The organism is Wenyingzhuangia sp. IMCC45533 (assembly GCF_054111225.1).
In genome coordinates this window covers 2,055,001-2,170,343 of record NZ_CM134197.1, presented here as the reverse complement: position 1 = coordinate 2,170,343, position 115,343 = coordinate 2,055,001, and the positions used below count along the sequence as shown (strand labels likewise).

Annotated in this window: 88 protein-coding genes and 5 tRNA genes (2 of these 93 only partly in view); 41 read left to right on the top strand and 52 right to left on the bottom strand. The window is 33.8% G+C overall.

The annotated features are described in order from the left end of the window. Positions 1-773, bottom strand: the 5' portion of a protein-coding gene (gene pheT / locus ACXGQW_RS09605) for a phenylalanine--tRNA ligase subunit beta (protein WP_457822327.1). Its footprint begins 1,654 nt before the window's first position; only the first 773 of its 2,427 coding nucleotides appear in the window; its start codon is at positions 771-773; the stop codon falls past the left edge of the window. A gap of 371 nt (positions 774-1,144) precedes the next feature. On the opposite strand from pheT, the gene ACXGQW_RS09600 reads away from it, so the two are divergent. Continuing rightward, positions 1,145-2,653, top strand: a complete 1,509-nt coding sequence (locus tag ACXGQW_RS09600) for a sulfatase (protein WP_457822325.1) — start codon at positions 1,145-1,147, stop codon at positions 2,651-2,653. A gap of 268 nt (positions 2,654-2,921) precedes the next feature. Here the strand turns inward: ACXGQW_RS09600 and ACXGQW_RS09595 are convergent, their stop codons facing one another. The 20 genes from ACXGQW_RS09595 to ACXGQW_RS09500 all read right to left on the bottom strand — a co-directional run bounded on the left by ACXGQW_RS09595 (position 2,922) and on the right by ACXGQW_RS09500 (position 20,771). After that, the gene (locus tag ACXGQW_RS09595; protein WP_457822323.1) at positions 2,922-3,461 is read right to left on the bottom strand and encodes a phosphatase PAP2 family protein; all 540 of its coding nucleotides are present in this window, start codon (positions 3,459-3,461) and stop codon (positions 2,922-2,924) included. Continuing rightward, positions 3,448-3,759, bottom strand: a complete 312-nt coding sequence (locus tag ACXGQW_RS09590) for a DUF3467 domain-containing protein (protein ID WP_457822321.1) — start codon at positions 3,757-3,759, stop codon at positions 3,448-3,450. Before ACXGQW_RS09590 ends, ACXGQW_RS09595 begins: the two co-directional genes overlap by 14 nt. A gap of 98 nt (positions 3,760-3,857) precedes the next feature. Continuing rightward, complete coding sequence (gene rpoC / locus ACXGQW_RS09585) at positions 3,858-8,150, bottom strand: DNA-directed RNA polymerase subunit beta' (protein ID WP_457822319.1); 4,293 nt, start codon at positions 8,148-8,150, stop codon at positions 3,858-3,860. 83 nt (positions 8,151-8,233) lie between these two features. After that, positions 8,234-12,046, bottom strand: a complete 3,813-nt coding sequence (rpoB, locus tag ACXGQW_RS09580) for a DNA-directed RNA polymerase subunit beta (protein ID WP_457822317.1) — start codon at positions 12,044-12,046, stop codon at positions 8,234-8,236. A 153-nt stretch (positions 12,047-12,199) separates the two neighbouring features. Then, positions 12,200-12,568, bottom strand: coding sequence for a 50S ribosomal protein L7/L12 (gene rplL / locus ACXGQW_RS09575; protein ID WP_457822315.1), 369 nt, complete (start codon positions 12,566-12,568; stop codon positions 12,200-12,202). Positions 12,569-12,630: 62 nt separating this feature from the next. Then, positions 12,631-13,164: a 50S ribosomal protein L10 gene (gene rplJ / locus ACXGQW_RS09570; RefSeq protein WP_457822313.1), complete on the bottom strand. Its 534-nt coding sequence runs from the start codon at positions 13,162-13,164 to the stop codon at positions 12,631-12,633. Between the two features lie 23 nt (positions 13,165-13,187). Beyond that, positions 13,188-13,877 (bottom strand): 50S ribosomal protein L1, encoded by a 690-nt coding sequence (gene rplA, locus ACXGQW_RS09565; RefSeq protein ID WP_457822311.1) that lies wholly within the window; start codon positions 13,875-13,877, stop codon positions 13,188-13,190. Between the two features lie 19 nt (positions 13,878-13,896). Then, positions 13,897-14,334: a 50S ribosomal protein L11 gene (gene rplK, locus ACXGQW_RS09560; protein ID WP_457822309.1), complete on the bottom strand. Its 438-nt coding sequence runs from the start codon at positions 14,332-14,334 to the stop codon at positions 13,897-13,899. Positions 14,335-14,409: 75 nt separating this feature from the next. Next, on the bottom strand, positions 14,410-14,964 hold the full coding sequence (gene nusG, locus ACXGQW_RS09555) for a transcription termination/antitermination protein NusG (protein ID WP_457822307.1): 555 nt from the start codon (positions 14,962-14,964) through the stop codon (positions 14,410-14,412). Between the two features lie 16 nt (positions 14,965-14,980). Next, positions 14,981-15,169, bottom strand: a complete 189-nt coding sequence (gene secE, locus ACXGQW_RS09550; protein WP_457822305.1) for a preprotein translocase subunit SecE — start codon at positions 15,167-15,169, stop codon at positions 14,981-14,983. A 129-nt stretch (positions 15,170-15,298) separates the two neighbouring features. Further along, positions 15,299-15,371: transfer RNA gene (locus ACXGQW_RS09545), tRNA-Trp, on the bottom strand. A 62-nt stretch (positions 15,372-15,433) separates the two neighbouring features. Next, positions 15,434-16,618, bottom strand: coding sequence for an elongation factor Tu (gene tuf, locus ACXGQW_RS09540; RefSeq protein ID WP_457822303.1), 1,185 nt, complete (start codon positions 16,616-16,618; stop codon positions 15,434-15,436). 61 nt (positions 16,619-16,679) lie between these two features. Then, a tRNA-Thr gene (locus ACXGQW_RS09535) sits at positions 16,680-16,752 on the bottom strand. 14 nt (positions 16,753-16,766) lie between these two features. Then, positions 16,767-16,839: transfer RNA gene (locus tag ACXGQW_RS09530), tRNA-Gly, on the bottom strand. Between the two features lie 52 nt (positions 16,840-16,891). Continuing rightward, positions 16,892-16,973: transfer RNA gene (locus tag ACXGQW_RS09525), tRNA-Tyr, on the bottom strand. A gap of 30 nt (positions 16,974-17,003) precedes the next feature. Beyond that, positions 17,004-17,080, bottom strand: a tRNA-Thr gene (locus ACXGQW_RS09520). Positions 17,081-17,193: 113 nt separating this feature from the next. After that, positions 17,194-18,402, bottom strand: coding sequence for a tyrosine-type recombinase/integrase (locus ACXGQW_RS09515; RefSeq protein WP_457822301.1), 1,209 nt, complete (start codon positions 18,400-18,402; stop codon positions 17,194-17,196). A 79-nt stretch (positions 18,403-18,481) separates the two neighbouring features. Then, entirely contained in the window at positions 18,482-18,679 is a 198-nt protein-coding gene (gene rpsU, locus ACXGQW_RS09510) for a 30S ribosomal protein S21 (RefSeq protein WP_457822299.1), read from the bottom strand. A 97-nt stretch (positions 18,680-18,776) separates the two neighbouring features. Then, positions 18,777-19,916, bottom strand: coding sequence for an acyl-CoA dehydrogenase family protein (locus tag ACXGQW_RS09505; RefSeq protein ID WP_457822297.1), 1,140 nt, complete (start codon positions 19,914-19,916; stop codon positions 18,777-18,779). 21 nt (positions 19,917-19,937) lie between these two features. Then, positions 19,938-20,771: a helix-hairpin-helix domain-containing protein gene (locus ACXGQW_RS09500; protein WP_457822295.1), complete on the bottom strand. Its 834-nt coding sequence runs from the start codon at positions 20,769-20,771 to the stop codon at positions 19,938-19,940. A 116-nt stretch (positions 20,772-20,887) separates the two neighbouring features. Here ACXGQW_RS09500 and mgrA point away from each other — a divergent pair, with 116 nt between their 5' ends. Then, the gene (mgrA, locus tag ACXGQW_RS09495) at positions 20,888-21,904 is read left to right on the top strand and encodes an L-glyceraldehyde 3-phosphate reductase (protein WP_457822293.1); all 1,017 of its coding nucleotides are present in this window, start codon (positions 20,888-20,890) and stop codon (positions 21,902-21,904) included. A gap of 194 nt (positions 21,905-22,098) precedes the next feature. Here mgrA and ACXGQW_RS09490 read toward each other — a convergent pair whose 3' ends face one another. From ACXGQW_RS09490 to ACXGQW_RS09475, 4 genes are read right to left on the bottom strand one after another with little or no spacing between them, the layout of a single operon-like run. Next, positions 22,099-22,815, bottom strand: a complete 717-nt coding sequence (locus ACXGQW_RS09490) for an SDR family NAD(P)-dependent oxidoreductase (protein ID WP_457822291.1) — start codon at positions 22,813-22,815, stop codon at positions 22,099-22,101. Between the two features lie 41 nt (positions 22,816-22,856). Beyond that, a complete protein-coding gene (locus ACXGQW_RS09485; protein WP_457822289.1) occupies positions 22,857-24,353 on the bottom strand; it encodes an alanine/glycine:cation symporter family protein in 1,497 nt (498 codons plus the stop codon). Next, positions 24,346-25,338 (bottom strand): potassium channel family protein, encoded by a 993-nt coding sequence (locus ACXGQW_RS09480; RefSeq protein WP_457822287.1) that lies wholly within the window; start codon positions 25,336-25,338, stop codon positions 24,346-24,348. Before ACXGQW_RS09480 ends, ACXGQW_RS09485 begins: the two co-directional genes overlap by 8 nt. Positions 25,339-25,343: 5 nt before the next feature. Continuing rightward, positions 25,344-25,571 (bottom strand): PspC domain-containing protein, encoded by a 228-nt coding sequence (locus ACXGQW_RS09475; protein ID WP_457822285.1) that lies wholly within the window; start codon positions 25,569-25,571, stop codon positions 25,344-25,346. A gap of 158 nt (positions 25,572-25,729) precedes the next feature. Here ACXGQW_RS09475 and ACXGQW_RS09470 point away from each other — a divergent pair, with 158 nt between their 5' ends. The 6 genes from ACXGQW_RS09470 (at position 25,730) to rlmF (ending at position 32,502) form a co-directional block, all read left to right on the top strand. After that, positions 25,730-27,838: a helix-hairpin-helix domain-containing protein gene (locus tag ACXGQW_RS09470; protein WP_457822283.1), complete on the top strand. Its 2,109-nt coding sequence runs from the start codon at positions 25,730-25,732 to the stop codon at positions 27,836-27,838. An 83-nt stretch (positions 27,839-27,921) separates the two neighbouring features. After that, on the top strand, positions 27,922-29,094 hold the full coding sequence (locus ACXGQW_RS09465) for a cation:proton antiporter (protein ID WP_457822281.1): 1,173 nt from the start codon (positions 27,922-27,924) through the stop codon (positions 29,092-29,094). Next, on the top strand, positions 29,091-29,780 hold the full coding sequence (locus ACXGQW_RS09460; RefSeq protein ID WP_457822279.1) for a Sir2 family NAD-dependent protein deacetylase: 690 nt from the start codon (positions 29,091-29,093) through the stop codon (positions 29,778-29,780). The genes ACXGQW_RS09465 and ACXGQW_RS09460 overlap by 4 nt, the downstream gene beginning before the upstream one ends. Further along, complete coding sequence (locus tag ACXGQW_RS09455) at positions 29,781-30,596, top strand: DUF1853 family protein (protein WP_457822278.1); 816 nt, start codon at positions 29,781-29,783, stop codon at positions 30,594-30,596. Positions 30,597-30,696: 100 nt separating this feature from the next. Next, positions 30,697-31,611, top strand: a complete 915-nt coding sequence (locus tag ACXGQW_RS09450; RefSeq protein ID WP_457822276.1) for an alpha/beta hydrolase — start codon at positions 30,697-30,699, stop codon at positions 31,609-31,611. A gap of 45 nt (positions 31,612-31,656) precedes the next feature. Next, positions 31,657-32,502, top strand: a complete 846-nt coding sequence (gene rlmF, locus ACXGQW_RS09445) for a 23S rRNA (adenine(1618)-N(6))-methyltransferase RlmF (protein WP_457822274.1) — start codon at positions 31,657-31,659, stop codon at positions 32,500-32,502. 111 nt (positions 32,503-32,613) lie between these two features. Here the strand turns inward: rlmF and fsa are convergent, their stop codons facing one another. Continuing rightward, complete coding sequence (gene fsa / locus ACXGQW_RS09440) at positions 32,614-33,264, bottom strand: fructose-6-phosphate aldolase (RefSeq protein ID WP_457822272.1); 651 nt, start codon at positions 33,262-33,264, stop codon at positions 32,614-32,616. 420 nt (positions 33,265-33,684) lie between these two features. Between fsa and ACXGQW_RS09435 the strand changes: the two genes are divergently transcribed. The 3 genes from ACXGQW_RS09435 to ACXGQW_RS09425 all read left to right on the top strand — a co-directional run bounded on the left by ACXGQW_RS09435 (position 33,685) and on the right by ACXGQW_RS09425 (position 37,402). Further along, a complete protein-coding gene (locus tag ACXGQW_RS09435) occupies positions 33,685-34,569 on the top strand; it encodes an alpha/beta hydrolase (RefSeq protein WP_457822270.1) in 885 nt (294 codons plus the stop codon). Positions 34,570-34,826: 257 nt separating this feature from the next. Then, positions 34,827-35,681, top strand: a complete 855-nt coding sequence (locus ACXGQW_RS09430) for a sterol desaturase family protein (RefSeq protein WP_457822268.1) — start codon at positions 34,827-34,829, stop codon at positions 35,679-35,681. A gap of 38 nt (positions 35,682-35,719) precedes the next feature. Further along, entirely contained in the window at positions 35,720-37,402 is a 1,683-nt protein-coding gene (locus ACXGQW_RS09425; RefSeq protein WP_457822266.1) for a pseudouridine synthase, read from the top strand. A 91-nt stretch (positions 37,403-37,493) separates the two neighbouring features. Here the strand turns inward: ACXGQW_RS09425 and ACXGQW_RS09420 are convergent, their stop codons facing one another. Continuing rightward, positions 37,494-38,078 (bottom strand): methyltransferase domain-containing protein, encoded by a 585-nt coding sequence (locus ACXGQW_RS09420; protein ID WP_457822264.1) that lies wholly within the window; start codon positions 38,076-38,078, stop codon positions 37,494-37,496. An 84-nt stretch (positions 38,079-38,162) separates the two neighbouring features. Beyond that, positions 38,163-38,543, bottom strand: a complete 381-nt coding sequence (locus ACXGQW_RS09415; RefSeq protein ID WP_457822262.1) for a rhodanese-like domain-containing protein — start codon at positions 38,541-38,543, stop codon at positions 38,163-38,165. 261 nt (positions 38,544-38,804) lie between these two features. Between ACXGQW_RS09415 and serB the strand changes: the two genes are divergently transcribed. From serB to ACXGQW_RS09400, 3 genes are all read left to right on the top strand, one after another. Then, a complete protein-coding gene (gene serB, locus ACXGQW_RS09410) occupies positions 38,805-40,034 on the top strand; it encodes a phosphoserine phosphatase SerB (RefSeq protein ID WP_457822260.1) in 1,230 nt (409 codons plus the stop codon). 615 nt (positions 40,035-40,649) lie between these two features. After that, entirely contained in the window at positions 40,650-40,826 is a 177-nt protein-coding gene (locus tag ACXGQW_RS09405) for a hypothetical protein (RefSeq protein ID WP_457822258.1), read from the top strand. Between the two features lie 160 nt (positions 40,827-40,986). Then, on the top strand, positions 40,987-43,824 hold the full coding sequence (locus ACXGQW_RS09400) for a hypothetical protein (RefSeq protein WP_457822256.1): 2,838 nt from the start codon (positions 40,987-40,989) through the stop codon (positions 43,822-43,824). A gap of 268 nt (positions 43,825-44,092) precedes the next feature. Here ACXGQW_RS09400 and ACXGQW_RS09395 read toward each other — a convergent pair whose 3' ends face one another. Together ACXGQW_RS09395 and ACXGQW_RS09390 are read right to left on the bottom strand one after the other, a co-directional pair. Further along, complete coding sequence (locus ACXGQW_RS09395) at positions 44,093-44,857, bottom strand: hypothetical protein (protein ID WP_457822254.1); 765 nt, start codon at positions 44,855-44,857, stop codon at positions 44,093-44,095. Between the two features lie 156 nt (positions 44,858-45,013). Then, complete coding sequence (locus tag ACXGQW_RS09390) at positions 45,014-46,288, bottom strand: serine hydroxymethyltransferase (RefSeq protein ID WP_457822252.1); 1,275 nt, start codon at positions 46,286-46,288, stop codon at positions 45,014-45,016. A 258-nt stretch (positions 46,289-46,546) separates the two neighbouring features. Between ACXGQW_RS09390 and ACXGQW_RS09385 the strand changes: the two genes are divergently transcribed. Next, the gene (locus ACXGQW_RS09385; RefSeq protein WP_457822250.1) at positions 46,547-46,897 is read left to right on the top strand and encodes a T9SS type A sorting domain-containing protein; all 351 of its coding nucleotides are present in this window, start codon (positions 46,547-46,549) and stop codon (positions 46,895-46,897) included. 208 nt (positions 46,898-47,105) lie between these two features. Further along, complete coding sequence (locus tag ACXGQW_RS09380) at positions 47,106-47,906, top strand: Cof-type HAD-IIB family hydrolase (RefSeq protein ID WP_457822249.1); 801 nt, start codon at positions 47,106-47,108, stop codon at positions 47,904-47,906. A 361-nt stretch (positions 47,907-48,267) separates the two neighbouring features. Here the strand turns inward: ACXGQW_RS09380 and ACXGQW_RS09375 are convergent, their stop codons facing one another. Both ACXGQW_RS09375 and ytxJ read right to left on the bottom strand, forming a co-directional pair. Then, positions 48,268-48,642, bottom strand: a complete 375-nt coding sequence (locus tag ACXGQW_RS09375) for a toxin-antitoxin system YwqK family antitoxin (RefSeq protein ID WP_457822247.1) — start codon at positions 48,640-48,642, stop codon at positions 48,268-48,270. 121 nt (positions 48,643-48,763) lie between these two features. After that, entirely contained in the window at positions 48,764-49,132 is a 369-nt protein-coding gene (gene ytxJ / locus ACXGQW_RS09370) for a bacillithiol system redox-active protein YtxJ (protein WP_457822245.1), read from the bottom strand. Between the two features lie 250 nt (positions 49,133-49,382). Between ytxJ and clpB the strand changes: the two genes are divergently transcribed. The 4 genes from clpB (at position 49,383) to ACXGQW_RS09350 (ending at position 54,272) form a co-directional block, all read left to right on the top strand. Continuing rightward, entirely contained in the window at positions 49,383-51,971 is a 2,589-nt protein-coding gene (gene clpB / locus ACXGQW_RS09365; protein WP_457822243.1) for an ATP-dependent chaperone ClpB, read from the top strand. A 105-nt stretch (positions 51,972-52,076) separates the two neighbouring features. Continuing rightward, positions 52,077-52,412 carry a gamma-glutamylcyclotransferase family protein gene (locus ACXGQW_RS09360; RefSeq protein ID WP_457822242.1) on the top strand — a complete coding sequence of 112 codons (336 nt, stop codon included), beginning with the start codon at positions 52,077-52,079 and terminating at the stop codon, positions 52,410-52,412. Positions 52,413-52,427: 15 nt separating this feature from the next. Then, entirely contained in the window at positions 52,428-53,066 is a 639-nt protein-coding gene (locus tag ACXGQW_RS09355; RefSeq protein WP_457822240.1) for a peroxiredoxin, read from the top strand. Between the two features lie 132 nt (positions 53,067-53,198). Next, complete coding sequence (locus ACXGQW_RS09350; RefSeq protein ID WP_457822238.1) at positions 53,199-54,272, top strand: flavin monoamine oxidase family protein; 1,074 nt, start codon at positions 53,199-53,201, stop codon at positions 54,270-54,272. Positions 54,273-54,319: 47 nt separating this feature from the next. Here ACXGQW_RS09350 and ACXGQW_RS09345 read toward each other — a convergent pair whose 3' ends face one another. After that, positions 54,320-55,282, bottom strand: coding sequence for a sodium-dependent bicarbonate transport family permease (locus ACXGQW_RS09345; protein ID WP_457822236.1), 963 nt, complete (start codon positions 55,280-55,282; stop codon positions 54,320-54,322). A gap of 216 nt (positions 55,283-55,498) precedes the next feature. Here ACXGQW_RS09345 and ACXGQW_RS09340 point away from each other — a divergent pair, with 216 nt between their 5' ends. The 5 genes from ACXGQW_RS09340 to ACXGQW_RS09320 all read left to right on the top strand — a co-directional run bounded on the left by ACXGQW_RS09340 (position 55,499) and on the right by ACXGQW_RS09320 (position 64,851). Next, entirely contained in the window at positions 55,499-56,422 is a 924-nt protein-coding gene (locus tag ACXGQW_RS09340; RefSeq protein WP_457822234.1) for a LysR family transcriptional regulator, read from the top strand. Between the two features lie 96 nt (positions 56,423-56,518). Next, the gene (locus tag ACXGQW_RS09335) at positions 56,519-57,616 is read left to right on the top strand and encodes an FAD-binding domain-containing protein (protein ID WP_457822233.1); all 1,098 of its coding nucleotides are present in this window, start codon (positions 56,519-56,521) and stop codon (positions 57,614-57,616) included. Positions 57,617-57,626: 10 nt separating this feature from the next. Then, positions 57,627-57,755 carry a DUF2256 domain-containing protein gene (locus ACXGQW_RS09330; protein ID WP_457822231.1) on the top strand — a complete coding sequence of 43 codons (129 nt, stop codon included), beginning with the start codon at positions 57,627-57,629 and terminating at the stop codon, positions 57,753-57,755. Further along, the gene (locus tag ACXGQW_RS09325; RefSeq protein ID WP_457822229.1) at positions 57,755-59,239 is read left to right on the top strand and encodes a cryptochrome/photolyase family protein; all 1,485 of its coding nucleotides are present in this window, start codon (positions 57,755-57,757) and stop codon (positions 59,237-59,239) included. The genes ACXGQW_RS09330 and ACXGQW_RS09325 overlap by 1 nt, the downstream gene beginning before the upstream one ends. 359 nt (positions 59,240-59,598) lie before the next feature. Further along, positions 59,599-64,851 (top strand): GEVED domain-containing protein, encoded by a 5,253-nt coding sequence (locus tag ACXGQW_RS09320; RefSeq protein WP_457822227.1) that lies wholly within the window; start codon positions 59,599-59,601, stop codon positions 64,849-64,851. A gap of 211 nt (positions 64,852-65,062) precedes the next feature. On the opposite strand, the gene ACXGQW_RS09315 is transcribed toward ACXGQW_RS09320, so the two are convergent. Together ACXGQW_RS09315 and ACXGQW_RS09310 are read right to left on the bottom strand one after the other, a co-directional pair. After that, complete coding sequence (locus ACXGQW_RS09315) at positions 65,063-66,694, bottom strand: ABC-F family ATP-binding cassette domain-containing protein (protein WP_457822225.1); 1,632 nt, start codon at positions 66,692-66,694, stop codon at positions 65,063-65,065. 639 nt (positions 66,695-67,333) lie between these two features. After that, positions 67,334-68,716 (bottom strand): MFS transporter, encoded by a 1,383-nt coding sequence (locus tag ACXGQW_RS09310; RefSeq protein ID WP_457822223.1) that lies wholly within the window; start codon positions 68,714-68,716, stop codon positions 67,334-67,336. Between the two features lie 410 nt (positions 68,717-69,126). Here ACXGQW_RS09310 and ACXGQW_RS09305 point away from each other — a divergent pair, with 410 nt between their 5' ends. The 7 genes from ACXGQW_RS09305 to ACXGQW_RS09275 all read left to right on the top strand — a co-directional run bounded on the left by ACXGQW_RS09305 (position 69,127) and on the right by ACXGQW_RS09275 (position 73,588). After that, the gene (locus ACXGQW_RS09305; protein ID WP_457822222.1) at positions 69,127-69,567 is read left to right on the top strand and encodes a hypothetical protein; all 441 of its coding nucleotides are present in this window, start codon (positions 69,127-69,129) and stop codon (positions 69,565-69,567) included. Position 69,568: 1 nt separating this feature from the next. Then, positions 69,569-70,024: an SsrA-binding protein SmpB gene (gene smpB, locus ACXGQW_RS09300; RefSeq protein ID WP_457822220.1), complete on the top strand. Its 456-nt coding sequence runs from the start codon at positions 69,569-69,571 to the stop codon at positions 70,022-70,024. Beyond that, on the top strand, positions 70,025-70,873 hold the full coding sequence (locus tag ACXGQW_RS09295; protein ID WP_457822218.1) for a geranylgeranylglycerol-phosphate geranylgeranyltransferase: 849 nt from the start codon (positions 70,025-70,027) through the stop codon (positions 70,871-70,873). It begins immediately after the preceding gene. Positions 70,874-70,884: 11 nt separating this feature from the next. Continuing rightward, positions 70,885-71,460: a Maf family nucleotide pyrophosphatase gene (locus ACXGQW_RS09290; protein ID WP_457822216.1), complete on the top strand. Its 576-nt coding sequence runs from the start codon at positions 70,885-70,887 to the stop codon at positions 71,458-71,460. Positions 71,461-71,525: 65 nt separating this feature from the next. Further along, positions 71,526-72,497 carry a transketolase family protein gene (locus tag ACXGQW_RS09285; RefSeq protein ID WP_457822214.1) on the top strand — a complete coding sequence of 324 codons (972 nt, stop codon included), beginning with the start codon at positions 71,526-71,528 and terminating at the stop codon, positions 72,495-72,497. 244 nt (positions 72,498-72,741) lie between these two features. After that, positions 72,742-73,074 (top strand): T9SS type A sorting domain-containing protein, encoded by a 333-nt coding sequence (locus tag ACXGQW_RS09280; protein ID WP_457822212.1) that lies wholly within the window; start codon positions 72,742-72,744, stop codon positions 73,072-73,074. 181 nt (positions 73,075-73,255) lie between these two features. After that, a complete protein-coding gene (locus ACXGQW_RS09275) occupies positions 73,256-73,588 on the top strand; it encodes a T9SS type A sorting domain-containing protein (protein ID WP_457822210.1) in 333 nt (110 codons plus the stop codon). Positions 73,589-73,689: 101 nt separating this feature from the next. Here ACXGQW_RS09275 and ACXGQW_RS09270 read toward each other — a convergent pair whose 3' ends face one another. From ACXGQW_RS09270 to ACXGQW_RS09250, 5 genes are all read right to left on the bottom strand, one after another. After that, positions 73,690-74,892 (bottom strand): IS256 family transposase, encoded by a 1,203-nt coding sequence (locus tag ACXGQW_RS09270; RefSeq protein ID WP_457821478.1) that lies wholly within the window; start codon positions 74,890-74,892, stop codon positions 73,690-73,692. A gap of 113 nt (positions 74,893-75,005) precedes the next feature. After that, a complete protein-coding gene (locus tag ACXGQW_RS09265; protein WP_457822208.1) occupies positions 75,006-76,733 on the bottom strand; it encodes a sugar phosphorylase in 1,728 nt (575 codons plus the stop codon). Positions 76,734-76,736: 3 nt separating this feature from the next. Next, positions 76,737-77,948 (bottom strand): glycosyl transferase, encoded by a 1,212-nt coding sequence (locus tag ACXGQW_RS09260; protein ID WP_457822207.1) that lies wholly within the window; start codon positions 77,946-77,948, stop codon positions 76,737-76,739. Position 77,949: 1 nt separating this feature from the next. Continuing rightward, positions 77,950-79,110, bottom strand: coding sequence for a glycerate kinase type-2 family protein (locus ACXGQW_RS09255; RefSeq protein WP_457822205.1), 1,161 nt, complete (start codon positions 79,108-79,110; stop codon positions 77,950-77,952). Further along, on the bottom strand, positions 79,103-79,903 hold the full coding sequence (locus tag ACXGQW_RS09250; RefSeq protein WP_457822203.1) for an HAD-IIB family hydrolase: 801 nt from the start codon (positions 79,901-79,903) through the stop codon (positions 79,103-79,105). The genes ACXGQW_RS09255 and ACXGQW_RS09250 overlap by 8 nt, the downstream gene beginning before the upstream one ends. A 339-nt stretch (positions 79,904-80,242) precedes the next feature. On the opposite strand from ACXGQW_RS09250, the gene ACXGQW_RS09245 reads away from it, so the two are divergent. After that, positions 80,243-81,187: a LysR family transcriptional regulator gene (locus ACXGQW_RS09245; RefSeq protein ID WP_457822201.1), complete on the top strand. Its 945-nt coding sequence runs from the start codon at positions 80,243-80,245 to the stop codon at positions 81,185-81,187. Between the two features lie 56 nt (positions 81,188-81,243). Beyond that, on the top strand, positions 81,244-83,019 hold the full coding sequence (locus ACXGQW_RS09240; RefSeq protein ID WP_457822199.1) for an AMP-dependent synthetase/ligase: 1,776 nt from the start codon (positions 81,244-81,246) through the stop codon (positions 83,017-83,019). Here the strand turns inward: ACXGQW_RS09240 and ACXGQW_RS09235 are convergent. Beyond that, positions 83,016-83,510, bottom strand: a complete 495-nt coding sequence (locus ACXGQW_RS09235; RefSeq protein ID WP_457822197.1) for a metallophosphoesterase family protein — start codon at positions 83,508-83,510, stop codon at positions 83,016-83,018. The genes ACXGQW_RS09240 and ACXGQW_RS09235 overlap by 4 nt on opposite strands. 109 nt (positions 83,511-83,619) lie before the next feature. Here ACXGQW_RS09235 and truA point away from each other — a divergent pair, with 109 nt between their 5' ends. The 5 genes from truA to ACXGQW_RS09210 all read left to right on the top strand — a co-directional run bounded on the left by truA (position 83,620) and on the right by ACXGQW_RS09210 (position 91,258). Next, positions 83,620-84,369: a tRNA pseudouridine(38-40) synthase TruA gene (truA, locus tag ACXGQW_RS09230; RefSeq protein WP_457822195.1), complete on the top strand. Its 750-nt coding sequence runs from the start codon at positions 83,620-83,622 to the stop codon at positions 84,367-84,369. Continuing rightward, the gene (locus ACXGQW_RS09225) at positions 84,359-86,131 is read left to right on the top strand and encodes an ABC transporter ATP-binding protein (RefSeq protein ID WP_457822194.1); all 1,773 of its coding nucleotides are present in this window, start codon (positions 84,359-84,361) and stop codon (positions 86,129-86,131) included. Before truA ends, ACXGQW_RS09225 begins: the two co-directional genes overlap by 11 nt. A 1-nt stretch (position 86,132) precedes the next feature. Further along, positions 86,133-86,513: a RidA family protein gene (locus ACXGQW_RS09220; protein WP_457822192.1), complete on the top strand. Its 381-nt coding sequence runs from the start codon at positions 86,133-86,135 to the stop codon at positions 86,511-86,513. 3 nt (positions 86,514-86,516) lie between these two features. Beyond that, entirely contained in the window at positions 86,517-88,796 is a 2,280-nt protein-coding gene (locus ACXGQW_RS09215; protein WP_457822190.1) for a transglycosylase domain-containing protein, read from the top strand. A 164-nt stretch (positions 88,797-88,960) separates the two neighbouring features. Then, a complete protein-coding gene (locus tag ACXGQW_RS09210) occupies positions 88,961-91,258 on the top strand; it encodes a transglycosylase domain-containing protein (protein WP_457822188.1) in 2,298 nt (765 codons plus the stop codon). Between the two features lie 10 nt (positions 91,259-91,268). Here the strand turns inward: ACXGQW_RS09210 and ACXGQW_RS09205 are convergent, their stop codons facing one another. The 5 genes from ACXGQW_RS09205 to ACXGQW_RS09185 form a co-directional block, all read right to left on the bottom strand. Then, on the bottom strand, positions 91,269-91,631 hold the full coding sequence (locus tag ACXGQW_RS09205) for a methylglyoxal synthase (protein WP_457822186.1): 363 nt from the start codon (positions 91,629-91,631) through the stop codon (positions 91,269-91,271). Between the two features lie 215 nt (positions 91,632-91,846). After that, the gene (gap, locus tag ACXGQW_RS09200) at positions 91,847-92,842 is read right to left on the bottom strand and encodes a type I glyceraldehyde-3-phosphate dehydrogenase (RefSeq protein WP_457822185.1); all 996 of its coding nucleotides are present in this window, start codon (positions 92,840-92,842) and stop codon (positions 91,847-91,849) included. Between the two features lie 48 nt (positions 92,843-92,890). Beyond that, positions 92,891-93,877: a 6-phosphofructokinase gene (pfkA, locus tag ACXGQW_RS09195; protein ID WP_457822183.1), complete on the bottom strand. Its 987-nt coding sequence runs from the start codon at positions 93,875-93,877 to the stop codon at positions 92,891-92,893. Positions 93,878-94,035: 158 nt separating this feature from the next. Beyond that, positions 94,036-94,944, bottom strand: a complete 909-nt coding sequence (locus tag ACXGQW_RS09190) for a sugar phosphate nucleotidyltransferase (protein ID WP_457822181.1) — start codon at positions 94,942-94,944, stop codon at positions 94,036-94,038. An 82-nt stretch (positions 94,945-95,026) separates the two neighbouring features. Continuing rightward, positions 95,027-99,292, bottom strand: a complete 4,266-nt coding sequence (locus ACXGQW_RS09185; RefSeq protein WP_457822179.1) for a translocation/assembly module TamB domain-containing protein — start codon at positions 99,290-99,292, stop codon at positions 95,027-95,029. Positions 99,293-99,412: 120 nt separating this feature from the next. Here ACXGQW_RS09185 and tsaD point away from each other — a divergent pair, with 120 nt between their 5' ends. Further along, positions 99,413-100,444 (top strand): tRNA (adenosine(37)-N6)-threonylcarbamoyltransferase complex transferase subunit TsaD, encoded by a 1,032-nt coding sequence (gene tsaD, locus ACXGQW_RS09180; protein WP_457822177.1) that lies wholly within the window; start codon positions 99,413-99,415, stop codon positions 100,442-100,444. Here the strand turns inward: tsaD and ACXGQW_RS09175 are convergent. The 3 genes from ACXGQW_RS09175 to porU form a co-directional block, all read right to left on the bottom strand. Further along, complete coding sequence (locus ACXGQW_RS09175) at positions 100,441-101,511, bottom strand: 3-oxoacyl-ACP synthase III family protein (RefSeq protein ID WP_457822175.1); 1,071 nt, start codon at positions 101,509-101,511, stop codon at positions 100,441-100,443. The two genes, tsaD and ACXGQW_RS09175, sit on opposite strands and share 4 nt — an antisense overlap. Before the next feature lie 63 nt (positions 101,512-101,574). Further along, positions 101,575-102,669: a type IX secretion system outer membrane channel protein PorV gene (porV, locus tag ACXGQW_RS09170; protein ID WP_457822173.1), complete on the bottom strand. Its 1,095-nt coding sequence runs from the start codon at positions 102,667-102,669 to the stop codon at positions 101,575-101,577. Positions 102,670-102,688: 19 nt separating this feature from the next. Continuing rightward, entirely contained in the window at positions 102,689-106,597 is a 3,909-nt protein-coding gene (gene porU / locus ACXGQW_RS09165) for a type IX secretion system sortase PorU (protein WP_457822171.1), read from the bottom strand. A 129-nt stretch (positions 106,598-106,726) separates the two neighbouring features. On the opposite strand from porU, the gene gldJ reads away from it, so the two are divergent. Then, positions 106,727-108,433 (top strand): gliding motility lipoprotein GldJ, encoded by a 1,707-nt coding sequence (gene gldJ, locus ACXGQW_RS09160; protein ID WP_457822169.1) that lies wholly within the window; start codon positions 106,727-106,729, stop codon positions 108,431-108,433. Between the two features lie 78 nt (positions 108,434-108,511). On the opposite strand, the gene dnaE is transcribed toward gldJ, so the two are convergent. The 3 genes from dnaE to ACXGQW_RS09145 form a co-directional block, all read right to left on the bottom strand. After that, positions 108,512-113,011, bottom strand: coding sequence for a DNA polymerase III subunit alpha (gene dnaE, locus ACXGQW_RS09155; protein ID WP_457822167.1), 4,500 nt, complete (start codon positions 113,009-113,011; stop codon positions 108,512-108,514). A gap of 147 nt (positions 113,012-113,158) precedes the next feature. After that, the gene (gene bioB, locus ACXGQW_RS09150) at positions 113,159-114,268 is read right to left on the bottom strand and encodes a biotin synthase BioB (protein ID WP_457822165.1); all 1,110 of its coding nucleotides are present in this window, start codon (positions 114,266-114,268) and stop codon (positions 113,159-113,161) included. A gap of 51 nt (positions 114,269-114,319) precedes the next feature. Then, a protein-coding gene (locus tag ACXGQW_RS09145) for a beta-ketoacyl synthase N-terminal-like domain-containing protein (protein WP_457822163.1) crosses the window boundary here: on the bottom strand, positions 114,320-115,343 show its 3' portion. 134 nt of this gene lie beyond the right edge of the window; the window shows 1,024 of its 1,158 coding nt (coding positions 135-1,158); its start codon lies off the right edge, out of view; its stop codon occupies positions 114,320-114,322.

Genomic DNA, 115,343 nt, shown 5'->3' with positions numbered 1-115,343 from the left:
GGCTTAACGCCAATTGCTTTTAGTTTATTTTGTAACCACTCTGGAGAATCCGCTATTTTAACATCTGTAATTGCAACACCCGCATACTTGGGTGTCAAGTCAAAGTCTTTTACGTGAATATCAAACTTCATCAATCGTTCATATACGTGAAAGTCGCTCACAGAAGGCGAAATTAATTCTTTTTGAATTCCTTGCTGCATCAAACCTGCACGTAAATCTCTAGCCACACCTAAGTGACTCATCGCATCTGCGCGGTTAGGTGTTAAACCAATTTCAAAAACTTCGTCTATTTCAATATCAAATACTTCGGCAACAGGAGTACCAGGTACTAAATTAGCTTCCAACACCATGATTCCGTCATGACCTTTACCCAACCCTAATTCGTCCTCGGCACAGATCATTCCAAAACTCTCTTCTCCTCTAATTTTACCTTTCTTAATTTTAAATCCTTCTCCTTTATCATCATACAACACAGTACCCACAGTTGCTACAGGTACTTTCTGTCCAGCTGCAACATTAGGGGCTCCACACACTACCTGAATGGGTGTTTCACCTCCAACATTTACAGTAGTAACGCTCAGTTTATCTGCATTGGGATGTTTTTCACAAGTTAAAACTTCACCTACAACAACACCTGTCAAACTACCTTTTATAGATTCAACCTTCTCTATCCCCTCAACTTCTAAACCTAAATCGGTTAACAATTCACCAGTTTTTTCTGCTTCCCAGTCAATCTTAATAAATTGCTTTAACCAGTTGTATGATATCTTCATCTGTTCGAAATTCTTTATAAATAAGAGCGCAAATTTACAACTCTCATCTGATAATTGCGAATTAGCTTTTATGAAATTTCATCTTTAAAAATTAAGACTATCTTCTCTATTTGTTATACACTAATTGGCTGTCTTAGGTTGTCGATTATAGTTTTAACGGAAATAAAGCCAGATACAGCTTACAGCGCTCGTAATTACTGAACTTTAATCACCACTTTAAAACCGAAAATTGACCTCTAAAAATTGCAAACAACAAATTTTGCAACTGAATATTAAAAAGTTAACTTAGGATTGTAGTAGAGAAATTAACTTTCAAAATCGCGTAACTATATCCTGTTATCCATAGTCTGTTCAAAAAAACAAGTTGAGATATGAAAAGAACACTTATCAAAAAAAGAGTATCAAATTCACTATTTGTAAAGTATTTAGTTTTACTGGCCTTCTTTCTAATTCATATTAAAGGCCTCTCTCAAAAAGCAGGAAAACCCAATGTTATTTTTATTTTGGTTGATGATTTTGGATGGAATGATGTGGGATATAATGGCTCTACTTTTTACGAAACTCCAAACTTAGATAAGCTGTCTAAAGAATTTATGAGATTTGATAGGTGTTATACTCCAAGTCCTATGTGTTCCCCCACGAGGATTAGTATTATGACTGGTAAAAATCCTGCAAGGCACGGAGTTACTCAATGGCTGCCTGGTAGCGATAATTGGCCTAAACATTCGTTGGAAGAGCAAGTAGTTCTCTGTCCAAAACCTAAAAATAAAGCCATTAACGATTCCGAAGTTACCCTTGGAGAAACCTTACAAAGTTCTGGGTATGAGACTGCCTTTTATGGAAAATGGCATATGGGTAAATTCAAACTCACAGGAGGGCCAGCCAAACATGGTTTTGACAAGCAAATGGCAGTCGTAGAAGCCAACGGTTGTTCTATGTTTTATCCTTTTAGAGGACATCCACATTATTTCCCAAATGCTAAAGAGGGAGATAATTTTACAGATAAAATTACTGAGAATGCTATTAAATTTGTAGAGAAAGAACGAGACAAACCCTTCTTTTTATATTTGGCTCATTTTGCCATGCATGCCCCTATTGCTTCTAAAAAACCTGAGTTGGAAAAATTCACAAAAAAAGCTAATAAACTACCAAAGCTTACCAAGGAAGCATCTAAAATACATGATCCATATGCACATCAACCTTACAATAAACATCAAAATTCTCCAGACTATGCAGGTGAACTGGCAACTCTAGATGAAAATATAGGTAAACTGGTACAAGCTCTAAAAGACAAAAGTTTGTATGACAATACTATTATTGTGATCACGGGTGACAATGGTGGACGCACAGCATTTTTTCATTCTCCCCCTACGGCCGTTTATCCGCTTAGAGGAGGAAAGACTTTTACTTTTGAAGGAGGTTTGAGAACTCCTTTACTCATTCATTGGCCAGGAGTAACACAACCTGGAATGCAATCTGATAAAATGGTCACTAGTACCGATTTTTATCCTACCATTTTAGAAATGATAGGACTTCCTCTAAAAACTAATCAACATTTAGACGGAACTAGTCTTGTCCCCTTAATGAAGGGTAAGGAAATTGATAGAAACACTTTGTATTGGCACTTTCCACACTATCAAGGAGAAGGGAGTTATCCTAGCAGTGCCATTTGCCAAGACCAATACAAGTTAATTGTAAATTATCATCAACAAGATGTGTTACTTTTTGATGTATATAACGATATGGGAGAAACTAAAAATCTAGCTGAATTGATGCCTCAAAAGGTGGTTTTAATGAAATCGGAACTCGATAAATATTTAGCAAGCGTGGGAGCTGTCATTCCGAAACTAAATCCCAAGTTTAAAAAAGTGTTTAAATAACAAATTATTCGCGAAGATCACATAATCAACACTATTGAATTGTGGTATCTATTCAATCAAATTATAAAACATTGGACTCTTTTTTAACCTAAAAAAAGACAGCTATAGGTGTAGCTGTCTTTTTGTACTTGAATTATTTTACAAAATTGTATCCTATAAAAATCGATATCTATAAAGTGTTATCATTGCAATACTTTCATCGCTACTGATCTCACACTTTACGGCAGCACTTTTAATGTACGATGAAACGAGTTTAAATCTAAAACTTTTAGAAAGTGTGTTTGTATACAATTGCGTATGATGACCCTTTTTTTCCGAAAGAAAAATAGGTGTCCCTTTTGACTTTTCTTTTTCTAGTAAATAAATAAGAAGACAAAACACCTATGGAAGCCCCTGCCAAAACATCTTCTATAAAATGTTTTTTTACGTGTACCCTACTAAACCCTGTATATCCTGCCATAATATACATAGGTACAGCGTATTTCCAACCGTACCTCCTCTGAATAAAAGCAGCGCTTTGAAAAGTAATTGACGTGTGGGCAGAAGGAAACGACTTTAAATTTTCTCCATTAGGTCTTTCTTTTTCTATCAAAGCTTTTAACCCAAAAGTTATCGCTAGGTTTGCTGCTCCAGATTTGGCAAACATTTTACTTCCTTTAAAATCTTTTTCTAACACGGTCGTACCAAGTGCAATTACTGGTAACGAGTACAATCCGTAATCTCCAATTCTTTCGATAGCGGATTGCGCGTTTACTTTTGAATAAAAAGTAAGGGATGCTATCAGTATAAAAATTTTAAGCCTCTCCAACGGGTCCGAAATTTATTGGGTAGTCTTGTTGCTCATATTCCTTAATTTCACCTACTTGAGCCTCAAATCTGCTAATATTATCTATCAATGCTTGAGCCAACCTTTTGGCATGTTGCGGAGTTAATATAATTCTAGACTTTACTTTTGCTTTGGGTAAACCAGGCATAATATTCACAAAATCAACTACAAATTCAGAATTAGAGTGATTGATAATAGCCAAATTGGCATAGGTCCCTTCAGCAGTTTCAGGGGAAAGTTCAATATTGATATTTCCTTGTTTATCTTTTGATTGTTCCATTGTCGTTTTATTTTTAAAGTATAAAAATAGTATATAAATTTTAGTAAAAAAAAACGGACTCCATCAGGAATCCGTTCATTTTTATTTCAATGCTTAGCTTATTCTTCAATATTTGCTATGCTTTGTTCTATTTCATCTTTAGGACCTACCATAATGTTATTGTAAGCTCTCATTCCTGTACCTGCAGGAATTTTCTTACCAACAATTACATTTTCTTTCAATCCTTCTAAGTAATCTATTTTACCATTAACAGCTGCCTCATTCAACACTTTAGTTGTTTCCTGGAACGATGCTGCAGAGATAAATGATTTAGTTTGTAAAGAAGCTCTTGTAATCCCTTGTAATATTTGCGAAGCTGTTGCTGGTCTTGCATCTCTTGCTTCAATTAGCGCTTTGTCTTCGCGTTTTAATCTAGAATTTTCGTCTCTTAACTCACGAGAAGAAATAATTTGACCTGGTTTGAAGTTTTCAGAAGCTCCAGCTTCTTCAATTACTTTCATTCCATAAATCTCATCATTTTTCTCAATAAAGTCGTTTTTATGGACTAACGAGTTTTCTAAGAACAAAGTATCACCTGAGTCTATAATTCTAACTTTACGCATCATTTGACGTACAACTACCTCATAATGCTTATCGTTAATTTTCACCCCTTGTAAACGGTAAACTTCTTGAATTTCGTTTACAATATACTCTTGGACTTTTGAAGGTCCTTGGATTCTCAAAATATCTTCTGGAGTAATAGAACCATCAGATAAAGGCATTCCTGCTTTTACGTAATCATTCTCCTGTACTAAAATCTGATTGGATAGTTTGATTAAATATTTCTTAATATCACCATACTTAGATTCTACGATAATCTCACGGTTACCACGCTTGATTTTTCCAAAAGAAACAACACCGTCAGTTTCAGCAACAACTGCTGGGTTAGATGGGTTACGAGCTTCAAATAATTCCGTTACACGAGGTAAACCTCCTGTAATATCCCCCGCTTTACCAGACTTACGAGGAATTTTAACCAATGTTTTACCTACTTCTATAGCTTCTCCATCTTCTACCATTAAGTGTGCTCCTAGTGGTAAAGAGTAAGATCTTTGAGTATTTCCATCAGCATCCTGAATTAATAATGCAGGTATTTTCTTTTTATCTTTAGATTCTGTAATTACTCTTTCTTGGAAACCTGTTTGTTCATCTATTTCTACAGAGAAGTTTGTTCCTTGTTCTAAATCTTCAAAGGCAATTTTACCTCCAAATTCAGAAACAATTACTCCGTTAAATGGATCCCATTGACAGATAGCATCTCCTTTGTTAATAGAAGTTTGTCCATTTACAAAGATATAAGAACCGTAAGGGATTACTGTATTACTAAGAACAGTACCAATTTTATCATCTAAGATTTTAGCTTCAGCAGTACGAGAAATCACAATTTCTACTGGTTCTCCTTGAGGATTTTTACCTTGTACGGTTACCAAATCATCAATTACTAACTTACCACTGAATTTAGCCGTTAATTTGTTGTCTTCGGATATGTTTCCTGCAACCCCTCCAACGTGGAACGTACGTAGTGTTAACTGTGTACCAGGTTCTCCAATAGATTGTGCAGCAATAACTCCAACTGATTCTCCTATTTGAACCATGTTTCTTGAAGACATAGATTGACCATAACACTTAGAACAGATACCTCTCTTCGTTTCGCACGTTAGTGGTGATCTTACTTCAACTGTATCTAAACCTGAAGCTTCTATTACAGCAGCTAATTCTTCTGTAATCTCTGCCCCCGCAGGAACTAAAACTTCGTGCTTTACAGGATCTTTAATATCGTGTAATGCAACACGTCCCGCAATACGCTCACTTAATGGCTCAACAATTTCATCATTCTTTTTTAATGGAGATACTTCTAAACCTCTTAAAGTACCACAATCAAATTCGTTGATAATTACATCTTGTGCAACATCTACCAAACGACGTGTTAAATAACCAGCATCGGCAGTCTTTAAGGCTGTATCGGCAAGACCTTTACGAGCACCGTGCGTAGAAATAAAATATTCTAAAATTGATAAACCTTCCTTAAAGTTAGATAAAATTGGGTTTTCAATAATTTCTCCTCCTGATGCAGTAGACTTCTTAGGCTTAGCCATCAATCCACGCATTCCTGTTAACTGACGAATCTGCTCTTTAGAACCACGGGCTCCAGAATCAAGCATCATGTATACAGAGTTGAATCCTTGTTGATCTTCACGCAAACGTTTCATGGACAGTTCTGTCAATTGATTGTTTGTAGATCCCCATATATCAATAACCTGGTTGTAACGTTCTTTGTTCGTTAACATACCCATATTATAGTTTTGAATAATTACATCTACCTCTGCGTTGGCATCAGCAATCATTTGCTTCTTTTCTGCAGGGATAATAATATCTCCTAAAGAGAAAGATAATCCTCCACGGAATGCAAATCCAAATCCTAAATTTTTGATGTCATCTAAGAATTTACCTGTAGTAGGAATGTCAGTTGCTTTTAAAACCTTAGCAATAATTCCTCTTAAAGATTTCTTAGTTAATACTTCATTAATGTAACCCGCTGCAGCTGGTACGTGTTCGTTAAACAACACTCTACCTACTGTAGTTTCTATAATTTTAGTTACTTGCTCTCCGTTCTCGTCAATATCTTGAGTTCTAACTCTAATTCCAGCATTTAAGTCAATTGCTTTTTCGTTAAAAGCAATTGTTACTTCTTCTGGTGAATAGAAAGTTAGCCCTTGACCTTTAACAGTGTACTGTTCATCAGTAACACGTAACTTGGTCATGTAATAAAGACCTAATACCATATCCTGAGAAGGTACTGTAATAGGAGCCCCATTAGCAGGGTTTAAGATAGAATGAGATCCTAACAACAACATTTGAGCTTCTAAAATAGCTTCTGGTCCTAATGGCAAGTGAACGGCCATCTGGTCACCATCAAAATCGGCGTTAAAGGCAGAACATACTAATGGATGTAATTGTATTGCTTTTCCTTCTATTAATTTAGGTTGAAAAGCTTGGATTCCTAAACGGTGTAATGTAGGGGCACGGTTTAATAAAACTGGGTGACCTTTAATTACATTTTCTAAAATATCCCATACGACTGGTTCCTTTTTATCTATAATTTTCTTAGCAGATTTTACTGTTTTTACAACACCACGCTCAATTAATTTACGAATGATAAATGGTTTGTACAATTCAGCTGCCATGTCTTTTGGCAATCCACATTCAGACAATTTCATGGTAGGTCCAACAACAATTACCGAACGAGCAGAATAATCCACACGTTTACCTAATAGGTTTTGACGGAAACGCCCTTGTTTACCTTTTAAAGAGTCTGATAAAGACTTTAACGGTCTGTTAGATTCTGTTTTTACTGCTGATGATTTACGTGTGTTATCAAACAATGAATCTACTGATTCTTGCAACATACGTTTTTCATTACGCAAAATAACTTCTGGAGCTTGAATTTCTACCAAACGCTTTAAACGATTGTTACGAATAATGACACGACGGTATAAATCATTCAAATCAGAAGTTGCAAAACGACCTCCATCTAACGGTACTAAAGGACGTAATTCTGGTGGAATTACTGGAATGGCCTTTAATATCATCCAAGATGGGTTGTTTTCTCTATTTTTTTGAGATTCACGGAAAGCTTCTACAACATTCAAACGCTTTAAAGCTTCTGTTTTACGTTGCTTAGAAGTTTCTGTATTTGCTTTGTGTCTTAATTCATAAGATAAAGAGTCTAAATCAATACGATCTAACAACTCAATTAAACACTCCGCTCCCATTTTAGCAATAAATTTGTTTGGATCTTCGTCGTCCAAATATCTATTCTCTAAGGGTACTGTTTCTAATATATCTAAGTATTCTTCTTCAGTTAAGAAATCCATTTTTTGTAATGGAGTTCCGTCTAACTGAGTAGCTGTACCTGGTTGAATTACTACGTATCTTTCGTAGTAAATAATCATATCTAACTTTTTAGATGGCAACCCTAAAAGGTAACCCATTTTGTTAGGTAATGATCTAAAGTACCAAATATGAGCAATTGGCACCACTAAATTAATGTGACCAACTCTATCTCTACGTACTTTCTTTTCTGTTACTTCTACACCACAACGATCACACACGATACCTTTGTAACGAATTCTTTTGTACTTACCACAAGCACATTCAAAATCTTTAATAGGTCCAAAGATTCGCTCACAAAATAAACCATCTCTTTCTGGTTTGTGTGTACGGTAGTTGATTGTTTCTGGCTTTAACACCTCTCCGTGAGAAGCCTCTAAAATAGACTCTGGAGATGCTAAACCAATAGAAATTTTTTCAAACTTCTTTTGCGTAGGGTTTTTATCGTTATTTCTTGCCATGATTTCTTTTTTAGTCTTTAGTACTAAGTATAAAGTAGTGAGTTTTAAAACTCATTATTCTATACTATTTACTTAATACTCAGTTATTCTTCTAATCTTACGTCTAATCCTAAACCTTTCAATTCATGCATTAATACATTGAATGATTCTGGTAAACCAGGTTCTGGCATCGGCTCTCCTTTTACGATTGCTTCGTAAGTTTTAGCTCTACCAATAACGTCATCAGATTTAACTGTTAAAATTTCTCGTAAAATACTAGATGCTCCATAAGCCTCTAATGCCCATACTTCCATCTCTCCAAAACGTTGACCTCCAAATTGAGCTTTACCTCCTAATGGCTGTTGAGTAATTAAAGAGTACGGTCCAATAGAACGTGCGTGCATCTTGTCATCAATCATGTGACCTAATTTGATCATATAAATTACACCTACTGTTGCAGGTTGATCAAAACGTTCTCCTGTTCCTCCATCGTATAAGTAAGTGTGTCCAAATCTTGGAATACCTGCCTCATCGGTAAGCTCGTTAATTTGATCTAGCTTAGCTCCATCAAAAATTGGTGTTGCATACTTCTGATCTAATTTTTGACCTGCCCAACCTAATACAGTTTCGTAAATCTGTCCAATGTTCATACGCGATGGTACCCCTAATGGATTCAATACAATATCAACAGGTGTTCCGTCTTCTAAGAAAGGCATTTCTTCTTGACGTACGATACGAGCAACAATACCTTTGTTACCGTGACGTCCTGCCATTTTATCACCTACTTTTAACTTACGTTTTTTAGCGATGTAAATCTTAGCCAACTTTAATACTCCTGCTGGCAATTCATCTCCAATAGTAATGGCAAACTTTTTACGTCTTAGGGCACCCTGTAGGTCACTTACTTTAATTTTGTAATTGTGAATTAATTCAGCTACCAAATTATTTAAGTGATCGTCTGTAGTCCAAGCTCCTTTAGTTAAATGCGTAAAGTCTGTAACAGAGTTTAACATTTTTAAAGTATACTTTTTACCTTTAGGGAACACTTCTTCACCTAAATCATTCTGAACACCCTGAGAGGTTTTTCCAGCAATTAATGCGAATAATTTCTCAATCAAAGCATCTTTTAAAGATTCAAAGTCATGTGTAAACTGAGCTTCTAATGCTTCAATTTGCTCCTTGTCTCTTACTCTCTTAGATTTATCTTTAACTGCTTTCTTAAATAATTTTTTACCAATTACAACTCCTCTTAAAGATGGAGAAGCTTTTAAAGAAGCATCTTTCACATCTCCCGCTTTGTCTCCAAAGATGGCACGTAATAATTTTTCTTCTGGTGTCGGATCTGATTCACCTTTTGGAGTAATCTTACCTATTAAGATATCTCCAGGCTTTACTTCAGCACCGATACGAATCATTCCGTTTTCGTCTAGATCTTTTGTAGCTTCTTCGGAAACGTTTGGAATATCGTTTGTTAATTCTTCAGCTCCTAATTTAGTATCTCTAACATCTAAAGAATACTCATCAATATGAATAGAAGTAAAAATATCTTCTCTTACTACTTTTTCAGAAATTACAATCGCATCCTCAAAGTTGTAACCCTGCCATGGCATAAAGGCTACTTTCATATTACGTCCTAAAGCTAATTCACCCTTTTGAGTTGCATAACCTTCACATAATACTTGTCCTTCACTAACCACATCACCAACTTTTACAATTGGCTTTAAGTTGATAGAAGTACCTTGGTTTGTTTTTCTAAACTTAATTAAGTCATAAGAAACTTCGTTAGAATCAAAACTTACTGAAGCTTCTTCATCAGTTCTTTCGTAACGAATGGTAATTTTATTAGCATCTACATAAATTACCTCTCCTGTTCCTTCTGCGTTGATTAAGATTCTTGAATCTTTAGCAACTCTTCTCTCTAATCCTGTTCCTACAATAGGAGATTCTGGACGTAATAATGGTACAGCCTGACGCATCATGTTAGATCCCATCAAGGCACGGTTAGCATCATCATGTTCCAAGAAAGGAATTAAAGAAGCAGAAATAGAGGCAATCTGGTTAGGAGATACATCCATGTAATCTATATCTTGTGGCGTTACCACAGGATAATCAGCCTCTTCACGAGCGATTACTTTCTCTAAATTTATTTGTCCATTATCTGCAATATCAATATTTGACTGTGCAAACTTCATTCCTTCTTCTTCCTCAGCACTTAAATAGATAGGAGCATCAACAATGTTAACTTTTCCTTCTTCTACTTTGTGGTAAGCAGTTTCTATAAATCCTAAATTGTTCACTTTTGCGTATACTGCTAAAGATGAAATTAATCCAATGTTTGGACCTTCAGGAGTTTCAATAGGACATAAACGACCGTAGTGAGTATAGTGAACATCACGAACCTCAAAACCAGCTCTTTCTCTAGATAAACCTCCAGGTCCTAATGCTGATAATCTACGTTTGTGAGTAATCTCTGCTAATGGATTGGTTTGATCCATAAACTGAGATAACTGATTGGTTCCAAAGAATGAGTTAATTACAGAGGACAAAGTCTTTGCGTTAATTAAGTCAATTGGAGTAAACACCTCATTGTCACGTACATTCATACGTTCTCTAATGGTACGAGCCATACGAGACAAACCAACTCCAAACTGAGCTGCTAATTGTTCCCCTACTGTACGTACACGTCTATTAGATAAATGGTCAATATCATCAATCTCCGCTTTTGAGTTTACCAACTCAATTAAGTTTTTGATAATAGTGATAATATCATTTTTAGTTAAAACTTTTTCATCTAAAGATTCGTTAAGTCCTAACTTTTTGTTCATTCTAAAACGACCAACTTCACCTAAGTTGTAACGTTGCTCTGAGAAGAATAATTTATCAATAATTCCTCTTGCAGTCTCCTCATCTGGCGGCTCAGCGTTACGTAATTGTCTATAGATATGCTCTACAGCTTCTTTCTCTGAGTTGGTTGGATCTTTTTGTAATGTATTGTGGATAATTGCATAATCTCCACTTTCATTATCTTCTCTATGTAATAAAATTGTTTTTACACCTGTTTCTACAATTTCATCAATATGCTCTTTTTCTAAAATAGTGTCACGGTCAAATACAATCTCGTTACGCTCTATAGAAACAACTTCACCTGTGTCTTCATCTACAAAGTCCTCAAACCATGTTCTTAATACACGAGCAGCTAATTTTCTTCCTAATACTTTCTTTAATCCAGACTTAGAAACTTTTACTTCTTCTGCTAAGTCAAAAATTTCTAAAATATCCTTATCTCTTTCATATCCAATTGCACGGAATAAAGTAGTAACAGGTAATTTTTTCTTTCTATCAATGTAAGCATACATTACTTGATTGATATCGGTAGCAAATTCTATCCAAGATCCTTTAAAAGGAATTACTCTTGCAGAATATAATTTTGTACCGTTAGCATGGAAAGATTGTCCAAAGAATACTCCCGGAGAACGGTGTAGCTGAGAAACGATTACACGTTCTGCACCGTTAATAATAAAAGTACCGGAGTTAGTCATGTAAGGAATAGTACCTAAGTACACATCTTGCACAATAGTCTCAAAATCCTCATGTTCAGGATCTGTACAATATAATTTTAATCTTGCCTTTAAAGGTAAACTATAAGTTAAACCACGCTCAATACACTCTTCTAGTGAATATCTAGGTGGATCAACAAAGTAGTCTAAAAATTCTAACACAAAGTTGTTACGTGTGTCAGTAATTGGAAAATTGTCCATGAAAGTTTTATACAAACCTTCATCGCTTCTTTCGTCAGCCTTAGTTTTCAACTGGAAAAAGTCTTGGAAAGACTTAATCTGAATATCTAAAAAGTCCGGATATTCTGTACTTAGTTTGGCTGAAGCAAAGTTAACTCTTGTATTATTTTTCGTTGCCAAAGGTGAAAAAATTTAAGTGAATTAATAATTCTTATTCTCTTTTTGTAAGCATTTTTTTGAGCGATAAATAACAAACTATTTAAACGCAAAAAATGGTTTAGGTCTTTCCTTTACAGGATTGACCTAAACCTATTTGGTTTGGTGTAGTAAAAATTACTTTAATTCTACAGATGCACCAACTTCTTCTAATGAAGTTTTAATTCCTTCAGCTTCTTCTTTAGAGATAGCTTCTTTAATGTTAGATGGAGTTCCATCAACTAAAGCCTTAGCTTCTTTTAATCCTAAACCTGTTAATTCTTTAACAGCTTTAACTACTTTTAATTTAGAAGCTCCAGCATCAGTTAAAACAACGTCAAATTCTGTTTTTTCTTCAGCAGCTTCACCACCTCCAGCAGCACCTCCTACAACAACTGCAGCAGCTGGCTCAATACCGTACTCATCTTTTAAGATAGTAGCTAATTCATTTACTTCTTTAACTGTTAAGTTAACTAATTGTTCTGCGAAATCTTTTAATTCTGCCATTTTGGTAATTTTTGTACGTTAATTAAAACGTGAATTGTATTATAATTTATTTGTGCGCGTAATTATTCTGCAGCTTCTTCAGTAGCTTCTACTGTTTCCCCTGCTTTGTCTGTACGTTCTTCATTCGTTAACGCTGAAACAACGTTTTTGATTGGAGACTGTAAGATAGTGATGATGTCACCAATTAACTCTTCTTTAGACTTAATAGCTACTAAAGCAGGTAATTGATCTGCACCAACATAAACTTCATCAGCAATAAAAGCTCCTTTTAAAAGAGGTTTCTCACCTTTGGTTTTCTTTAAGAAATCTTGCATTACTTTTGCCGGAGCGTTTGCTACATCAGCGTAGAATACAGAAGTATTTCCTTTTAATGTTGATGGTAAATCACCAAAGTCTTTTTCAGACTTTTCCATTGCTTTTTCTAGCAATGTATTCTTAACTACAGATAATTTAATATCTTGCTTAAAACAAGCTCTTCTTAAGTCAGAAGTGTTAGCAGCATCTAATCCTGATATATCAGCTAAATAGATTACTGAGTTTTCCTCTAATTGGCTTGTTAAATCTTCAATTACTTGAAATTTTTCTTCTCTTGTCATTGTGTATGAGTTTTAACAGCTAATTAAAGCGATTTTAAATCTAACTGAACTGAAGGAGACTGAGTACTAGAAATGAAAGCACTCTTAATATAAGTTCCTTTAGCAGCAGTAGGCTTTAACTTAATAATAGTTTGAATTAATTCGTTAGCATTTTCTTCGATTTTTTGAGCATCGAAAGACACTTTTCCAACTGCAGCATGTACAATTCCTGTCTTATCTACTTTAAAATCAATTTTACCAGCTTTTACTTCATTTACTGCTTTTGCAATATCCATAGTAACTGTACCTGTCTTAGGGTTAGGCATTAATCCTCTTGGCCCTAAAACACGTCCTAACGGTCCTAATTTACCCATACAAGATGGCATCGTGATGATTACATCAACATCTGTCCAACCTGATTTGATTTTTGCTAAGTACTCATCTAATCCAACGTAATCTGCACCCGCTTCTTTCGCTTCTGCTTCTTTATCTGGAGTTACCAATGCTAATACTTTCACATCTTTTCCTGTTCCGTGCGGTAACGTTACTACTCCACGAACCATTTGATTTGCTTTTCTAGGATCTACTCCTAAACGGATAGCTAAGTCTACAGATGCATCAAAATTTGCACTTGTAATTTCCTTAACTAAAGATGATGCTTCATTCAAAGAATAAACTTTAGAACTGTCAATCTTAGCGTTAGCTTCCTTTTGCTTTTTTGTTAATTTTGCCATGTTTACTTTCGTTTATTGATTAAAATGGAGCGTCTCCGCTAACTGTTATACCCATTGATCTTGCAGTACCTGCAACCATTTTCATACCTGACTCTACTGTAAAAGCATTTAAGTCTGGCATTTTGTCTTCTGCGATTGCTTTCACCTGGTCCCAAGTTATACTTGCAACTTTTTTACGGTTAGGCTCTCCTGACCCTCCTTTAATTTTTGCAGCTTCTAATATTTGAACTGCAGCTGGTGGAGTTTTAACAACAAACTCAAAAGATTTATCAGAGTATACAGTAATTGCAACTGGTAAAACCTTCCCTTGTTTGTCTTGAGTTCTAGCATTAAACTGCTTACAGAACTCCATAATGTTAACTCCGGCAGCACCTAAAGCAGGACCTACTGGTGGTGAAGGATTTGCTTGCCCTCCCTTAACCTGTAACTTTACAATCTTACTTACTTCTTTTGCCATTTTTAATATAAAATTAAATTAAACTTTGTGTTATTATTGGAAGCAAACACAAAATTAAATTGTAACATTCTTTACTTATGATATTTTATCAACTTGCATGTAATTTAGTTCTAGTGGCGTTTTTCTACCGAAAATCTTCACCATCACTTCAAGCTTTCTCTTTTCTTCGTGAATAGCCTCTATAGTACCGTCAAACCCGTTGAACGGACCATCTATTACTTTCACAGTTTCTCCAATTGTATATGGAATTGCAATATTAAAGTCTGGTTGCACTGTTAATTCGTCAACCTTACCTAACATTCTGTTTATTTCGCTTTTACGCATTGGTACTGGATCCCCTCCTTTGGTTTCTCCTAAAAAACCAATAACTCCTGTTACAGCTTTTATTACGTGAGGAACTTCACCAGATAAATTTGCTTCGACCATTACATAACCAGGAAAATACACGCGTTCACGTGTAGATTTCTTTCCATTACGCACTTGAACAACTTTTTCTGTTGGCACTAACACCTGATCTACGTAATCGGACAAACCTAAACGCGAAATCTCATTTTCTATATAAGTTTTCACCTTGTTTTCCTGACCACCAATAGCCCTTACTACATACCATTTCTTTACAGAATCAGCCATAATCTAATTTATCTTCTTATAAAACATTAAAAAAACCTTCTAAGGCTTCTTGAAAAACTTGATCTACCAAAAACACAGTGATAGCAAAAATGATGGTAAAAATGGCTACAACCACAGTAGATTTCTGTGCTTCTTCCTTTGATATCCAAGTCATTTCGTCTTTCAGCTCCGAAAATGATGATTTAATGTAATTAATAATATTCATTCTATTCTCTTAAAAAGTCGTGCAAAGATATAAAATTATTCAAAAGATGAATAATTTTATATCTTTTTTTAACTTTGATTGGTAAAAAAAGGAATTATATAAAAATATAATTCCTTTTTTTAGTGTTTGCACGGGCGGAGAGACTCGAACTCCCGACACCTGGTTTTGGAGACCAGTGCTCTACCAACTGAGCTACGCCCGTAAATAAGGAGCTTAAAACATAAAAGTTTTAAGCTCCTTTATATAAATAAATCTTACTGTTTACTATAAGATTTCAGTTACCTGACCAGCTCCTACTGTTCTACCTCCTTCACGGATTGCAAAACGTAAACCTACGTTCATTGCAATTGGAGAATGTAAGTCAACAGTAATTGTTAAGTTATCACCTGGCATTACCATTTCAACTCCATCAGGTAAGTTAATAGTACCTGTTACGTCAGTTGTACGTACGTAGAACTGTGGACGGTAGTTGTTGTGGAATGGAGTGTGACGTCCACCTTCTTCTTTCTTTAAGATATAAACCTCAGCTTTAAATTTATCATGTGGAGTTACAGAACCTGGCTTACAGATTACCATTCCTCTTTTGATTTGAGATTTTTCAATACCTCTCAATAAGATACCTACGTTATCCCCAGCTTCACCTCTATCTAATATTTTACGGAACATCTCAACTCCTGTAATTGTAGAAGTTAATTTTTCAGCTCCCATACCAATAATATCAACACTTTCACCTGTTAATGCAACTCCAGTTTCGATACGTCCTGTAGCAACAGTACCACGACCTGTAATAGAGAATACATCTTCAATTGGCATTAAGAAATCTTTATCAACTTCTCTTGTTGGCTCTTCAATCCAAGCATCAACAGCAGCCATTAATTCAACAATACTTTCAACCCATTTCGGATCGTCGTTTAATCCACCTAAAGCAGATCCTTGAATTACTGGAGTGTTATCACCATCATAGTCATAGAAAGATAATAAATCACGAACTTCCATGTCTACTAACTCTAATAACTCTTCATCATCAACCATATCAACTTTGTTTAAGAAAACAACGATACGAGGAATTCCTACCTGACGACCTAATAAGATGTGCTCACGAGTTTGTGGCATTGGTCCATCAGTTGCAGCAACTACTAAAATAGCACCATCCATTTGAGCAGCACCAGTTACCATGTTCTTCACATAATCGGCGTGACCAGGACAGTCAACATGAGCGTAGTGACGATTTTCAGTTTCGTACTCTACGTGAGAAGTGTTAATTGTAATACCTCTCTCTTTTTCTTCTGGAGCATTATCGATAGTATCGAAATCTCTTACTTCTGCACCAGTAATTTTAGCTAATACAGTAGTAATAGCAGCAGTTAAAGTAGTTTTACCGTGGTCAACGTGTCCGATTGTACCGATGTTTAAGTGCGGTTTCGAACGGTCAAATGTTTCCTTTGCCATGATTATTAATTTTAATTCTTAGTTATATAATTAGTGTTTATTTTAAAAACCTTTTTGTTTGAGCCAATGACGGGATTTGAACCCGTGACCTCATCCCTACCAAGGATGCGCTCTACCAACTGAGCTACACCGGCTTGGTTTTTTTTTGAGCGAGAGACCGGGTTCGAACCGGCGACATTCAGCTTGGAAGGCTGACGCTCTACCAACTGAGCTACTCTCGCATTTTACTGATTCTACATCAGAAGGAACTTAATTTATATTAAGCCTTGTCTGTGGTGAGAGAAGGATTCGAACCTTCGAAGACATAGTCAGCGGATTTACAGTCCGCCCTCGTTGGCCACTTGAGTATCTCACCAATCCAATAATTTAAAAGAACGCTTTCTTTTGGAGCCGATAATAGGACTCGAACCTACGACCTGCTGATTACAAATCAGCTGCTCTAGCCAGCTGAGCTATATCGGCTTTTTTAACTTGGCAACTGTTTTCAAAAAAAACAGTCCGCTTAGTTAACGGACTGCAAATTTATAAAGTTTTAGAGATCCTCCAAAACATTTTCGAAAATATTTTGTTTTTTTTTAATTCTGTAATTCTCTTTCTTTTTCCTTGATTTTGGTAAGTTGTCTTTTCATGGAATCGACACACAAACTAATCCCTTCTTCAAAAGTTTTAGATTCTTTTTTTACAATAAAATCGTGTCCTGGTATATTCAATTTCAACTCTGTTAATTTGTTTTCTTTTTCACTAGTTTGTTGCACTTTTAAATATACTTCAGCATCTACAATTTTGTCGTGAAACTTTTCTAACCCTTCTACTTTTTTATTTACAAATACAATTAATTCTTTGTCTGCTGTAAAATTTACTGATTGCGTTATTACTTTCATATATTCTATTTTTTTTTTTGCACTTCTAGGGTGTGCTTGGTTGTAAACTTGCTTTAACTTGTCCAAACTATTATGCGTGTAAACCTGCGTTGCGGCTAAACTTGAATGCCCTAGTAATTCTTTAACCGAATTAAGATCTGCACCATTATCTACTAAATCTGTCGCATATGAATGTCTTAAAACATGTGGACTTTTCTTTTGCTTAGTCGTGACCTTACTAAAGTAAGAATTAATAATTCTATAAACAAGTGTAGCATACATTTTGGTTCCCTTTTTTGTCACGAATACATAACCTGTAGCGCTAGCTAACTCAGCTCTTTTTATAATATAAGCATTTATATCCTCTAACATACCATCGTAAATGGGCACGATACGCTCCTTGTTTCGTTTTCCCAAGACTTTTATTGTTTTGTTAATCAAGTCTATGTCTTTTAGTTCTAGCCCCACCAATTCTGATTGTCTGATTCCAGTAGCATATAGTAAATGAATAATAACCTTGTTCCTTAACTGCTCAAATTCCGTTAAAGAGTCATCTACATATTGTATAGCTTCCTCTATTTCTTTTTCGGAAAATGGTATGATTACTTTTTTGGCAACTTTTAAACTTTTCTGATTTTCTAACGGAGAGTATTCAACTTCTTCTACCTTTTGTAAATAAGAATAGTAACTTTTTAGAGCAGTTATTTTTCTATTAATAGACCTGTTTGATAATTCATTCTCATTTAAATTGACAACCCAAGATCTGATATGATTATGAAAAACATCAGCTGGTAAGGACTTGTTGTAATGTACTTCCATAAATTTAAAAAAATCCACAATATCTTTTTGATAAGCTTTTATCGTGTGCTTACTGTAATTTTTCTCTAATAATAAATACTCTAAAAAACTGTGTAGTAAATTCATGCTCTGTCTTTGCAAAAAAAAAGTTACAAAAAAACCCTGTGATTATATCACAGGGTTTTTAAATTGTTTGAAAAACTAATTAAGCTTGCTCTTCGTTTGTTCTTAAACGTTGAACGTAAGAAGCTTTAATTCTTTGTTTACGGTTTACAACAGATGGTTTATTATACTGTTGACGCTCGCGTAAAGTTTTCATGGTTTTTGTACGGTCGAATTTTCTTTTAAAACGCTTTAAAGCTCTATCGATATTTTCTCCGTCTTTAACTGGAATGATTAACATACTTTAGCACCTCCTTTCATCGTCGTGATATATTTTAAATGTTTTTAATTTCTAATTTTGGATTGCAAAGATAGTTTAAATTAACAACTACAAACTATTATTTTAAGATATTTCTAGAAATTACTACTTTTTGAATTTCGGTAGTCCCTTCTCCTATGGTACATAATTTACTATCTCTATAAAATTTTTCTACAGGAAACTCTTTGGTATACCCGTATCCACCGTGTACTTGTATCGCTTCGTTCGCTATTTTAACGCAAGCTTCTGAGGCATACATTTTAGCCATAGCTCCGATCGTCGTCATTTTTTCACCTAATTCTTTTTTGGCTGCAGCTTTGTGTGTTAACAACTCCGAAGCCTCTATTTCCGTAGCCATATCTACCAATTTAAATGACACTCCTTGAAATGACGAAATAGGTTTTCCAAATTGTACTCTTTCTTTAGAATACTTAAGTGCAGCTTCGTATGCTCCTTTTGCTATTCCAATAGATAAGGCTGCAATAGATATTCTTCCTCCATCTAATATCTTCATAGACTGTATAAATCCATCTCCAACCTCTCCTAAAATGTTTTCTTTAGGAACTCTACAGTTGTCAAATACCAATTCTGCAGTTTCAGAGGCTCTCATCCCCAATTTATCTTCTTTTTTACCAGAACTAAAACCTGGAGTTCCTTTTTCTATCACAAAAGCTGTCATTCCGTGAGAATCTCCCTTTTCACCAGTTCTTGCAATTACTACGGAAATATCACCGCTAATAGCGTGCGTAATAAAGTTTTTTGCTCCGTTTAATACGTAATCATCTCCGTCTAGCACCGCTGTAGTACTCATCCCTCCAGCATCAGAACCCGTGTTGTGTTCTGTTAAACCCCAAGCACCAATCCATTCAGCAGAAGCCAATTTAGGCAACCATTTGGTTTTCTGTTCTTCGTTTCCAAACTGCAAAATATGACCTGTACATAAGGAATTGTGAGCAGCTACAGACAAACCAATCGAAGGATCTACTTTTGATAATTCCTCAATAACGGTAATATATTCGTGATATCCTAAGCCCGAACCTCCATAAACTTCAGGAACTAAAACTCCCATAAACCCCATTTCCCCCAATTTTTTAAACAAATCCACTGGAAATATTTGAGACTCATCCCATTTGTAAATATTTGGCTGTATATGAATTTTTGCAAAAGATTTGATTGATTCTGCAATCATTTTTTGGGTTTCATTTGTCTCGAAATTCATTCAAAAAAAGTTTTAGTAGTTTTATTGAGCCTGCAAATATAAACTTATTAAATCGAATTTATCTACAGGAAAATTGCTTATTGATTTTAACTCTGCTAAATTCTGAATTTCTGCAACTTCATTTCTATAGTCTATAATTGATTGAGCTTGTTTATAATTTATATAAACTACCTTATTCAACTCGTTTACAGTAGCTTTATTCACGTTTACCTTTTTTAAAATGGGTTTGGAAATCACTTTATAACGTTTCTTTAACTCAATTAAAACGTTCGCAGGAATCCCCCACACTTCATCCAGTTGATTATCAAAACTATAACCTCCTAATAATTTTCTATATTTCACAATACTTTGTGCTCTTTTAACCCCTATGCCTCTTATTCTTATTAAGTCATTTTGATTTGCTTTATTGATGTCCTTAACAATAATACGCTCTTCTATTTTTTTCTGATGAACTAGCTTTTGCGGAAACACTCTCTTTGGAAACTTAAACGAAGGTGTTAAATATCTTAGTAAAGAATCTGATACGTTTGTTACTTCCTTAAAATCTTTAGCAGAGTTAATGTACTTTCCAGTCTTTCTATACTCAAATAATCGATTTATCTGAGCTACGGATAAGCCTAATTGATAGGCTTTATAGTCTGATAAGTAATTAGGATTAAAAGGTTTTACTTTCCGCTTTTTGTAATCTGTAATTTTCGAAAGACTGTCTATCTTTTGCTGAATCTCAGGTAATAGTATTGTTTGCTGATGTTCACTCTTATCAAAATCAACAAAGAAAATAAATGACTGAGCGAGCAAAATCAACAGTACCAAACAGATAATTCCGTTTCGTTGACTCTTGGAATAACTTAACATTGCTTTTTTAATAGAAATATAATCTATTTCTTAAATATTGTCCAATTAAAAAATTCAGTTAAAAACCACTTGATTTACGTTCCGTTTTATAACTTTCAACTTTAAAATATACATTTATGAACATCAACGATAAATCTGGCTCTAATCTTTATCAGGCCAATCCTAATAGATACCAGCAAATGACATACAATAGAGTTGGTAAAAGCGGTGTACTATTGCCTGCTATTTCTTTGGGATTATGGCACAACTTTGGAGCGGTTGACTCATTGTATAACGCTGAAGATATTTTAAGAACTGCCTTTGATGTGGGTATCACTCATTTTGATTTGGCGAACAATTACGGTCCGCCATATGGATCCGCTGAAAGCAATTTTGGTGCTATCTTTAAAAATAACTTTAAAAGTCATAGAGACGAATTATTTATTGCTACAAAGGCTGGTTACGACATGTGGTCCGGACCTTATGGCAATGGAGGTTCTAGAAAGTATTTGATTAGCAGTTTAGATCAAAGCTTAAAACGTATGGACTTGGATTATGTGGATATTTACTATCATCATAGGCCTGATGTTGAAACCCCTATAGAGGAGACGGCTTTGGCTTTAGCAGATATGGTAAGACAAGGAAAGGCCTTATACATCGGTCTTTCCAGGTACAATTCCGAACAAACAAATGCCATGATTCGTTTATTTAAAGAATTAAATGTTCCTTTTGTGTTACACCAAGACAAATACTCCATTTTAGATAGAAGCATTGAAAAAGACGGATTACTAAACACACTAGACAGCAAAGGTTTGGGTTGTATTACTTTTTCTCCTTTGGCTCAGGGTTTATTAACTGACAAATATCTAAACGGAATTCCAGAAAACTCTAGAGCTAGTAAATCACTCTCTTACCTGTCAAAAGATTTTGTGAACCAAGAAATAGAAAAAGTAAGAAAACTACATCAGCTCTCTCAAGAGAGAGGGCAAAAATTATCTCAAATGGCCATTGCTTGGTTGTTACAACAAAAATCTGTTTGCTCGGTGCTTATTGGTGCTAGTTCTTCTCATCAACTTAAAGAAAACATAAAAGCTCTAGATCAGTTGACGTTTACAGAAGAGGAGTTAAAACTCATCAATCAAATCTCTCTCTAGATTTATAACCTAGATTGTACTTAAGAGACACCTATAAATACAGCCTAAATTATACGACGGTTTTACTCCTTTGACTGCTCTTTTTGTTTCAAAATTGAGTTTATCGATGCGATTTTTCAATCGAAAATTACTCGAAATGACAATTTAAAAAACATACATTGATTGTATAAAAATCATATTTAACGGACGAATAATTACATTTTCTCCATCAACCAGCTAGGAGCTACTTTCATTACCCAAGCAATGAAACCCCACCTTTTGGTAACATATTTTTTTCTCTTCTTCTTTAAAATTGCTTTGTAAATTTGACTAGCAACCTTGGGAACAGGAGCTACCCAAAACAATCCTTCTCCTTTAGCTGCTGCGGTGTTTACAAACCCTGGCTGAATATCCGTGATATGGATATTCAATTTGTTGTTTACTGAGGCAAATCTCAGAGATTCGAGATAGTTGGCTTGAAATGCCTTAGAAGCGCTATAGGCTGGACAAAACCTATTTCCTCTTATAGAAGCGATGGATGATATTCCTACCAAATGACCGAAACCTTGTGTTTTGAACCAAGAGAATACAAGCTGATATATTTGAACAACTCCATTGACATTGGTGTGAAGAACTTTGTTTTCTGTTTCAATATTAAAATCTTCATTTAGCTCTGAAATGCCCGCAGCTACTACAACAATATCCACCTGCTTAAATTGGTTAAAAAAGACTTCTAGTTGATGTTTAGAGTTCTCCAAATCTGTAATATCGTGTTCTAAAATTGAGATTTGACTGTTAGATTCTTTTTGAATATCCGCTAACAGATTCAATCTTCTTCCTGTGACCCCTACCCTGTATTCTTGGGACAAAAATTTTGTAGCTAACCCTTTTCCGATACCCGAAGTTCCTCCTATAATAACAACATTTTTCATACTTTCTTTAAGCATTATTCGCTTATGGTAAATCTTTAGATTTATTTAAATTTTTTAATTTCGCCAGAAGCTATTTTATCAAAGTACTTTTTACTATCCAATTTTACTTCTTTTACTAAAAAGTACAATCCTAATACATTAGGAAATGCCATTCCTAAAATCATCATATCAGAAAAATCCATGACCGCTCCAAGACTAGAAGAGGCTCCAATAACCACAAATAATAAGAAAATTACTTTATATACATTCTCTACTTTTTTAGTGTTTCCAAACAAATAGGTGAAAGATTTCATTCCGTAATAGGACCAAGAAATCATGGTAGAAAAAGCAAATAACACAATAGCTACTAACAACACATATCTAAACCACGGAAACACGCTACTAAACGCTGCAGAAGTTAATTCGGCTCCTGTTAAGCCCGTAGTATCTTCAGCAAAACCTGTAAAAATAAGTACCAACGCTGTCATAGTGCAAATAACAATAGTATCAATAAAAGGCCCTAGCATGGCAACAATTCCTTCGGTAATAGGCTCTTCTGTTTTAACGGCTGCATGCGCAATAGCTGCTGACCCTACTCCTGCTTCATTTGAAAAAGCTGCACGTTGTACTCCAATCACCAACACTCCAATAACACCTCCTTGAATTCCTTTTCCTGTAAAAGCTCCTTCTAGTATAATTGAAAAAGCGTGTCCTATTTGATTAATGTTGAACACTACAATAATTAAACATGCTATTACGTAGGTAGCTACCATTAGTGGCACTATTTTATCTGTAACTTTAGCTATGGATTTAATTCCTCCAATAATGACCAATCCCACTAAAACAGCTACAAAAATTCCGTAAGCAAATCCATAGCCTTCAAAAGCTGGAAATACATTACTTAATTGAGCATAAGATTGATTAGACTGAAACATGTTTCCTCCTCCAAAAGAACCTCCAACACAAAGAATAGCAAATACGATAGCTAATATTTTACCTAACTTTTCTTTTCCCTTTAAAGCCAGTCCTTTAGATAGATAATACATGGGTCCTCCAGAAACCTCTCCTTTTTCGTTAATTTCTCTATACTTTACACCCAAAGTACACCCCACATATTTGGCAGACATTCCAAAAAAACCTGCTAATATCATCCAAAAAGTAGCCCCAGCTCCACCCGTTGCAATCGCTACAGCAACACCTGCTATATTTCCCAGACCTACAGTTCCCGACAACGCAGTAACCAAGGCTTGAAAATGAGACACTTCTCCATTGTCGTGATTAGGATCATCATAGTCCCCTTTGATCAATTCAATCGCATGCTTTGCTTTTCTTAGATTGACAAATCTTAAATAAAAAGTAAAAAACACTGCTCCAATAACAAGCCACATTACAATTACTGGCATTTGAAAACCTAAAAACGCAAAAGGTTTAAAGAAAAAAACTGCTGCTAAAACCTCCACAATAGGCTCAAATATGCTATTAATCTTTTCATCAATTCCATTGGCAAAAGACATTGCAGGCATTAATAATGCTAGTACTCCTAAAATTTGCTTATTCATAAACTTCAATAAATTTTTTAATTTGATCTGAACTTCCCAATACAATTAATTTGCATTGGGGTCTTAAAATGGTGTTTGACGACGGATTGACAATGTACTCGTCATCCTCGGTTACAAAACCAATAACATTACAACCTGAATTTCTTCTTACATCTAAATCTTGAATAGATTTTAAGATATATTCTTTAGGTAATTCTTCTACGGATATTTCTTCTAAGTTTGCGTTTTTTTCTCCTTCCAAACCTAGCATATCTACAAATTTAACTAAGTCCGGAGTTACTAATAAAGAAGCCATGTGCTCTCCCCCTAGCCTATCTGGCATAATAACATCATCCGCTCCAGCAATTTTCATTTTCTCTACAGATTGATCACTACTTGCGCGGCTTACAATATTTATTTTTGGATTTAATTGTCTAGAAGACAACACGATATACACATTATTAGCATCTGAAGACGATGCAGCTATTAAGTTGCTTGCTTTGTAAATACCTGCATCTATTAAAACCTCATCGTTGGTAGCATCTCCTCTAATTACTTTGGTGTTACTCTCTAATAAATCTATCAATTTGTCTTCGTCCTTTTCTATAATTACACAAGACTTGTTGTATTTCTTTAGCTTTTCAAAAGCTTGCTTTCCGTTTCGTCCAAAACCGCAAATAATTGTATGCCCTTCCATTCTAGCAATTTTTTTTAAGTTCTTTTTTGTTCTATAAGCATCTACTAACGTGTCTTTCAAAAAAAATTCTGAAATAACGGTTACCAAATAACCGTAAGCCACAATACTTATCAATAGTAAAAATATGGTAAACAATTTACCGCCATCATCTAAAGGTTGTACCTCCCCAAAACCCACGGTAGTAATGGTAATGACTGTCATAAAAAAAGCATCTAACACAGAATAGTCAAATGCCAAAAAGAAAACCAAAGTTCCTATTAAAAGTACGACGGCAAACAAAAATAGTCCTTTGTAAATTTTGTTTAACATATTTATTACAGGTCAAATACCGAAGTTCTTTTTGTTCTAATCATATCTTTTAACTTTAAAACAAAAGCCAACGTAAGATAGATGGCGAAAGAAACTCCAAACGTTACAAACGAAATGTAGATAAAAAACAACCGAACATTCACAGCTCGCATTCCCAATCTATCTGCTAATCTTGATGAAACATCAAAACCATATCTCTCAAAAAAGTAACGTATTTTGTTTATTAAATTCATACCAAAATCAATTATTTGCAAGGTAGTAAAATGTGATTAGTATAACTAACTATCCAAAAACAGAATCTAGCAGTATCTATTTTATCTTTTTAAAATAAACAACTACAAAAATAGGGATAACAACTATATTTGAAATTCATAATATTTTTTAAGTTGATATGATTGACAATGCACTACAAGTTGCTAAACTTACCAATACATCTGAAGCTAAGGTTAATACTGTTTTAAACTTGTTAAACGAAGGGGCTACTGTACCTTTTATTGCTAGGTACAGAAAAGATCAAACTGGAGGCTTAGAAGATCATGAAATATTTAGCATTCAAAAGCAATCTTTATTTATTGATGAGCTGATCAAGAGAAAAGCATACATCGTAGAAAGTTTGTCGAACCAGAAAATCAACAATCCACAACTGATACAGAAAATTGAAAACTCCTGGGATAAAAAGGAATTGGAAGATTTGTTTTTACCTTATAAATCTAAAAGAAAAACAAAGGCCAGTATTGCTAAAGAAAATGGCTTGGAAGGTTTGGCTAAAATCATCATGTCTCAAAATGTAAATAGTATGAATGCAGCTCGCTTTGTACAAGGTGTTATTAAAAACGAAGAAGATGCTGTTCATGGAGCCATGGATATTGTTAGTGAATGGATCACTGAGCATTCTTACACAAGAAACCAGTTGCGTAGATTATACAACAGAGAAGGAAATTTGGTTAGTAAAGTTAAAAAAGGGAAAGAGCAAGCAGCATCAACCTACAAAACATATTTTGAATTTGAACAAAAAGCAACTAAAGTTCCCTCCCACAGAGTTCTGGCTATTTTAAGGGCAAGTGACGAAGGTTTGCTGAGTTCTGGTATTAAAATAGATAAGCAGAAAGCCTTAGCTATTTTGGAAAAAAATTTTGTGAAAGAAAACAACGCAGCTGGAAAACTTGTTAGGCAGATAGTGGCTACTACATTTTCTAAAAACTTAAAACCTGCCTTAGAAAAAGAATTACTTAAAGAACTTAAAAAAAAAGCAGATGTAGATGCTGTAAAAGTATTTTCTAAAAACTTAGAACAACTTTTATTGGCCGCTCCTATTGGCAAAAAAAGGGTGTTAGCGATAGATCCTGGCTTTAAAACCGGTTGTAAGGTTGTGTGCTTAAACGAACAAGGAGATTTGTTAAAGGATACAGTTATTTACCCGCATCCTCCTCAAAAAAAAGAATCTGAAAGTGTCCACGTTATTAAAAAGTTATGTGATCAATTTAGTATAGAAGCTATTGCTATTGGAAATGGTACTGCTGGTAGAGAAACCGAAATACTGGTGAAGTCTATTCCTTTTAATAATGATATTGCTGTGTATTTGGTCAATGAAAATGGAGCTTCTATTTATTCTGCTTCTGGTATTGGTAGAGAGGAATTTCCTGATAAAGATATTACCGTGCGCGGAAGTGTGAGCATTGGACGACGTTTGATGGATCCTTTAGCCGAGTTGGTAAAAATAGATCCTAAATCTATTGGGGTAGGACAATATCAACACGATGTAGACCAGAGCTTATTAAAGTTGGAATTGGATCATATTGTAGAAAGATGCGTGAATAAAATTGGCGTACAATTAAATACTGCAAGTAAATATTTATTGCAATACATTTCTGGAATTGGTCCTGTCTTAGCACAAAACATTATTAACTACAGAACCGAGCATGGGAAGTTTACCAACATCAACCAACTAAAAAAAGTACCTCGTTTGGGGAATAAAGCTTTTGAACAATGTGCAGGTTTTCTAAGAATACAAGGAGAGCAACCTTTAGATAATACAGGTATCCATCCAGAACTTTATAAAGAAGTGCAATTGATAGCCAAACAATTAAAAATCTCTGTTGAAGAGTTAATTGGAAACACAGATATTTTATCACTGAAAGAGAACGAAGAACTACAGGATAAAATAGGAGTACTAACCTTAACGGATTTGTTAAACGAACTCGCCAAACCCAATCAAGATCCTAGAAATCAAGACGATCAATTAGCCTTTGATCAGAATATTACTACAATACAACATTTGCATGAAGGGATGATACTTAAAGGGCAAGTGAGTAATATTACCAATTTTGGTGCGTTTGTAGATTTGGGAATTAAAGAAAATGGCTTGGTACATATTTCGCAAATCACGAATCAATTCATCAATTCTCCAAATGATGTACTACATCTAAATCAAGTAGTTACTGTAAAAATAATTCAATTGGACCTAGATAATAAACGAATAGGACTCACGATGAAGTTCTAGTTTATACATTTTTACAACTTAAATCTGTTTTAAAACACTTGGAACTCCTATAGAGATAAACTACTTTAGTTAAAAAACTATAGATGATATTTCTTTCTGCATTCAACCCCAACCTACTTATTTTTGTGTTGATGGGTTTGGTGGTTATTTTATTAGGAGCTTTGCTAAGGCATTATAAGCAACCCTATGTAATTGCCTACATATTGGCCGGAGTACTTTTGGGAAAAAACGGTTTTAAAATTATTACCAACACTGAACTTATAGAGGGATTGGGTGAGTTTGGTTTGATTCTAATTCTCTTTTTTATTGGAATGGAAATTAACCTCCCGAACTTTATTAAAAAATGGAATGTAGCTGTTTTCGGAACCATTATACAGGTACTCGCAAGTATTCTTATTGTTGCACTGATAGGTTATTTTTACAACTGGGAATACAGTAGAATTGTTATCCTCGGTTTTGTAACAAGTTTAAGTAGCTCTGCTGTGATCATCAAACTATTGCAAGACAATAAAGAAAGTGATAGTGCTTTGGGAGAAAATATTATTAGCATTCTTTTAATGCAAGATATTTTAATTGTTCCCATGTTAATTGCCACTAATTACTTGGGAGGAAACAAACCACAAGCATCTGAAATTTTATTACAATGCGTAGGTGGGATACTACTTATCGGTGGAATGATTTACATCTTACGTAAAAAAGAAATTACCATTCCTTTTAGCAAGTCTTTTGAAAAAGACCATGAGCTACAAGTATTTTTTGCCTTTACCATTTGCTTTGGCTTTGCCGTAGTCACCTCACTATTTGGGCTTTCTGCTGCCCTTGGGGCTTTTGTAGCGGGTATGGTGGTAAACTCTGCTAAATCTACTCATTGGTTTCACGAGAGCTTGAACTCTTTTAGAGTGATGTTTGTTGCTTTGTTTTTTGTGTCTATTGGAATGCTAATCAACATTAATTTTATTATAAATAACTGGTTAATTATCTCCTTGTTGATTTTGGCAGTTTACAGTTCTAACACCCTAATCAATGCTATAATACTACAATATTTTGGTAGAGACTGGAAAAGAAGTTTGTATGGTGGTGCTATGTTAGCACAAATAGGTGAGTTAAGTTTTGTATTGGCTTCTACTGCTTATTATGCCGAAGTAATTCCTTACTACACCTATGAACTAACTATAGTTGTGACAGCATTAACTCTATTATTTAGTCCGTTTTGGATTAAACTTTTTCAGAAAGTGATGACAAACAAAAAATCATGAAAAATTTAGTTGTTTTAACGGGTGCTGGTATCAGTGCAGAAAGTGGTATCAAAACTTTTAGAGATCATAACGGATTGTGGGAAAACCATGACGTAAGGGAAGTTGCCTCCATAGATGGATGGTATAAAAACTCTAAGTTGGTTTTGGAGTTTTACAACCAAAGACGAAAACAAGCTGGGTCGGTATCTCCAAACGCTGCTCATCAATATTTAGCTAGTTTGGAGCAAGATTACAATGTACAAATTATAACTCAGAATGTAGACGATTTGCACGAGCGTGGTGGTAGTAAAAACGTAACACATTTACACGGAAAACTATCTGAAGTAAGAAGCACTGCTAACAGCAGATATGTAAAAGATATTGGAGGGAGTGAAATTCAATTAGGGGACAAATGCCCCGATGGTCATCAGTTAAGACCCAATATTGTTTGGTTCGGAGAAGAGGTTCCTTTGTTAGATACTGCTGCTAATATCTGTGAAACCGCTGATGTTTTTATTATTATAGGAACGAGTTTACAAGTGTATCCTGCTGCTGGGTTAATCTACCATATTCCATCTCATTGTCCTGTTTTTATTATAGACCCTAAGGTAGATGAAATAAGTGTTCCTAGTGATTATACCTGTATTCAAAGTTCTGCTGTAAAGGGAGTTGAAATACTGGATTATCATCTAAAAAAACTGGCGTAAATGACTTCTGTACAAAGATTATTTTATCAGTATTTAGGATTCATCCATCAACCCAATTTATGGAACGACTCAAATTTTTACCAATATCCGCAAATTGAAATTCCTTTTACGGAAGATATAGACTTGAATGATATAGATACTTCTAAACATCACAGGTTAGGAAAACTGGTTGAAGTGTTTTATCATAAAAACCTAGAGAAACAAAAAGACTACATCCCTTTGGTTAGCAATCAACAAATTCAAGCTGACAAACGCCAAACTTTGGGGGAGATTGATTTTGTTTGCGATACTCCAAACGGTATTAAACACATAGAACTTACTTACAAATTCTATTTATATAAAACAGATATTACTTATGAATTAGATAGATGGGTAGGTCCTAATTTGCGAGATTCTTTGGTTAAAAAATTAAACAAACTAAAGGATAAACAATTCCCGATGTTACATCATCCAATCTGCAAACAACTGTTAGCGGATAAGAACATTGATGTGGATAAAATTACGCAATACGTACATTTTAAAGCACAACTTTACGTGCCGTTAAGCTTGATGAATCACGAGTTTAAAAACATCAACAACGATTGTATTAAAGGTTATTATATTAGTTATAAAGAAATAGATTTTTTATTCCCGATGGCCTTGTATCATATTCCAGCCAAACAAGATTGGTTGATAGATCCTAAATACAATGATGACTGGATAACCTTTACAGAAGCTAAACCTATTATTTTAGAGCAAATTGCAATTAAACACAGTCCGCTTATCTGGATAAAAAGAGAAACAACTTACAAACGGTTTTTTGTAACTTTTTGGTAACGCCGAGGTTCTACATACAATTTAAACTTTTTGTTAAAATGAGTATCTAATACTATATATTCCTTTCTGTAGATTTAATTTTTCGTCAAATACTTCGTTTATGAAATACCTATTATCAATTTTCATTTTTCCATTTGTAGTATGTTGTCAAAATACGGAGAATAATATAGCTGAATCAGAAAACGTAGACAATGAAGTAGCATTTAAAAAACAAACGGTTGTTTACGATACTATTGAGCGAACAAACCCTAACCGTTTAAGCTTGGATGTTTATTATCAAAGTAACATTGATACTAAAAAACCTGTAGTTATATATGTACATGGAGGAGCGTGGGCTTTAGGAGATAAAGCCAATCAAATCAATAACAAAGTAAACCTGTTTGAAAGTTTGAACTATGTCTTTGTTAGTATTAATTATAGGTTAAGCCCTTTTCCAGCTCAAATTAATCAAGACAATAGAGTTAAGTATCCTCAACATAACCAAGACGTTGCTAGTGCAATTTCTTGGGTCTATCTCAACATAGAAAGCTACGGAGGAAACCCTGACAAAATTGCTTTAATGGGTCATAGTGCAGGGGCACATTTAGTTGCTTTAACTGCAACTAATCAAAGTTTTTTATCTGAAAAACAGTTAAATATCAATATCATCAAGGGTGTAGTCGTTATTGATACTAGAGCGTACCATGTTGTTGACCTCATCAAAGAAAACAAATCTAATCTTTTTATCAATGCGTTTGGAAGTGACGAAAGTATGCAAGAGCAAGCATCTCCTATTTTAAATATTGACAGTTCTGCCGATTACCCCAAATTTTGGATGTGTTACAGCAATGAAGACATCGACAGAAAAACAAAAACAGAGGCTTTTGCTAACGAGCTAATGAAAACCGGTGTGTCAACTAAACTAGTTGATGGTCGTGCTTACAACCATTCAGGAATTAATGATGCTGTTGGTAAAAAAGGTGAAACTATTATTACTCCATCCATTACAGCTTTTTTAAAGAGTTGTCTAGACTGATCTAACTGTGAATCTTTTATATTTGTGCATATACTATCAAACCAAATGCACTCAAACAACCCTTTTAAAGCGAACTATGATTTTAATGAGTTGATCAAAGCAAACTCCAAGTTAAAATCCTATGTTCACACCAATGAATACGGTACAAAAACCATAAAATATGGGGACAAAGAAGCGGTAAAGGAATTGAACAAAGCATTGTTAGTACATCATTACCAACTGCTATTTTGGGAGATTCCTGAAAAAAATCTGTGCCCTCCTATTCCTGGTCGACTAGACTATTTATTACACGTAAATGATTTGCTAGAGCCGAAAGAAAACATCAAACTACTAGATATTGGTACAGGTGCTAATTTAATTTATCCGCTTTTGGCCGTAAAGCACTTTAATTGGACTTGTGTGGCTAGCGAAGTAGATAAAGAGTCTCTTAAAAACGCTCTAAACATCATTAAGCAAAATAATTTGATGAAGGTGATTGATTTGAGACCTCAACAATTTAAGAATGCCATTTTAAAAAATATTATTCAACCTAACGACTTTTTTGATGTTGTTGTTTGTAATCCTCCTTTTTTTAAAAACGCATTTGATGCTGCACAAAAAAACAAACGCAAGGTTCAAAATTTAAAGCTTGATACTGAGGAGACTTTAAACTTTGGAGGAAAATCTAACGAATTGTGGTACAAAGGAGGTGAGGAAGCTTTTATAAAAAAAATGGCAGAAGAAAGTGCACTATTTAAAAAACAAGCTCGTTGGTTTACTTCTCTAGTTTCTCAAAAAGAAAATTTAAAGAATATTAAAAGAGCGATTAATAAGACCAATCCTACCGAAGTTAAAGTGATAGACATGGAACAAGGAAATAAAAAAAGTAGGTTTATCGCTTGGAGATTTTAGCACTCAAAAAAATACACTTACCTAATGGATGACCAGTTGTCCGCAAACTAGATATTTAACAAAAAACTCACTCCTGAGGGGAGTGAGTTTTTTATAAGTATGTTAATTTTATTACAAACTTTTGGCATCCTCTACAAATTTGGCCAAACCTATATCCGTTAACGGATGTCTCAGCAAACCTTCAATAGCTGTCAAAGGCCCTGTCATTACATCTGCACCAATTTTAGCACAATCTACAATATGCATGGTGTGCCTCACAGAAGCTGCTAAAATTTCTGTTGCAAAACCATAATTATCATAAACTTCTCTAATTTCTTGTATCAAATGCAATCCGTCTGTAGAAATATCATCTAAACGACCAATAAAAGGAGATACGTATGTGGCCCCTGCTTTGGCCGCTAAAATAGCTTGTCCTACAGAAAACACCAAGGTCACGTTAGTTTTAATTCCTTTGTTTGAAAAATATCTACAAGCCTTAATCCCGTCTTTAATCATCGGTAATTTCACTACAATTTGTGGGTTTAAAGCTGCTAAAGCTTCTCCTTCCTTTACCATGCCATCAAAATTAGTAGAGAGTACCTCTGCGCTGACGTCTCCATCAACAGCATCACAAATATCTCTATAGTGTTGTAAAATATTTTCAGCACCAGAAATTCCTTCTTTCGCCATCAGCGATGGGTTTGTGGTAACGCCATCTAAGACTCCTAAATCTTGCGCTTCTTTAATTTGACTAAGATTTGCAGTATCAATAAAAAACTTCATTTTTTTTAACTTATTTAGTTTATACTTTATTTGGACTCAAGAGTCTATTGTTATTTTTGCGACTATCTATTGTAATGACCATTACCACTGTTGCAAAAACTACTGCAATAAAGCAAAATAATCCGTATCACCAAAATAGAAATATATTGTTAAATGACTCGTAAATTTCTTAAGATTTTGTAGCTCTAGGCAACAGCACAGAAAAAACCAATTATTAATAACAAAATAGCAACATTAAACGTAGCTACTTTACGCTACTTAATACAAAAAACTACTGACATTTTTAAAACTGCCTATATGCTTTAGCCGTTACTACTAAAAAACAGGAGAATGTTAACTGTAAATCAGTTAAACTCTATAAATTTGGTTCTGATACATAATAATTTTCAAGTCTTCGACATTTAACTTAAATTTAAATTGATGAAAAAACTAGTTTTTATAATCTGCCTATTGAGTACACTATTCGTTTCTGCCCAGAAAACAGTAAAATTGCCTTGTGACAAAGCAGAAGGTTTTACTTGGAAAGGTGGCGAAAATGAGTATTTCTCTGAACGATGGAAATCACATTTGATCACCAACGTTTCTAAACCCACCATAGAAATCTATCAACCTAAGAAAGAATTAAACAATGGTACCACCGTAATTATTGCACCAGGGGGGGCTTTATATGCTTTGAGTATTGTAAACGAAGGTAGAAAAGTAGCTGAATGGTTAAACAATAAAGGAATCACAGCCGTAGTTTTAAAGTATAGACTCATCCCTACTTACACCAAAGACGGTATTATTGAGAGACAACAATTACAACGAAAGGACAAAACGTTATTACAAAAACAGGTTAGCCAGCTAATCCCCTACTCCATTCAAGATGCCTTAAATGCGGTTGATTATATGAGAAGTAATGCCGATAAACACGAAATAAACCCCAATAAAATTGGATTTATGGGCTTTTCTGCAGGTGGTTCTGTTACCATGGGCGTGGCTTACCATTACACAGAAAAAAACAGACCTGATTTTATTGTACCTGTATATCCTTGGGTGAGCAAATATCCTGTACAAAAACCTAAGGCTGATGCTCCTCCGATGATTGTTTTCTGTGCTTCTGACGATCAGTTAAACTTGGCTTTGGGTAACGTTGAACTTTACAAATCTTGGAAAGAAAATAATTTGAATGCATCTATACATTTGTTTGCTAAAGGTAGACACGGATTTGGAATGAAAACACAGAATTTGCCCTCTGATAAATGGATAAATATTTTTTACGACTGGGCTATCTCTGAAGGGTTTGTCAATCCCATAAAAATCTAAGACAAAATCACTAATCACAACTATCAAAAAAGTAATTTTTTTAGCCCATTAAAATATAACTGTAAAGTAAGTAGACTAGTAACTTGTAACTAGATTGGTGTTACCAAGTGAGTTGAGCTTGAATAATTACCAGGGCTTTATTTGCTCTAATATTTGCAAAACCTAGATTAAATTTAAGTTTTGTTGTATTTGAACGACATATTAAAAACAATGACAAGGTTAGTCTTGCAACCTATTAGAACATGATAAATACCGTTATGGAAATATTTATAAATAGTACACTTGACACTTCTCGGTGGATTATTTCTATGATTGCATTTAAAACCCCATGGTTTCAAAATTATTTTTGGGGACTTGTTGTTATATCCATCGTCATTTGGGGATTAGAAATTTTGTTTCCTTGGAGAAAACAACAATCTATTTTTAGAAAAGATTTCTGGTTGGATGTATTTTATATGTTTTTTAACTTTTTTCTGTTTTCTATTTTAATTAGTGGGTTTTATGAGTTGATATTATTTTTAAGTCAATATGTTGGATTGAGCAAGTCTTCTTTTGCTTTTATTGATATTAGCGAACTAAGTCCATTCAGTCAATTAGCTGTTTTTTTTGTTCTCAGCGATTTTTTTCAATGGTTTACGCATAGAATGCTACACCGTTTTGATTTTTTATGGAAGTTTCACCAAGTACATCATAGCGTAAAAGAAATGGGTTTTGCTGCGCATCTGCGCTATCATTGGATGGAAAACATATTATACAAACCTTTAAAAACTTTAGCGATTATGTTGTTAGGTGGTTTTGAGCCAGAGCAAGCCTATATCGTTCATTTTTTTGCTATTGTTATCGGACATATCAACCATGCCAACTTAAATATAACATGGGGTCCTTTAAAGTATATTTTTAATAATCCGGTGATGCACTTATATCATCATGCTTTCACGCTTCCACAAAACAAAAAAACGGGAGTCAATTTTGGAATTAGCCTAAGTTTGTGGGATTATATTTTTAACACTCATTATTTACCTAAACCCGATAAAAATTTGGAAATTGGATTTAAGGGTGATCGTAAAATTCCCAATTCTTTTTGGAAACAATTATGGGTGGGGTTTAAATAAAGGATCAATCTGTATCTTTGCCATCTAAAAAATTTTGAATGCCCAGCATAAAACATCTTCATTTTTTTGATCGAGATATAACTGATATTGCTTTACCTAAAAAGTTTACCTTTCCTTTTTATTACGAAACGCATCCTTTGTGCGATATAGCTTCGCAACAAGTTCAAAAACATCTTACGGAGCAAACAGACTGGACACATCCTTTTACTCAAAACAATGTTTTGAACGAGAAAGCTATCGGTAAAATGTTTGGGGTTTTAGTGGTAAAAAATCAACAAAATAGAATTGGGTTTTTAAGCGCTTTTTCTGGCAAATTAGCGGGTAGTAATGACCATCCTTATTTTGTTCCACCTGTTTTTGATATGCTCACCAGAGATAGCTATTTTTTACAGGAAGAAACAGTGCTTAATCAACTTAACTTATCAATCGAAGTTCTTGAAAACGACGACACTTTTATCAACAACACAAGGCAATTAGATGAGTTTAAACAAATTTCTATAACAGAAATAGATGCGTTGAGGTTACAAATTATTGAAGACAGAAAATTACGTAAGCAACAACGAAAACAAGCAAAAGAAACATTGAACGAAACTCAATTTTCTGCCCTTATAGAAAAATTAGCTCACCAGAGCGTACTATCTAAAGTTGCCTTAAAAAAACTATCTCAGGAATGGGAAAATCGTATTGATGCCATACACTTGGCAATTGAACCTCATCAACAAAAAATAGAGAACCTAAAAACGAAAAGAAAACAAAAATCTAAAGCTTTACAACAATATTTATTTAAACAATATCAATTTTTAAACAAGTACGGCGAGACTAAAAACTTACTTGATATTTTCAAAAGTGGCATCTATGAAATCCCTCCAGCCGGAGCTGGCGAATGTGCTGCTCCAAAACTTTTACAGTATGCATTTGCAAATAACTTAACTCCTGTAAGTATGGCTGAATTTTGGTGGGGAGATAGTCCTAAATCTGAAATTAGAAAACACGGACAATTTTACCCTGCCTGCCAAGGAAAGTGCAAACCTATTTTAGGTCATATGCTACAAGGTATTGAAATGGATGAAAATCCACTACTCAAAAACCCTGCTGTTGGTAAAGAAATTACGATTGTTTACGAAGATGATTCGTTGGTGGTCATTAACAAACCTGCGGAATTTTTATCAGTACCTGGCAAAACGATAGATGATTCGGTTTATTTAAGAATCAAGCAGAAATACCCAAAAGCTACTGGTCCACTCATTGTACATCGCTTAGATATGTCAACCTCTGGTTTGATGCTCATTGCCAAAACCAAAGAAATCCACGAGAAATTGCAACGTCAGTTTATTAAAAGAGAAGTTAAAAAGAGGTATGTGGCTTTGTTAGACGGTGTTCCTAATAGACAGGATTCCTACATAGACTTGCCATTGAGATTAGATATTGATGATAGGCCTAGACAATTGGTATGTTTTGAACACGGAAAATCTGCCAGAACTCGATGGGAGATGATCGAGCAAAAAAACAATAAAACCAAAGTTTACTTTTATCCCATCACCGGAAGAACACATCAGTTAAGAGTACATGCATCTCATCAGTTAGGTTTAGACACACCTATTGTGGGTGATGATTTGTATGGTAAAAAAGATCAAAGACTTTGCTTACATGCAGAATCTATTAGCTTTTTCCATCCAACCCGAAAAAAGGAATTCACTATATCTACTGCTCCGGAATTTTAAAATAAATTAAGTATTGTTGCCCGACTGACCATACAATGTTATCATTTAAAAACTATATCACTTAGTTTGTTATGCTTGGCAAAACATAACATCAATTTGTTAATATCACAAACAACTCTCTACCCTGCCTCGTAGAATGTGAATTGTAACATGTTTCTATTTTTTGAATAATGAAATAGGTACCAAACTTTTGTTGATACACTAGCTTGCTTCCACCAAACGGAGGTTTGTCGTCGTTTAAAGCTGCATCAAAAAACAACCCCACTAGTTTTCCATTAGGTCTTATCATTTCTTTCATCTTAGATAAATAAGCTTCTCTTAAATTCGGATTCAAAGCACAAAAAAAAGTTTGTTCTAATACCAAATCAAACGTTTGATTCAATTCAAAAAAATCTCCATGAATTAGTTGTTCCTTAGGAAACGCTGATACTCTTTGTTGGATGTTTCTGAGCGGTTCTTCTGCTAAATCTACTACATAAACGTTTTTAAAACCTCGGTTAAACAAATATTCTGCTTCGTAAGAATTTCCTCCACCAGGGATTAAAATTTTTATTTCTTTATCTTCTAACTGATTTATATAGGTTTTCAAAGGCAAAGAAATTGCTCCCAGATCCCATCTATGGGACTGTTCCAAATACCTATTATTCCAATATTGGGCATCTAATTTATCTATCATTATTTTGTTCTTTCTAATAACTAGACCTATGATAATCTTAAGTTTTAGCGTATACTAGCTATGCTGTTTTTATGTTTGTGTGCGTTAATTGTTTTTTAACCAGCTTACATATCCTCCCTCCAAATCGTAAACAACCTTAAACCCTTTTTCTTTCATTATTTTTAAGGCAGTTAAACTCCTCACACCTGATCTACAATAAATATAGGTAGGTTTAGACACATCCAGCTTTTCTATTTCTTTCTTAAAATTGTCTTTTTGCATCACATCCATAAGCACAGCATTTTTTATATGACCCGAATTAAATTCATTTAGGGTTCTTACGTCTATCAGCTGTATATCCTCATGAGCTATAGCTTCTTTAAAAGCCACAACTTTCATTCTATCTTTTTTAAGTTGATCCGCATTTACGTTTTGACAACTGAGGTTCAAAATAAACCCTACCAAAAGTGTATAAAATATTTTCATATTTGTTCTTTAGATTTTGATACAAACAAAACTAGTAATATTTAATGTTAATTTATTTATCCATCTTGTAATTGTTTCCACACATAGCAAAAATCTGCCATCTAATTAAGCTTAATCAAACACTAGAATAAACCTCAAATTTTGAGCCTATTTCTTCGAGAAAACGAACCAAAATCAACCCTAAAAATTTGTGAACGATTACTTTGTTTATATCGCTAATAATGGGCATTTTTACACTTTTAAAATAAATTCCATTTTCGCATGGCAAACGCACAAAAAGAAGTCATTTTATTAAAGGTTTCAGGACAAGATAAGCCGGGAGTAACTTCTGGTTTAACCTCTGTACTGGCTCAGTATGATGCCAATATATTAGATATCGGTCAAGCAGATATTCACGACACTTTATCATTAGGTATATTGTTTGAAGTTCCTGCTGGAGACGATTCTGGTCCCGTTTTAAAAGACTTGTTATTTAAAGCTTACGAGCTGGATATCAAAGTTAAATTTATTCCGATTTCTATTGATGATTATGAGAACTGGGTAAAAGCTCAAGGAAAACCTAGATATATTGTAACTATTTTAGGAGAAACTTTAGCTGCAGAACAAGTTTCTGCTGTAACTAAAGTAATGGCTGAAGAAGGCTTAAATATTGATGCTATAAAGCGTTTGACTGGTCGTACGTCTTTAATGCATAACGATGAGCACCCTCGTTCTTGTATTCAATTGTCTGTTAGAGGAGACGTGAAGAACAAAGAAGCCATGACTTCTAAATTTATGGATATTTCTAGAGACTTGAATGTAGATTTGTCTTTCCAGGAAGACAATATTTACAGAAGAAACAGACGTTTGGTTTGTTTTGACATGGATTCTACATTAATACAAGCAGAAGTAATTGATAAACTTGCTGAGCTGGCAGGGGTTGGAGAGCAAGTATCTGCCATTACAGAATCTGCAATGCGTGGTGAAATAGACTTTAATACTAGTTTTAAAAAACGTATGGCCATGTTAGAAGGCTTGAGTGAAGAAGTTTTACGCGAAGTGGCCGTGAATTTACCGATTACTAAAGGAGCTAGACGTTTGTTTAAAGCTTTAAAATATTATGGATTTAAAACTGCTATTTTATCTGGTGGTTTTACCTACTTTGCACATTACCTACAAAAAGAATTGAGTATTGATTATGTACATGCCAATGAATTAGAAATTAAAGATGGTGCTCTAACTGGTGGCTATGTTGGTGAGATTGTAGATGGTAAAAAGAAAGCGGAATTTTTGAAAGCCATTGCTGAAAAAGAAGGAATTCACATCAATCAAACCATTGCTGTGGGTGATGGGGCTAACGATTTACCAATGTTAAACTTAGCGGGCTTAGGAATTGCATTTCATGCAAAACCTAAAGTAAAAGAGAGTGCTGAGAGTTCTATTTCTAGCTTAGGATTGGATGGTGTTTTGTATTTACTTGGATACCATGATAGACATATTGATTTGATGTAAAAAAATCATTTTTCCAAGATAAGGCCTCTAAATATTACATTTAGAGGCTTTTTTATTTTTACGAAACCACCATTTACACTGCTAAAAAACAGTTTGTTGATTTGATTAGGCTTGAGAAAAAGATGCATCTTAACTGCGATAACACAGCTCGTACACTGTCACTGATTTTTATCTTTACTACATGGAATATTATTAAAAACAAAAAAAATGGGAATTATGAAGTATTTAAATCAAAACATTCAAGAGTTTAGTAAAACTGCTAATCAAAAATTATTAGCCAATTATTATATTATACATCATACATTTCGCAGTCATAATTCTATCAATACAAGTTTTCTGCAGAAACGCTAAAATAGATCATCCACCAAATTTTTATTACACACTTAAAAGAATATCGTTATGAATTATTTAAATAGAAATATCGAAGAAATCGGAAGTACCTCTAAAAATAAATCACTAATACATCACACTACGAATAGTGTTATTAAGGAAGAGGAGTATACAGAGTTACTAATTAAAGGTGCTGAAAAAATGAAAAGAGTATCTTAACATAAATTATTTAAATTTGTGTAAAGTTTATTTATAAGTAGAGACAGAATTAATAAATTGTATACAATGAAATTTTTATCAAAAGATATCGAAGCGCTCTCAAAGTTACAAAATCAAAAATCGTTAGTTAGAGCTAACACCTCTTGTGGTATTTTTCAGGATACAGATTACAACAGAGATACTGGAAAGTTGTACCATCAACAGAAAATTGAAAATATAAAATCAACAAAAAAGGATTGCTAATTTAGCAATCCTTTTGTTTTTTAGTCCAATTTTTATCTTATCAGTATAAAAATACCACTTATTGATACATATATTTAATATAAAAAGGGTAGATATAATTAATAAAGAATAAATTTGCATTCGAATCAATAGATAAAATTATCTTTTAAAAAATAATAGAATGCTCAAACAATTTGTATTTATTAAAAAACTGTCTTTTAGTTTATCATGCCTTTTTATTTGTTTATCACAAACAATTTATAGTTCAAGTGTAGAAAAATCAGAAAACAATAATGCTAGTCACAATCCTATCATTAGTATTGATACTTACAAAACTATTTTAAAAGTTAGAACAGCCAAATTCAGAAGCAAAAATTACATCATAGGAAGCTCATACGAAGGGACTATTATTGCTATTGACGATAATGGTGAGATTGCTTGGGAAAATAAATTATCCGGATTGATGAATCACGATATTTGGTGTAGAGATATTGATAACGACGGTTATGATGAAATACTTGCTGCCAATGCAGACGGAAGTGCTTATTGTATAGATCATACGGGTAAAACTAAGTGGCAATTTCAGCCTAACGAAGTTCCTATGTATAGCATATGTGCCATAGAAAAAAACAACATCAAATATGTAGTTTGTGGTGGGCTAGATTTGAACATTTATTATTTAACGGCTGAGGGTAGAAAGATTACAGAAATACCATCATCTAGTTACAGTATTAACAAAGCTTGGGGTAGAGAAAACAGACCGTATAATAACTTGCACTATGCTAATTTTATACGAACTGCAAAAAAAGATAAAAAAACAGAAATTCTTGTTGTGCATGGGTCTAACAATCATATGCAAGGAACTGGTGTATTGTATTTATTTAATGCATGTACAAACAAGCCTTACAACAGTATTGAAGTAGCAGCTAAAAGCCCTTTAGGTGAAATGAGAATTGCTGATACTAATGATGATGATGTCGACGAGGTTTACTTAGGTTTTTCAGGTCATCATGGTTCGGCAAACGTTACAAAGTTTGATCTTAACACAGGGGAAAGTAAAAGTGATTGGAATTTACACAAAATCAAATCTAGACTAGGTTTTGGTTATTCTGTTTTACAACCTGAACTAATTGACACCAACGGTGAGAATAAAATTTTAATGTTAATAGGTGATAAAATCGTTATCACAGATCCTAACTTTAAAAGTAAAGAGGAACTCATCAAAACTAAATATTCTTACCACGATATTTGGAAAGATGGTAACAAGCTTATTTTTGCTAGTTCTCAAAGCGGTGGTAGTAGTATACATATTATTGACACTGAAAGCAGCAACTGGAAATCGGCATACGAAGATTTAGAGCCTAAAGGTAAAATAGCTACTATACTACAAAATACTGATTCTTATAGAGATTTATTAAAAAAATACAACGCTCCTAAAAATCAAAGACCTCAATTACCTGTTTATATGATGACGGAGAACTTGAATGATAGTTTTGTGGCAAGTGTAGCAAAAAAAGCAAACAAAAAATACGATTCTCCAATATTTTTAGGAGGTGGTCACTTAAGATTTGCTGAAGATTGGGATAGATCTAACATGCAAAATGAAAAATATCGTAATAAGAGAGATCGAAGAAAAAAGTATGAAGCTACACAAAAGGAAGCCGTAAATCACATTACCAAATGGTACTCAGGAAAACCAGGTATTGCTTATTGGGGAGGTCACGGTAATGATCCTTACATGTTTCAACTAGAGACCACTAAAAAAATAATTGATAAAGCCAACGGGAAAAAAACAGTTTTAATTTACCCTGAGTTAGAAGATCATACAAAAGATTTTGAATGGGTAATGAACGATTTATTTTATCCTTTAGCTGATTATGCCAAAGGGAAAAACGCAAACATTTTTGTAAGAACCAAACACAACTTTTGGCAAGGAAATATTTACTTACCAATGTGGGACAAAGCAATGAACGGTAATTATGCTGATGTTTTTGTACCTTCTATGGAAGAAACAACGGATAAAGCAATGGATATTAGTATTGCTGCTCGTTCTGGAATTTGGGCAAGTGGTGCTTTTAATAACTGGGGAACCAGAGCTGTTCCCGATAACCCAAGTTACGATAGATCTAGACAATTTAGTCACCAAAGGCTACCTAACCACTTTTTAAGACATATTATTTATCACATTGCAAGTGGAGCCACTTATATTAACAACTTCGGAGTAGACCAAAGATATATGAGCTTTTTATGGGAACTAATCGGTAAAGGAGCTTTATACGTTCCTAAACCTAACGAAATTCTAAGCTACTCCCCTGTTCATTTAAGTATGAAAACTCCTGACCACGATTACATGACCGAGTCTAGTGCATTGAAATGGTCTGTTTTTTACAATAAAGAACATTTAGAAAACAACAAGTTCGTTTTCAGTCGTCAAAATGCGACTTGGCCTGGAGCTAAAAATACTCCTTGGGACTTTTCTACTTATGCAGGAAATGTAAAGGAAAGAAGACAAAATTACTTACCTAACTATCCTAACGGATTGGTATTAATTACACCTCCACAACAAGGCGTTTTTGCGAAGCAAAATGTAAAGAGAGGGAAATTAGAAGACCACTTACACCCTATTTATAAAGGTATTTTAAAAGAATATATTACCGACGGAAAAAACTATTACTCTGCAGATGGTAAAGAAACTTACAAGGCTGATACCTACTACAAAACAATAGAAAAGGATATTAAAAAAGGAGCAGAAAAACTACCGATAACCGTTATAGGTGATGTTGCGTGGGTGTTGGCTCAAACTAGCCCAACTAACTTAAGATTAACCATTATTGATGGTGGTTATTTAAACCCTAGCGATAAAAAAGCTACGATTAAATTTAACGCTGTCGTTCCTAAAGAAATGAAAGATATTATCGATGGTAAGAAGTTTGATATCACCAACCCTAAAAATGTAACAGTTGATGTAGCTACAGGTTTATTTAGGTTTATCGATATAAAAATTGAAAAGCCTCTTTAATTTTATCTACCTAAAAAAAACGAAAAAGGGTCTTTTCATAAACGAAAAGACCCTTTTTTTTTGAGTCAAAGACTTAAGATTTTAGAAACTGAGTTTGGGAATTGACAATTGAACAAATTAGTTATTTGCAAAGTTCCCTATAAATTCAAAAAAACAATGCGTTAGTTTGAGCACACAAAATAGAGAAAATAATAACAAGCAATAACCTATCAAAAAGCTGTAAAATCTGATTTAAGTATGGGTAACATTGTTTGGTGTCTTGTAAAATCTAGTCCAATGATCTTATTTCTAAATCGTCGAACTCTGCTGATGAAGACCACATAGACAAAGAAATATTTGCTTTGGTATGATCAAATCCATCAGATTTTAACTTCCCTACGTATTGCTTATCAATATATACAAATAGTACATCTTTTTGAAACAATAAGGTTATCTCGTACCATTTGTTTAAGACTACATCTGCCTTAAATTTTTTAGATTTCCCTTTTAACAGTTTTGCTATTTCCTCCTTAGGTGCGTTGTGCTTCCTTTTGTAAAATATATCTTTTTCAAAAACACCTGTCAGTTGATCTAGCAATATCACCTCATTGACATTGATTCCTACCTGACATATGTGGCCGTTGTGTGATAAATGAGCCGCATCAGGATCACTAAAATTAAGTTGTATTCCTCTGTCTTTTGTTCCTAAAGTAAGTACCCTAAACTTAGTACTTACAATACCATCATCAAAAGGTGCCGTTTGTAGAATTGCTGTACCATGCGTTGCGTGTTCATACATTTTTACATACAGCACATTATTCCTTAAATCTGCTTGTTTATGACCCTCAGCTCTTTTAATACTATTGGTTTGCCAACCGTTTCCCAAATCTTCAATAGTATCATCTTTTTCAGATCGGTTAAAATCGTCTTTAAAAATTAATTTTGATGATGATTTTAAATCCTCAACAGCTTTATAGCTCAATTGAGCATAGCTTGTCTGCATTAATGCAATTCCTAAAAGAACTAAAAGTTTGTATGTTTTTGTATTTTTCAAAGCAATATTTATTTATCAGTTAAAATGTTTTTTCTTTAATGTTAACCTTTAACATTAAAAGAGTTGATGAAGTTAAAGATAAAAAAGCTTTTTTAGGATAAAAACAAAAAAGAGCTACCGTAATGAGTAGCTCTTTTTGATCGATTGAGTTTCATGTTATATTTGAAACAACGGTCTATCTTGCATAAACTCATTTACTTTACCAGCAACTGTTTCTAGAACTTCATCATTTTCAAAGTTGTTAATTACTTCATCAATAAAGTTTGCAATCACAGCCATGTCGTCTTCTTTTAAACCACGAGTTGTTACAGCAGAAGCTCCCAAACGGATACCTGATGTTACAAATGGAGAACGAGTATCGTATGGTACCATATTTTTATTTACAGTAATATCTGCCTTTACCAAAGCTTGTTCTGCATCTTTACCAGACAAATCTTTATTACGCAAATCTATCAACATACAATGGTTGTCTGTACCTCCAGAAATAATTTTATAATCTTTGGCTACTAATTCTTTAGCCAATCTTGCAGCATTCTTTTTAACTTGAACTTGGTAGTGTAAATATTCATCTGTTAAAGCCTCTCCTAAAGCAATAGCTTTGGCAGCAATTACATGCTCCAATGGTCCACCTTGTAATCCTGGGAAAACAGCTCCGTTTAAAATAGCAGACATTTTCTTTAAGCTACCATTTTTTAGAGTGATTCCTTTTTTATTTTCAAAATCTTGTCCCATCATAATCATCCCTCCTCTTGGACCTCTCAAAGTCTTGTGAGTAGTAGTGGTTACAAAATGACAATGAGGCATTGGATCGTTTAAAATACCCTTTGCAATCATTCCTGATGGGTGGGAAATATCTGCTAATAAATAAGCTCCTACCTCATCTGCAATTTCTCTAAACTTAGCAAAATCTATATCTCTAGAATAAGAAGAAGCACCAGCTACAATAATTTGTGGCTTTTCTACCTTAGCAATTTCTAGAATGTTATCGTAGTTTAAAACTTCTGTTTCTTTGTCTACACCATAATGAGCTGCCTTGTAAATTTTACCAGAAAAGTTTACAGGAGAACCATGTGTTAAATGACCTCCGTGCGATAAATCAAATCCTAAAATTTTATCTCCTGGCTCTAGTACAGAAAAGTATACAGCCGCATTAGCTTGGGAACCAGAGTGAGGTTGCACGTTTACATACGTAGCTCCATACAATTCTTTAGCTCTATCTATAGCTAATTGTTCAACAACATCAACTACTTCACATCCTCCGTAGTATCTTTTACCCGGATATCCTTCAGCATATTTATTAGTTAACACAGAACCTTGAGCTTCCATTACTTGTTCGCTAACAAAGTTTTCAGAAGCAATTAATTCAATTCCTTTTAATTGTCTCTCTTTTTCTTCTTGAATTAAATCAAATATGATTTGATCACGTTTCATAATCTTAGGTGTTTTTGAAGTTGAAAATGTGCTGCAAAAATAAGAAATATTTATTCAAGCTTTACTATCAAGTGGTGAGAATCTATCTCTTTGGAATTCTTTTATATAGCACAATACGCATTTTTAATTCTCTTAACAAAGGTTGTAATCGACTGTTTTTTTTCGTAATCCTATAATTTTCCTTAACTTAAGTAAGAATTTAACAAAAATATAGACTGTTCTATTCATTATGTTTAACCCCTTTAAAACTTTACTAAAATGAAAAAAATACTTCTAACTTTTTTTAGCCTTCTATTTTTATTAACGATTACTGCTAACGCTAATCCTCTAACTAATCCCGAAGAAAATTCAATTCCTCAAAAACACACCAAAAAAGAAAACAAAATTAGTATCAAATACATTGCTAGCACCCATGTAATTAATGTAAACTCTACTAATAATGGAGTAATAGTAAAAATTTATAACTTAAAAGGTAAAAGAGTCAAACGCAAATATATTTTGGGGAATAAAGGTGATATTAATATCAGCAATTTTTCTAACGGTGTTTATGTGATTGAAGCAAGTACTCCAGAGAACAAATTAACCCGAACGCAAATTGTTAAGGGATAAATTATTCGATAACCTTTCCTATTTTTAAAAAGAGAATTCTAGTCAACCTAGAATTCTCTTTTTATTTTTATTTGAGAAACGCACCTTAAGCAAATAAAATCATTAGTTGTACTTTCTAATCTCCAATATTAAGTAGATGTTAAAATCAACCTAAAAATAGCTTACAGATTTAAAATTCTAGGTAAATTTGTTTTATAATCTATTAAACATGAAATATAAAATGATTGTGTTGGATATGGATGATACGTTGTTGACAGACGATCATACAATATCTGATAGAAATAAGAAAGCTGTTAAAGCTGCTCAAGAAAAAGGGATTTACGTTGTTTTGGCTTCTGGTAGACCAACTCCAGCAATGACTCATTTTGCCAAAGAGTTGGAGTTAGACAAATACAACTCTTATATTATATCTTTCAACGGAGGTCAGATTATAAATATGGCTAATGATGAATGTATATTTGAACAAAGTCTAAAAGTTGAGGATTTACACGAAATTTTTGATTTTAGCGAAGCCAACCAAACCGCTTTTATTACTTACAGCAATGGAGCTATCGTTGGAACGAAGGACTCTGAGTATGTTGATATAGAAATAAATTTAACAGGAATGCCTTATCAAAAGGTAAAAGATTTAAAGAGTACGGTTACAAAAAGCTGTGTGAAATGTTTACTTCTTGAAGAGCCTAGTTACTTAAAAGGTATTGAGACAAAGTTGAAGAAAAAAAGAACTGACCTTAGTATATCAATGTCTAAACCTTTCTTTTTGGAAGTAATGCCACAAGGAATTGATAAAGCAGCTACTTTAGACCGATTGATTCGTCAGCTTGGCATCAAACAAGAAGAAACCATTGCTGTTGGTAACGCTGGAAACGACTTATCTATGGTGGAATATGCTGGATTGGGGGTTTGGGTAGATAATGTTACTCCTGAACTAAGAGATAGAGCCGATTTAATTGTAGCCTCTAACAATAATGATGGTGTTGCAGAAGTGATCGAAAAATTTTTATTATAGCTTTTAAAGCCCTTAAAAAAAGACAACTAACTTATATCAAGCTAGTTGGCTGTTTTTTTATGTAACTTAATGTTCTGTAATTTTAAATTTTAGTATCATGAAAAAAAGATATTGCCCTTGTTGCGAGTCAACGTTAAGATCTAAATCCAAAAAAAAGAAATTACTCAAACTTCTTTTTTTCGTAGAATTACTCAACTGTTCAACGTGTCATACTTACTATGCATACATCAAAGGATTAAGCAAGTCTTTTTGCCTAACTCCTGGTATATCGGAAGAAAACACCGAACAACATTTAACCTAAAACAAAAAAAGAGACTGCTTTTGTATAAAAACAGTCTCTTTTTTATTTAGTACCTATTAATTATTCCTCAATATCGTTATCTGCTAATTGAGATTTTGTCATAGAAGTATTTACAGTAGCTATTTTGCTATCAACTCCGTAAACAACTTGTGTGAATAGCTCAGAATTTCTGTTAAAATGAAACCAAGATCCTGTTTTTTGTCCATCTACATAATTACCTATAGCTTTTTTCTTCCCGTTTACATCATAAGATGTCCACATTCCTTGTAATTTTTTATCAGCAGAAACATAACCTGTTTGAGCAACCATACCGTTTTCGTGAAGCAAAGTTACTTTGTATAAGTCACCTTGTTTTTCCACCTGGATGTTACTTTTATCTTGTCCAAAAGTTACGAGTCCTACAAATAGCGATAATATTAATAATGTTGCTTTCATAATGTATTGTATTAATGTTGATACCACAAAGATACAAACATTTTACAATTGAACAACATTTATTTAACATTAAATTAACATTGAATAGTCAAAAACAAGTAAATCGCTTAATTTCAACTACTTAGTATGTTAACTCTAAAATACCGTAATGAGAATCCTGCTGAGTTACTTTACCGCTTTCCACAAAAATAGCTTGAGGAGATTGGTGTACTACATTAAATTTCTCTGCGATGGCAGCCGAAATATCTCTATGTGCAATTAAATCTAAAAAGTACAGTTGATAATCATCTCCCACTTGCTTTTCAAATTTATTTAAAACACTAGCGCTAATACTACAACGGGTACTGTGTTTAAAAATAATTACTTTACTCGTTTTAGAAGCTTCTACAACTTCATCCAACTGAGATACGTTTGTTAACTCAATCCAATTTACTTTTGAAGCAGAGCTGGCATTGTCCTTACTTCCTAAAATTTTATCAAAAAATCCCATACTATTTTCTCTTTTAATGATTACAATGACAAAGATATTATTCTTTGTGTATTTTATTTACTATTCTTTTAAGTCGCATTACTTTAAAGTACTTACAAGTAAGACAAAAAGTCCGTTAGACCCAAGTAAACAAAGACATTTTGTCTACTTAAAGGACATTATTTCCGTTTATTTTTTGAGGAATAACAATTGCTCTTACTCTCATCAGAAAATAGCTATTTAAAAACATAAATCCTTAAAATTAACCATTATGAACTTTAACAATTATACCATAAAGTCACAAGAAGTTGTACAACAAGCACAACAGATTGCGCAAGGATTACAACATCAACAAATAGAAAACACACATATATTTAAAGCCATATTAGAGGTAGATGAAAATGTAACTCCTTTTATTCTAAAAAAATTACAAGTAAACTTAGATGTTTTACCACAAATACTGGATAAAACGTTAGAAACATTTCCTAAGGTTTCTGGGGGACAAATAGGTTTATCTCAAACAGCAGCTAAAACGCTAACGGATGCAAGTAATATTGCAAAAAAAATGGAAGACGAATACGTTTCTATCGAGCACTTATTAATTGCATTGCTAAAAAACAAAGACACCATTAGTCAATTATTAAAAGACCAAGGAGTTACTGAAAATGGATTGAGTGCTGCCGTTGATGAAATTAGAAAAGGTCAGAAAGTAACTTCTCAAAGTGCCGAAGAAACTTACAACTCTCTAAACAAATACGCAAAAGACCTAAATAAGTTGGCGAGCACAGGTAAATTAGATCCAGTCATTGGTCGTGACGAGGAAATCCGTAGAATTCTACAGATTTTATCGAGGAGAACTAAAAATAACCCGATGCTGATTGGTGAACCTGGAGTTGGTAAAACAGCGATTGCCGAAGGTTTGGCTCACAGAATTATTAAAGGGGATGTTCCCGAAAACCTAAAGGACAAACAAGTGTTTTCTTTAGACATGGGAGCATTAATTGCAGGAGCTAAATATAAAGGAGAGTTTGAAGAGCGTTTAAAATCAGTAGTAAAAGAAGTGACTTCTGCAGAAGGAGATATTGTTTTGTTTATCGATGAAATTCACACCTTAGTAGGTGCTGGAGGTGGAGAGGGAGCTATGGATGCTGCCAATATTTTAAAGCCTGCTTTGGCTCGTGGAGAGTTGAGAGCTATTGGTGCTACTACCTTGGATGAATATCAAAAGTACTTTGAAAAAGACAAAGCACTAGAAAGACGTTTTCAAAAAGTTGTAGTAGACGAACCTGATACAGAAAGTGCTATTTCCATTCTACGCGGTATTAAAGAAAAGTACGAAGCGCATCATAAAATACAAATAAAAGACAGTGCTATTATTGCTGCGGTAGAATTGAGTCAAAGATATATTACTTCCCGTTTTTTACCAGATAAAGCCATTGACTTAATGGACGAAGCAGCGGCTAAAATGCGTATGGAAATCAATTCTAAACCCGAAGATTTAGATGTCTTAGATAGAAAAATAATGCAGCTTGAAATTGAGATTGAAGCTATTAAACGTGAAAAAGATGAAAAGAAACTTACACTCTTACGTAAAGAACTAGCAGATACTCAAGAAAAAAGAGATGCTATTTATACACAGTGGAAATCCGAAAAAGAAGTAGTTGATAACGTGCAAATTATTAAAGATGAAATTGACAGCTACAAACTAGAAGCTGAAAAAGCCGAAAGAGACGGAAATTACGGTTTGGTAGCAGAACTGAGATACGGTAAAATTAAAGATGCGCAGGAACAATTAGACAAAGCGCAACTGGAGTTGGCTAACAATCAAGAAGGATCTCTAGTTAAAGAAGAGGTTACCGAAGATGACATTGCCGAAGTAGTTGCTAAATGGACAGGTGTACCTGTGCAAAAAATGTTACAGAGCGAACGTGAAAAATTATTACAGTTGGAGGATGAATTGCATTTGCGAGTGGTGGGTCAAGAGGATGCCATAGAAGCGGTTTCTGATGCTGTGCGTCGTTCAAGAGCTGGTTTGCAAGACGTAAGAAAACCTTTAGGAAGCTTTTTATTCTTGGGGACTACTGGAGTTGGTAAAACGGAATTAGCCAAAGCTTTGGCTGCATATTTATTTGATGACGAAAATGCCTTAACTCGTATAGATATGAGTGAGTATCAAGAACGTCATTCAGTAAGTAGATTGGTTGGTGCACCTCCAGGTTATGTGGGTTATGATGAAGGTGGACAATTAACAGAAGCGGTAAGACGTAAACCCTACTCTGTTGTGTTGCTAGATGAAATTGAGAAAGCACATCCTGATACCTTTAATATTTTATTACAAGTATTGGATGAAGGTAGATTAACGGATAACAAAGGTCGTTTAGCAGATTTTAAAAACACCATTATTATTATGACTTCTAACATGGGAGCTGATATTATTAAAGATTGTTTTGAGAATGCTAAAAATCAGACTAGAGAACAAGTTGCAGAGGTGGCTAAAGGAGAAGTTTTACAAAATTTAAAGCAAATTGTAAGACCTGAATTCATTAACCGCATTGACGAAATTGTAATGTTTACTCCGTTAGACATCAATGAAATTACACAAATTGTAGAACTACATTTAAAAGGTTTAACGTATTTATTGGCTAATAAGGAAATTACGTTAGAAGCTACAAATCATGCAAAAGAGGCTTTGGCTAAAAAAGGATTTGATCCTGAGTTTGGAGCTAGACCTGTAAAACGTGTGATTCAAAAAGAGGTGTTGAATCTTCTTTCTAAAGAAATTTTAGCAGGAAACTTAAGTAACCAAAGCCATGTAATTTTAGATGCTGTGGATGACAAATTATTCTTTAAGAATTCCTAAATTACAGCTAATTAATTCAAACTTCACTCGGAACATTATCAATTGTTCCGAGTGATTTTTTATATCAATAACAATTATAAACAATCATTTAAATATTCATTTAAAATGCATTTACTTTTTTCTTATGGAACTTTACAATTAGAAAAAGTTCAGTTAGAATCGTTTGGTAGACTTTTACAAGGCTCTAAAGACAGTTTGAAAGGCTATAAATTGGGACAATTAAAAATTGTCGATCCAGATGTATTGGCTAAAAGCGAAAAAGAATACCATCCTATCGCTGAAATTTCTGATCATAATCACGACGAAGTACAAGGAATGCTTTTTGAGATTACTCAAGACGAATTAGAACAAGCAGATGCTTATGAAGTATCTGATTATAAAAGAATAGAAGCCACCTTTACTTCAGGTAAAAAAGGTTGGATTTATGTAGCAAACAAATAAAAACAAAAAATAATTATGAGCACATTAAGATTAGGTGATATTGCACCAAACTTTACCGCAAAAACATCAGAAGGAGAAATTAACTTTCACGAGTGGTTGGGAGATGGATGGGGAATTTTATTCTCTCACCCTGCAGACTACACCCCTGTTTGTACTACCGAGTTAGGAACGGTTGCTAAGTACACAGAAGAATTCAGTAAAAGAAATGTAAAAGTGGCTGCTTTAAGTGTTGACGGTGTAGATTCTCACTTAGGATGGATTAAGGATATTAATGAAACTCAAAACACTACGGTTAACTTTCCAATCATCGCAGACGAGGATAGAAAAGTTTCTGATTTGTATGACATGATTCATCCTAATGCAGATACAACTTTAACCGTTCGTTCTGTTTTTGTAATTGGACCAGACAAAAAAATTAAATTAACCATTACCTACCCCGCATCTACAGGAAGAAATTTTGATGAATTATTAAGGGTAATTGATTCTTTACAATTAACAGCGTACCACAAAGTAGCAACTCCTGCCAACTGGAAACACGGTGATGATGTAGTGATTGTTCCTGCGGTTAAAAATGAAGATATTAAAGAATTATTTCCTAAGGGACATAAGGAAGTAAAACCTTATTTGAGAGTAACACCTCAACCCAATATTTAAATTTCTTTAACTAAAAATAAAGGCTAGCTAATAGTTTTAGGGTTTGTTATTCTGATGTTAAAATATACACAGAAAAACATATCCTTTACTTATAGCTAGCTTTTACTTTATCGGTCTTTCAATTATATTTTAATGACAACAACAAATACGGATATTATAATTATAGGTGCTGGTTTAACTGGACTTACTTTGGCTTATTATCTATCTAAAACTGATTACAACTTTGTAATTCTAGAAGCTAGAGATAGAATTGGAGGTAGAATTTTAACCAAAGAGAATGAGAAAACAACTTCTATAGAATTAGGAGCTACGTGGTTTGCCAATCAACATACAGAAGTTTTGAACTTACTAGATCAGCTTGGACTTAAACTATTTGATCAAGTGTTGGGAAATACGGCTATCTATGAACCTGTATCTACGAATCCAGCTCAAATTGTAGAGTTGCCAAAAAATCAAACCCCTAGTTACCGCCTAAAAGGAGGAACGAGTAAACTTACCGAAGCCTTATCGGGCTTTATCAATCCTGAGTATATACTACTGAATCAAGCAGTTAAATCCATTAGTAGAGCAAAAAACAAAACGATAGTAACAACTCATCAAAACAGTCAATTTACTGCAAATTATGTAGTTTCTACTTTGCCTCCACACCTGTTAAATAATACTGTAAGTGTTACGCCCAAACTAGAAAATAGTTTTTGTGAAGTAGCACAAAAAACACACACGTGGATGGGGGAATCCATTAAAGTGGGACTAACTTACAAAGAAGCTTTTTGGCAAAAGGATAATTTGAGTGGTACTATTTTTAGCAACGTAGGACCTATTCCAGAAATGTATGATCATTCCAACAAACAGAACAATCAATTTGCTTTGAAAGGTTTTTTAAATGGTAATTTTTTCAAAATCAGTAAACAAGAAAGACTTGAGGCTATTTTAAATCAACTGGAGAAATATTATGGTTCGCAAGCAAGAGCTTATTTAAGTTATGAGGAAACTATATGGAAATTAGAAAAATACACCTCTACAGATTATGACGATATCATACTCCCACATCAAAACAACGGCGATGCTGTTTTTCATCAAACTTATTTAGAAAACTCGTTATTTATTGCAGGTACTGAAACCTCTTCTCAGTTTTCCGGCTACATGGAAGGGGCTGTGCGAAGTGCTCAGTATGTTTTTAATCAGCTCACAAAAAAACGTCTTTAAACTAAAAATTTAAAGACGTTTTTAATATTTGAATTCTTAAGTTTTACCTACATAAATTCTACAATATACATGTACAGAGGCAAGCCCAATGTGATGTTAAAAGGGAAAGTGATGGCTAATGCCATGGGTAAATACAAACCTGGGTTGGCTTTGGGAGCAGCAATTTTCATGGCTGCAGGAACTGCAATGTAAGAAGCACTTGCCGCTAAAATGGCAAATAGTAACTGATCTCCATGGCTATCACTCACAAATCTACTTACGTAAGCTGTAATGGTTCCGTTAATGATAGGAATCACGACAGCAAACACTAATGGGAATGCTCCGTTTTTCCAAAAGGCAGCCAATTTTTTTCCACTAGTAATTCCCATATCTAATAAAAAGACCGCTAAGAATCCTTTAAAAATATCTGTTGTAAAAGGGGCTATCCCTGCTGCTTGCTTTTCGCTAGCGATAAATCCTATCAATAAACTACCCATAATTAGCAACACACTTCCGTTAGTTACAGAGTGCTTTACTACACTACCAAAACTCACTCCATTTAGTTTGTTTTTTCTGTAAAGAGACATTAACAACACCCCTACAATAATTGCGGGAGCTTCCATCAATGCCATCACTGCGACCATATGTCCGCCAAACTCTATGTTTTGCATTTCTAAAAACGATACTGAAGTCACAAACGTTACAGCACTTACGGAACCATAGGCAGCTGCTATGGCTCCTGCATTTTCTATCCCCAATCTTTTTTTGATAATAAAAAAGGAATACAACGGAACAATAGTGGCTAACAAAATACCAAAGAGTAAAATCCACAAAATATCTAATCCCAATTGACTATGAGCCAACTCCTGTCCTCCTTTAAAACCAATAGAAAAGAGTAAATACAGCGAAATAAACTTTGCAGAATTTGGTGGGATTTCTAAATCACTTTTAAGTTGTACAGCTACAATTCCTAGTAAAAAGAACAATAATGCTGGGTTCGTTAGGTTATCTATTAATAAATCTAAATTCATAATTTTTGTTTTTCGGTTTCTTTATGTTTTTTACTGATATACGGATGTTGTTATTTTAGTTCTTTAAGATGAAACTTTAATTTTAAACACAAACTTTGACACCGATAAAATTTTAATTTTATAATTTTCATTTCTAGTTTTTTGTTGTCACAAAATTCTGCATTTCAATTCATATATTTATATTTATACTTTATATACAATTCATAAATTATAATTATGCACTATACCCTACATCAATTGGTTGTTTACCTAAAGGTGATCCAAAAAAAAAGCATTACCAAAGCTGCCGAAGAACTCCATTTAACGCAACCAGCAGTTTCTATACAAATAAAAAAATTACAAGAGCAGTTTGATGTTCCCTTAATCGAAGTAATAGGACGTAGAATTCATATTACAGAATTTGGACAAGAAATTGCAATTGCCTGTCAAGAAATTGTCAATCAAATGGCAGATATTCAAAACAAAGCATTGGCTTATAAAGGAATAGTAACTGGAAAAATTAGGATTTCCGTGGTATCTACTGGTAAATATGTGATCCCTTATTTTTTAACCAAATTTTCTAAACTATTTCCTGGTGTGGAACTTGTCATTGATGTTACCAACAAAACAAAAGTAATAGAGACCCTAGAAAAAAATCAGACCGATTTTGCTTTGGTATCCACTATTCCAGAAAACATCAATATTAACACCATAGAATTGATGTCCAACAAATTGTATTTAACCAGAAAACATTATCCTACAGAACCCATCACAAAATTCAATCATTCCGATTTAGAGAAAGTGTCTCTCATATACCGAGAAAAAGGATCCGCCACCAGATTGGCCATGGAAAAATACATTTCATCCTATTCTTTAAAATCTACTAGAAATATAGAATTAGTCTCTAACGAAGCCGTTAAGCAAGCTATTATTGCAGGTATGGGATATTCCATTATGCCTTTAATTGGAATGAAAAACGAACTGTTAAATGGCGAACTAGAAATTGTGCCTGTTCCCAATTTGCCTATAGAAACTGAATGGAACTTAATATGGTTAAAAGACAAACAGTTATCTCCGAGCAGCCAAGCTTACGTTAAATTTATCAACGAGAATAAAGACAATATTATACACAAACATTTTGATTGGTTCACCAAATTTTAATTGAGTAGTTTAAACTTTTTCTTGATTAGCTTAGAAAATATTAATCTATATCAAATTTTATTCAAACTCCATAATTTGCAAATCCAAAAGCAAAATATGGAGTTTTTTATTAGCTACGAAGACATTTTAGAAAGAATAGATTGTATTGACCCTATTAAATACAGCAAAACAAGAAATCATAAAGACGGAGCTATTTCCTACCTATCCCCTTTTATTTCTAGAGGAGTTATCTCCACTCAATTTGTATACAAAAGACTTCTTGCAAACGGCTTTAAGTTTTGGCAGGCAGAAAAATTCATTCAGGAATTGGCTTGGAGAGATTATTGGCAACAAATATGGATAGCTAAGGGTGATTTAATCAATCAGGATTTAAAACATCCTCAGCAAAAAGTAAGTCATCAAAAAATACCAGTTAATATTACCGAAGCAAATACGTCCATTATTGCTGTAGATTATGGAATTGAAAATTTGTACCGTACAGGGTATATGCATAATCATATGCGTATGTACGTGGCTGCCATTACCTGTAACATCGCTCAAAGTTATTGGAAAACTCCAGCGCATTGGATGTATTACCATTTGCTAGATGGAGACTGGGCTAGTAATGCTTTGAGCTGGCAATGGGTTGCTGGTGCGAATGCTAATAAAAAATACTATGCAAATCAGAACAATATCAATACCTTTTTTAATACCTCTCAAAAGAACACCTTTATAGATGTTGATTATGATGTGATTGAAGAGGTGGGTATCCCTAAAGAACTATTAGAAACCACTAAACCTAGTTTAACGAATCATCTTCCTATTTCAGACGATTTTGAAATCGACCGAAAACTTCCTGTACTTATTTACAATTACTACAACTTAGATCCGAATTGGAAAACCGATACAGAGGCAAACAGAATTTTACTGTTAGAACCCAAATTATTTGAGCAATATCTCGTATCTAAAAACTGTATTGACTTCGTTCTGCACTTAAAAAGCAATATTCCTAACATTAATATTTTTGTAGGTTCTTTTGATGAGCTTAAAACACAATGTTCGCAAGAGCAAGAAGTATTCTACAAAGAACATCCCTTGAATCATCACTACAAAGGGATTGAAGAGCCTAGAGATTGGATGTTTAATGTACAGGGTTACTTTCCTTCTTTTTTTAGTTATTGGAAAAAATGCAAAAAAGAATTAAAACTTAAATAGCATTATTGTAATGAAAAAGCAACAGCTCCCCTCTAAAATTTGTATCGTTTGTGACCGACCTTTTAACTGGAGAAAAAAGTGGGAAAAGAACTGGGAAAGTGTAAAGTATTGTAGTAAAAAATGCAAAAGCAATAAATAATGAAAAATGTAAGTATCATATTTCCACATCAATTATTTAAAGAACATCCTATTCACAACGATAAGGGTGATATTTATTTAGTAGAAGAGTTTTTGTTTTTTAAACAATATAATTTTCACAAAACCAAAATCGCTTTCCATAGAGCTAGTATGAAGTTTTATGCTGATTTTTTAACCGAAAACGGACTCAACGTTAAGTATATTGATAGTCATAGCAAACTTTCTGACATCAGAAATTTAATTGATTTTTTTGCTGAAGAAAATGTAGAGCAAATTACATTTATCGATCCGGTAGATGAATGGCTCCAAAACAGAATTCAATCTAAAGCTCATCAAAATAACGTAGCCTTAAATTGCTTAGACACACAATTATTTTTAAACTCTAAGCAAGATTTAGCTTCTTTTTTTAAACCCGATAAAAGCAAATTTTATCACGCTACATTTTATAAACAACAGAGGCAGTCTAAACAAATTTTATTGGTGAATGACAAAGACCCTTTAGGAGGTAAATGGAGCTTTGATAGTGAAAACAGAAAAAAATATCCTGCAAAAAAAACACCCCCAAACATCAACTACCCAAATCAGGATCAATATTGGGAGGAAGCTAAAATTTATACCCAAACTTACTACGCTAACAATTTAGGAGAAATTACCAGTACAAGCTTGTACCCCTATACTTTTGAAAGTGCCGATGATTGGTTACATGATTTTTTAGAAAACAGATTTTATGCTTTCGGAGATTACGAAGATGCTATCCATAAAGACAACAGTACGCTACATCATAGTGTTCTGAGTCCATTAATGAATGTAGGACTTATCAGCCCTAAGAATATTGTTGACAGAACACTTGCTTATGCTAAGGAAAATAATACTAACCTAAATTGTACAGAAGGATTTATTAGACAAGTAACGGGTTGGAGAGAGTTTATTAGGGGTATGTACATCTGCAAAGGAAACTACTCGAGAACACAAAACTTTTGGAATTTTAAACGTAAAATTCCAAAAACTTTTTACACGGGAGAGACAGGAATTCCACCTGTGGATACTGCTATTAAATCTGTACTGAAGGACGGATACTGCCATCATATAGAAAGACTAATGGTCTTAGGAAATTTTATGTTATTATGTGAATTTGATCCTAACGAGGTTTATCAATGGTTTATGGAATTATTTATTGATGCTTATGATTGGGTCATGGTTCCGAACGTATACGGAATGAGTCAATTTGCAGATGGTGGTTTATTTGCTACCAAACCTTACATCTCTAGCTCCAATTATATCCTTAAAATGAGTAACCATAAAAGGGGTGATTGGCAGCAAACTTGGGATGGTTTATTTTGGCACTTTATGGATAAACAAAGAAATTTCTTTAATGCCAACCCAAGACTTAATATGCTTTTAAGGAATTTTGATAAAATGGAGGCTTCTAAAAAAGAAGCTCATTTAAAAAATGCTCAAAAATTCTTTGATCAGCTACAGGATTAAAACAACGCTTTTCCTAAAAAAATGCTCTTTACAATCACAAAACAGGACTTTTTTTGAGTACTTAATACTTTACCCCCCTTATTTACCAACCTTTGTTAATTTTAAAAATCCTTAATTAAACATTGAAAATAATTAGAAGAAAGCAAGCAAATCCCTAAAAAAATATTCTAAATAAAAAAATTGCATCCCATCAAAACAGATAATCTAAAAAGAAACTATTTCTTTAATATTTAGAAAAAATCATTACTAAAGTTAACTTAACAACATCTACTATTAATCGTCACAAAGACCATAAAGTAGCGCATAAAGTGTTTAATGCCTAGCACAAAAGCAGACAAGTTATTAACTAAGACTTTAGTATGAGATTCACAAAATCCTTTTTATTTTTTATATTACTTATCACATCAAGTAATCTATTTTCGCAAAGTTATTGTGAGTCCTTTAACTTAAATCACAATCAAAACTTTTTTATTTCCAATTTATCGTTAGGAGATATTGATAATTCAAGTACTAACCCTAGCAATTTTACTTACTATTCTGGTATTTCTGCTAATTTTGCCAAGGGAACAATTTACAGAGGCTCCATAAATTACCATGTACCTGCAAGTAATAGTCATCAATTAAAAATTTGGATTGATTACAACCAAAACGGAGATTTTACAGATAGTGGAGAAGAAATAGCTTCTTTTTCTGGTGCGCAAGCTTCAAGTAATTACAGTCAAAATTTTTCCTTTACAGTTAACAATAGTGCCCTAAACGGAAATACTAGATTAAGGGTCGTGCTTGTCCGAAATGGAATAAACCCGTGTACAACCTCTTTTGATGCTGGTGAAGTAGAAGATTATCTTATTAATATTCGCCCTGCACCTGTTGCTCCCACTGCTATTTGTAAAAATTTAAATATTGAACTTGATGTTGCTGGAACTGCCAATATCACAGCCAATCAAATTAACAATGGTTCTTTTGATGACTTTGACGCTGCTAATACTTTGACCTATAGTATTGATAAAACCGATTTTACATGCAACGATTTAGGAAATAACACCGTTACTCTAACTGTCACTGACTTGGATGGACTTTCAGATACATGTGATGCCACTGTTAATGTGTCTAGCTACTCTGGTTCTTTTACTGCTCCCACTCTAGAAACTATCAACGCTTATTGCGAATATACAGCAGCCGCTCCTGTACTAAATTATCAGTGCGGATCCACAATTACAGGTACGACTACCAACCCAACAACATTTAATACAGACGGAACTTACACTATTTCGTGGTCTTTTAACAACGGAAGCACTATAGTGAGTACAGACCAAATTATTCATGTTAATACTCCATCAACACCAACCGCCCAAACAATTTCAGACATAGATGAGACTAGTGCCAATGTAAGTTGGAACTCATCTGAGATTGGTCCTTTTAAAATTAGATATAAAAAGAATTCTGAAAGCTCTTGGAACGTTATTCAAAATGTAGAAACAACAAGTGCAACTATCAATGGGCTGAGTAACAATACAATTTATGATGTGCAGGTAGCCGTGAGTGCTAGTTGTGCTAACTTTACCTCCACTCAAAATTTCACCACACTAGCATTAGACTATTGCACTGATTTAAATGCTAACATTAACAATCAGTTTTTTCTATCAAACGTAAATCTGGGAGACATTACATTAACCAACAGTAGCAGTTTTCCATTGTATGAATACTTAAACGGAAATTCTACATTAGTTTCACAAAACGGAACTCTTAGCGGTACAGTTGCTTACAGTAGACCTAACTGGCCAGCAACTAGCTTAGTTATATGGATTGACTACAACATTGATGGTGACTTTGACGACGATGGGGAGGAAGTTTTTAGAGGATTACGCCCCAACGGTCCAACATCTATCACTGAAAATGTAGCAATTGTAATTCCCAATACTGCTTCTACAGGTAAGACCCGTATGAGAATAGCTATGTCTCATAATTCTCCTAGCAACTCTTGTGAGTATGGAAACGAAGAAGGTAATATTAAGGATTTTGATTTAATTATCAGACCAGATATAGCTCCTCCTATTGCGGTTTGTCAAAATCTAAATATTCAATTAGACATCTCTGGGAACGCAACCATAACGGCCGCTCAAATAGACAATGGATCTAGCGATGATTATGACAACTCTGAGGATTTAATTTTGTCCTTAGACAAAACAACTTTTGACTGTAACAATCTTGGGAATAATTTAGTTACACTAACCGTTACGGACACAGATGGATTGACCGACACCTGTACTGCTAACGTTAACGTAGGAACCTACACAGGTAATTTTACGGCACCAACTTTAAACACTATTAATGCCTATTGTAACTACACTGCAACAACCCCTATACTAAATTATCAATGTGGTACGATAATCACTGCAACTACCTCAGACATCACCACTTTTAATACAGATGGAACTTATACTATAAGATGGTCTTTTGACAACGGAGAAACTGTTGTTGCCTCTAGTCAAACTGTTATAGTGAGTACCCCTAGTACTCCTTCTGCTTTAAGCGCATCTGATATTACAGAGACTAGTGTTAGAGTTGACTGGACTTCTAGCGAAGCCGGACCTTTTAAAATGAGATACAGGCAAACTGGCACTTCCACATGGACTGAAATTGACGGCATAAACACAACCAACACCATTCTAACAGGCTTAAACAACGGTGTTCAGTACGATATTCAAGTAGCAGTAGATGCAGATTGTGCCACTTATACAAGTACAAGTAACTTTACAACAATTGAAGTTGACTATTGCGATATCGGCTTGAATTTCACGAGCAATTCTAACTTTTACATTAGCAATGTAACGCTTGGTAGTATAGATAATAATACTAATAGCAGTAGTCCCACATATAACTATTTTAGAGGGACTAGTACTTCCGTAGAAATTTCATCAGGCTTGGCAGGAACAGTTAGTTACAACAGAACTATATCTGCAAATACAAGTTTGACAATATGGATTGATTATAATATTGATGGTGAATTTGATGAGTTGACAGAAAAAGTATACAGCAACCTAACATCATCTGGAACTACAACTGTTACAGACAATATCTCTATTGCAATTCCAAATACAGCAACTGTTGGTAAAACTCGTATGAGAGTTGCTATGTCTGACAACACTCCTACTAACGCATGTACTTTTAACAATGAAGAGAGTAGTATCCAAGATTTTGATTTGTTTATAGACCCTAGAGACATCAGTACTTTTGAAACTTTAATGTTTACTCAAGTACTACATTCTGGAACAGATGAAAGATGGATAGAAATCACAAACACTAGTAGTGCCATAATAGCTGCTAGTCAAATTATTTTAGCTCTTTATAAAAACACTAGTGGAGACCAAGCTGGGATTGCTCCTGATGCAGAGTACACAATCAATACCAGTATAGCAGCAAACACGTCATTAATTATCAGAAAAAATACGAGTGCTATTATCAATCACTTAGGGATTCCACTAGAAAACTCTGCCATTACAGATTTTGACGGTGGGGACGATATTATCATTATCACAAGCAACTCAGGAACTAATGCTTGGGAAAACCGATTTGATGTGATTAGCTCCATAAGCAACGAAACATCTTATGTCCGTAATGATAACATTAGTACTTATAATAATACTTATACAAGTAGTGAATGGACTGCTTTTGTTGACGATAATTTAGACCCTTACGCAGATGGTACTCCAGAAAGACATCCTAACGCTCCCCTTTTATCAGAGATTAACAATGCAGACAACACTGCTAATATCAAACTAGGGGTGCATCATTTCGGTACTACTAGCTTATCATCAAACACTTGGAACAATGGATTGCCTGATAGATCTAGAAACGTAATCATTAACGACAATTACGAACATACAACTGGCAACTTACTAGCCAAAAACTTAGAAGTTGTTAGCCCAAACAAATTAACCATCAGTAATGTGGCTCTTATTGTGAGTGATGAATTAATCCTTAGTTCGGGGGCAGAAATTAGGATGGTAGGTAGCGCACAACTTATTCAGACTCACGTAGGCACCAAACAAGTTAGAGGTACGGGGGATTTGTATATAGACCAAAACTCTAACACAGATAACACTTATCGATTTAATTATTTTTCTTCTCCTGTGAATAGTGTTGCCTCAAATGGCTTTACAATTGCTGATGTAATGAAAGATGGTAGCACCCCAACCTCATCTTCATCGATTCCAAAGAATATTAATTTTGTGAGTGGTGACGATGGTGATGTAAGTGATCCTATCCGTATCGCAGAAAAATGGATTTATACTTTTGCTCCCAACGATACGGACGTTGCTAATTTTAACCTCAGACAATCTAGAGGCTTTATTAACCAAACAGATGGATTTACCTTTAAAGGACCAGGACAAATACAAAATTATACGTTTGTTGGAGTACCTAAAGATGGAGACCTTACTAGTATTACTAGCATGGGAACCAATCAAAATTACCTAGTAGGAAACCCATATCCATCTGCTATAAGCGCAAAGCGTTTTATTGAAGATAATGAAGCTGTTATTGATGGTACAATATACTTATGGGAACATGCAGGTGTCGCTTCGCCAGGTGAAAATGGACATGCGTTTAGTGGTTATATTGGAGGCTATGCAACGCTTACCAAAGACATGGGGCTATCGGCTGATAATGTTGTAGAAAACAATACAGACCCTAACAATGGTACTCCCTTTATTGGAGACGGAGTGTACCAAACCCCACAACCCTACATTGCTGTAGCACAAGGATTTTTTGTTTCTACAACAACCAATACTGGAACTATTACCTTTAACAACAGCCAAAGAGAATACGTAACAGAAAGCTCTGGGAACTCTATATTTTTCAAAACAAAAGAGCCTAAATACTTATCCAAAACAAGTGGCTTACAAGGATCTTACGATGCGGATAAAAAAAGTATCATCAAAATTGGTGTAGATTATGTAAATGAAGAAGGTCTTAAATTACACCGACAATTAGGTTTGGTATTAGCCAATGATTTAACATTTGGTTACGAACCTGGTCACGATGCAATATCTTATAATGAAGGAAAAACCGATATTTACTGGAAATTCAATCATAGTGACTACAACTATATCATTGCGGGAGTGCCACAAATAAGTCAAAATTTGAGAGTTCCATTACACATAAAGACGGGTAGCAACGGAGCCTTAGTTTTTGATATTGATGAATGGGAAAACGTAAATAGAGAGGTATATTTATTAGATAAAGAGAACAGTATAACGTATCCGTTAGACAATGGAGTTGCTAAATTGGCTTTAACTCCTAACACATTATACCAAGATAGGTTCGCTATCACTTTTGCTAAAGAAGAAACGCTTAATAACAAATTATTAAATGACAATAATTTAAGCATAGATTACTTAAACGGAATTCTGACAATATCAAATCCAAATCTTGTTAAAATTAATTCCGTAAAATTATTTGATTTGCTTGGAAAAGAAATTAAAAATTGGAAAGTTAACAAGTCAAAGTCCATCATTTCGATAGATACTAAACACCTTACTTCTGGTATACATATACTAAAAATGAATACTGAGAAAGGACTTATCAATAAAAAAATATATTGCAATTAAAAACATTCACATAAATAAAAACAGCTCTTAAAAGAGCTGTTTTTATTTATGTGAATTACAAGGTGAAGTTGAGTTCTACAGCAATCCAACGATACGTTTATCTATAAATCCAACAGAAAATCATCAACACCATTTTAAAATGGTAAACTATGTTTTTCTCAACATCAGTCGTGAAAACTGCCGTACAATCTAGCTTCTTTCAATCAACAAACTACAAATCCATTTCCTTTAAATTTTCTACTTTGTTTCTTTCTAAAAAAGCATCAATTGTTTCAAAATGCTCAATTACTCGTTTTTCTTTGAACTCAAATACTTTTTCTGACAATCCTTTTAAAAAATCTCTATCGTGAGAAACCAGTATCAAGGTACCATCAAAATTTTGTAACGCCTCTTTAATTACATCTTTAGAACGCAAATCCAAATGGTTAGTAGGTTCATCTAAAATCAAAACATTTACAGGTTCTAGGAGTAACTTTACCATAGCTAAACGCGTTTTTTCCCCACCAGATAAAACACCTACTTTTTTTTCTATGTCATCACCTTTAAACATAAAAGCTCCTAGAATATTCTTTATCTGTGTTCTAATATCTCCAACAGCTACATTATCTACGGTTTCAAAAATTGTTAAATCATTATCTAAGAGTGAAGCTTCGTTTTGCGCAAAATAACCCACTTTGGCATTATGCCCTAAACCACAAGTTCCATCAAAATCTATTTGCCCCATAATGGCTTTTATCATAGTAGATTTCCCTTCTCCGTTTCGTCCAACAAAGCTCACTTTTTCGCCACGAGCTATAGCCATATTAGCCTCTTTAAAAACAATATGATCATCATATAACTTGCTCATATTTTCTACCTTTACAGGATAGTCTCCAGATCTAGGTGAAGGTGGAAAACGTAATCTTAAAGAAGAAGTATCCACTTCGTCTACTTCTATAATTTCCATTTTTTCCAACATTCTTTTACGAGAAGCAACAGATGAAGCCTTTGAATAAGTTCCTTTAAAACGCTCTATATATAATTTGTTATCGGCAATTGTTTTTTGCTGCTCATCGTATGCTTTTTGCTGATTAGCTCTACGTTCTTTTCTCAGTTCCAAGTAATGTGAATAATTAGCTTTATAATCGTATACTTTCCCCATTGAAACTTCCAAAGTTCTATTGGTTATGTTATCTACAAATGCTTTATCGTGAGAGATAACAATAACCGCTTTGGCTTTGTTTAACAAAAAATTCTCTAACCAAATAACTGATTCAATATCTACGTGATTGGTAGGCTCATCTAACAGGATTAAATCTGGCTTTTTTAACAAAATTTTAGCCAATTCAATTCGCATTCTCCAACCTCCACTAAATTCTGAAGTTGCTCTATTAAAATCTTCTTGAGTAAACCCCAATCCTTTTAAAGCCACTTCTACCTCTGCTTCGTAATTTACATCTTCTAGAGCATAGTACTTCTCTCCCAAGTCAGAAACTCGTTCAATAATTTTCATATACTCCTCAGATTCGTAATCCGTTCTTGTCTCTAGTTGTTTGTTTAAGTTCTCCATTTCAGCTTTCATACTAAAAACTTCATCAAACGCTTTAGAAGCCTCTTCTACCACTGTACAGTCATCATCTATTAATAAATGCTGCGGCAGGTAAGCTATAACAGTGTCTTTAGGGCAACGAATTCCTCCTCTGGTAGGAGATTGCATTCCTGCGATAATTTTCATCATGGTGGATTTACCAGCTCCGTTTTTACCCATTAATGCAATTTTATCATTCTCATTAATTACAAAGGAAACATCGCTAAATAAAGTATGTCCACTAAACTCCACAGCCAAATTATCTACAGAAATCATATTTAAAATTTTAGGTGTCAAAAATACAAAAAAGAAGCCCTAGTGATTCACCAGGGCTTCTTTTATTTTATACGTGGAATAAATTAAAAAACTTGCCATTTCTGACTAATGAAATGACAAGTGATAACTAGAAACTATTAAAACTATCTTACTTATGAATAAAATAAGAATAGGATAATACGTGCTTAAAAAAAAGATTCTACGATACGTACAGTACCTTTCCAATAATGTAGATAAAACTAAAACTTTATCAAAAAATAAAATTTATAAACACCAATTCTAAATGCTTTTCAACCTAACAAAACCACTATCAAACAACAGTTTCTTTAGAATTAGCTTAACAAATATTTTAAAAACCTCCCAATTTTTATTTTGACTTTGTTGTATAGAAAACACTTTATCGTGCCGTAGAACTTTTTTTAACTCAAATATTTGAGCTGCATAAATACGTAAAAAACTAAGTACTTATACTTGCAAAACTAAGTAATAAAAATCTTTACACCAAGAAAAAATAATATTTTTTTTCAAAACATCAGTATTTAAGTTACACGTTCACAAATAAATATCCTAAAAAAGAGGACTCTAGAACAAAATAGAACCCTCTTTTACAAACTAAGTATATACGTAAAAGTCTTAAATTTATTTGGTCTGTAGCGTAATTTCTTTCTCGTCTTCTTCTGAAAATTTTATGGTTAGCGAAATTAAGGCCGTTGCTACTACTAACAAACCAATTATAAAATAGCCACTCGAAACTGCTTCGGAAGAAGCCGCGGCTTGAGCAGTTTTAATTACTTCTTCGTTAGCTCCTTGGGTGTTTATTAAAGCTGCTTTTTCTGCTACGGCAGATTTAGATTTTAACAAAATAGCTGCTAAAAACGCACCTACATTACCTCCTGCACCTACAATTCCACTAATAGAACCTATAGCTTTTTTGTTGATGAAGGGAACTACTGAAAACGTAGCTCCTTCTGCCATTTGAACAGACAAACTAAAACAAATTAAAAATATGAATGCTACTATAAAATTGCCAGCGGTGGAAAAGGTCGCTAACATTGCTCCTTCTACAGCCAATATTACAGTTAAAAAAATAACACGTCCTCTTAAACCTTTCATTCTACCAAATTTATCTCCAAAGAAACCTCCTAAAGTTCTTGCAAAAATATTCATCAATGCAAAAGACAATACTAGGTTACCTGCAGTTACACGCTCTAGTTGAAACGTATTCTGTAAATAGTCATCCATAGTACCGTAAACCGTTAATTCCATTCCAAAACAAGCTGCATAAACCAAAAATAAAATCCAAACTCTATAGTCTTTTATTGCCACTCCAAAACCAGCTTCGTCTTTCTTTAGTTGAGGCATTTTACCGGTAGCTTTTAAGTCCCTAAAATTTCCTTCCGGAGTATCTTGAGTACAGAAATAATAGACAATTCCCATTAAAAAACAAATGATACCTGCAATTATCATAGCGTATCTCCAAGCGTCAGCTTGTGCCACACCAAAACTAATTACTGCTGCAGCAATTAAAGGCATACCTAACCTATTGGCACCACCTCCAAGGTTACCCCATCCGGCAGATGTTGCGTTGGCAGTACCCACAATGTTAGGAGCAAACATTAACGAAGTATGAAACTGCGTAATCACAAAAGAAGCTCCTATAAAACCAATAAATAATCTACAAATTAAGAACTGAGCCGGTGTTTGAACAAAACCAATTGCAATAACTGGCAAAGCCCCTAAAATTAACAACCAAGTATAACATAATCTCGGTCCATATTGGTCACATAATTTACCGATAAGTAAACGGGCAAAAACTGTACCTGTAACAGCTAAAATAATCGAATTCCATTTTTGATCTGGAGTTAATCCCAAATCTTTAACCACATAAGGCATAAAAGGAACTATCCCAAACCATGCGAAAAAACACATAAAAAAGGCAATTGAAGTAATCCAAAAAGTTTGAATAGGTTTACTTTTTAAATTAAATAATTCTAGCTTGGTAGCTTTAGATAAAGTTGACATAAGTATAAATTTGATAAAAAAACAAAACTACGTAATTAACTACGTATTTATACTTGCAAAACTAATAGTCTTTCTACATATAAATAATTATTCTACTCCTTTTTTTTGATAATGTTAAAAATAAAAACCAAAAACAAACTTATAACATAATAAAAACTGTTTTTACACCTTACTAAAGACTGCTCTAAAGAGGTTTTACGTAATCTGTTTTTGGTTTTATAAAAAAGCTATCAATTACACATTCTTAAATATGTTAAAAATCATATATAACAAAAACTAAGTACTGATAAAAACATGTTATTACAAAACGCATTTACTGATTGTCATAAATAAGCTCATAAACTACCTTGTTTTATGAGTAAGCAATTGGTTGATGTTTCGTATTTTTGTTTTATATTTTTTTTTACAATATGAAAAAACTTTTACTTGCCGGTGTGCTATTCATCACATATTCTATAAACGCGCAGGAAATTGGTATTAGACTAGGCGATTTTGGCTATAGTAACGTTGCCATAGACGGAATTGTAAATTTTGACGATACTACACGCTTACATGGCGACGTTAACTTTGGAAATGGAATTGGAGCTAATTTGTTATATGATTTTAAAGTTAACCGATTGAATGTAGAAAAAACTGCATTTCAGTATTATTTTGGTGTCGGATTATCTACCTTTATAGGTAGTCCGTTTGTATTGGGAGTAAACGGTGAAGCTGGTGTTGAGTATTTACTTCAAAGTACTCCTATTACTTTTGGAATAGATGTTAGACCTCAGCTAAACATTATAAGTAACACTTCTCTGAAGGTTGCGAGATTTGGATTTAATATCCGATATAGAATAAACGAAATATAGAATGCAGAAAAAAATAAATATTCAGAATAAAAGAGCTCGCTTTGAATACGAAATACTAGATAAATATGTTGCTGGTATTGTGTTAACGGGTACAGAAATCAAATCAATACGACTAAGCAAAGCTAGAATTACTGATAGTTTTTGTGAATTTAATGACAACGAAGAACTTTTTGCTATTAATATGTTTATTGAAGAATACCTCTATGGTAATGCATATAATCATAAACCTAAAAGCGCTCGTAAACTTCTTTTAAACAAAAAAGAATTAAAAAAATTACATAAAGAAGTGCAATCTGGTGGTCTAACTATTGTTCCTTTAAAAATGTTTTTAAATGATAAAGGTTTGGCCAAATTGGAAATTGCACTATGCAGAGGTAAAAAACTTTACGATAAAAGACAATCACTTAAAGATAGAGACAATAAAATAGCGTTGGCTAGGGTTAAAAAAAGCTATTAAATGAATGCTTGGTTTTGTTTGATTCGTTGGAAAAATTTACTGTTAGTAGCATTCAGTCAAATTTTAATTTTATTATTTGTTTACACCCCAAACAAAACATCAGCAAACAACATTCTTTATATATGCATTACTTTATTATTAACCGCAGCAGGTAACATCATCAATGATTATTTTGATATTGATACCGACAAAATCAACAAGCCTAAAAAGGTAATTATTGATGACAAAATCAGTAAACAAAAAGCTATTAATATATATTATGTTTTAACTGCTATTGCGATTACGTTAAACATTATATCTTTTTACTTTTACCATAACCTAACTCTCTTTACATTTATAAACCTTACTGCCGTACTTTTATACATCTATAGTTGCCACTTAAAACAAAAAGCACTGATAGGAAATATTTTAATTGCTGCGCTTACCGGACTATCTATTTTTTTGATTTCTTTGGTCATCCCGAGTAATTCTCGCGAGAAACAAATTATCTACCTTTTAGTATTTTTCGCTTTTCTACTGAACTTGAATAGAGAAATAATAAAAGATGCAGAAGATATTAGAGGTGATAGGGCAGCTAAACTGTCTACGTTGCCCATACTAATTGGAATTAAGAGAACTTGTTTAGTTTTGAAAGCAACCTTAGCGTTTACAACTTTATGTTTGGTTTTTGTTAGCTTGCATGTTTCTCACGTATGGTTAAAAGCTTATCTCTTTTTGTTTATTGTATTTCCCCTAGTGTATTGCTATTACCTACTACACCAAAAGCATAAAAAAAACTTGTTTACCCAAATTAGTACAATTCTTAAGCTAATTATTGCATTTGGAATTTTTACTGTACTTTTCTTGTAAAATTGTGAAAAATGTTAAACGAAACACTCACTAAGTATCAAATTATTTTAGGTTCAAAATCTCCTAGAAGACAACAATTCTTAAAAGATTTAAATATTCCTTTCCAAAGCAGAGCTATCGATACTGATGAAATATACCCTCATCACCTCAAAGCAGAACAGATTACTGAATTTTTAGCTGAGTATAAATCTAACGCCATCAATTTAAGTGATAATGAACTTTTAATTACGGCGGACACTATTGTTTGGCTTAATGATAGGGCATTAGAGAAACCTGCAAATAGAAAAGAGGCTGTAAATATGTTAAAAGAACTTTCCGATAGCAACCACGAGGTTATTACCTCCATATGCTTAGCGACCACAAATAACACCAAAGTTATTACTGACAAAACCAAAGTTTGTTTTAATAAGTTGAGTTTAAACGAGATTGAATTTTATATTGATACTTACCAACCTTTTGACAAAGCAGGAGGTTATGGTATTCAAGAATGGATTGGTTTGATAGGGGTCAAAAAAATTGAAGGTAGTTACGCTAACGTGGTAGGACTGCCTGTTTACAAGTTATATAACGAACTCAAAAACTTCTAATATTATATACTTTCTACCATATAAAATTATTACTTTTGCCCACAATTAAATGTTAGAACTGTAAAATGAAAAAATACACTTACACAGAAAAAAAAGATACTCGTTCAGGTTTTGGTGCTGGATTGGCTCACTTAGGAAGAACAAATCCTAATGTAGTTGCTTTATGTGCTGATTTAATTGGTTCGTTAAAAATGAATGAATTTATTGACGAAAATCCTGAGAGATTTTTCCAAATTGGTATTGCAGAAGCTAACATGATGGGAATTGCTGCTGGTTTAACTATTGGAGGTAAAATTCCTTTTACAGGTACATTTGCTGGATTCTCTACAGGTCGTGTATACGATCAAATTAGACAATCCATTGCATATTCTAACAAAAACGTAAAAGTGTGTGCTTCTCACGCAGGGTTAACCTTAGGAGAGGACGGTGCAACTCACCAAATATTAGAAGATATTGGTTTGATGAAAATGCTACCAGGTATGACCGTAATCAACACTTGTGATTACAACCAAACTGAAGCTGCTACCATCGCTATTGCAGAACATGAAGGTCCTATCTATTTGCGTTTTGGTAGACCCGTAGTTCCTATATACATGCCTAAATTTACTGACACCGAAAACGAAAACAAATTTGTTATTGGTAAAGGGATTCAAATGACAGAAGGAACGGATGTAACCGTTATTGCCACAGGACATTTAGTTTGGGAGTCTATTCAAGCTGCAGAGCAATTAGAAGCTCAAGGAATTAGTGCTGAAGTAATTAACATACACACCATTAAACCTTTGGATGAGGAATTAATTTTAAAGTCTGTTGCCAAAACAGGATGTGTTGTTACTGCAGAAGAACATAACTTTTTAGGTGGATTGGGAGAAAGCGTTGCTAGAACTTTATCTCTAAACGCACCTGCCCCACAAGAATTCGTTGCTACCAACGATACTTTTGGAGAGTCTGGTACACCTACTCAATTGATGGATAAATATGGTTTAAATGCTTCTGCTGTAGTAGAAGCCGCTAAAAAAGTGATTTCTAGAAAATAGATTTTCACTCATAAATTTAACAAAAGAATCCTTTCTACTGTATTTGTAGAAAGGATTTTTAGTTTTTATAATGAGGTCAAAAGAAACAAATCCTCTAATCTTCCTTCCCAAAAAACGGGGTTCAACTTGCTGTTATGTTATTGATTAATGAGTTTCAAGCTATTGATGACGGTCAATTTATTTAGTTAAGGGTTATCTAAATTAGCGGAAATATTTTCACCTAACCAACAAAAAACTAAAAACCATGAGGTTCTTTAAATTCACGTTAGCACTTGTCTTTTTATTATCTTTATCTATTCAGGCAAACAATACACCTATTGATGATAACATTAAGAATAATAGTCTTGTAAAGCACTATTATGACTCCCTATCAAACAAACTTATACTAACTAGTGATAGTCATAATTATTCTATAGAAATATTTGACGATGAAGGAGTTGTTATAAAATCTATAGCGCTAGATAAAAACTCGAAAATTGATGTTTCTATTAAAGAAATGAAATCTGGAATCTACTATCTCAGATACATGAGCAACAATAAAAAAGGTAATTTTGTAAAAAAATTGGTAATAGAGTAAATCTTGTGTGACTATCTACTATTTCTATGTCTAAAATAGCAGGCAGGGTTATAGCACAGCACTAAACATGCTAATTAACAGGTAATTTTAATGTTATTTGTCGTATTTATTTTTTTTTTCAACTAATATTATCTAACTTAACAGGAAATAAGCTCCCAATTAACGTAAAAACTATAAAATTATGAAATTCTTTAAGTTTACATTAGCACTTGCTTTTTTATTTTCTTTAACTATTCAAGCAAACAACCAATCAGTTGATTACAAGATAAAAAACAATAGCCCCGTGAAACATTATCACGATGCTTTATCAAAAAAACTTACATTGACTAGCGATAACAATAATTACTCCGTGGAAATATTTGATGCGGAAGGAGTTGTTATAAAATCTTTAGAGTTAGACAAGAATTCTAAAATTGATATTTCTACTAAAGAAATGAAATCTGGGAACTACTATATTAGATATATGAGTAATAGTAAGAAAGGTAATTTTGTTAAAAAGTTAGTTATAGAATAAGCAAATATCCTATATATAAAAAAAGTCATCCTAGTTAGGATGACTTTTTTGACAGTATCCAATATTTTGTGTAAACAAAAATTCTACGGGGTTTAACTTTTTCAAAGTTGAACCCTTTTTTCAAATATAGTTAAGAACTGGTTAAGAATTAGTCCCCAATTGTGAATTGGCTGGGTCCATTTCTTAGTAATTTGCATCAAAGATAAATAAACTGATTTTTTCAAGGCATCGTCTGTTGGGAAGCTCATTTTGTTTTTAGTGTATTTTCTAATTTTGCCATTAAGATTTTCAATTAGATTGGTAGTGTAAATTATTTTTCTGATTTCTAAAGGGAAATCAAAGAACACGGTAAGTTCCTCCCAATTGTTACGCCAAGATTGTACTGCATAAGGATATTTATCATTCCATTTTTCAGCAAACTGGTCTAATTCGGCTTTAGCCATTTCTTTATTAGGAGCATTGTAAATATGCTTCATATCTCCTGTAAAAGCTTTTTTGTCTTTCCAAACCACATAACGTGCACTATTACGAATTTGATGAACCACACAGATTTGAGTATCTGCTGTTGGAAACACATTTTTAATGGATTGTGTAAATCCGTTGAGATTATCGGTAACAGTTACCAAAATATCTTCAACCCCTCTAGCCTTTAAATCAGTAAGTACTCCTTGCCAAAAAGCGGCAGATTCATTCATTCCTAACCACATTCCTAATAGTTCTTTGTGGCCTTCTCTGTTGAGCCCTACGGCTAAGTAAATAGTTTTGTTAACAACCTTTCCTCCTTGACGAACTTTAAATACAATTCCATCCATCCAAACTACGCAATAAACAGACTCTAAAGGCTTGTTTTGCCATTCTAATACTTCTTGATTGATTCTGTCTGTGATGATAGATATAGATGATGTGGAGAGCTTATAGCCATAAATTTGATAAAGTTCATCTTCAATATCAGAAACACTCATACCTTTTGCATAAAGCGAGATTACGATATTTTCTATAGACAGTGAAGTGCTTTTGTGTTTAGGAACCACAACAGGTTCAAAATCACTATTGCGATCACGTGGAACTTTAATCTCGCTTTGACCGAGGCGGTTCTTTACTTTTTTTGTAGTGCTACCATTGCGAGCATTAGTGTTGCTGCGTTTACCATTTTTGGGATAGCCTAAATGAGCATCCATCTCTCCTTGAAGCATAGCTTCTAAAGCGGCACTGTGTAATTCATTCAATAAATTACTTAAATCGTCTTCTGTTTTTAGGCCTTTTAATAGACCACTTTGTAAAAATTGATTTTTTAAATCATCCATAATAAAACTGTGTGTTATAAAATTAATCAAAAAATTAGGCGGGGTTTTAAAACCCCGCCTAATTTCTGTTTACACAGTTTTTTGGACACTACCACTTTTTTTATATGGAATTTTTACAAACTCCCTTTTAACCACATCATTTGATAGGGTTTTAAAATAACATTCTTATCAGTTATACCACTACTGCCAGTTTGATTTGTAGCTAATATGTCCAATAATGGATAATTGATTTTTTCAGGCAATTCACATTCAATTTCTTTATCTGAAAAGTTATGAACTGCAATAATTCTCTCTTCGCCATCAACACTGTGTTGATCTACAGCAAATATCTGACTTCCAAAATCTAAAAACTCAAATTTTCCAAAAGGATTAAATGATTTTTCGTTAGTTCTAATAGCAATCAGTCTTTTGTAACTTTCTAAAATGGTTTGGGCCAAGGTTCCCTTGGTCTCTAACTCTCTCTCTAACCAATCTATATTATATTTCTCCCTGTTAATTGTTCTATTAATTCCCGTATGTTTAACTCCATCGGTGTAGTTGCGAGATCCTACTAATGAGTGGAAGTAAATCCCAGGAACACCAGGCATCGCCAATACAGTACCTTGAGCGAGTAGCATCCTGCTACATCTTTCTAAGTCCTCTTTATCAGGATGTGTCAACGCATCTATATAACTACAATTCAGCTCGTATGGACTCTTGCTACCATCAGCATCTGTTTTATAAGATACCAAACCTCCGTGTGAATTGACTTTTTTAACCATTTCATTCACCTCATCGTCCGTTAAAATTCCTTTAATAGGTCTTAAACCAATACCATCGTGACTTGCTGTAAAATTAAAGAAACATACTTTATCACTTGGCAACGTTAAAGTTTTAGCCCACTGCATCAAAATATCGGTGTTTCCGTTTTGAATAGAATGTAGCAATAATGGAGGCAATGCAAAATTATATACCATTTGAGCTTCATCATCACCGCTTCCAAAATAAGACACGTTTTCGTGATGCGGAACATTAGTTTCTGTAATAATAATTACTTCTGGAGCAACCTCGTGCAGCACTTCTCTCATTAACTGAATTAGTTCGTGAGTTTCGTCTAAATGCACGCACTCTGTTCCTATCTCTTTCCAAATAAATGCAATAGCATCCAACCTAATTAAAGTAGCTCCTTTTTCTACATAATAGAACAGCGCATCAAGTACATTTCTTAAAACTCTATGACTCTTATAGTTTAAATCTACTTGATCTTTACTAAAAGTAGTCCAGACATGTCTTGTTTTCCCTTGATGATCCTCAAACTCACTCAATAAAGGCAATGCTCTAGGCCTAACTACCTTGCTTAAGTCTATTGATGGGTCTACTTCTGTAAAAAAATCTTGAAAATAAGGATCACCCGCTAAGTAAGCTTGAAACCAATCTGAAAACTGAGAAATATGATTGATAACTCCATCAACCATTAATCTGTATTCTGCGCTAATTTGTTCTATTTCTCGCCACGATCCCATTTTAGGATCCACAGCTCCGTAGTTAACCACAGAAAATCCATCATCAGAAGAATAGGGATAAAAAGGGAGTATATGAACAGAGTTAACCACTCCCTTCAAATGCTTATCCATAAAGCCTTTTAGGGTTTGTAAAGAGGGTTCGTAATCTCTATTTACTTGATCTCCATAAGTAATTAAAATAACATCTCTTTCAGTTAAACGGTATTCTTCAGACTTGATTCTAGCTTTGTACTTAAAAATCAAATCTATAATACTATCAACTGCTTTATCTGCAATTTCTGGAGAATATAGTTTGTGTAATCTCTTGTTTATTGTATGTTCTTTGTTGGATATATGCATATTTTATTCATTATCTTGTTTGACATATTGTACAAACTTTTTAGAAAAATCTGGCATTACAGACCTTACTGTAATCCATGATGATAAAGATGGAATTCCCATTGGGTCATCGTTAAATTCTTCTGTAGCTGCCTTTATTGCTGATTGAAAAGCTTCTACTGCTTTAATTTCCTTTTCCCTGTCATATTCTAACGAGTTCAGTTTACTTAGAGCGTTGTACTTAGAAATTTCGAATCTAGATTCTTGAAAGTACGTTGCCAATAGTGTTCTAAAAGACGATTGAGAAAAAACGACTCCTTCTTGTGCTAATACTCTAAATAGTGTTTTAGCAATATCGTTGGCCATTTTATAGATCCCATTATTATTGCTCTGTGTACCTAGTTCTTGATGCTTATGTTCGTAACTCTCCATAATTTCTGTCTGACAGATTCTCTTATTAGAGGTGTTCTTATAAACCTCACTTAAAGTAGAAACTTCCAAGCCCCAAGTTGGAGAAATAGCAATACCACGAGCCAAAGATCTTATAAAAGAAAATTCTCCAGAAAGTGAATATCTAAAACTTTCCATGTAATCTATATACTTGTTACTCCCATATACTTTAGATAAAGAATTGATTAGAGGTGTGTATAACAATCTAGTAGCTCTACCATGTAATTTGTTTGTTACTCTTGAATAAAAACCTTTGTTAAATTCAAAATCCAAACCTGGGTGAACAATAGGATAAAATAACCTTGCAGGAATTTCTCTACTATAATTTACAATATCACAATCGTGCAAAGCAAAAGCATAAGCATCCTTATCTGCTAAGGCATAACCTATCATTGTCCATACGTTTCTACCTTTTCCTGGTTTATCTAATCCTGGAAAACCTTCGTTCCCTAAATCTTTGTATAGTTCTTTAATATTAGGTCCATCATTCCACAACACCTCAACCTTACAAGGCAAAACAGACATTAATTTTTTTACCTCTTCAAATTGTTCCTTAGTGGCCTGATCTAACCCTAAAATAATTTTATACAGGTACTTTACATTCTTTAACTCCTCTATAATTTTGTGCATTGCAGGAGTTTCAAATTCGGAATAAAGTGCTGGTAATAACAATACCATTCCTCTTCTTTCGCTAAAAGATTCTAATTCGCTCTCTAAATCTTCTATACTTCTATTTCCTAAATTTTGGAGTGTTGTAATTACTCCATTCTGAAAAAAATCTGCCATTTTATTTTTTAAGTTTTAATATAATTATAAAATCCATCACATTTGTACCTGTAATACCTGTTACAAAATCATAGTCTAGCGTTCTAAAAAAAGTATTGCTATCGCTATTGTCCAAGTAAGCTTGTGGATTTAATTTTTGTTCTCTTATTTTCTCATATATAACCATATCTACAAAAGCACCTGTAGCATCGGATCTTCCATCTATACCATCACTACCTGCGCATAAAATTGAAATGTTCTCGTTCACACAATCAGTCAGTAACAGCCTCAAAGCTAGTTCCTGATTTCTCCCTCCATAGCCATCTTCTCCTTTAACAACTGTGGTTGTTTCTCCCCCGTACAACAAACAAAAGCTATCATATTTAGTATCGTATGCTTTGATGTCTGCATAAATTTTCTCTAACGCTTCTTCTGAACTACACTCCAAATCTGTCGTTATAATTTCTGTAGCATCTACTTTGGGTAAAATATATCCTTTGGCAGTTTCTAAAGCTATAGTGTTATTTCCTATAACGTGATGATCGAATTTATAGTTGTGCATAGGAGCAGAACCAATAGTGGACAAATCATCTCCTATTACATCACTCAGCACCAAAACCTCTCCTTTGGCTTTAACCAAATTTGCGAGTTTTCCTCCCTTTATTTGTGATATAGATTTTCTTACCGTGTTTAAAGCCTTAATATCTATACCTGAGATTAATAATGAATTGGAAATTTTAGTAAAATCATTTAAGCTTAGACCAGAAATAGGTTTTTCTATCATTGCAGAGGCTCCTCCAGAAAGTAAAAAAATAAAAACATCATTTTCACTCAGCTCTTTAAGGCCGTTAATTAATTTATCAGCAGCTTCTATACTCCTATCTGAAACTAAAGGATGGGTTGAGGTATAATGTTCCAAGTAGGTTAGACTCCCTTTGGATGAGGATACTACAACTCCTCCATTTATTTTGTTACCCAAGATAAGTTCGCATTCCTTAGCCATTGCTAAAGCCGCTTTTCCTACCCCAAACACGTACAACTTAGAATTTCCTGTGATGACATAATCGTTATCAACAATAGTAACTATTTCATCATTAACACTTACGTTGTCTTTTATAAGAGCACTTGCCTTTACCTTGTTTAGCGCTTTGTAATATATTTTTTGTAACTGCTCTTTATACATTTTTTAATATCATTTGATTCCAACCTCTTGCTCCTTTATACTCGGATTTTTGCTCTCGGTTGTTCGTTAAACTTATATATTCCCCTGCATGGTTTTGTATGGCAATAGGTATATCTACACTCTTTAATAGTGGAATATCATTTTCTCCATCCCCTAGCCCAATTGATTTTATTTTTGTTTTAAACAATTTTTCAAAAATAGCCACACATCTTTTTACGGCTTCTCCTTTATCTTGGTCTTCACCTATCATATGGTAAAATCTACCTCCTTTGGTTATTTTTATACCGTTTGCAACAGATTTTTTTTCCAACTGTTCAATCAATGATTCATCATCTATAACAAAAGGCTCGGTAAAATCTCTTTGTTTACAAAATTTAGCGCTATCAACATTTAATCCCGTGTGCTCAGCAACCTGTTCAACGGTCATATCACTAAATCCAAATATGTTGAATTCTGCTTTGCATTCGTTGTAAAAAGCCACTATTTTTTGATAATCAAGTCCTAATTGCAACATATAATAGTCACCAAATTCTTTTAAAAACGAAAAATCTTGAGATTGATATCCTTTAGGGATAAATAAAGCTGCACCATTTTCAACAATAAAAGGTTCTTGAATTCCTACTTTTTTTTGAAGTATTTCTACCTCTGCTCTTGTTTTACTCGTAGTGAAAATTAAAGGTATTTTTTTTTGATTTAAAAGGCTTAGAGCCTCTTTAGATTCGGAGAAAGAATAGTTATCGTGATTTAAAAATGTACCGTCTAAATCGGTAAATACTATGGTGTTTGTTGTCATTAATCTTAGTCATTTATTTAAACAAAAAAGAACAAGTTAACTTTTTGGTTTCTATTTACGCTTAAAAATAAGGGATAATTAGAAAAAACTATATGATAAAAAACAACTATTAAATTGACTTTTGCATACTATGATTCGTTAACCTCTAAGAACATGTAATTTGGTAACCCTAAAATCAATTTAGTTTAAACTTCATTTTCTTTGCTTATAATTTTCACACTATAAAGTTCTTTGTAAAAATGAAGGGTGACTTTATTCGTAAAAACCTTCTACCTATATAATTATAAATGATGATTTTTAATATCTTTATAAGTAATATTGATATCAAATATTTTACCTATGACCATCACACAATTGAAGTACGTTTTAGCCGTTGCTGAGTATAGAAACTTCACCACCGCATCTGAGCATTGTTTTGTTACACAACCTACTTTAAGTATGCAAATTCATAAATTGGAAGAAGAATTAGACGTACAAATATTTAACAGGAACAAAAAACCTATTGAGTTGACGGATGTTGGAATTAAAATTGTTGACCAAGCCAAAACTATTGTAAATGAAAGCAGCAGAATAAGTGATATTGTTGAACAAGAAAAAGGATACATTGGGGGGCAATTTAAAATAGGAATCATTCCTACCATTATGCCTAGTTTACTCCCCCTATTTCTCAAAAGTTTTAATAGAAAATACCCTAAAGTAGAACTTGTTATTAACGAGCTCACCACTGCCGAAATAGTTCAAAAATTAAGTGATGGGCATTTGGATGCAGCCATTGCTGCCACTCCCCTAAACGACAGCAGTATTAAAGAATCTCCAATATACTACGAACCTTTTATAGGTTTGTTAAGCAACAATCATAGACTTTTCCATCAAAAAACTTTAAAACCAGAAGATCTGGATATTGATGATTTATTACTTTTAGAGGATGGACATTGTTTTAAAGAAAGTGTTTTAAACATCTGTAGTTCGTTAAAAACAACCAAGCAGAAAAAGTTTTCTTTACGCAGTGGTAGCTTCAATACTTTAATAAAACTTACTAAAGAAGGAATGGGAATGACTTTGCTTCCTTACCTACATTCGCTAGATTTAAAAGAAGAAGATAAAGAATTAATCAGAGAATTTGACACTCCTCATCCTGCCAGAGAAGTGAGTATTATTTATCATAAATCTGGTTTAAAACTACAAATCATCAACGCTTTAAAAGATGAAATAGCAGCAGTGCTCAGAGGTGTGATTGCTTTTAGCGATGTTGACATTGTTAGTCCTTTAAAATTAAAAAACTAAATATTTAAGAGTTTTTTTGCTAAATTCACATAGAACAACACTATATCATCAATTATATGAAATCCATTACTCGATTATTTGACTTCCCGATGTATCAGTTAGATACCAAGCCTTTGGAGAAAGCTTTTAATACTAAAGCAGATGGAAAATGGATTTCAACTTCTATCCAAGAATACATAGAGCAGTATAACGCTGTTTCTAAAGCCTTGATAAATTTAGGTATCAAAAAAGATGATAAAATAGCCGTTATCTCTTCAACCAACAGAACCGAATGGAATATTTTGGATATGGCTGTTTTGCAAACTGGTGCACAAAATGTGCCTATATATCCTACAATTTCTTCTAATGATTACGAATATATTTTAAACCATTCTAGAGCTATTTACTGTTTTGTTTCTGATGAGGATATTCTAAAAAAAATCAATACTATAAAGCATAACACTCAGTTGATAGAGGTGTATACTTTTGATAAAGTAGCAGGTGTAAAGAATTGGAAAGATTTGCTAAATATAGGAAGAAACTTAAACAATGATAAGGATTTAAACCTAAGAAAAGATACAATTACAACGAACGATTTGGCTACCTTAATCTACACTTCTGGAACTACAGGTAAACCTAAAGGAGTGATGCTAAGTCATCAAAATTTAATTTCTAATACCATAGATAGCTCTCCAAGACTTCCTAAACCTTATGATGGTTTTAAAGCCTTGAGTTTTTTACCTATTTGTCATGTATTTGAACGTATGATACTTTACTTGTACCAATATGGTAGTGTTGAAATCTATTTTGCGGAATCTCTAGAAACAATCAGTAGTGATATTAAGGAGGTAAAACCCAATATAATGACCGCAGTTCCTAGGTTGTACGAAAAAATATACGATAAAATTTATGCTAAAGGAGGGGAACTAAAAGGCCTTAAAAAAGCTCTTTTTTACTGGGCGGTTAAGATAGGGGTTAAATACGAACCTTTTACCAATCAAGGATGGTATTACCAATATCAACTTAAAGTGGCTCGTAAATTAATTTTGAGTAAATGGAAAGAAGCCCTAGGGGGAAATTTGGAAATTTTAGTTTCTGGTAGTGCTGCTTTACAATCTAGAATCTCCAGCATATTTGCTGCTGCCGAAATGCCGATTGTAGAGGGATATGGTTTAACCGAAACTTCGCCTGTAATCGCCGTTAACGACTTTATCAACAAAAAATTTAAAATTGGAACGGTGGGTACTCCACTTCCTAATGTTGAGGTTAAAATTGCCGAAGATGGAGAGATTCTAGTAAAAGGGCCTAACGTGATGCTAGGTTACTATAAAGAATCTGAAAAAACAGACATGGTGATGACTGGCGAGTACTTTCATACGGGAGACATTGGAGAGATTGATGCCGATGGTTTTTTAAAAATTACGGATAGAAAAAAAGAAATTTTTAAAACCTCAGGAGGTAAATACATTGTACCTACTTTGTTAGAAAATGAGTTGAAACTTTCGCGTTTTATAGAACAAATTATTGTGATTGGGGAAGGTGAAAAAATGCCTGCTGCACTAATTCAGTTGAACTTTGACTATGTTTATGATTGGTGTAAAATTAAAGGAATTGAAGGTTTAAATAGCCATCAAGAACTTGTTTCAGACTCAAGAGTTATTGAAAGAATACAACAAGAAGTGTCTTTATGTAACGGAAAATTTGGAAAATGGGAGCAAATTAAAAGATTTGAGTTAACTCCAGACGAGTGGTCTATTGACGGAGGGCATTTAACACCAACTATGAAAATTAAACGAAAAGCCGTAATGGAAATTTACCAAAGCTTGTACAACAAAATATATCCCAAAAATTAAGCTCGTTTTCCGAGTTCTATAATTTCTAATTTCTGAATTTCTGAATCGATAATTTCAAATCTCAACATAGTTCTTATCGCATGAAAACCATGCTTGCCAGCAGCTCCAGGATTCATATGAAGCAAATTCAACTTTTTATCATACTGCACTTTTAGAATATGTGAGTGTCCACTAATAAAAAGCTTAGGTGGATTTACTTTAATTTGCTCTTTAATTCTAACGTTATACCTATTGGGATATCCACCAATATGAGTCATCCAAACATCCACTCCATTTACCATAAATCTATTGTCTAATGGAAATTCAGTTCTAATCTCTGTCCCATCAATATTTCCGTAAACCGCTCTAAGAGGTTTTAGCTTTTTTAAGGTGTCTGTAACTTCAATCTTTCCAATATCTCCAACGTGCCAAACTTCGTCAGCTAGTTTTACGTACTTCAAAATAGCTTCGTCTATATAACTGTGGGTATCGGATAGCAGTAATACTTTCATACTACAAAAATCGATATTTTTTCTGAATATATTCCCCTCCGCTTTGTTTAGTTTATATTGATTGTACCAGTTGAATTCAATACCTTTATCCCACAAAAAAACAAAGCTTTTGAGGTATTTTGCAGAACTATCTTATTTGGGAAAAAACTATCATGGGTGGCAAATTCAACCCAATGCTATTAGCGTTCAAGAGGTTGTTCAAAAGTCACTGTCTGTCATTTTAAGACAACCTATAGAAGTAGTTGCTGCTGGAAGAACGGATGCTGGAGTACACGCTTCTCAAATGTTTATCCATTTTGATATAGATGCAGAACTGGACTCAGATATTTACTGCTACAAACTCAATGCTTTATTGCCTGATGATGTTGTTTTCCACAAAATCATCAAAGTAAAACCTGATGCACATACCAGATTTGATGCTACCCAAAGAAGTTATGAGTATAGAATTTTGTTAGGTCGTAGTCCATTTACCATTGATACGCAATGGCAAATCAATCATTCATTAGACATTTCTTTAATGAATACAGCTGCTCAGCAATTATTATTACACACAGATTTCCAATGTTTTTCTAGATCTAAAACGGATGTGAGGACCTACAACTGTGATATCACAAAAGCTGAATGGGTGCTAAACGAAAATCACTTAACTTTTTATATTTCTGCTGATAGGTTTTTAAGAAATATGGTAAGAGCCATTGTTGGAACGTTAATTGAGGTGGGTAAAGGAAAGCTAGAACCCTATGCTATTGAAAATATTATAGAAAGCAAAAACCGATCTAAGGCTGGTGCTTCTGCCCCCGCTCATGGATTATTTTTAACAGAAATTACTTACCCTAAAAACATCACGAATGGCATCTAACAAAAAAATAAACATATTGGACCTAAAAATTTTTGGTCGGATAATGAGTTATGCCAAGGCATACAAACATCTGTTTGTTTTTACAGGTCTATTTTCTTTGTTATTGGCTAGTGTTTCTGCGCTTAGACCTTATCTAATTATCATGGCAATTGATGATTATGTAAAAACTAAAACCGAAGAAGGCTTTTTATTGTTTGTTATTTTAATTGTTAGCTTATTAGTAGTTGAGGTGTTATTACAGTTCTCTTTTATCTATTTAGCCAATTTGCTAGGACAAAATGTGATTAAAGATATTAGAACAAAACTCTTTAAGCATGTTTTGGGCTTTAACATGGCTTATTTTAACAATTCTTCTGTGGGTAAAATGGTTACGAGAGTTGTTTCTGATGTGGAAACCATTGCTCAGTTTTTTAGCCAAGGTTTGTTTATGATTATCAACGATATTCTAAAGATGTTTATTATAGCTGTTGTGATGGTGTTTATTAACTGGAAACTCGCTATGATTGCTTTTATTGTACTTCCTATTTTAATCTATGCAACTAAAATATTTCAGAAAGCCATTAAAGGAGCTTTTCAAGAAGTAAGAGCACAGGTAGCCAACTTAAATGGTTTTGTACAAGAAAGAGTAACGGGAATGAAAATTGTGCAGTTATTTAACAGAGAAGATATTGAGTACAACAAATTTCAAAAAATCAATCAAAAACACAAAGCTGCACATGTTAAAACTGTTTGGTATTTTTCTATTTTCTACCCTGTTGCAGAGGTTTTGTCTTCTATTGCCATAGGATTATTAGTATGGTTTGGAGGTAAAGAACTGGCGATTGATGGGAATGTTACCCAAGGAGAAATTATTGGTTTTATTTTGATGACAGAGATGTTATTTAGACCCTTAAGGCAAATTGCAGACAAATTTACAACGCTACAAATGGGTATGGTTGCTGGAGATAGAGTTTTTGAAATAATGGATACCGACAGTCACATTGATAATGACGGTACGTTTAAAAAAGATAGTATTAAAGGTGATATTGAATTTGACAACGTAAAGTTTAGTTACATAAAAGATGAAGCCATTTTGAAAGGAATTTCATTCCGTGTAAAACAAGGAGAAACAATAGCCATTGTGGGAGCCACTGGAGCAGGAAAATCTACTATTATCAATTTAATTAACCGATTCTACGAAATGGATAGTGGGGATATTTTGGTAGATGGAACTTCCGTTAAAAACTACGATTTAAATTTTTTAAGAAATGAAATTGCCATTGTACTCCAAGACGTTTTTTTGTTTTCTGATAGTATTAAGAATAACATCAGCTTACAAAATGAACAGATTACCTTAGATGACATAGAACAAGCTGCCGACCAAATAGGTATTAGTGAGTTTATAGAATCTTTACCCAACGGTTTTGAATACAATGTAAAAGAGAGAGGAATTATGTTGTCATCGGGACAAAGACAATTAATTGCTTTTTTAAGAGCCTATGTATCCAACCCGAGTATTTTAATTTTGGATGAAGCTACCTCGTCTATTGATTCACAGTCAGAACAAATGATACAATTTGCCATTGATAAAATTACTAAGGGTAGAACCAGTATTGTCATTGCGCACAGGCTAGCAACCATAAAAAATGCAGACCGAATTATCGTGCTGGACAAAGGAAGAATTGTAGAGCAAGGAAATCATCAAGATTTAATTAATATCTCTGGTGGCTATTATAAAAATTTACACGACAAACAGTTTTCTAATCAAAAAGTAGCTTCTTAACATGAAAAAAATCATCAATACTCAAAACGCACCTAGCCCTGTTGGACCTTATAACCAAGCCGTGTGTGTTAACGGAATTTTATATGCATCTGGTCAAATCGCCATCGACCCAAAAAATAATGAGCTAGTCACCAACAATATTGTTGACGAAACCCACCAAGTAATGAGAAATATAGAAGCCATATTACAAGAAGCTCACATTGATTTTGAAAACGTGATAAAGGCCTCCATTTTTATAGCGAACATGGACGACTTCGCAGAAATCAACAAAGTGTATGCAGGCTACTTTAATGAAGAAAGCGCTCCTGCCAGAGAATGCGTAGAGGTAGCTAGGTTACCTAAAGATGTAAATATTGAAATATCTATCATCGCTCACCTTTAAAATATGTTTAAAAAGCTATTTGTTTTTGTATTCAAATTAATCATTCTACTAGGTATTTTTATAGCAGCATTTGTAGGTTTGGTATATATTGGTGGATTTGGACCCTTACCTAGCAAGCAGGAGTTAACCAAAATAAAACAATCCCAAGCGAGTATTGTTTATTCTGAAGATTCTAAGATAATAGGTAAGTTTTTTACAACCAACAGAACCAACGTTACTTTTGAAAAGCTTCCCAAACACTTAATTGATGCGCTAGTAGCAACGGAAGATAGCCGTTTTTATAACCACAAAGGTATTGACAACATCTCTTTGCTCAGAGTATTGGTGAAAACTATTATTTTAGGAGATAGATCTTCTGGCGGAGGAAGCACACTTTCGCAACAATTGGCAAAAAATTTATTTAAAAGAAAGGATTTTGCTATTCTTTCTATGCCTGTAAACAAAACTAAGGAAGCCATATTGGCTTATCGTTTAGAAAGTATTTATACTAAAGAAGATATACTTACCCTATATTTTAACACAGTCCCATTTGGTGAAAATGTATATGGAATAGAATCTGCCTCACAAAGATTTTATTCTAAGTCAGCCAATCAACTTACCTTAGACGAATCTGCTGTTTTAGTTGGATTGTTAAAAGCCAATTCTTACTACAATCCCAACAGAAATCCAGATCACGCACTGCAACGTAGAAATGTGGTTTTGCAACAAATGCTTAAAGCAGCATTTATTACCAAAGAACAATACTACACTGCTAGCAGAAAAGAGCTATCGGTAAACTATTACAATTTGGTTTCTAAGAACCCTAATGGCTATTTTTTAAATACTGTAAAACAAGAAGCTCAAAACATTTTAAAAAATTACACTAAAGATGATGGGGCTGAGTGGAGTATTGAAAATGACGGTTTGGTAATTAAAACAACTCTCAACTATCAGTTACAAAAATCTGCATTAGAAGCGAGAAAGCAACACTTAGCTAAACTGCAAAAAGCTATGGATTCTTATTGGGCTATTCTAAAAAATCAACCTAGAATAAAAAAAATCGTAAATAATGAATGGATCAAATCTAAGGATTATTTAAGATTAAAAAATAAAGGATATAACAATTCCGAAATTCACCTAAAAGTTAAAGAGCCACAATCCAGACTACTTTTTGATTGGGATGATAATCGAGTAAAAAATATTTCTAAAATAGATTCTATTGCCTATTATATAAAAATGATTCATGCTGCCGTTTACGGTGTTCACACAAAAACAGGAGCTGTTAAAATATATGTTGGTGGAAACAATTATCAGTTCTTACCTTACAACCTTATTAATAGCGAACGTCAAGTGGCTTCTACTTTTAAGCCCATCGTATTTACGGCCGCGTTAGAAAACGGTCAAAAACCTTGCGATTGGATTGACAATGAAGTAAAAACCTACGAACAATACGTTAATTGGACTCCACAGAATTACGACTTGTCTAATGGAGGATACTATAGCATGATGGGTGCGCTTACCAAAAGTATGAATGTACCTACAGTAAAAACGTATTTTGAGGTTGGTCATCAAAAACTTGAAGCAACTGCCCATAAACTAGGTTTGAATCAATCTTTAAAGGACAAACCCTCTGTTGCATTAGGTGTTACCAATTATTCTTTACAACAAATGGTACATGCTTACGTTCCTTTTGCCAATAGAGGCCATCGCGTAACTCCGTACTACATTACATCTATTACAGACCAAAAAGGCAATATTATCTATCAACACAAAAAAGCCGCTATCAAACGCGTAGATATCAGCTCTAAAAATTTGGAGACTATGCAATATTTATTAAAAAATGTTGTAGATAACGGAACTGCTGTAAAACTTAAAACAAAATACAAAGCTAGGGGAGACTGGGCTGGTAAAACAGGTACTTCACAAGACTATAGCGATTCTTGGTTTATCGGATTTAATGCCAATATAGCCATTGGAACTTGGGTGGGTTGTAAATACCCCTCTGTTCACTTACCATCAAGAATCGGGGGAGGTTCCGTAGCAGCGCTTCCTATCGTTGGTGAAATTATTTCTAAAAGCTACGCTTATAAAACCAATCAATTATTATCTACTGGGTTCCCTGCGTTTAACAATAAAGTTATTGAGGACTGTGATTGTGAACTTTACAGAGAAGAAAATACTATTGAAAAAATATTTGATGTTTTCGATGAAGATTCTCTTACCCAAAAGAATACTAGTACTCCTAAAGATAAACCCAAAAAGAAAAGAAGTTTTTTTAAGTGGTTGTTTGGAAAAAAAGATTAATAATTAAACAATAAAATTTTGTGATTTCTACTGATTTGTAATAGTTGATTTCAAACAATTTTAAAACGGACACTCATCAAACAGATAAACAGTTTTCCTCTATATTTTTGATGCATAAACAATTTTCTATTTAGTAATTCTTATAAATAGATAAACTATATCTTATGCTAAAAAAATTACTGATTATATTATTGACTTTAGGTCTAACTGTATTCGTTTTTGTTTTTTCCTTTGTATTGTATGTTCGTCAAGGGGGATATGGAAAAATTCCGACGAGAGATGAATTATCACAAATCAAACATGACCAAGCAAGCGTTGTTTATAGTTCCGATAATCAAATACTAGGTAAATTCTTTGAAAAAAATAGAACCAATATTAAGTATAAAGATTTGCCTAAAAATTTAATTGAATCTTTGATTGCTACCGAAGATGCTCGTTTTTACGAGCATAAAGGTATCGATAGAATTGCGCTGTTAAGAGTGATTTGTAAAACCATCATTTTACGTCAGTCTAATTCTGGTGGAGGAAGTACTATTTCTCAGCAATTAGCAAAGAACTTATATCCTAGACAACGTTATGAGTTTTTGTCTTTGCCTGCCAACAAAATTAAAGAATGTATTTTGGCTAACAGATTGAATGATGTTTATACCAAAGAAGAAATTTTAGCTCTTTATTTTAACACTGTTCCATTTGGCGAAAATGTTTATGGAATAGAATCTGCTGCACAACGTTTCTTTTCTGTTCCTGTGGAAAAATTAACCGTAAACGAATCTGCTGTTTTGGTAGGGCTTCTAAAAGCCAATACTTATTACAATCCTAGAAAAAATCCTGAGAACGCAATTCAAAGGAGAAATACTGTTTTTAACAAACTATTAAAATATAATTATATTGATACTGTCACACACGACTCACTAACTCAAACTCCAATTACTTTAAAGTATAGAAATTTGGATTACCAAAACCCGAATGGATATTTTTTACACATTGTAGAAAATGAAGCTGAGAACATATTAAAGAATCATTTGAAAAATGATCATGATACATGGAACATAAAAAGGGATGGTTTAATTATAGAGACCACTTTAATTTCCGAATTACAACGCAGTGCTTTGGAGGCTAGAAGAAATCACTTAACTAAGCTTCAAAAACACATGAATGAATATTGGGATACTCAATTAAAAAATGAACCACAGGTACAAAGAGTGGTCGCAATAGAATCCCAAAATACCCCAAAATATCGTTCTCTGAAAAGAAAAAAGTACAAAACACAAAGAATTTTACACAGTCTTAAAATTGTAAAAACACGTAACATTTTCACTTGGGAGGATCAAAATCAAGACATTAGTACATTAGATTCTATCAGCCATTATTTAAAAATGGTTAACGCTGCTGTATATGCAATTAATAGTAATACAGGGGCTGTAAATGTATACGTAGGTGGTAATAATTATGACTACATGCCTTACGATTTAACCAAATCAAAAAGACAAGCTGCATCTACCTTTAAACCTATCATTTATGCAGCTGCTATAGAAAAAGGATTAAAGCCTTGCGACTGGATTAGCAATAATAAAGTAACCTATGCAAAATATCAAAATTGGAGCCCATCAAACTACGACCATAAGAGCGGAGGACATTATTCTATGGGGGGAGCATTGGCTAAAAGTGTAAATATTCCAACCATTAAAACTTATTTTAAAGTAGGAGCTACCAATATTCAAAACACAGCGAATGCTTTAGGTCTGACACAAAAAATAAAAAGAGTTCCTTCCAGTGCATTAGGGACTACTACCTATTCTTTACAAGATTTGGTTCATGCTTATGCAACTTTTTCTAACAAAACAAAATACCAAACTCCGCATTTTATTAAAAGTATCAAAACACATAAGGGAGAAACCATTTATACTCACAAAACTGATTTTGCAGATACCATTCCACTATTAGCCAAACAAACTTTGGAAAAAATGCAGTATATGCTAAAAGGAGTGGTGGAAAGAGGAACTGGTGCAAGACTTAAATGGATGTACAATGCTAAGGGTGATTGGGCCGGTAAAACAGGAACTTCACAGTCTTATAGTGATTCTTGGTTTGTAGCTTTTAATAAAAATTTGGTTATTGGTACTTGGGTAGGTTGTAAATATCCAACCATAGGAATGCCATCAAAAGTTAGTGGTGGTTCTAGAGCCGCACTACCGATTATTGGTAATATTCTTTCCAAAGAATATTCAACTCCTGAATTGAACAAAAATTTATCTGCTGGATTCGACGACTTTTCAGAAGAAACTATTGCCGATTGTGATTGTGATTTTTATAGAGAACCGAATATTCTAGATATGTTTGACACAGATTTTAATACAGAAAACTCAAAATATAAAGACATACAACGTTTAGCCTCTTCTTTTGATAATAACAGCATTCAGCGTGATAGTATCCTACAAAACAAACTATCAATCAACGAATAAACTAGTGGATTTATGCTGATTTGATAAGTAGTGTTGCGGTAGCCGGGTTGGTCGCTAAAGGTACATTGTAGACATCACACAAACGCATTAGCATAAAAATGTCTGGCTCATGTGGGTGCTTTTCTAAAGGATCTCTAAAGAAAATTACCATTCCTGTTTTTCCTTCTGCTACCCTAGCAGCTATTTGAGCATCTCCTCCCAAAGGACCTGATAGATATTTATGAACACTTAAACCAGCAGCTTCTACTTTAGTACCCGTCGTTCCTGTAGAAATTAACTGAATTTCTTTATCTTTTAAAAGCTCCTTGTGTTCCATTAAAAACTGAACCATATCTGCTTTTTTTCCATCGTGAGCAATAATTGCTATTTCCATCTGAGTCGTGTTTACAAAGACACAATATATAAATTATCACGCTATAAAATAAACTAAACAATTTTTATCATAGCTTTATTCATTCTTTATGAATACGGTAAAGACTTTATTTTGATAATAAGTTGTATCTCACAAAACCATATAAATAAAAAAACCTCTCACAAGAATGTGAGAGGTTTTTAATATTACACGTGGTGCAACTATTATTTTGATTCTTATAAAGAAGCAGAATATTCAATTAAATCAACAATTTTAGTTGAGTATCCAATTTCGTTATCATACCAAGAAACGATTTTCACGAAGTTATCGTTTAATGCGATACCTGCAGAAGCATCAAATACAGAAGTACGAGTATCTCCAATAAAGTCTTGAGAAACTACAGCATCTTCAGTATAACCTAAAACTCCAGCCATTGCTCCTTCAGAAGCAGATTTCATTGCTTCACAGATTTCAGCGTAAGTTGCTGGCTTTTCTAATTTAACTGTCAAATCAACAACAGAAACATCCATAGTTGGTACACGGAATGCCATTCCTGTTAATTTTCCGTTTAATGCAGGAATTACTTTCCCTACCGCTTTAGCAGCTCCAGTTGAAGAAGGAATGATGTTATGAATTGCAGAACGTCCACCTCTCCAGTCTTTCATAGAAGGACCATCTACTGTTTTTTGAGTTGCAGTTGCAGCGTGAACAGTTGTCATTAATCCTTCAGAAATTCCCCAGTTATCGTTTAATACCTTAGCGATTGGAGATAAACAGTTTGTAGTACAAGAAGCGTTAGAGAAAATAGTTTCGTCAGCTTTTAATTCTGTATTGTTTACACCCATTACGAACATTGGTGCATCTGGAGATGGTGCAGATAAAACAACTTTTTTAGCTCCAGCTTCAAGGTGTCCTTGTGCTTTTTCTTTAGTTAAAAAGAATCCTGTAGATTCGATTACATAATCAGCTCCAATTTCATCCCACTTTAAGTCAGCTGGATTACGCTCAGCAGTAATTCTAATTACGTTTCCGTTTACAACTAAAGAACCGTCTTTTACCTCAACAGTACCATCAAATGCACCGTGAACTGAATCATACTTTAACATGTATGCTAAATATTCTACATCTAATAAATCGTTGATTCCAACAACTTGTACGTTTTCTCTTGCTACTGCAGATCTGAATGCAAATCTACCAATTCTTCCAAATCCGTTAATTCCGATTTTTACCATGATAATTAATTATAATATTTATTAATTTATTTACTTAATTTATGTTTACTAGATGCTTAAAATATCAGCAACTCTTAATAAATTCTTGTTGATGTTATGATGTAACTTTACTGCTTTTTCTAAATCAGTAGAAGTAATTTCGTTGTTATTAATACCCACCATTAAATTAGATTTTCCTTCTAATAGCAAGTCAACGGCTTTTACTCCTAATCGTCCAGCTAGCACTCTATCAAAACAAGACGGAGATCCTCCTCTCTGCATGTGCCCTAATACAGATACACGTACATCATATTCTGGCATGTGTTCTTCAACATAGTCTTTCAGCTCAAAAACTCCTTTTCCAGATTTATCTCCTTCTGCAACCACAACAATACTTGATGTTTTTCCAGATTTTTTACTATTCTCTAAAGACTCTACCAGTCTTTGAATTCCCAAGTTTTCTTCAGGAATTAATATTTCTTCAGCTCCAGCACCAATTCCTGCGTTCAAAGCTATAAATCCAGCATCTCTACCCATTACCTCTACAAAAAACAATCTGTTATGAGAAGAGGCAGTGTCTCTAATTTTATCTATAACCTCAACTACAGTATTTAAGGCTGTGTCGTATCCTAACGTGTATTGAGTTCCGTAGATATCGTTATCTATCGTACCTGGTATTCCAATAACAGGAACGTTGTGTTCTTTGTTAAAAATCATACCTCCTGTAAAAGAACCGTCTCCTCCAATCACCACTAAAGCATCTAATCCGTTTGCTTTAAAGTTTTCGTAAGCTTTCACTCTTCCTTCTGGAGTTCTAAATTCTACCGAACGAGCAGACTGTAAAAAGGTTCCCCCTCTACTTATGGTATTTCGAACACTTCTTGAATCTAAGGGAATTAAATCATTTTCAATTAATCCTTGGTATCCTCTTAGGACTCCCATACATTCAATATTATTGTATATACAAGCTCTTACAACAGCTCTTACCGCAGCATTCATTCCAGGAGAATCTCCTCCAGAGGTCATTACTGCTACCTTATTTACTTTTGTACTCATGTTCTTAATTTATAATCTATAAAATTAATAATATTTAACTTTTGATGTAAAGCGAACTCCTTTATGTACGAAAACGATATAGAGTTTTTCTTTTGTTTTTAAAGCTACAAAGAGCCAAATATAAGACTAATTAAAGTGAGTTTAATAACGTTTAATCATTAAGACCAAAGATATTTAGGGTAAACATTATTTTCTTTTAATTCAGCAATGGCTTTTGTCACTACAGGTTTGTCTTCCGCATAAGTTACACCGTACCATTTGGCATCAGATTTTAAAACTTTTACTACTCCATTACCAGACTGTATTACGTTGTTTACAACTGTAGGAATAAAGAATTCACTTTTTAATTCCGCAGATCTCTCTTGCATAAAACCACTAAAATCATTCTCTAGTGCTTCTAAAAACTTAGGAGTAAACCCCCAAAAGTTCATCGACACGGTGGTGTCTTCTTCCATAGCCACCAATTCACCGTTTTCGTCTTTTCTAAATATTTTGTTATCTATTTTTTCTATGTGTGTTCTTTCTACAACGTCTGTTAATTCATTTGTCTCATTTACGTAACATTGCCCTCTAGACACATACCCGTTTTCTGAGATGGTTTTTTCTAAATTAAAACCTACCATACACATATCGTGAGAATTGCTATCCAATTTTTGTAATTCTCCAATAATAGTTTCAAAAGCTTCTCTACTGTAAAAGTCATCTCCATTAATTACTACAAAATTATCGGTTACAATGCCTTTAGTCACTAATAAAGCATGACCAGTTCCCCAAGGTTTTACTCTTTTAGGATGAATTGGATAACCTGCGGGCACCTTATCTATTTCTTGGCATACATAAGCTACTTCTATTTTTCCTTTTAATTTATCGTCAAAATTTTCTTTGAATTTATCGATAAACTCTTCTCTTACAATAAAAACTACTTTTTTAAAACCAGCATGTATAGCATCGTATAGAGAAAAATCAATAATGGTATCTCCCTCGCTAGACATGGTATCCATTTGTTTCAGTCCTCCGTAACGGCTTCCCATACCGGCAGCTAATACTACCAACGTATATTTTTGCATATCTTTATTTTAATAACCAGCGTAAAAATAATTTTTTTAAAGTAATTAGCTTGTTATGCGTTGATAAATTATGATTAAGAAATTATTTCTTGTCTTTCTTAGGCTTTCTTTTTAGTTTATAAAGCATCTCTCTTAGCGTATTAAAGTTTATTTGATAATTGATACCCAAACCTTGAGTATAACCTTGCTCATCTTGAGAGTATTGAATTTCATTTTGTCTGTTAAAAACTGATGTTCGTAAACTACCATCTTTATTAATTAAAAATTCAATTTTTACTTCACCTATAACTGTAGATTGTGTTTTGGCACCTACTGGTACTCCTAGATTTCCGTTGATTAGAATTCTATCGTTAATTTCTGTAGCGACCCCGATATCTATCTGATTGTCAATAGTCAAATCTTCTACATCAGATGTTTCTCCAGAGGTATAGCCAAAGTTAATCTGCAGCTTGTCGTTACTCTTATTAAAAATATCGGTAACGGCATTTGATATCAACTCGGAAGTAGTGTTTGATATCACATTAGAGGTATTACCTGTGTTATTGTCATCAAAAAATGATTTTGAAACCAACAAAGAAAAGAATTGTCTCATCTTGGCGTTTTCATCAATATTTAACTTGAAATCTAGCTCAGAAGTAACGTTGGAACTTGCATTTGGGATTTCAATCATAAACTCTTGGTTAGAATCGAATAATTCCCCGGATACTTGTGTAATCAAATCAATATCAATTTTTCTGTTGATTGATAAATTTTCTAACAATACTTTGGGGTTTGCCTTCACACTATGAACGGCTTCTATATTTAAATCTGCCTTGTAAGGATCTCCGTTCCAAGATACTCTTCCACCTCTTTTAACAATAAAAGGTTTGTTTACCACTCCTCCATATTTAAAATTGTAAAGACCTTCATCAACAATCAAATCTCCAAACATTTTGATGTTAGAGTAACTGTCTATATCAATAAGCAATCTACCATCTACTCTACCTTGTAGGGAACTTCCCGATGTCTGATCTATCACAACTTCTCCGATGGCATCGTTAGTAATATCTAAATTTAACGTAACACTTACTCCTCCTTGGCTAACCTGTTCCTTATTATTTACAACTCCTTCTGCTTCTTTGGACTGCTTAAAGTATATAAATCTATTTTTCTCTATCTCTTTAATATCACTTATAGGAAGCGTAAATTTTGTCCCTTCTAATGTAGTTCCTGTTACGTTTATACTTAAATTAGAAGTATAACCTTGAATGGTAGCTGACCCTTTCATAAAACCCGTTCCAAAATACTTTGAGTCTTCTTCTTGCTCTGTATCCATCACCAACAGGTTTTCTGTATTCATTCTCAAATTCAAATACCAATTGTTATACCTGTCATAATTAATTTTACCTGATAAGAAACCTTCAGTACCAAATTTGCTATCGGTAAGTTTTATTTTATCAAAAACAAAAGTTTTTCCTGTCAACTTAATTTTAGAGCGGTCTAACAGATTATAGTTTGTGTTTAAGTAGGGAAATTTTAAACCCGAATTGTTTAAAGTGATGTCTCCGTAACTGTTAAAGTTATTTAGTTTACCAGTAACTTTAAATTGACCTCCTGCACTCCCTCTAATAGTAGATAATACATCTCTACCCAAGGGACTCAATGAACTTAATTTTAATTTATTTAATGAAACGCTTAATGAAATATCCGATTCCGAAAAATCATTTTTATCAACTATAATCTCTCCTTGAGCATTGATATTATTGATATCGTTATCAATCATATTAAAACTTATATCATACCCTAATTCTTTCTCATTAGGCTTGATACTAGTTTTCATCAAACCATAACTAACCCCGTTGATCTTTAATTTATTTACTACTAAGTTTCCATTAGGTCTCAGCAATGTGTTTTTCTCTTTAAAAAACACCTCCCCTGTGGCAATACCTCCCACTTTTAGACTATCAACATTAGGTAAGACTTCTGCTAGATTTACATTTTTTAATGCTAATCTCAAATTTTTAGATTGATCTTTTTCTATTTGTCCGTTAAATTCTAACTCTTGATTCCCGTTGACAAACGCAAGGCCATTAAAATTCCAAAATCCCTTTTTATAGTTGTAATGTATTTTGTTTTTCTTTTGAGTATTATTTGTCCAAATGGAATTCAAATATTGCAGATAAACGTTTTCAATCCCTAAGTTTACTTTGTTATTGTTGGTAGTTAAATAAAATACAGCCCTGTTGTTAATTTTGTTGGAGCTAAAATTAGAACGAACAAAAAGGGTATCGTTTAACTTTTTTCCTAATAGAGATAGATCATTATATACTTGTTTTTTATAACTAAATTCTTTTGCTGTAATGTTTGAATTGATCCATTTGTTAGAGTTATCTAAAATAATTTTTAAACTATCAACTTTAATATCTTGGCTCGTTAAGCTAGGAGTGTAACCATAAATAACACCTTTATCCCCTTTAGCATCTAGAATTCCTGATAACTTTATATTGTCTGTAAAAACAACTTTGTTAGTTATTGATTTTATGAGCTTGGGATATACCTCCATTCCAAAAGCTAAGGTTTGGTCTTTTACATCATTTCGTGCTTTCGTTCCAGGTATAAATTTATAGAGAGCATTTACTACCAACTTTTCAAAATCAGCAAATTCAAACTCACCTTCAACATTTAACTTTAATAGTTCTTTAGAAGTTAGCTTGATGTCTTTCCTCAATCCCTCAGACACGAAATTTAATGTCACATCATTAAGATTTAAGGAGTCTGATGCAGTCTCGATATGTAAATTATTCACAAGACCTTTAGCTTTTATATCATCATCCACTTGCTCCAAGTTTAGCTTACCATTGGCCGTGATATTTTTCTGAAAAGATATATTTTTAGGGAATAGTTTTGAGAGTTTTGCCTTGCTCACCATAAAACCAACATCATAAGTTTTTGTACCTTTTAAATCGTTTGCAACACTCAAATCTCCATTGAAGGACAGTAGCGGATCTTTAGAGATAACATTTGCTTTGACATCTTTATTGTTTGCTACTAAACTTACATCTATATTGGAAAACGTATTTTGCTTGTAACCCAACTTTTTTAATAAGATTTTGGTGGTCAAATTGTATTTGTCTTTAGAGACAATACCTTTTACGTCTCCGCTGAAAGTTATCTTTTTTAATCCCTTGAAACGACTGTTTTTCAAAACAATACCCGATGGAACTTTGAACTGTATTTTTCTGTTTTCTGAAGTCAGGTTATCTACGAAACCATTAACCTCTATATTTCCCAAATTGCTAACTGCCTCTCCGTTTAAAACTAGTTTGGTTTTAGAGACGTATAAATCTCCATTATAATTCAGTTGATTTAAACCGTAATATTCTGTTGGCAGGCTTGTATGATATTGTTCAGGAACCAATTGGGTTAAAGCACCTGGTTTTAACTCCAAATTGGCTTTGTTTGCAGAGAGCCAAAAATACTCTCTGTTGTGAATGCTGTTTTTCAATAAAAAATCTCCCACTAAAATTGAAGAATAATCTTTAGCAATTATACTAGTCTTATCCAATTTTAGATTGTTTAATGTTCCCTCTAAATCAGAAGAGATATTGAACAATCCTTCTTTTATGAAATGTGGATAAATTTTGTTTACGTCGCTCAGCGCTAAATCGCTATCCAATATATTTGCTCTTAGTTTTACGGCATCTATAAAATTTGCATAACCTTTATCTGGAGATATAAACTTGAGATTAAAGCTGAGATTGGAATTTTGTGTGGTAAGACTAGTATTCCTAAAATTCATTTCACTTAAAGAATACAAAAAATCCGTTTTCAATTTTTTGTAATCAATTCCGTAAATATCTTTAAAACTCAAGGAATCTGTTTTAACGAACGTGGCTAGTCCTATAACATCTACTAGGTCTATATGGCCTCCAATATGGCTAAAATCAACAATAGGTTTACTTTGCAAAGTCTTTAAATACCTAAGCTGATTCAGCTCAATATTTGTCAATAAAATTCTTAGCGCTTTATTACTTTTCTTTTTAGGTTTGAAACTGTTAGAAAAAACAGTCAAACTACTCTCGTTTTCTTGTGCATAAGTTTTGTCGTTCACCCAAGCATCAGAAATCTTTACCTTTTCAATAGATATCTCTTTATTTTTAATTTTATGCAAATCAAAAATAATTCCTTCAGCTTTTTTGGCATACACCAAAGTGTCTAAGTGATGATCTCTCACCAACAAACCCAGCATTTCAAATTCTCCAAAAGCTGTAATTTTAAATTGTTGTACTTCTAGAGAAACCTTGTATTTTTCATTTAAATAATCAAAGATATTATCAGCAATTATTTTTTGAGTTTTTCCAAACTGCAAAGCAAATATGAGCAAGAGCAACAGTACAACCGATGCTAGTAAAAATCTACTTAGTATTTTTATTATTGTTTTTATAAGTCCTAAATTTGCTACACAAAAATAGTCAATTAAACTCTAATTATGTCTGATAATGTGTACATCTTAGCTATAGAATCATCCTGTGACGACACTAGTGCTTCCGTTATTTGTAACGAACAAATTCTATCAAATATTGTTGCCAATCAAGACATACATTCTCAGTACGGAGGTGTTGTGCCGGAATTGGCCTCTAGAGCTCATCAACAACACATTGTACCCGTTGTAAATGCTGCGCTAAAAAAAGCCAATATTAAAAAAAGTGAATTGAATGCTGTTGCTTTTACTCAAGGTCCTGGGTTGATGGGATCTCTTTTGGTGGGGGCATCATTCGCAAAATCTATGGCACTTGCGCTCAAAATACCTTTGTTGGCCATCAATCACATGCAAGCTCACATTTTAGCTCATTTTATTGATGATGCTAATGACCAAAAACCAACGTTTCCGTTTATCTGCTTGACTATTAGCGGCGGACACACGCAAATTATTAAAGTTAAAGATTACTTTGATATGGAAATTTTGGGAGAAACGATTGATGATGCTGTAGGCGAGGCTTATGATAAAACAGCTAAAATATTGGGATTACCTTACCCTGGAGGACCTCTTATAGATAAATATGCGCAAAAAGGAGAACCTATCTATAAGTTTACCAAACCTAAAGTCAAAGATCATCATTTTAGTTTTAGTGGACTAAAAACAGGTATTCTTTACTTTGTTCAAAGGGAAATTCAAAAAAATCCTGAATTTATAAAAAACCATTTATTTGATATTTGTGCAAGCGTACAAAATACCATTGCAGAAATATTGATGGATAAGATTAAAAAAGCTGTCAAGGAAACCGGCATCAAACAAGTTGCCATTGCAGGGGGAGTATCCGCTAATTCTGAAATTAGAAAACGATTGATAGATGCCCAAAAACACTTTGGCTGGACAAGCTATATACCTAAATTTGAATATACCACAGACAATGCTGCTATGATTGCTGTAACTGCATATCAAAAATACAAACTCGGACTCCATAGCAGTCAATTGACCACTGCTAATCCAAGATTAAAAGTAGATGCCAAGGACGTTTAGACCTTGTAAGTAATAGCGTTGATATTCATCCCTGCTCCTACCGAAGCAAAAATAACAATATCATCATTATTTACTTGATGTCCTTCTATCTGATTTCTTAAAACCATATCATACAAAACTGGAACTGTAGCCACAGAATTATTACCCAATTTTTGGATAGACATAGGCATAATTCCCTTTTTGACTGGTTTTTTAAACAAACGAAACAGTCTTTTTACAATAGCTTCATCCATTTTTTCATTGGCTTGATGTAAGAATATTTGAGAGATGTCATCAATTTCCAAACCTCTTTTATCCATCGCAACTTTAATGGCAGCAGGAACATGAACTAAAGCGAATTCATATATCTTACGACCCAACATTTTAATATAGTTGATATCTTGATTTTGATTTTTATTGTATGTAGGACCTGAGTACAAATAAGCTGCTTCTTCCTGAGCATAAGTTTGAGCTGCCGTAGTTAAGATACCTCTTTCCTTATTTTCTGTTTTCAGTTCTAGTACCGTAGCTCCTGCTCCATCAGCAAAAATCATACTGTCTCTATCATTGTCATCTACAACTCTAGACAGTGTTTCTGCTCCTACTACCAATACTTTTTTAGCATCTCCTGCTTTTATCGCTTGGTTAGCTTGTATCATTCCTTGAACCCATCCCGGGCAACCAAACAGAATATCGTAAGCTACGCAATTAGGGTTTTTGATGTCTAGCAAATTTTTTACTCTTGTTGCCAAACTCGGGAGTAAATCTCCTTGAATACTTCCCTTTTTAACATCTCCGAAGTTGTGAGCCACTATAATTAAATCCAATTCCTCTTTATCTATTTCGGCATCTTTAAGCGCTATAACAGATGCTTCTGCAGCCAAATCAGAAGTGTTTAAATGATCTTCTGCATATCTTCTTTCAGCTATACCCGTTATAGCCTCAAATTTTTCTATAATATCAGTATTTTCTTTTTCAAATAGAGTTCCATCCTCATTCATAAAAACATGGCTACTAAAATCCGTGTTTTTAATTACTTTTTGTGGAATAGCACTACCTGTTCCTACAATGACTACGTTTTTATACATATGCTAAAATAAAAAACCGATGCTATTGATAACACCGGTTCAAAAGTAAATATATTTTGTTGATTAGTACTCGTATAAATCTCCTAAATCAAAGGATAAAGAAAATCTGATTGTATTTTCTAACGGATTATTAACAACAGAATTACTAATTAAGTATGATAAATCAACGTTAAAAGAACTTGCTTTGAACCCCGCTCCTAACGTAAAAAAGTTTCTATTTCCTTTGTTTTCGTTTTCCTTGAAATATCCTGCTCTAAAAGCAAAAGCATTGTTGTATAAATACTCAGCTCCCAATCCAATGGTAACCTCCTCAAGCTCTTCGCTAAAACCATTAGGTGCGTCACCAAAAGAATTCACAATTCCCTCTATAAAGTTTTGATCTTCTCCGTTTACACTCGGTACTAGTAACTTGGTGAACTCCATCGTTACACCAAATTGATTGTAGTCATCGAAAATAAAATCAAAACCACCTCCCAATTTTAAATTTGTTGGTAGAAAACCTTCGCTGTTAAAAACATCTACTTTAGGCCCTATATTGCTAATATTAAAACCTCCTCTTGCAACTCCGTTGAACTGGCTAAATGCCATTTCGTTAGACTGGTAATATCCTGAAATATCAACAGCAAATCCGTTGGTAACCTCAATATCAGAAAATGATGTCCCAGAAATTCTCAAATCAGATCTTATGTATCTCAAAGCAACTCCCATTCCATAATTATCACTAAGCTTTAAGGAATAGGCTCCATCTATAGCCAATTCATTAGGCGTGGCTGTTGTAGAAGCGCTTGAATTGTCTTGAGTCACTTCAATTTCACCGTAACTAAAATATTTAAATCCACCTGCAAAAGCACTCCTATCATCTATTTTTTGCTGATATGTAATGTTACCTACAAATATATCATCTGTTAAATTTCTAAGCCATGGAGTATAATTAAGCGCTACCGTTACTTCTTTTTTGTGAAAACTCATTTTAGCCGCGTTATGAAATAAAGCATTTCCATCTGCAGTAGTTGCTACTCCAACATCTCCCATCCCTGCTGCTCTAGCATCTGTAACTATCCCCAAAAAAGGAGCCACAGTAGTAATTGTATTTGTTTGGCCAAACATTTTAAAACTTACGAATGTTAACACAAACAGATAACTTATTTTATTTCTCATATTCTATAAATTGATTATTTTATAATATTACTAACTTTTCTATCCTTTCATCTGTTTCTCCAGACAAAGTTTCTTTCACTATTATCTTGTACAAATAAACTCCTTTAGCTAGTCTGTTTCCAAAATCGTCTTTCCCGTCCCAAGTAACACTTCTTACAATATTTCCTCCGTTATTGTTTCCGTCTGTTGCAAAAATGGACTTTACCAATTTACCCGAAATTGTGTATATCTGCACTTTTACTTCTAAAGGATTTCCTACTCTATTGTTAGAAAACCAAAACTCTGTGTGGTTGATAAAAGGGTTAGGGTAATTTAAAACCCTATCTATTTTGAACTCTCTGTCCTCCACTACAGTAAAATTTAACGTTTGGGTAGCAGAATTATTGTGAGTATCCCAAGCTTTAAATGTAACAGTATGATTTCCAATCTCTAATTGTTCCAATTCGTAGTTAACTACTCCTCTGGTAAAGTCGTCAGGCTCTGTGGTATAAAAATCATTTAAATTGATCGGGTTACTAAAATCTCCATCAATAACCAAAGATAAATTACGTCCTATCGAATTTAGAGAAATATTGATACCACTTTGATCTTGGATATTTGCTATAAATCTAGGCCTCGTGGTCGTACTACCTCCATCTAAAAAAGATTTATCTTCCATAAATAGATTTAGCATGGGGGGTGTTTTATCTTCCTCTACATCGGTATCAATGCCTCCAACTATATAAGTTTTATCAAATCCTGTAGCCTCATTCGAATTTGATGCCGCATAAACGCTAAATTTCGTGCTTTCTTCTATAAAACCAATATCTTTAGGCAAAATAAAATCAACAGCAAACATTCCATTTTTAACAGAAGCAGTCCCTACAAAAAGTTTGTTTTCTAGGGAATTAAAGTTTGTTACCTCCGACTGGTTACCTGAATTTACACCACCTTCTTCGTTAAGTCTAGTACTTCTTTCTAGTTCTTTACCATATATTATAATATCTAACTTACCGTTAAAAGAATTAATTGTATTATCCGATTTATCTACAATTTCACCTGTTATTCGATGTCGTGCCAAAGCTTTTAGAGTTGATACACTTTCTAACTTAATTTCGTTAGGATCAGTCGTAACAATTTTTTTAACATCATTTATTTTTATTTTATTATCTGGTATTGACAAATTCATTAAAGGGTCTCCAAAGTAAAACACAAAAAACTTGTCCCTGTCAAAATTCACGTTTTTAGCATCTTTAAGACTTTCTGCAATTGTTCTTTTTTTTCCATCAAAACGGAATAAATAGTCAGACAATAGGTTGTTCATCTTTGCTCCAGCAGTAATCGTAATTTGTCTTGTTGTTGTAATCATTGAAACAGCACCTCCTAAGGAGTTAAGCATCAATTCCTCTCCCCCTGAAACTCTAACAGGATCATCAAATCTTGAAAAATCACAGGTTACGGTAATAAATAGCGGCAAGTTATTTTTATTCCTAATGGCTCCGATGTCAGATATATCCAAGAAATTTTCTTCTGCCAAACTAAAAACGTTTCCATGTCCAAAATAATTAATCACTAGAGATCCATTATCAAAAGCTTGTAAAAATCTTCTTTTTACTTCTGGGTAACTCTGCCCTCCCGAAGTCACCTGCTCTTCAAATGCATCGGAGTATAGTTTAACAACGTTTAAATTCTCGTCATTCCCTTCTACTTCGATATTTGAGGAGTTTACAAACCCCGTTATTTTCTTAGCTGAATCCTCCAAATGTTCAATCAGTCCTTGATTATCTCCTTCTTGACCATCATCTCCTAACAATGTAACTTGATTTTTCCATGCTCCAAAGGAATTAGGAGCGTAATAATTCAAAATTTTATCAACAACCGTTCTCGCCTCATTGGCATTGGACACGGGTATTCTCCCAGTAATCAAATCCATTTTCCAACTAGATACAGATGGTGAAATTCTTCCTACTTCATCCATATAGGCATAATAGTCATCTGTATTGAATGATGATATAAGGCTCGAACTATTAGTTAACGACATAAATGTTGGAATGCTATTTTCTGACCTAGTTTGGATATTTCTATAATCAAATGTGGAGTCTCCAAACAAACAAACATATTTTAACCTTTGCTCTGCCGAAGTATTTTTATCGTACAAAAATTTAAAAAAATTTCTAATAGCCGTAATGTCTGAATTTCCTGATCCAAACTCGTTATATATTTGTTGGATATCAACTACTTCAACTTTAATCTTAGTAGTTTTGGCTTCGTCTATATATGTATTTTGCTCGTGATATGTCTTGATACGATTTGCTTGAGATATTAAATTTTTATTCGCAATAATTACATACTGAGCATTATTAATAGCTTGTAAATTTTGATTAGATACTCTCGAGTTGCTTCCTAAGTTTATCGGCGATAGGGCCCTGTTAATTTTCACTAAGTGGTATCTATTTAAAATACCATCTGTTAACTCTTTAAACTTAAAACTACTTGAGCTTACGTTAGTACCTAATTGGTTTTTTACATTATACACATCTGTAACATTCCATATGTAATCAATTTCATTTTTTTTATTGATGGTGTATTCTAAAACCTGACTGTTAGTTTGGGATTGGAAATTTACAAAACCAAACTGTGTTCCATTAGCAATCAGACTTCTGTCTGCAACAACTCTCAAATAATCTAATCGAGAAATTGCAGAATTATCTCCATTAGAGTTGTAAAACACGTTAATGTTGATATTATCCCCAGCAGCCAAAAAATTAGCTGAAGGGTTAATATTTGTGAAGCCTTCTCTAGGATTGGTATTTTGTATTGCCCTATTTATTAACACATTCCCATTATAGTTTACATTGAAGTTTACACTCGTAGATGCCGAATTTGAAGCAAAGCCAGTAGATAAAATCACACTTGTAGTTCGAACAATATTTGGAAAAATAAAATTAAAATTTTGATTCCTATTGACACTAAAATCTTCTCCAAACCATTGTCTACCTACTCTAATATAATTAAACAACTCTTGCTCGTGCAGTTGATAATCCGTAAATGTATTTATTTGATTGGTTGCAGCGTTTAATGGACTAGCGATATTTTGAATTCTTTTTCCGTCAATACCAGAATCTACGTTAATAAAGTAATATCCCCTAGAGCTATATATGTTTTGTCTGTGGGTTATTTGATTTCTGTTAGTTAAATCCCAAGTTATGGTTCCCTGTCCATAGAATAATACAACATCATCTCGATTAAATACATTATCTTCTTCTCCTATTACTTGAATAGCATTTTCTTGTAAGCCCTCTATTTGTGACACTCCTAAGTCCTCGGGTAAAACTTGTCCTCCATATCCTAGAACTCTTATTCTTTTAGGATTGATATTATCAACGTCAATACCTAAGGATTTTAAAAAGTTGTAATCTAACTTATACACCCCTGTTTTATCGACAGCTATTTTATACCACGTCCCAGATGCTAAAAATGACTCGCTATTAGCATTCGTTCGATTTACTTTTGAAAATTTCGATTTGGTCTTTATCGAATAGTTTACTTCAATTTCTTGTATTTCAAAAAATTCCTGCTTAGAGTTTTTATAGACTGGATTGAAAGAAAACGTTATGTACTCCTTATCTACATCTTTAACAGTAAATACCCTTAAATCAATCTCTGGAGAAATCTTTTCCTGCGTAACTAATAAGTCCTTTATTAAGCGTTTTTTTTGCCTTAAAACTTTATAACTAATATTAACGATTTCTCCGTTCTTATTTTTTTTTTCTTGATGAATGTATAAAGGAACAAAACCATCTCCTAAAGTTATGTGATCTCCACTGTATATTGTTTTTTCAATGACCGGATCGTATATAGTATTTAGTTTTACAGTAAATGTTTTTTTGTTTTGTGCACTCACTAAAGCGACAAATAAAAAAAAACAAAGCAAACTACGTAATTTCATTTATTCCTAATTTATTTCACGAATATAACAATTTACTATTATTATCTACTAGGTAGAATTAAATTGTATAATTGATTTATATAATCTATATTGCGATGAAATTAACAACAATAGTGATTCTTTAAGTTTATGAAAAAAATCATAAAATCCTCATTAGTATACGGTTTAGCCGCACTAGGTTTAGTAAGCTGTTCTAACAATAAACAGGACTATGGTTCTGATAGATATTCTGAAAACGTAGGTTTCGATTTTGGAGCACCAGAAAACGGTGGTTTACCAGCTCTTGCTTTTGATTCTTATCAAGAAATACCTGAAAACATGGTATACATAGAAGGAGGTCTGTTTGTTATGGGACAAATTCAACAAGATGTAATGGGAGGTGTAAGAAATACTCCTAGCACTGTACATGTTAAAAGTTTTTATTTAGATGATACAGAAGTAACTAATAGAGAGTACTTGATATATTTGGATTGGTTACAAAAAGTGTATCCACCTAACAATCCAAAATACAAACATATATACAAAGCTGCACTTCCTGATGAGAATGTATGGAAAAACCCTTTAGGTTCTGACGGAGGTTTGTCTAAAACTTACTTAAAAAGTATTGCTTACGAAGATTATCCTGTTGTAGGAGTATCTTGGAGACAGGCTAATGACTATTGTAAATGGAGAACAGATAGAGTTGCCGAGATGGTATTAATTGCTGATGGAATACTTAAACCTTATAACGAAAGAGGAATTAGTGAGCAAGGTAGGGCTAGATTCGATGCGGAAGTTTTTGAGCTTGATCCTAAATTGTTGTTCAATGGAGATTATTCCATTTTCACAGAATACGTAACTCGTCCTGAAGAAGAGGAAGAAACTGATTCCATAGCATTAGCGACTCCAGTTAAAAAAGAAGATATCAAATTGAATATTGAAAAATACTCTCCTATGCCTAATTTTAGGCTTCCTACAGAAGCTGAATGGGAATATGCAGCCAAAGCTGATGTTGAAAATAGAGAATACAACACCATCAGAGGTAGAAAAAAATACGCTTGGAGTGGTGAAACAACTATAGATGCTCAAAGCGCTTATGGAGTTCAATTTGCTAATTTCAAACAATCTAAAGGAGATTACAGTGGTATTGCTGGTTGGAGTTCTGATAACGGAGATATTACAACTCCTGTGAAAAGTTTTCCACCAAACGCATTTGGTTTGTACGACATGGCTGGAAATGTAGCAGAATGGGTTGCTGATGTTTACAGACCTGTAATTAATACTGAGGCTAACGACTTTAACTATTACAGAGGTAATGTTTTTAAGAAAATGAAATTTGACGAAAGTGGTAAAGTTGTTTTAGTTGATGTTAACAATATGGTTTATGATACTTTGCCAAATGGTAAAATTGTACCTTCTGCATTACCAGGTGAAATTGTAAAAGAAGAAATTTCTATTAGTGATGCTTACATGAATCCTAATATCAACAAAGCCGACAATATAGATTTTGCTGATGGTGACTTGTCTAGTTCTAGAGATTACGAAGAAGAAGATCCTGAGGCCAGAAAACCTATGTATAACTCTCCTGTAATTCCACAACCTGTGTTAAATGAAAAGACTGGTCAAATGGAATTAAAGTACGATGCTAAACCTAGAACTAGTTTGATTACAAAATACTCTAGAGTTTACAAGGGTGGTTCTTGGCAAGACAGAGAATTTTGGCTAGATCCTGCACAAAGAAAATTCTTAGAAGAGTACATGTCTACTAACTATATTGGTTTTAGATGTGCTGTGAGTAAAATTGGTGCTAGCCATGAAGATTCTAACAGATCTCCTTACGGAGCTCCTGCATACTAAACATCATAATAACTGATAATACAAAAGCTCCTAAGGTTTGACCTTAGGAGCTTTTGTATTATTTATATGTTCATTGAATTAGTTTAGTTTATAATCGAACCCTTCTTTGTCTAGATATTCAAAAAGTTCAGAAGTTATGTTTAGCTTGTAATTTCTAGAAGGCATTTCAATATCAATTTTATCCTTATCAGAAATAATATTAAAACCTACAGTTTGTTTGGCTCCTTCTCCAGTAAATCCAGACAATAACATTTGTAACTGTTCTATTCTATCTTCTCTAATTTCGTGCAAACGCAATTTAAAAGTTATTTTTTTGCACTTCTTTTCTAAAATATCAGACAGTAGTGAGAAGTCTGAGAATTTTTCTCTAGGAGCTCCTTCAGAACCATCTTTTTGCATCCAGCCTCTTTGGACTACACCACTAATATGTAGAAAAGAATTAGGCACTAGCATATGCTGATATCTTAAATAGTCTTCTCCAAACAAACGAAATTCGTGAGAATCCGTATAGTCCTCGATCATAAAAGACCCCCAGCCATTTCCGTTTTTAGCAATTCTATGTTCTGCACTAGTTAGGATGCCCGCAAAAGAGAAAGTTTTACCTACATGTTGTCGTAAATCTTCTTTAAACATACTCACTCCACAATTGGTAAATTTCATTTCATTTCTGTAATCATCTAAAGGATGTGCAGATATATATATTCCCACAACTTCCTTCTCTTTGGATAAAGTTTCCATGGTTCCCCAAGTTTCGCAAGGAGGTACGGAAGGTTCTGGTAATTGAACGTCCGATGCTTCTCCAAATAAAGACACTTGAGACGAATTGATACTTTCTTGATAAGCGTGACCAAATTTCATTGCTTTTTCTAAAAAAGTAGTTCCTTTCTCGTCACCAGCGAAAAATTGAGCTCTATGTACATCACCAAAAGAATCAAAACCGCCAGCCAGAGCCAGTCCTTCAAAAGCTTTTTTATTACAGGTCCTTAAATCTACTCTTTTAGCAACATCAAAAATAGATGTGTAAGGTCCTTTATCTTCTCTTTCCTCTATAATTCTTTGTACAGCTATTCCTCCAACACCCTTAATTGCAGCCAATCCAAAACGAACTGCACCTTGATCATTCACAGAAAACTTAGCGTAGGATTCATTCACATCAGGACCTAAAACCTCTAAACCCATTCGTTTACATTCTTCCATAAAGAAAGTTACCTGCTTGATATCATTCATGTTATTGGACAGTACAGCCGCCATATATTCAGCAGGGTAATGTGCCTTTAAATACGCAGTTTGATAAGCTACCCACGCATAACAAGTAGAGTGGGATTTATTAAAGGCATAGGATGCAAATGCTTCCCAATCTTTCCAAATTTTTTCCAAAGCTTTGGCATCATGTCCTCTTTCGGAAGCCTGATTGATAAATAAGGGTTTCATTTTAGCCAGTACTGCAATCTGCTTTTTACCCATGGCCTTACGTAAAGTATCGGCTTGACCTTTGGTGAATCCTGCTAAATCTTGAGATAACAACATCACCTGCTCTTGATAAACTGTAATACCATAGGTCTCTGCAAGTCTGTTCTTGTATTCTTCGGCAGGTAAGTCATATAAAATTTCTTCTACACCGTGTTTACGATTGATAAAACTTGGTATATACTCTAACGGACCTGGTCTGTACAAAGCATTCATCGCAATTAAATCTGCAAAAACTGTAGGCTTCAATTCTCGCATATACTTTTGCATTCCAGGAGATTCGTACTGAAAAATACCGACTGTTTCTCCTCTTTGAAATAACTCGTATGTTTTTACGTCATCTATAGGAAATGCTTCGGGATCCAATTCGATTCCGTGACGAGCCTTAACAATTTTGCAAGTATGTTTTATTAGAGTTAATGTTTTTAACCCTAAGAAATCCATTTTTAACAATCCAGCGTCTTCTACTACTGAGTTATCAAATTGGGTAACGTACATATCTGAATCTTTGGCTACAGATACAGGCACATACTTGGTAATATCATCTGGCGTAATGATGACCCCACAAGCATGAATTCCAGTATTTCTTACAGAACCTTCTAAAATTCTTGCTTTATTAACCGTTTCAGCAGTCAAATCATTTCCGTCAGCAATACGTTTCAACTCGTTTACCATTTCTAATTCTTCCGACCTAAGCTTACTTGCCAAAGCTTTGTCATCCAATCCAAAAATCTTTTTAAGCTTCATCCCAGGAATCAACTTGGCTACTCTATCAGCTTCAAACAACGGCAAATCTAATACACGAGCCGTATCTCTAATAGACGACTTTGCAGCCATCGTACCGTAGGTAATAATTTGTGCTACTTGGTTAGACCCGTATTTATCAATAACATAATCAATTACTCGACCACGTCCCTCGTCATCAAAATCAATATCAATATCGGGCATGGAAATACGTTCAGGGTTTAAGAAACGCTCAAAAAGTAAATCGTATTCTATAGGGTCTATATTGGTAATCCACAAACAATAAGCTGCCACTGATCCCGCAGCAGATCCACGTCCAGGACCTACCGAGACTCCCATATCTCTGGCTGCTCTTATAAAATCTTCTACAATTAAAAAGTATCCAGGATAACCTGTTTTGGCAATTACGTCCAATTCTAAATCTAGTCGTTCCTTTATTTCAGTAGTAATTTCTCCGTACCTCTTTTTTGCTCCTTCGTAGACCAAATGAGCTAAAAAGTTATTTTCTCCACGCTTACCTCCATCTTCTAAATCTTTAGCATCTTTAAAACGTTCTGGAATATCAAAAGCTGGTAGTAATACCTCACTAGCAAGGGTAAACGGTGTAATTTTATCTACTAATTCTTGAATGTTTACAATTGCTTGAGGTACGTCTACAAACAACTCTTTCATCTCCTCAGGAGATTTAAAGTAATACTCATCATTGGGTAAACCATATCGGTATCCTCTTCCCCTTCCTTTTGGAGTAGCTTGCTTTTCGCCATCCTTTACACACAAAAGAATATCATGTGCGTTGGCATCCTCTTTAGTCATGTAAAAGGTATTATTGGTGGCAATTACCTTAAGATCATGTTTATCGGCAAACTGTAGCAATACTTTATTCACTACGTTTTCATCCTCTTGCCCATGCCTCATAAGTTCTATATAGAGATCATCACCAAACTGCTCCTTCCACCATAACAAAGCCTCCTCAGCCTGTTTTTCTCCTACATTCAATATTTTACTAGGAACTTCCCCGTACAAACTACCCGTTAAAGCAATTACATCTTCTTTGTATTTCTCTACAATAGACCTATCAATTCGAGGCACATAATATTTACCATCCACAAAAGCTGTTGATGACATTTTGGCTAAATTTTGATAACCCTTTCTATTTTTAGCTAATAAAACAATTTGATATCCGTTGTCCTTTTGAGTCTTATCTAAATGATTGTTACACACGTTGAATTCACACCCAACTATAGGCACCAACTCCTTTTCATGAAATGCTTCGCCATTTTCTTCTGCTTCTACTTTTCTAGATTTTACTCCTTTGTTGTAGCCATCTACTGCATTGGTAAAATGAAAAGCAGCCATCATATTTTCAAAATCTGTGATAGCAACAGCAGACATATTTTGTTTTCCTGCAGTATGAACCAACGCTCCAATTTCTATAGTAGATTGTAATATAGAATACTGAGTATGATTATGTAAATGTGCAAAAGAGGCATTTTTTAATTTTTCTAAATTTTCTTTGACGTCAATACCTTTGCCAGCAGCACCAGCCTGTTCTGATTGACGCTTTCTTATTTTATTACTCTCTTGCTTTAAATTCAAATGCTTTAATCCAATTACCTCGATAGGTTTGGGATTTGCTTGCTTGAATGTTGTAAAATAAGCTGAGTCTACATCTAATTGCTCTTGGGTAAAAGCTTGTTTTCTTATCAATTCAAAAAAACATCGAGTCGTAGCTTCCACATCGGCGGTTGCATTATGAGCCTCTCCAAAATCGACTCCAAACAAATACTGATGTAATTCCGTAAGTGTAGGTAGTTTAAATTTCCCCCCTCTACCACCGGGTAACTGACACATACTTGCTGTAATCTCAGTACAAGTATCTAAAATTCCTAATTTGTTTTTATCTTCTTCTCTTAAATCATCGATAGCCAAAGTCCTATTTTTGGGTGCTTTAGTTTCAAAATTGTAGTCTGACATTTCAAACTCATCAAACTTAAAAGCCTCAAAGTTAGGTTCAATTCCTGCTCTTACAAATTCAGCTCCCATAATGTTTACATCGAACGTAACATTCTGACCTACCAAGAATTTTGTTTTACTTAGTACTTGGTTAAATTTATCTAACCCAGCCTGTAAAGTAATTCCTTGCTCTTGTGCCAACTCTGTTGAAATTCCGTGTACTTTTTCAGAGTCAAAAGGAATATTAAATCCATTTGGCTGAATCATAAAGTTTTCGTGCTCTATCATTTCCCCCATCTCATCATGCAACTGCCAAGCTATTTGTATACACCTAGGCCAGTTATCAGTATCTGTCATAGGAGCTTTATAGCTCTTAGGCAAACCCGTTGTTTCTGTATCGAAAATTAAGTACATCCTTAGTTATTTGAGAGCTATAAAAATACAAAATATTGAAAGGATATTTTTAGTACTCGCACATGCAATCAAATAATTTATAAACAAAAAACCTACCTAGAAAATCTAGATAGGTCCATATTTTTTTTTAGAATATTGATTGAGATATTAAGCTTTTTCAGCCGCTCTAATTTCTTTGGCTTTCAACTTAGCTTCTTCGTTTCTTTCAATTTTATGATCAGGTCTAGTCCATTTAGGATTTTCTCCTTTAGCTTGGTAAGATGAATCTTCTGCCGAAACCGATTTTGGTTGTACCTTTTTTGTAAACGGTTTCATGGGATTTAACCCCAACTTATCAAATAATTTCATATCCTCGTTTACGTCAGGATTCGGAGTTGTCAATAACTTATCTCCTGCAAAAATAGAATTTGCTCCAGCAAAGAAACAGAATGCCTGTCCTTCTTGTGTCATTTGAGTTCTACCTGCAGAAAGACGAACCTGTGTTTCTGGTAGTACAATTCTTGTGGTAGCAACCATTCTAACCATGTCCCAAATCTCTACTGGCTTTTGATCTTCTAATGGAGTTCCTTCAACAGCAACCAATGCATTGATTGGTGTAGACTCTGGCTGTGGATTTAAAGATGATAAAGCAACCAACATTCCTGCTCTATCTTCCGTAGTTTCTCCCATACCTATAATACCTCCGGAACAAACTGTTACATTCGTTTTTCTTACATTATCAATGGTATCTAGTCTATCTTGATAACCTCTAGTAGAAATTACTTCTTTGTAATACTCTTCCGAGGAATCTAAATTATGATTGTAAGCATATAAACCTGCTTCAGCTAAACGTTTGGCTTGGTTTTCCGTAACCATACCTAGTGTGCAACAAACCTCCATATCTAGTTTATTGATGGTTCTCACCATTTCCAACACTTCGTCAAATTCAGGTCCATCCTTAACATTTCGCCAAGATGCTCCCATACAAACTCTAGAAGAACCAGAAGCTTTTGCTCTTAAAGCTTGAGCCTTAACTTGTTGTACAGGCATTAAATCGTTACCCTCAATATCCGTATGGTAACGAGCCGCTTGCGGACAATAACCACAATCTTCAGAACAACCACCAGTTTTAATAGACAATAAAGTAGATACCTGAACTTCGTTAGGATCATGATGCAGCCTATGTGCGGTAGCTGCCTCGTATAACAATTCCATCAGAGGTTTGTTATAAATCTCTAGGATTTCCTCCTTAGTCCAGTTATGTCTTACTTCACTCATAAGTTTATTTTTTGATTTGGTAAAAATAGTAAATTTTACAGCCAATGAATATTATTTTCTTTTTAAAACAATACTTACAGCGTTCCCCCCAAAACCAACTGCGTTGATCAAGACCCTGCTTATTTTGTTTGGTTTTTTCAAATTTGGTAAATAAGGAATACCCACAAATGTGTTATGCTTCAACATCAATAAAGCCAATTCCATGCTAAAACAACCAGAACTCCCTAATGTGTGACCTATTTTCCATTTGTTAGAAGTAATGGCAGGCATCTTATTTTTGAATACTTTACTGATAGCGTTAAATTCTGAAGAATCCCCTTTAATGGTACCCGGAGCGTGCATCACAATGACATCTATATCTCCACTTACATCTTTCAAAGCCATTTTCATTGAATCTTGAAAACAAATAGCATCCTCTGTAATAGATATATTGTGTTTCAACTTTTCAGTAGCAAAACCCACAGACTCAATATAAGCCAAGGCATTATCTTTTTTTCCCGCTTCTAAACAAAAAACAGCAGCACCTTCACCCAAACACATGGTGTTTCTTTTTTTATCAAAGTCCAAAGCCCTACATGGATAATTTCCTTTGTTCTCCGCATAAATCTTAATAGCCTGCATCTGTGCAATGGTAAAATCTGTATTCGGAGCCTCAGTTGCACCTACCAAAAATTTCTCACTCATTCCAGAATTAATCCAAGCTACACCGTTTAAAACTGCATGCAAACCTGTAGAACAAGTAATTGAATGAGATATCACAGGTCCATTGGTCTGCAAATCATCTGCCACCCAAGTGGACAAATTTCCTAAAGTAGTTGTAGGAGAAGTTAATGGATGGGTTTTACCTAACTCATCATCTAAAAATTCTTTATAAAACCCCTCGAACAATTCTGTTGCACCCCTAGAAGAACCTATGTTAATTCCAAATACATCATTATTTTTCCAATGAGCGCTTTCAACCGCTGACCTACTCACGTAAATCGCCATCAAAACAGAACGATCTAATGAATGATACTTAAGATTAGATTTTCTTAATTTATCTAACTCATCGTTTAGTGTAGCACATAATTCACTC

Bases quoted from the DNA above. Each gene is read 5' to 3' on its own strand.
- ACXGQW_RS09600 (WP_457822325.1), top strand. From the start codon at position 1,145: ATGAAAAGAACACTTATCAAAAAAAGAGTATCAAATTCACTATTTGTA.
- ACXGQW_RS09590 (WP_457822321.1), bottom strand. From the start codon at position 3,759: ATGGAACAATCAAAAGATAAACAAGGAAATATCAATATTGAACTTTCC.
- rpoC (WP_457822319.1), bottom strand. From the start codon at position 8,150: ATGGCAAGAAATAACGATAAAAACCCTACGCAAAAGAAGTTTGAAAAA.
- rplL (WP_457822315.1), bottom strand. From the start codon at position 12,568: ATGGCAGAATTAAAAGATTTCGCAGAACAATTAGTTAACTTAACAGTT.
- rplJ (WP_457822313.1), bottom strand. From the start codon at position 13,164: ATGACAAGAGAAGAAAAATTTCAAGTAATTGAAGATTTAACAAGCCAA.
- rplA (WP_457822311.1), bottom strand. From the start codon at position 13,877: ATGGCAAAATTAACAAAAAAGCAAAAGGAAGCTAACGCTAAGATTGAC.
- rplK (WP_457822309.1), bottom strand. From the start codon at position 14,334: ATGGCAAAAGAAGTAAGTAAGATTGTAAAGTTACAGGTTAAGGGAGGG.
- nusG (WP_457822307.1), bottom strand. From the start codon at position 14,964: ATGGCTGATTCTGTAAAGAAATGGTATGTAGTAAGGGCTATTGGTGGT.
- secE (WP_457822305.1), bottom strand. From the start codon at position 15,169: ATGAATATTATTAATTACATTAAATCATCATTTTCGGAGCTGAAAGAC.
- tuf (WP_457822303.1), bottom strand. From the start codon at position 16,618: ATGGCAAAGGAAACATTTGACCGTTCGAAACCGCACTTAAACATCGGT.
- ACXGQW_RS09515 (WP_457822301.1), bottom strand. From the start codon at position 18,402: ATGAATTTACTACACAGTTTTTTAGAGTATTTATTATTAGAGAAAAAT.
- rpsU (WP_457822299.1), bottom strand. From the start codon at position 18,679: ATGTTAATCATTCCAGTTAAAGACGGAGAAAATATCGATAGAGCTTTA.
- ACXGQW_RS09505 (WP_457822297.1), bottom strand. From the start codon at position 19,916: ATGAATTTCGAGACAAATGAAACCCAAAAAATGATTGCAGAATCAATC.
- ACXGQW_RS09500 (WP_457822295.1), bottom strand. From the start codon at position 20,771: ATGTTAAGTTATTCCAAGAGTCAACGAAACGGAATTATCTGTTTGGTA.
- mgrA (WP_457822293.1), top strand. From the start codon at position 20,888: ATGAACATCAACGATAAATCTGGCTCTAATCTTTATCAGGCCAATCCT.
- ACXGQW_RS09490 (WP_457822291.1), bottom strand. From the start codon at position 22,815: ATGAAAAATGTTGTTATTATAGGAGGAACTTCGGGTATCGGAAAAGGG.
- ACXGQW_RS09485 (WP_457822289.1), bottom strand. From the start codon at position 24,353: ATGAATAAGCAAATTTTAGGAGTACTAGCATTATTAATGCCTGCAATG.
- ACXGQW_RS09480 (WP_457822287.1), bottom strand. From the start codon at position 25,338: ATGTTAAACAAAATTTACAAAGGACTATTTTTGTTTGCCGTCGTACTT.
- ACXGQW_RS09475 (WP_457822285.1), bottom strand. From the start codon at position 25,571: ATGAATTTAATAAACAAAATACGTTACTTTTTTGAGAGATATGGTTTT.
- ACXGQW_RS09470 (WP_457822283.1), top strand. From the start codon at position 25,730: ATGATTGACAATGCACTACAAGTTGCTAAACTTACCAATACATCTGAA.
- ACXGQW_RS09465 (WP_457822281.1), top strand. From the start codon at position 27,922: ATGATATTTCTTTCTGCATTCAACCCCAACCTACTTATTTTTGTGTTG.
- ACXGQW_RS09460 (WP_457822279.1), top strand. From the start codon at position 29,091: ATGAAAAATTTAGTTGTTTTAACGGGTGCTGGTATCAGTGCAGAAAGT.
- ACXGQW_RS09455 (WP_457822278.1), top strand. From the start codon at position 29,781: ATGACTTCTGTACAAAGATTATTTTATCAGTATTTAGGATTCATCCAT.
- ACXGQW_RS09450 (WP_457822276.1), top strand. From the start codon at position 30,697: ATGAAATACCTATTATCAATTTTCATTTTTCCATTTGTAGTATGTTGT.
- rlmF (WP_457822274.1), top strand. From the start codon at position 31,657: ATGCACTCAAACAACCCTTTTAAAGCGAACTATGATTTTAATGAGTTG.
- fsa (WP_457822272.1), bottom strand. From the start codon at position 33,264: ATGAAGTTTTTTATTGATACTGCAAATCTTAGTCAAATTAAAGAAGCG.
- ACXGQW_RS09435 (WP_457822270.1), top strand. From the start codon at position 33,685: ATGAAAAAACTAGTTTTTATAATCTGCCTATTGAGTACACTATTCGTT.
- ACXGQW_RS09430 (WP_457822268.1), top strand. From the start codon at position 34,827: ATGGAAATATTTATAAATAGTACACTTGACACTTCTCGGTGGATTATT.
- ACXGQW_RS09425 (WP_457822266.1), top strand. From the start codon at position 35,720: ATGCCCAGCATAAAACATCTTCATTTTTTTGATCGAGATATAACTGAT.
- ACXGQW_RS09420 (WP_457822264.1), bottom strand. From the start codon at position 38,078: ATGATAGATAAATTAGATGCCCAATATTGGAATAATAGGTATTTGGAA.
- ACXGQW_RS09415 (WP_457822262.1), bottom strand. From the start codon at position 38,543: ATGAAAATATTTTATACACTTTTGGTAGGGTTTATTTTGAACCTCAGT.
- serB (WP_457822260.1), top strand. From the start codon at position 38,805: ATGGCAAACGCACAAAAAGAAGTCATTTTATTAAAGGTTTCAGGACAA.
- ACXGQW_RS09405 (WP_457822258.1), top strand. From the start codon at position 40,650: ATGAAATTTTTATCAAAAGATATCGAAGCGCTCTCAAAGTTACAAAAT.
- ACXGQW_RS09400 (WP_457822256.1), top strand. From the start codon at position 40,987: ATGCTCAAACAATTTGTATTTATTAAAAAACTGTCTTTTAGTTTATCA.
- ACXGQW_RS09390 (WP_457822252.1), bottom strand. From the start codon at position 46,288: ATGAAACGTGATCAAATCATATTTGATTTAATTCAAGAAGAAAAAGAG.
- ACXGQW_RS09385 (WP_457822250.1), top strand. From the start codon at position 46,547: ATGAAAAAAATACTTCTAACTTTTTTTAGCCTTCTATTTTTATTAACG.
- ACXGQW_RS09380 (WP_457822249.1), top strand. From the start codon at position 47,106: ATGAAATATAAAATGATTGTGTTGGATATGGATGATACGTTGTTGACA.
- ACXGQW_RS09375 (WP_457822247.1), bottom strand. From the start codon at position 48,642: ATGAAAGCAACATTATTAATATTATCGCTATTTGTAGGACTCGTAACT.
- ytxJ (WP_457822245.1), bottom strand. From the start codon at position 49,132: ATGGGATTTTTTGATAAAATTTTAGGAAGTAAGGACAATGCCAGCTCT.
- clpB (WP_457822243.1), top strand. From the start codon at position 49,383: ATGAACTTTAACAATTATACCATAAAGTCACAAGAAGTTGTACAACAA.
- ACXGQW_RS09360 (WP_457822242.1), top strand. From the start codon at position 52,077: ATGCATTTACTTTTTTCTTATGGAACTTTACAATTAGAAAAAGTTCAG.
- ACXGQW_RS09355 (WP_457822240.1), top strand. From the start codon at position 52,428: ATGAGCACATTAAGATTAGGTGATATTGCACCAAACTTTACCGCAAAA.
- ACXGQW_RS09350 (WP_457822238.1), top strand. From the start codon at position 53,199: ATGACAACAACAAATACGGATATTATAATTATAGGTGCTGGTTTAACT.
- ACXGQW_RS09345 (WP_457822236.1), bottom strand. From the start codon at position 55,282: ATGAATTTAGATTTATTAATAGATAACCTAACGAACCCAGCATTATTG.
- ACXGQW_RS09340 (WP_457822234.1), top strand. From the start codon at position 55,499: ATGCACTATACCCTACATCAATTGGTTGTTTACCTAAAGGTGATCCAA.
- ACXGQW_RS09335 (WP_457822233.1), top strand. From the start codon at position 56,519: ATGGAGTTTTTTATTAGCTACGAAGACATTTTAGAAAGAATAGATTGT.
- ACXGQW_RS09330 (WP_457822231.1), top strand. From the start codon at position 57,627: ATGAAAAAGCAACAGCTCCCCTCTAAAATTTGTATCGTTTGTGACCGA.
- ACXGQW_RS09325 (WP_457822229.1), top strand. From the start codon at position 57,755: ATGAAAAATGTAAGTATCATATTTCCACATCAATTATTTAAAGAACAT.
- ACXGQW_RS09320 (WP_457822227.1), top strand. From the start codon at position 59,599: ATGAGATTCACAAAATCCTTTTTATTTTTTATATTACTTATCACATCA.
- ACXGQW_RS09315 (WP_457822225.1), bottom strand. From the start codon at position 66,694: ATGATTTCTGTAGATAATTTGGCTGTGGAGTTTAGTGGACATACTTTA.
- ACXGQW_RS09310 (WP_457822223.1), bottom strand. From the start codon at position 68,716: ATGTCAACTTTATCTAAAGCTACCAAGCTAGAATTATTTAATTTAAAA.
- ACXGQW_RS09305 (WP_457822222.1), top strand. From the start codon at position 69,127: ATGAAAAAACTTTTACTTGCCGGTGTGCTATTCATCACATATTCTATA.
- smpB (WP_457822220.1), top strand. From the start codon at position 69,569: ATGCAGAAAAAAATAAATATTCAGAATAAAAGAGCTCGCTTTGAATAC.
- ACXGQW_RS09295 (WP_457822218.1), top strand. From the start codon at position 70,025: ATGAATGCTTGGTTTTGTTTGATTCGTTGGAAAAATTTACTGTTAGTA.
- ACXGQW_RS09290 (WP_457822216.1), top strand. From the start codon at position 70,885: ATGTTAAACGAAACACTCACTAAGTATCAAATTATTTTAGGTTCAAAA.
- ACXGQW_RS09285 (WP_457822214.1), top strand. From the start codon at position 71,526: ATGAAAAAATACACTTACACAGAAAAAAAAGATACTCGTTCAGGTTTT.
- ACXGQW_RS09280 (WP_457822212.1), top strand. From the start codon at position 72,742: ATGAGGTTCTTTAAATTCACGTTAGCACTTGTCTTTTTATTATCTTTA.
- ACXGQW_RS09275 (WP_457822210.1), top strand. From the start codon at position 73,256: ATGAAATTCTTTAAGTTTACATTAGCACTTGCTTTTTTATTTTCTTTA.
- ACXGQW_RS09270 (WP_457821478.1), bottom strand. From the start codon at position 74,892: ATGGATGATTTAAAAAATCAATTTTTACAAAGTGGTCTATTAAAAGGC.
- ACXGQW_RS09265 (WP_457822208.1), bottom strand. From the start codon at position 76,733: ATGCATATATCCAACAAAGAACATACAATAAACAAGAGATTACACAAA.
- ACXGQW_RS09260 (WP_457822207.1), bottom strand. From the start codon at position 77,948: ATGGCAGATTTTTTTCAGAATGGAGTAATTACAACACTCCAAAATTTA.
- ACXGQW_RS09255 (WP_457822205.1), bottom strand. From the start codon at position 79,110: ATGTATAAAGAGCAGTTACAAAAAATATATTACAAAGCGCTAAACAAG.
- ACXGQW_RS09250 (WP_457822203.1), bottom strand. From the start codon at position 79,903: ATGACAACAAACACCATAGTATTTACCGATTTAGACGGTACATTTTTA.
- ACXGQW_RS09245 (WP_457822201.1), top strand. From the start codon at position 80,243: ATGACCATCACACAATTGAAGTACGTTTTAGCCGTTGCTGAGTATAGA.
- ACXGQW_RS09240 (WP_457822199.1), top strand. From the start codon at position 81,244: ATGAAATCCATTACTCGATTATTTGACTTCCCGATGTATCAGTTAGAT.
- ACXGQW_RS09235 (WP_457822197.1), bottom strand. From the start codon at position 83,510: ATGAAAGTATTACTGCTATCCGATACCCACAGTTATATAGACGAAGCT.
- ACXGQW_RS09225 (WP_457822194.1), top strand. From the start codon at position 84,359: ATGGCATCTAACAAAAAAATAAACATATTGGACCTAAAAATTTTTGGT.
- ACXGQW_RS09220 (WP_457822192.1), top strand. From the start codon at position 86,133: ATGAAAAAAATCATCAATACTCAAAACGCACCTAGCCCTGTTGGACCT.
- ACXGQW_RS09215 (WP_457822190.1), top strand. From the start codon at position 86,517: ATGTTTAAAAAGCTATTTGTTTTTGTATTCAAATTAATCATTCTACTA.
- ACXGQW_RS09210 (WP_457822188.1), top strand. From the start codon at position 88,961: ATGCTAAAAAAATTACTGATTATATTATTGACTTTAGGTCTAACTGTA.
- ACXGQW_RS09205 (WP_457822186.1), bottom strand. From the start codon at position 91,631: ATGGAAATAGCAATTATTGCTCACGATGGAAAAAAAGCAGATATGGTT.
- gap (WP_457822185.1), bottom strand. From the start codon at position 92,842: ATGGTAAAAATCGGAATTAACGGATTTGGAAGAATTGGTAGATTTGCA.
- pfkA (WP_457822183.1), bottom strand. From the start codon at position 93,877: ATGAGTACAAAAGTAAATAAGGTAGCAGTAATGACCTCTGGAGGAGAT.
- ACXGQW_RS09190 (WP_457822181.1), bottom strand. From the start codon at position 94,944: ATGCAAAAATATACGTTGGTAGTATTAGCTGCCGGTATGGGAAGCCGT.
- tsaD (WP_457822177.1), top strand. From the start codon at position 99,413: ATGTCTGATAATGTGTACATCTTAGCTATAGAATCATCCTGTGACGAC.
- ACXGQW_RS09175 (WP_457822175.1), bottom strand. From the start codon at position 101,511: ATGTATAAAAACGTAGTCATTGTAGGAACAGGTAGTGCTATTCCACAA.
- porV (WP_457822173.1), bottom strand. From the start codon at position 102,669: ATGAGAAATAAAATAAGTTATCTGTTTGTGTTAACATTCGTAAGTTTT.
- porU (WP_457822171.1), bottom strand. From the start codon at position 106,597: ATGAAATTACGTAGTTTGCTTTGTTTTTTTTTATTTGTCGCTTTAGTG.
- gldJ (WP_457822169.1), top strand. From the start codon at position 106,727: ATGAAAAAAATCATAAAATCCTCATTAGTATACGGTTTAGCCGCACTA.
- dnaE (WP_457822167.1), bottom strand. From the start codon at position 113,011: ATGTACTTAATTTTCGATACAGAAACAACGGGTTTGCCTAAGAGCTAT.
- bioB (WP_457822165.1), bottom strand. From the start codon at position 114,268: ATGAGTGAAGTAAGACATAACTGGACTAAGGAGGAAATCCTAGAGATT.